Origin of the sequence: Marinimicrobium locisalis, from assembly GCF_039822625.1 — a bacterium.
Taxonomy (GTDB): Bacteria; Pseudomonadota; Gammaproteobacteria; order Pseudomonadales; family Cellvibrionaceae; genus Marinimicrobium; species Marinimicrobium locisalis.
In genome coordinates this window covers 57,672-173,014 of the sequence record NZ_JBDLLG010000006.1, presented here as the reverse complement: position 1 = coordinate 173,014, position 115,343 = coordinate 57,672, and the positions used below count along the sequence as shown (strand labels likewise).

At 58.9% G+C, this 115,343-nt stretch carries 90 protein-coding genes, 1 pseudogene and 2 riboswitches (2 of these 93 cut by a window edge); of the genes and pseudogenes, 52 read left to right on the top strand and 39 right to left on the bottom strand.

Annotated features, from left to right (window positions below; genetic code table 11):
- Nucleotides 1–430: the 5' end (the start) of a CNNM domain-containing protein gene (locus AAE514_RS06100; RefSeq protein WP_347330634.1), read on the bottom strand. 713 nt of this gene lie to the left of the window's left edge; only the first 430 of its 1,143 coding nucleotides appear in the window; the start codon lies at nt 428–430; the stop codon falls past the left edge of the window.
- A 177-nt stretch (nt 431–607) separates the two neighbouring features.
- On the opposite strand from AAE514_RS06100, the gene AAE514_RS06095 reads away from it, so the two are divergent.
- Complete coding sequence (locus tag AAE514_RS06095) at nt 608–3,196, top strand: glycoside hydrolase family 3 protein (RefSeq protein ID WP_347330633.1); 2,589 nt, start codon at nt 608–610, stop codon at nt 3,194–3,196.
- A 32-nt stretch (nt 3,197–3,228) separates the two neighbouring features.
- On the opposite strand, the gene AAE514_RS06090 is transcribed toward AAE514_RS06095, so the two are convergent.
- On the bottom strand, nt 3,229–5,310 hold the full coding sequence (locus AAE514_RS06090) for a diguanylate cyclase domain-containing protein (protein WP_347330632.1): 2,082 nt from the start codon (nt 5,308–5,310) through the stop codon (nt 3,229–3,231).
- Between the two features lie 380 nt (nt 5,311–5,690).
- Here AAE514_RS06090 and ppc point away from each other — a divergent pair, with 380 nt between their 5' ends.
- On the top strand, nt 5,691–8,306 hold the full coding sequence (ppc, locus tag AAE514_RS06085; RefSeq protein WP_347330631.1) for a phosphoenolpyruvate carboxylase: 2,616 nt from the start codon (nt 5,691–5,693) through the stop codon (nt 8,304–8,306).
- A 4-nt stretch (nt 8,307–8,310) separates the two neighbouring features.
- Here the strand turns inward: ppc and AAE514_RS06080 are convergent, their stop codons facing one another.
- Nucleotides 8,311–9,216, bottom strand: a complete 906-nt coding sequence (locus AAE514_RS06080; RefSeq protein WP_347330630.1) for a GGDEF domain-containing protein — start codon at nt 9,214–9,216, stop codon at nt 8,311–8,313.
- 115 nt (nt 9,217–9,331) lie between these two features.
- On the opposite strand from AAE514_RS06080, the gene smrA reads away from it, so the two are divergent.
- The gene (gene smrA / locus AAE514_RS06075) at nt 9,332–9,925 is read left to right on the top strand and encodes a DNA endonuclease SmrA (protein ID WP_347330629.1); all 594 of its coding nucleotides are present in this window, start codon (nt 9,332–9,334) and stop codon (nt 9,923–9,925) included.
- A 251-nt stretch (nt 9,926–10,176) separates the two neighbouring features.
- On the opposite strand, the gene AAE514_RS06070 is transcribed toward smrA, so the two are convergent.
- The gene (locus tag AAE514_RS06070) at nt 10,177–10,485 is read right to left on the bottom strand and encodes a DUF2288 domain-containing protein (protein ID WP_347330628.1); all 309 of its coding nucleotides are present in this window, start codon (nt 10,483–10,485) and stop codon (nt 10,177–10,179) included.
- A 101-nt stretch (nt 10,486–10,586) separates the two neighbouring features.
- Complete coding sequence (locus AAE514_RS06065) at nt 10,587–11,978, bottom strand: TolC family outer membrane protein (RefSeq protein ID WP_347330627.1); 1,392 nt, start codon at nt 11,976–11,978, stop codon at nt 10,587–10,589.
- A 224-nt stretch (nt 11,979–12,202) separates the two neighbouring features.
- Nucleotides 12,203–12,306, top strand: a riboswitch (TPP riboswitch).
- A gap of 84 nt (nt 12,307–12,390) precedes the next feature.
- On the opposite strand from AAE514_RS06065, the gene thiD reads away from it, so the two are divergent.
- From thiD to parE, 7 genes are all read left to right on the top strand, one after another.
- Complete coding sequence (gene thiD, locus AAE514_RS06060; RefSeq protein ID WP_347330626.1) at nt 12,391–13,272, top strand: bifunctional hydroxymethylpyrimidine kinase/phosphomethylpyrimidine kinase; 882 nt, start codon at nt 12,391–12,393, stop codon at nt 13,270–13,272.
- 34 nt (nt 13,273–13,306) lie between these two features.
- On the top strand, nt 13,307–15,202 hold the full coding sequence (thiC, locus tag AAE514_RS06055) for a phosphomethylpyrimidine synthase ThiC (protein ID WP_430623881.1): 1,896 nt from the start codon (nt 13,307–13,309) through the stop codon (nt 15,200–15,202).
- Between the two features lie 492 nt (nt 15,203–15,694).
- Nucleotides 15,695–16,312: an NUDIX domain-containing protein gene (locus AAE514_RS06050; protein ID WP_347330625.1), complete on the top strand. Its 618-nt coding sequence runs from the start codon at nt 15,695–15,697 to the stop codon at nt 16,310–16,312.
- A gap of 181 nt (nt 16,313–16,493) precedes the next feature.
- A complete protein-coding gene (locus AAE514_RS06045; RefSeq protein ID WP_347330624.1) occupies nt 16,494–16,937 on the top strand; it encodes a DUF1249 domain-containing protein in 444 nt (147 codons plus the stop codon).
- A 203-nt stretch (nt 16,938–17,140) separates the two neighbouring features.
- On the top strand, nt 17,141–17,923 hold the full coding sequence (gene cpdA, locus AAE514_RS06040) for a 3',5'-cyclic-AMP phosphodiesterase (RefSeq protein WP_347330623.1): 783 nt from the start codon (nt 17,141–17,143) through the stop codon (nt 17,921–17,923).
- Nucleotides 17,923–18,504: a YqiA/YcfP family alpha/beta fold hydrolase gene (locus AAE514_RS06035; protein ID WP_347330622.1), complete on the top strand. Its 582-nt coding sequence runs from the start codon at nt 17,923–17,925 to the stop codon at nt 18,502–18,504. Before cpdA ends, AAE514_RS06035 begins: the two co-directional genes overlap by 1 nt.
- Before the next feature lie 78 nt (nt 18,505–18,582).
- Nucleotides 18,583–20,472 (top strand): DNA topoisomerase IV subunit B, encoded by a 1,890-nt coding sequence (gene parE / locus AAE514_RS06030; protein WP_347330621.1) that lies wholly within the window; start codon nt 18,583–18,585, stop codon nt 20,470–20,472.
- A gap of 419 nt (nt 20,473–20,891) precedes the next feature.
- On the opposite strand, the gene lpxL is transcribed toward parE, so the two are convergent.
- The gene (gene lpxL, locus AAE514_RS06025; protein ID WP_347330620.1) at nt 20,892–21,809 is read right to left on the bottom strand and encodes an LpxL/LpxP family Kdo(2)-lipid IV(A) lauroyl/palmitoleoyl acyltransferase; all 918 of its coding nucleotides are present in this window, start codon (nt 21,807–21,809) and stop codon (nt 20,892–20,894) included.
- A 124-nt stretch (nt 21,810–21,933) separates the two neighbouring features.
- Here lpxL and AAE514_RS06020 point away from each other — a divergent pair, with 124 nt between their 5' ends.
- The 3 genes from AAE514_RS06020 (at nt 21,934) to AAE514_RS06010 (ending at nt 25,587) form a co-directional block, all read left to right on the top strand.
- Entirely contained in the window at nt 21,934–22,545 is a 612-nt protein-coding gene (locus tag AAE514_RS06020) for a biliverdin-producing heme oxygenase (RefSeq protein WP_347330619.1), read from the top strand.
- Nucleotides 22,535–24,637 (top strand): sensor domain-containing diguanylate cyclase, encoded by a 2,103-nt coding sequence (locus AAE514_RS06015; RefSeq protein ID WP_347330618.1) that lies wholly within the window; start codon nt 22,535–22,537, stop codon nt 24,635–24,637. The genes AAE514_RS06020 and AAE514_RS06015 overlap by 11 nt, the downstream gene beginning before the upstream one ends.
- A gap of 116 nt (nt 24,638–24,753) precedes the next feature.
- Nucleotides 24,754–25,587 (top strand): glycosyltransferase family 2 protein, encoded by an 834-nt coding sequence (locus AAE514_RS06010; RefSeq protein ID WP_347330617.1) that lies wholly within the window; start codon nt 24,754–24,756, stop codon nt 25,585–25,587.
- Nucleotides 25,588–25,647: 60 nt separating this feature from the next.
- On the opposite strand, the gene AAE514_RS06005 is transcribed toward AAE514_RS06010, so the two are convergent.
- From AAE514_RS06005 to AAE514_RS05980, 6 genes are all read right to left on the bottom strand, one after another.
- Nucleotides 25,648–26,553: a glycosyltransferase gene (locus tag AAE514_RS06005; RefSeq protein ID WP_347330616.1), complete on the bottom strand. Its 906-nt coding sequence runs from the start codon at nt 26,551–26,553 to the stop codon at nt 25,648–25,650.
- Between the two features lie 57 nt (nt 26,554–26,610).
- Nucleotides 26,611–27,849 (bottom strand): O-antigen ligase family protein, encoded by a 1,239-nt coding sequence (locus AAE514_RS06000; protein WP_347330615.1) that lies wholly within the window; start codon nt 27,847–27,849, stop codon nt 26,611–26,613.
- Complete coding sequence (locus AAE514_RS05995; protein ID WP_347330614.1) at nt 27,846–28,835, bottom strand: DUF6492 family protein; 990 nt, start codon at nt 28,833–28,835, stop codon at nt 27,846–27,848. Before AAE514_RS05995 ends, AAE514_RS06000 begins: the two co-directional genes overlap by 4 nt.
- Nucleotides 28,835–29,719 (bottom strand): glycosyltransferase family 2 protein, encoded by an 885-nt coding sequence (locus AAE514_RS05990; RefSeq protein ID WP_347330613.1) that lies wholly within the window; start codon nt 29,717–29,719, stop codon nt 28,835–28,837. Before AAE514_RS05990 ends, AAE514_RS05995 begins: the two co-directional genes overlap by 1 nt.
- Before the next feature lie 98 nt (nt 29,720–29,817).
- Nucleotides 29,818–30,531, bottom strand: a complete 714-nt coding sequence (locus AAE514_RS05985; RefSeq protein WP_347330612.1) for a 3-deoxy-D-manno-octulosonic acid kinase — start codon at nt 30,529–30,531, stop codon at nt 29,818–29,820.
- A 30-nt stretch (nt 30,532–30,561) separates the two neighbouring features.
- The gene (locus AAE514_RS05980; protein WP_347330611.1) at nt 30,562–30,978 is read right to left on the bottom strand and encodes a DUF488 domain-containing protein; all 417 of its coding nucleotides are present in this window, start codon (nt 30,976–30,978) and stop codon (nt 30,562–30,564) included.
- A 234-nt stretch (nt 30,979–31,212) separates the two neighbouring features.
- Here AAE514_RS05980 and AAE514_RS05975 point away from each other — a divergent pair, with 234 nt between their 5' ends.
- The 4 genes from AAE514_RS05975 (at nt 31,213) to AAE514_RS05960 (ending at nt 37,270) form a co-directional block, all read left to right on the top strand.
- Nucleotides 31,213–32,742: a DUF4856 domain-containing protein gene (locus AAE514_RS05975; RefSeq protein ID WP_347330610.1), complete on the top strand. Its 1,530-nt coding sequence runs from the start codon at nt 31,213–31,215 to the stop codon at nt 32,740–32,742.
- Between the two features lie 158 nt (nt 32,743–32,900).
- Nucleotides 32,901–34,133, top strand: a complete 1,233-nt coding sequence (locus tag AAE514_RS05970; RefSeq protein ID WP_347330609.1) for an imelysin family protein — start codon at nt 32,901–32,903, stop codon at nt 34,131–34,133.
- Between the two features lie 14 nt (nt 34,134–34,147).
- Nucleotides 34,148–36,355, top strand: a complete 2,208-nt coding sequence (locus AAE514_RS05965) for a TonB-dependent receptor family protein (RefSeq protein ID WP_347330608.1) — start codon at nt 34,148–34,150, stop codon at nt 36,353–36,355.
- 15 nt (nt 36,356–36,370) lie between these two features.
- Complete coding sequence (locus AAE514_RS05960; protein ID WP_347330607.1) at nt 36,371–37,270, top strand: sterol desaturase family protein; 900 nt, start codon at nt 36,371–36,373, stop codon at nt 37,268–37,270.
- Here the strand turns inward: AAE514_RS05960 and AAE514_RS05955 are convergent.
- Genes AAE514_RS05955 through AAE514_RS05945 form a run of 3 tightly spaced genes read right to left on the bottom strand, consistent with a single transcriptional unit; the run spans nt 37,253 to nt 39,295 of the window.
- Nucleotides 37,253–37,690, bottom strand: a complete 438-nt coding sequence (locus tag AAE514_RS05955) for an RrF2 family transcriptional regulator (protein ID WP_347330606.1) — start codon at nt 37,688–37,690, stop codon at nt 37,253–37,255. The genes AAE514_RS05960 and AAE514_RS05955 overlap by 18 nt on opposite strands.
- 12 nt (nt 37,691–37,702) lie before the next feature.
- A complete protein-coding gene (locus AAE514_RS05950; protein ID WP_347330605.1) occupies nt 37,703–38,881 on the bottom strand; it encodes an NnrS family protein in 1,179 nt (392 codons plus the stop codon).
- A 30-nt stretch (nt 38,882–38,911) separates the two neighbouring features.
- Complete coding sequence (locus AAE514_RS05945) at nt 38,912–39,295, bottom strand: YbaN family protein (protein WP_347330604.1); 384 nt, start codon at nt 39,293–39,295, stop codon at nt 38,912–38,914.
- Between the two features lie 303 nt (nt 39,296–39,598).
- On the opposite strand from AAE514_RS05945, the gene ytfE reads away from it, so the two are divergent.
- The 5 genes from ytfE to azu all read left to right on the top strand — a co-directional run bounded on the left by ytfE (nt 39,599) and on the right by azu (nt 45,214).
- Complete coding sequence (gene ytfE / locus AAE514_RS05940; RefSeq protein WP_347330603.1) at nt 39,599–40,282, top strand: iron-sulfur cluster repair protein YtfE; 684 nt, start codon at nt 39,599–39,601, stop codon at nt 40,280–40,282.
- Nucleotides 40,275–42,641 (top strand): nitric-oxide reductase large subunit, encoded by a 2,367-nt coding sequence (locus AAE514_RS05935; RefSeq protein ID WP_347330602.1) that lies wholly within the window; start codon nt 40,275–40,277, stop codon nt 42,639–42,641. Before ytfE ends, AAE514_RS05935 begins: the two co-directional genes overlap by 8 nt.
- A gap of 59 nt (nt 42,642–42,700) precedes the next feature.
- On the top strand, nt 42,701–44,047 hold the full coding sequence (gene gdhA / locus AAE514_RS05930; RefSeq protein ID WP_347330601.1) for an NADP-specific glutamate dehydrogenase: 1,347 nt from the start codon (nt 42,701–42,703) through the stop codon (nt 44,045–44,047).
- Between the two features lie 103 nt (nt 44,048–44,150).
- Complete coding sequence (locus tag AAE514_RS05925) at nt 44,151–44,504, top strand: DUF488 domain-containing protein (RefSeq protein ID WP_347330600.1); 354 nt, start codon at nt 44,151–44,153, stop codon at nt 44,502–44,504.
- 257 nt (nt 44,505–44,761) lie between these two features.
- Complete coding sequence (azu, locus tag AAE514_RS05920) at nt 44,762–45,214, top strand: azurin (RefSeq protein WP_347330599.1); 453 nt, start codon at nt 44,762–44,764, stop codon at nt 45,212–45,214.
- Nucleotides 45,215–45,285: 71 nt separating this feature from the next.
- Here azu and rnk read toward each other — a convergent pair whose 3' ends face one another.
- From rnk to AAE514_RS05905, 3 genes are all read right to left on the bottom strand, one after another.
- Nucleotides 45,286–45,669 carry a nucleoside diphosphate kinase regulator gene (gene rnk / locus AAE514_RS05915; protein ID WP_347330598.1) on the bottom strand — a complete coding sequence of 128 codons (384 nt, stop codon included), beginning with the start codon at nt 45,667–45,669 and terminating at the stop codon, nt 45,286–45,288.
- Between the two features lie 276 nt (nt 45,670–45,945).
- Nucleotides 45,946–46,248 carry a GreA/GreB family elongation factor gene (locus AAE514_RS05910; protein WP_347330597.1) on the bottom strand — a complete coding sequence of 101 codons (303 nt, stop codon included), beginning with the start codon at nt 46,246–46,248 and terminating at the stop codon, nt 45,946–45,948.
- Between the two features lie 299 nt (nt 46,249–46,547).
- Nucleotides 46,548–48,134 (bottom strand): MFS transporter, encoded by a 1,587-nt coding sequence (locus tag AAE514_RS05905; RefSeq protein WP_347330596.1) that lies wholly within the window; start codon nt 48,132–48,134, stop codon nt 46,548–46,550.
- A 486-nt stretch (nt 48,135–48,620) separates the two neighbouring features.
- On the opposite strand from AAE514_RS05905, the gene sufT reads away from it, so the two are divergent.
- From sufT to AAE514_RS05885, 4 genes are all read left to right on the top strand, one after another.
- On the top strand, nt 48,621–49,139 hold the full coding sequence (sufT, locus tag AAE514_RS05900) for a putative Fe-S cluster assembly protein SufT (RefSeq protein ID WP_347330647.1): 519 nt from the start codon (nt 48,621–48,623) through the stop codon (nt 49,137–49,139).
- A gap of 114 nt (nt 49,140–49,253) precedes the next feature.
- Nucleotides 49,254–50,579, top strand: a complete 1,326-nt coding sequence (locus tag AAE514_RS05895; protein WP_347330595.1) for an OmpP1/FadL family transporter — start codon at nt 49,254–49,256, stop codon at nt 50,577–50,579.
- 318 nt (nt 50,580–50,897) lie between these two features.
- A complete protein-coding gene (locus tag AAE514_RS05890; RefSeq protein WP_347330594.1) occupies nt 50,898–52,250 on the top strand; it encodes a TrpB-like pyridoxal phosphate-dependent enzyme in 1,353 nt (450 codons plus the stop codon).
- Nucleotides 52,251–52,501: 251 nt separating this feature from the next.
- A complete protein-coding gene (locus AAE514_RS05885; protein ID WP_347330593.1) occupies nt 52,502–55,765 on the top strand; it encodes a DEAD/DEAH box helicase in 3,264 nt (1,087 codons plus the stop codon).
- A 119-nt stretch (nt 55,766–55,884) separates the two neighbouring features.
- Here AAE514_RS05885 and AAE514_RS05880 read toward each other — a convergent pair whose 3' ends face one another.
- From AAE514_RS05880 to AAE514_RS05860, 5 genes are all read right to left on the bottom strand, one after another.
- Nucleotides 55,885–56,670: a hypothetical protein gene (locus AAE514_RS05880; RefSeq protein WP_347330592.1), complete on the bottom strand. Its 786-nt coding sequence runs from the start codon at nt 56,668–56,670 to the stop codon at nt 55,885–55,887.
- 294 nt (nt 56,671–56,964) lie between these two features.
- Nucleotides 56,965–57,759 (bottom strand): SH3 domain-containing protein, encoded by a 795-nt coding sequence (locus tag AAE514_RS05875; RefSeq protein ID WP_347330591.1) that lies wholly within the window; start codon nt 57,757–57,759, stop codon nt 56,965–56,967.
- The gene (locus AAE514_RS05870; protein WP_347330590.1) at nt 57,760–59,058 is read right to left on the bottom strand and encodes a hypothetical protein; all 1,299 of its coding nucleotides are present in this window, start codon (nt 59,056–59,058) and stop codon (nt 57,760–57,762) included.
- Nucleotides 59,059–59,269: 211 nt separating this feature from the next.
- Complete coding sequence (locus tag AAE514_RS05865) at nt 59,270–60,034, bottom strand: hypothetical protein (RefSeq protein WP_347330589.1); 765 nt, start codon at nt 60,032–60,034, stop codon at nt 59,270–59,272.
- Nucleotides 60,035–61,216 (bottom strand): hypothetical protein, encoded by a 1,182-nt coding sequence (locus tag AAE514_RS05860; RefSeq protein ID WP_347330588.1) that lies wholly within the window; start codon nt 61,214–61,216, stop codon nt 60,035–60,037.
- Nucleotides 61,217–61,586: 370 nt separating this feature from the next.
- Between AAE514_RS05860 and AAE514_RS05855 the strand changes: the two genes are divergently transcribed.
- A complete protein-coding gene (locus AAE514_RS05855; RefSeq protein WP_347330587.1) occupies nt 61,587–63,596 on the top strand; it encodes a PAS domain-containing protein in 2,010 nt (669 codons plus the stop codon).
- A 131-nt stretch (nt 63,597–63,727) separates the two neighbouring features.
- Here the strand turns inward: AAE514_RS05855 and AAE514_RS05850 are convergent, their stop codons facing one another.
- The gene (locus AAE514_RS05850; protein WP_347330586.1) at nt 63,728–64,387 is read right to left on the bottom strand and encodes a peroxiredoxin; all 660 of its coding nucleotides are present in this window, start codon (nt 64,385–64,387) and stop codon (nt 63,728–63,730) included.
- A gap of 250 nt (nt 64,388–64,637) precedes the next feature.
- Here AAE514_RS05850 and AAE514_RS05845 point away from each other — a divergent pair, with 250 nt between their 5' ends.
- Together AAE514_RS05845 and AAE514_RS05840 are read left to right on the top strand one after the other, a co-directional pair.
- Nucleotides 64,638–64,859 (top strand): hypothetical protein, encoded by a 222-nt coding sequence (locus AAE514_RS05845; RefSeq protein ID WP_347330585.1) that lies wholly within the window; start codon nt 64,638–64,640, stop codon nt 64,857–64,859.
- A 346-nt stretch (nt 64,860–65,205) separates the two neighbouring features.
- Nucleotides 65,206–65,736, top strand: coding sequence for a CBS domain-containing protein (locus tag AAE514_RS05840; protein ID WP_347330584.1), 531 nt, complete (start codon nt 65,206–65,208; stop codon nt 65,734–65,736).
- A 77-nt stretch (nt 65,737–65,813) separates the two neighbouring features.
- Here AAE514_RS05840 and AAE514_RS05835 read toward each other — a convergent pair whose 3' ends face one another.
- Entirely contained in the window at nt 65,814–66,974 is a 1,161-nt protein-coding gene (locus AAE514_RS05835) for a cytochrome P450 (RefSeq protein WP_347330583.1), read from the bottom strand.
- Nucleotides 66,975–67,579: 605 nt separating this feature from the next.
- On the opposite strand from AAE514_RS05835, the gene AAE514_RS05830 reads away from it, so the two are divergent.
- The 6 genes from AAE514_RS05830 to AAE514_RS05805 all read left to right on the top strand — a co-directional run bounded on the left by AAE514_RS05830 (nt 67,580) and on the right by AAE514_RS05805 (nt 72,608).
- The gene (locus tag AAE514_RS05830; protein WP_347330582.1) at nt 67,580–67,972 is read left to right on the top strand and encodes a c-type cytochrome; all 393 of its coding nucleotides are present in this window, start codon (nt 67,580–67,582) and stop codon (nt 67,970–67,972) included.
- 101 nt (nt 67,973–68,073) lie between these two features.
- Nucleotides 68,074–69,198 (top strand): multicopper oxidase domain-containing protein, encoded by a 1,125-nt coding sequence (locus tag AAE514_RS05825; RefSeq protein ID WP_347330581.1) that lies wholly within the window; start codon nt 68,074–68,076, stop codon nt 69,196–69,198.
- Nucleotides 69,199–69,213: 15 nt separating this feature from the next.
- On the top strand, nt 69,214–69,966 hold the full coding sequence (locus tag AAE514_RS05820; RefSeq protein ID WP_347330580.1) for a formylglycine-generating enzyme family protein: 753 nt from the start codon (nt 69,214–69,216) through the stop codon (nt 69,964–69,966).
- A gap of 11 nt (nt 69,967–69,977) precedes the next feature.
- A complete protein-coding gene (locus AAE514_RS05815; RefSeq protein ID WP_347330579.1) occupies nt 69,978–70,622 on the top strand; it encodes an SCO family protein in 645 nt (214 codons plus the stop codon).
- A gap of 97 nt (nt 70,623–70,719) precedes the next feature.
- The gene (locus tag AAE514_RS05810; protein ID WP_347330578.1) at nt 70,720–72,393 is read left to right on the top strand and encodes an FG-GAP repeat domain-containing protein; all 1,674 of its coding nucleotides are present in this window, start codon (nt 70,720–70,722) and stop codon (nt 72,391–72,393) included.
- Nucleotides 72,394–72,401: 8 nt separating this feature from the next.
- On the top strand, nt 72,402–72,608 hold the full coding sequence (locus AAE514_RS05805) for a DUF3565 domain-containing protein (RefSeq protein WP_347330577.1): 207 nt from the start codon (nt 72,402–72,404) through the stop codon (nt 72,606–72,608).
- Nucleotides 72,609–72,740: 132 nt separating this feature from the next.
- On the opposite strand, the gene AAE514_RS05800 is transcribed toward AAE514_RS05805, so the two are convergent.
- The 7 genes from AAE514_RS05800 to ubiT all read right to left on the bottom strand — a co-directional run bounded on the left by AAE514_RS05800 (nt 72,741) and on the right by ubiT (nt 83,413).
- A complete protein-coding gene (locus AAE514_RS05800) occupies nt 72,741–72,947 on the bottom strand; it encodes a cold-shock protein (RefSeq protein WP_347330576.1) in 207 nt (68 codons plus the stop codon).
- A gap of 290 nt (nt 72,948–73,237) precedes the next feature.
- Nucleotides 73,238–74,941 (bottom strand): assimilatory sulfite reductase (NADPH) hemoprotein subunit, encoded by a 1,704-nt coding sequence (gene cysI / locus AAE514_RS05795; RefSeq protein WP_347330575.1) that lies wholly within the window; start codon nt 74,939–74,941, stop codon nt 73,238–73,240.
- Nucleotides 74,941–76,746, bottom strand: coding sequence for an assimilatory sulfite reductase (NADPH) flavoprotein subunit (locus tag AAE514_RS05790; RefSeq protein WP_347330574.1), 1,806 nt, complete (start codon nt 76,744–76,746; stop codon nt 74,941–74,943). Before AAE514_RS05790 ends, cysI begins: the two co-directional genes overlap by 1 nt.
- Nucleotides 76,747–76,888: 142 nt before the next feature.
- A complete protein-coding gene (locus AAE514_RS05785) occupies nt 76,889–78,118 on the bottom strand; it encodes an NAD(P)/FAD-dependent oxidoreductase (RefSeq protein ID WP_347330573.1) in 1,230 nt (409 codons plus the stop codon).
- Nucleotides 78,119–78,586: 468 nt separating this feature from the next.
- Nucleotides 78,587–81,679 (bottom strand): TonB-dependent receptor, encoded by a 3,093-nt coding sequence (locus AAE514_RS05780; protein ID WP_347330572.1) that lies wholly within the window; start codon nt 81,677–81,679, stop codon nt 78,587–78,589.
- A gap of 515 nt (nt 81,680–82,194) precedes the next feature.
- The gene (locus AAE514_RS05775; RefSeq protein ID WP_347330571.1) at nt 82,195–82,614 is read right to left on the bottom strand and encodes a hypothetical protein; all 420 of its coding nucleotides are present in this window, start codon (nt 82,612–82,614) and stop codon (nt 82,195–82,197) included.
- Nucleotides 82,615–82,927: 313 nt separating this feature from the next.
- Nucleotides 82,928–83,413 (bottom strand): ubiquinone anaerobic biosynthesis accessory factor UbiT, encoded by a 486-nt coding sequence (gene ubiT, locus AAE514_RS05770; protein ID WP_347330570.1) that lies wholly within the window; start codon nt 83,411–83,413, stop codon nt 82,928–82,930.
- 109 nt (nt 83,414–83,522) lie between these two features.
- On the opposite strand from ubiT, the gene ubiU reads away from it, so the two are divergent.
- From ubiU to AAE514_RS05745, 5 genes are all read left to right on the top strand, one after another.
- Nucleotides 83,523–84,518: a ubiquinone anaerobic biosynthesis protein UbiU gene (gene ubiU, locus AAE514_RS05765; protein WP_347330569.1), complete on the top strand. Its 996-nt coding sequence runs from the start codon at nt 83,523–83,525 to the stop codon at nt 84,516–84,518.
- A gap of 11 nt (nt 84,519–84,529) precedes the next feature.
- On the top strand, nt 84,530–85,414 hold the full coding sequence (locus tag AAE514_RS05760) for a U32 family peptidase (RefSeq protein ID WP_347330568.1): 885 nt from the start codon (nt 84,530–84,532) through the stop codon (nt 85,412–85,414).
- 59 nt (nt 85,415–85,473) lie between these two features.
- Entirely contained in the window at nt 85,474–87,612 is a 2,139-nt protein-coding gene (locus tag AAE514_RS05755; RefSeq protein ID WP_347330567.1) for an adenosylcobalamin-dependent ribonucleoside-diphosphate reductase, read from the top strand.
- 3 nt (nt 87,613–87,615) lie between these two features.
- A complete protein-coding gene (locus tag AAE514_RS05750) occupies nt 87,616–88,278 on the top strand; it encodes a TSCPD domain-containing protein (RefSeq protein WP_347330566.1) in 663 nt (220 codons plus the stop codon).
- A gap of 128 nt (nt 88,279–88,406) precedes the next feature.
- Nucleotides 88,407–88,781, top strand: a complete 375-nt coding sequence (locus AAE514_RS05745) for a putative zinc-binding protein (protein WP_347330565.1) — start codon at nt 88,407–88,409, stop codon at nt 88,779–88,781.
- Between the two features lie 290 nt (nt 88,782–89,071).
- Here the strand turns inward: AAE514_RS05745 and moaB are convergent, their stop codons facing one another.
- Together moaB and moaA are read right to left on the bottom strand one after the other, a co-directional pair.
- Entirely contained in the window at nt 89,072–89,587 is a 516-nt protein-coding gene (gene moaB, locus AAE514_RS05740) for a molybdenum cofactor biosynthesis protein B (RefSeq protein WP_347330564.1), read from the bottom strand.
- Between the two features lie 48 nt (nt 89,588–89,635).
- Nucleotides 89,636–90,613, bottom strand: coding sequence for a GTP 3',8-cyclase MoaA (moaA, locus tag AAE514_RS05735; protein WP_347330563.1), 978 nt, complete (start codon nt 90,611–90,613; stop codon nt 89,636–89,638).
- Nucleotides 90,602–90,754, bottom strand: a riboswitch (molybdenum cofactor riboswitch). It overlaps the preceding gene by 12 nt.
- A 182-nt stretch (nt 90,755–90,936) precedes the next feature.
- Here moaA and trhP point away from each other — a divergent pair.
- The 4 genes and pseudogenes from trhP to AAE514_RS05715 form a co-directional block, all read left to right on the top strand.
- Nucleotides 90,937–92,214, top strand: coding sequence for a prephenate-dependent tRNA uridine(34) hydroxylase TrhP (gene trhP / locus AAE514_RS05730; protein WP_347330562.1), 1,278 nt, complete (start codon nt 90,937–90,939; stop codon nt 92,212–92,214).
- Between the two features lie 269 nt (nt 92,215–92,483).
- On the top strand, nt 92,484–92,873 hold the full coding sequence (locus AAE514_RS05725; RefSeq protein WP_347330561.1) for a BlaI/MecI/CopY family transcriptional regulator: 390 nt from the start codon (nt 92,484–92,486) through the stop codon (nt 92,871–92,873).
- A complete protein-coding gene (locus AAE514_RS05720; RefSeq protein WP_347330560.1) occupies nt 92,870–93,289 on the top strand; it encodes a hypothetical protein in 420 nt (139 codons plus the stop codon). The genes AAE514_RS05725 and AAE514_RS05720 overlap by 4 nt, the downstream gene beginning before the upstream one ends.
- 25 nt (nt 93,290–93,314) lie before the next feature.
- Nucleotides 93,315–95,285 (top strand): annotated as a pseudogene (locus AAE514_RS05715) (M56 family metallopeptidase); the annotation flags it as partial.
- Nucleotides 95,286–95,340: 55 nt separating this feature from the next.
- Here the strand turns inward: AAE514_RS05715 and moeA are convergent.
- Nucleotides 95,341–96,564: a molybdopterin molybdotransferase MoeA gene (gene moeA, locus AAE514_RS05710; protein WP_347330646.1), complete on the bottom strand. Its 1,224-nt coding sequence runs from the start codon at nt 96,562–96,564 to the stop codon at nt 95,341–95,343.
- Nucleotides 96,564–97,214 carry a two-component system response regulator NarL gene (gene narL / locus AAE514_RS05705; protein WP_347330559.1) on the bottom strand — a complete coding sequence of 217 codons (651 nt, stop codon included), beginning with the start codon at nt 97,212–97,214 and terminating at the stop codon, nt 96,564–96,566. Before narL ends, moeA begins: the two co-directional genes overlap by 1 nt.
- Nucleotides 97,215–97,458: 244 nt before the next feature.
- On the opposite strand from narL, the gene AAE514_RS05700 reads away from it, so the two are divergent.
- From AAE514_RS05700 to AAE514_RS05690, 3 genes are all read left to right on the top strand, one after another.
- Nucleotides 97,459–98,994, top strand: a complete 1,536-nt coding sequence (locus AAE514_RS05700; RefSeq protein ID WP_347330558.1) for a hypothetical protein — start codon at nt 97,459–97,461, stop codon at nt 98,992–98,994.
- Nucleotides 98,995–99,132: 138 nt separating this feature from the next.
- Nucleotides 99,133–101,793 (top strand): nitrate/nitrite transporter, encoded by a 2,661-nt coding sequence (locus tag AAE514_RS05695; protein ID WP_347330557.1) that lies wholly within the window; start codon nt 99,133–99,135, stop codon nt 101,791–101,793.
- 212 nt (nt 101,794–102,005) lie between these two features.
- Entirely contained in the window at nt 102,006–102,989 is a 984-nt protein-coding gene (locus AAE514_RS05690; RefSeq protein ID WP_347330556.1) for an XdhC family protein, read from the top strand.
- A gap of 33 nt (nt 102,990–103,022) precedes the next feature.
- Here AAE514_RS05690 and AAE514_RS05685 read toward each other — a convergent pair whose 3' ends face one another.
- Both AAE514_RS05685 and AAE514_RS05680 read right to left on the bottom strand, forming a co-directional pair.
- A complete protein-coding gene (locus AAE514_RS05685) occupies nt 103,023–104,846 on the bottom strand; it encodes a histidine kinase (protein WP_347330555.1) in 1,824 nt (607 codons plus the stop codon).
- A 65-nt stretch (nt 104,847–104,911) separates the two neighbouring features.
- Nucleotides 104,912–106,189 carry an O-acetylhomoserine aminocarboxypropyltransferase/cysteine synthase family protein gene (locus tag AAE514_RS05680; RefSeq protein WP_347330554.1) on the bottom strand — a complete coding sequence of 426 codons (1,278 nt, stop codon included), beginning with the start codon at nt 106,187–106,189 and terminating at the stop codon, nt 104,912–104,914.
- Nucleotides 106,190–106,552: 363 nt separating this feature from the next.
- Here AAE514_RS05680 and AAE514_RS05675 point away from each other — a divergent pair, with 363 nt between their 5' ends.
- The 5 genes from AAE514_RS05675 to AAE514_RS05655 all read left to right on the top strand — a co-directional run bounded on the left by AAE514_RS05675 (nt 106,553) and on the right by AAE514_RS05655 (nt 114,153).
- Entirely contained in the window at nt 106,553–110,290 is a 3,738-nt protein-coding gene (locus AAE514_RS05675; protein ID WP_347330553.1) for a nitrate reductase subunit alpha, read from the top strand.
- Between the two features lie 9 nt (nt 110,291–110,299).
- Nucleotides 110,300–111,832: a nitrate reductase subunit beta gene (gene narH, locus AAE514_RS05670; RefSeq protein WP_347330552.1), complete on the top strand. Its 1,533-nt coding sequence runs from the start codon at nt 110,300–110,302 to the stop codon at nt 111,830–111,832.
- A gap of 23 nt (nt 111,833–111,855) precedes the next feature.
- Nucleotides 111,856–112,572, top strand: a complete 717-nt coding sequence (narJ, locus tag AAE514_RS05665; RefSeq protein WP_347330551.1) for a nitrate reductase molybdenum cofactor assembly chaperone — start codon at nt 111,856–111,858, stop codon at nt 112,570–112,572.
- A gap of 8 nt (nt 112,573–112,580) precedes the next feature.
- A complete protein-coding gene (narI, locus tag AAE514_RS05660) occupies nt 112,581–113,276 on the top strand; it encodes a respiratory nitrate reductase subunit gamma (RefSeq protein WP_347330550.1) in 696 nt (231 codons plus the stop codon).
- Nucleotides 113,277–113,385: 109 nt separating this feature from the next.
- The gene (locus AAE514_RS05655; RefSeq protein WP_347330549.1) at nt 113,386–114,153 is read left to right on the top strand and encodes a peptidylprolyl isomerase; all 768 of its coding nucleotides are present in this window, start codon (nt 113,386–113,388) and stop codon (nt 114,151–114,153) included.
- Nucleotides 114,154–114,276: 123 nt separating this feature from the next.
- Here AAE514_RS05655 and AAE514_RS05650 read toward each other — a convergent pair whose 3' ends face one another.
- On the bottom strand, nt 114,277–115,343 hold the 3' portion of the coding sequence (locus AAE514_RS05650) for a PhnE/PtxC family ABC transporter permease (protein ID WP_347330548.1). 406 nt of this gene lie beyond the right edge of the window; only the last 1,067 of its 1,473 coding nucleotides appear in the window; the start codon falls outside the window, past its right edge; it ends in the stop codon at nt 114,277–114,279.

Sequence of the window (115,343 nt, the reverse complement as noted above, 5' to 3'; positions counted from 1 at the left end):
GGAACTCCGACATGACAATAAACGGATAGAGCGCATAAATCAGATAATGCAGGCCATGGGCCGTGGCCGGCGCCAGTGCCCGCCAGTAAAAAGCGCCCAGGGTTTTGGGTATGATCTCCGAGCAGACCAGAATGAGTAACGTCAGTACCGCCGAAAAGACCCCCAGGTAAGCGCTGCCGAAAACCTGGGTGGCCTGGGCGCCCGCCCCGGCGGCCCCCGCGGTGTGAGCAATAGTGTTAAGCGTTAAAATGGCCGCTAGCGGCCGGTCAATGTTCTGTTTGAGGGCGCTTAGCAGGGTGCCCGAGCGTTTGCCCTCCTGATTCAGGACACTGGTGTAGGCCGAAGTTACGCTTAGCAGAACCGCCTCGGCCACCGAGCACAGGAAGGAGATTCCGAGAGCGAGGGCGATATAAATCAGCAGCAGGGTCATGGGCGCGCTCTGACAGAAGTGGAGCCGGCAATCATATCAGCCCGGCCCACCCTATTCCCAATGTCAGCCCCGCGCTGGGATCGTTGGCGTCGTACTCGTTGACAGGTATAAGCACAGAAGGGTAATTTTCGCTCACAAAAAACTTCCACAACAACGTCAAATGACAAGGTCAATACTATGCAATGTTTATCCGGTCTTCGCATCGGCGGCCTGAGTTTCGCGCTCGCGGGCCTGCTTGCCTGCTCTCCCGATTCGACGCAAACGCCCGACGAGCAGGCCGCCCGTTCAGAGCCCTCTACCACCGTTGAGTGGCCCCGGCTGGAGACGCCGGTCCCTCAAACCCCGGAAATCGAGTCGCGCATCGACGACCTGCTGGCGACAATGACGCTGGAGGAGAAGATCGGACAGATGATTCAGCCGGAAATCAAGACCGCGACCCCGGAGGACGTACGCGAGTACCACCTCGGCTCAGTCCTCAACGGCGGCGGCACGACTCCGGGCAACGACAAGCACGCCCCCATCCAAGCCTGGGTGGACTTGGCGGACGCCTACTACACCGCCTCGGTGGACACCGCCAATGGCCGCACCGGAATTCCCATCATGTGGGGCACGGATGCCGTGCACGGCCTGGGCAATGTTGTCGGCGCCACGCTCTTTCCCCACAACATTGGCCTGGGGGCCACGCGCAATCCCAAGCTGATCGGCAAGATTGGTGAGGCCACCGCCCGGGAAATTGCCGTCACCGGGTTGGACTGGAACTTCTCGCCCACCGTGGCCGTGGCTCGGGACGACCGCTGGGGTCGGGCCTACGAGGCCTATGCCGAGAGCCCCGAGGTGGTGGGCGAGTATGCCGGGCCCATGGTAAAGGGGCTCCAGGGCGAGCCCGACTCCGCTCACTTTCTGTCTGAACGGCATGTGATCGCCACCGCCAAGCATTTCATTGGTGATGGCGGTACCGCTCAAGGCGTGGATCGAGGGGAAACCCTCGGCGATGAAAAAGCGCTGCGGGACATTCACGGCGCGGGTTACTTCAGCGCTATTGAAGCCGGCGTTCAGGTGGTCATGGCCTCCTTTACCAGTTGGGAGGGCGAGCGCATGCACGGCCACAAATACTTGCTGACTGACGTGCTCAAAGACCAGATGGGTTTTGACGGCTTTGTGGTGGGTGACTGGAGTGGTCATGGCTTTGTTCAGGGGTGCTCCCCCGAGAGCTGCGCCCGTTCCGTGAATGCCGGGCTGGACATGTTTATGGCGCCGGGCCCGGAATGGAAAGAACTGTACTGGAATACCATCGAACAAGTGCGCGATGGCACCATCAGCCGGGCGCGGATTGACGATGCGGTGCGCCGCATTCTGCGCGTAAAGCTGCGTGCGGGCTTGTTTGAAAAGGGCGCGCCCTCGGAGCGGGTACTGGCCGGCGACACCGACGTGCTGGGCTCGGCCGAGCACCGACAGGTCGCCCGGCAAGCCGTGCGTGAGTCCCTGGTGATGCTGAAAAACCGGGAGCAACTGCTGCCGCTCAGTCGTGACCAGCGTGTGCTGGTGGCGGGCGATGGCGCGGATGATATCGCCAAACAGGCCGGTGGCTGGTCGGTGACCTGGCAGGGCACCGGCAATAAGAACAGCGACTTTCCGGGCGCCACCTCCATTTATGACGGTATTGACGCGACCGTCTCCGCCGGTGGCGGCCAGGCGGTGCTGAGCATCGACGGCGAGTACGAGCAAAAGCCGGATGTCGCCATCGTCGTGTTCGGAGAAGACCCCTACGCCGAAATGCAGGGCGACCGGGGCAACCTGGCCTACGCGCCCAGAGCCCCCAGTGACTGGGAATTACTCAAACGCTTGCAGGGGGAAGGGATCCCGGTGGTGTCCCTGTTTATTACCGGCCGGCCCCTGTGGGTTAACCGGGAACTGAACGCCTCCGATGCCTTCGTGGTGGTCTGGCTGCCGGGCACCGAAGGAGGCGGAATTGCCGATGTCATTTTCCGGGACAACGAGGGCGAAGTGAACTTCCCCATGAGCGGCGAGCTGCCGTTCAGCTGGCCCAAGCGCCCCGATCAGACCCCGCTCAATGTGGGTGATGAATCCTATGACCCGCTCTTTGCCTATGGTTATGGCTTAAGCTATGGCGAGAAGTCCTCCCTGACCGAGCCTCTGTCCGAAAAAGGACTGGAAGTGGCCGCGACTCAGGACCGGCTGGAGCTGTTCAAGCGCCGGCCTTTGGGTGTCTGGGAGCTGGAAATCATCGGCGCTCAAAATGATCGCAAAACCATGACCAGTAACCTGGTTGAAGTCTCCACCCTGCGCATTGAAGCGGTGGACCGTAACGAGCAGCAGGACGCCCGTCAGGTGGTTTGGAGCGGCGAGGGCCCCGGCCAGGTGGCGCTGTTTGCCCCTCAGCGCCAGGACTGGACCGGTTACCTGGAAGACGATGCGGCGCTGAGCTTTGATATGAAGGTCAACCGAGCCCCCACCGCCACCACGTGGTTGCGTTTTGGTTGCGGCTCTTATTGCGCCTCGGATATCAATATGACCGAGCCGCTTAGCGCGGCGGAAGGCGAAGGCTGGCAAACCTTCAGTGTGGATTTGAGCTGCTTCCCCCGCTCCGGCGCCAACTTCGGAGTGAGCGAGCCGATTGAAAAGTTCATCACCCAGGTGCGCCGCCCCTTCTCGCTGCTGACCGAAGGGCAGTTGGACGTGACTTTTGCCGAGGTGCGTGTCGAAAAAGGCAAGGCGGCTGACGCCACCCTCAGTTGCACGGACTAACCGTGGGCAATGGCTGGCTGAAGCGGGCGCGGTCAGGCGTCCGCTTCCGGCCAGCTCCCCCAGCTTTCGGCCAGAATGACCTGGTTGCCGCCCGCCTCTTTGGCGCGGTACATTGCCCGGTCCGCCGTGCGCATTAATTCCGTGTTGTCACCGGCTTGTTCGGGGTACAGGGCTACGCCGATGCTGCAGGCAATGTGAAGGGTGTGCCCCTTTACCCGGAAGGGGTGCTCACAGGTTCTTCGAATCTTCTCGGCCACTGTCAGAGCCTCTTCCGCCCCCGTAATGCTGTCCAGCAAAACGACGAATTCGTCGCCCCCCATGCGAGCGACCGTGTCGGCCGCCCGGAGGTTGACTGTCATTACCTGCGAGACCTGCTTTAGCAGCTCGTCACCCAGCTCGTGGCCGTAGTGATCGTTGACGGTCTTGAAACCATCGATGTCGATAAACATCAAGGCGACCCTCTCGCCGTAACGGTCGGCGCTTTTCAGGGCCTGGTCCAGGCGGTCGGCGAACAGCGCCCGGTTGGGGAGGTTGGTCAGTGGGTCATGCTGAGCCATGTGGCGCATATGCTCTTCCGTCTGCTTGCGGTCGGTCACATCGCTGATAAAACCATACCAGCGGGTGGTGCCATCGGGCAGTCGTTCCGGCTCGGCGGTGCCTTCCAGCCACCGCATTCCCTGAATGGGCATGACCGCCCGAAACTCCTGGTGCCAAGTGCTCAGGTGGCGGGCGGAGGCGACAATGGAGGCGATGATGTCTTTATAATCCTGGGGGTGGGTGCGGGCCAGCAGGTGGTTAATATCCTCCCGTACCTGTTCCGGGCTCACCTCGACGTATTCCTCTATCCGCCGGCTGGCGAAGGGCATGCTTAGCTCGCCCTCTGGGGACATTTCAAACTGATACACGATGCCGGGCGCTTGAGCGGTTAAATTGTCCAGCAGCCGTCCCCGCTCCAGTGATATTTGGCTGTCCGCGCGTTCGCGGTAGACTCGCCCGATTTGATAGCTCATGACTTGCGCCAGTAACAGCACTTCGATCAACACCGCCACCATGCCCAGGTGCTCCACCAGGTAGACGGGGTGGTCGGTACTTTGGATGGAAATGGCGATCAGCGCGGGCACGGCAAAAGCGGCGTTCGCGATCAGGTACAGGCGCGCTACCTTATACCCCTGCAAACTGCAGCTTACTCCGCAGAGCAGGCCGTAGAGCGCAAAAATCGCCACGCCCAGGCGGCAAAACTCCAGCGCCCAGTTGGGCCAGAGCACCGCCGCGGGCCAGAAACTCGCCAACACTCCCAATAACGCGATACCCAGCCAGAACAGGACCGGGTGGTTTTCCCGGCCGATACCCAGCAGCTTCATCACGAACCCGATATAAACCGCGTTGGAGAACAAAATCGGGGTGCTGATCAGGTAGAACCACGTCCATCCGAACAGATGGCTGTAGACCAGCATGGCCGCGCCGTTGTACAACAGGTTCCCCAAGATAAACAGGGCGTAGAGCCCGTCGGTCCAGGTGCGGCGCCACATCGCCATCACGGCATAGTAGAACAGCAGTCCGAAGAAAATACCGAGCCCCACCAGCGTCAGGCTCTGGGTGCCGACGATCTGTTGTTCGTAGGTTTGGCGCTCAAACACATGGGGTTCCGGCAATGCCAAGTAGAAGGGGCTTTGCATTCGGGTCAGCACCCGGTATTCGCCCTCGGGGAGGGTGAGGCGGCGGCCGTGGCGCAGGAAGTAATCATATCGGTCGCTAAAGCGCAGTCCGCCCTCCAGACGCTCGACCTCTCGGCCCCGGGCGTTTACCACTGTATGGACAAAGTGGTTAAGCGTGGAGGAGCTGGCGAAGTCCAATACCAGTTCGGTGGGCTCGGCCAGAGTGAATGACAGCTCGTACCACAGAACGCCCCCGCCGGCGGGGCTGACCTGCGTGGAGATCAGCAGCGCCGGGTCGGGGGCCCCAGTGGCAGTATTCGCCGCGGGCATCGGAGCAACCCAGCGCCCACTCTGTTCGATCCCGGTGGGCGGTTTGGCGCTTTCCACGGCGTCGGCGGACCATGCGCCGGTTGCGCTCAGGCCGAGCAGTAGCCCAAACACAATTGACAATCTCAGCAAGCGGACTCCTTGTTTAGATCGGGTGGGCTCGGCTGACCGGCGCGCAATGGCTCAAACCCAAGCATTGCCCAGAAACCGGGACTTCGCAAACGCTCGCCAATAGGCTGAGCCTCTGGGGAGCGGAGAGCCGAGCGAACAGTTCGACGCATTTTTCCCTTTTAGGGCCAAAATGGCAAGTTTTAACGGGCTGGGTAGAAACTGAACGAGGGCTTTCGGGGCCGCTGCTACGCGGGGTTGAGGCAGTTACTCAGCCGTCATTCACACAGTTGTACACAGTTTTTGTGGATAGCGCTCCGGCTGTGGAAAAGGGGGCGACGTGTGCCCGGCCCGCCGGTTTGCGCTAGAATGCCGGCCTCATTGTTGATTTTGGAGGTAGCTCTATGGAAGCTTTACCAGAGACGCTGCGGGAGAACGTCCGCCTGCTGGGTGAGTTGCTGGGCGATACGGTTCGCGATCATGAAGGGGAAGACCTGTTTCAGAAAATCGAGGACATTCGCCAACTGGGCAAGGCTATTCAGCAGTCCGAAGACGAAGACTCCGCCCCCTTGGTGGAGCGCCTGGAAGCGTTGGATGATAAGGATGTTTTGCCCATCGTCCGGGCCTTTAACCAGTTTTTGAACCTGGCCAATATCGCCGAGCAGGAGTACTTCTCCAGCGCCGAGGCCGAGCCGGAGGACGGCTTGAAAAACCTGCTGCTGGAGCTGAAGGACACCTATGGGCAGGACCGCCTGGCGGAGGTGGTACGCGACCTCAACATTCAACTGGTATTGACGGCGCATCCGACGGAAGTCACCCGCCGCACCCTGATTCGCAAATACGACCAGATTGTGCACACCTTGAGCGATCAACAGCGCGGCAACCTGCTCACCTATGAGCAGGATAAACACCGGGGCCGCCTGCACCGGCTGGTAGAGGAAATCTGGAGCACCGATGAAATCCGCAGCGAGCGGCCCACCGCCGTGGACGAAGCCAAATGGGGCTTCGCGGTCATCGAAAACAGTCTGTGGCAGGCCGTGCCCGACTTTATCCGCCACCTGGACCGGCTCAGCGGTCGGCATCTGGATCAGAGGTTGCCGGTGGACCTGAAGCCCTTTAGCTTCTATTCCTGGATGGGCGGTGACCGCGACGGCAACCCCAATGTGACCCATACGGTCACCCGGGAGGTGCTGTTGCTGGGCCGTTGGATGGCGGCGGACCTGTACCTGCGGGACATTTCCAGCCTGAGCAACGACCTGAGCATGCATGAGGCGGACGCCGAACTGAGCGCCCGCTTCCCGGACAGCCGCACCCCCTACCGGGGCCTTTTGGGCGAACTGCGCCAACGCCTGCAGGCGACGCTGGAGTGGACCGAGGCGCGTCTCAAGGGGCGCTCTCCCGAATTGACCGCCGAGGTCATTTCCCAGCGGGAGGACCTGCTTGAGCCCCTGCTGATGTGCTATCGCTCACTGCGCGAAGTCGGGTTTCCCCACATTGCCAATGGACCGGTGCTGGACAACATTCGCCGGGTGCAGAGCTTCGGGATCAACCTGGTACCTCTGGACATCCGTCAGGATGGTGAACGACACATTAAAGCCATTGATGAGGCGACTCGCTACCTGGAGCTGGGCAGCTATTTGGAGTGGGACGAAGAGCAGCGTCAGGCTTTCCTGCTTGAGCAGTTGGAGAACAAGCGGCCGTTGCTGCCTTCCCGTTGGCCCATGAGCGAGGAAACCGAGGAGGTGCTGGCCACTTGCAAGGTAATTGCCCAGGAGCCGGAAGAGACGCTCTCACACTACGTGATTTCCATGGCTCAGCAACCCTCGGATGTCATGGTGGTGGCACTGTTGCTGCGCGAGTGCGGCATGACTTGGAAAATGCCCATTGTGCCGCTGTTTGAAACCCTGGACGACCTCGATCGGGCGCCCAAGGTTATGGGGCGGCTCTGGCAGATTCCCTGGTACCAGGACTACACCGAAGGGCGTCAGACGGTGATGATCGGTTATTCCGACTCGGCTAAGGACGCTGGCAAGTTTGCCGCCACCTGGGCCCAGTACAAGGCACAGGAAAAACTGGTGGAAATCGCCCAGCAGCAAAACATCGACCTGGTCCTGTTCCACGGCCGCGGCGGTACCGTCGGTCGCGGTGGAGGTCCGGTGGAAAAGGCCATGGCCTCCCAGCCGCCGGGGTCGGTTCGCGGACAGATTCGGGTTACCGAGCAAGGGGAGATGATCCGCTACAAGTTCGGCCAGTCCCGGGCGGCCTTTAGCAGCTTCTCCACCTACGTCTCCGCGACGCTGCGCGCCACATTGATGCCCCACGAAGGGCCATCGCAAGAGTGGCGGGACTTGATCGAGCGCATGGCTCAAAGCAGTTTGGAAGCCTACCGCAACGTGGTGCGCGGTCACCCCAAATTTGTTCCTTATTTCCGTAGTCTGACGCCTGAGCAGGAACTGAACCTATTGGCCCTGGGCAGCCGCCCGGCCAAGCGCAAGGCGACTGGCGGCGTAGATAGCCTGCGAGCCATTCCCTGGGTCTTTGCCTGGATGCAGGTGCGTCTGAACCTGCCCTCTTGGTTGGGTACCCGCCAGGCGCTGGAGTACGCACTGGAGAACGCCCCCTCCACCTTGGTGGATATGTTGGAAAACTGGCCTTTTTTCTCCAGCTTCCTGGACTTGCTGGAAATGGTGGTGGGCAAGGCCGACCTGCCCATTTGCAGTTACTACGAGAAAGAGCTGGTGCCGGCGGAGCTGCACGGGCTGGGGCAACAGCTGCGGGCGGATTTGAGTGCGCTTGAAGTGCTGATCAACCGGATTAAGCACCAGGACGAGCTGCTGAGCGACGAGCCCATGCTCCAGCGGGCGTTGACGGTGCGCAAGCCCTATGTGGACCCGTTGAACTATTTGCAGGCGGAGCTGCTTAAGCGCCACCGCAGTGGCAAGCCCATCAGCCCAGAGCTTGAGCGTGCCTTGAAGGTCACCATGGCGGGCATCGCCGCGGGGATGCGTAATACGGGCTAGCGCTCTAGAGCCCTCTCGGGGTCTCGCTTTCTTCAAGGGGCGAGCCCGTGCGCTGGGAGAGGCTTTCCAGCGTTTCCCCGGGCTCGGCGGCGGCTATTTGGTAATTCAGCTCCAGGCTGACCGACACCTCCTTGCCGTGCTCGTCTTTTAGAAGCACATGGTTGAGGCGATGTGATAGCTCTTCCGCGAAGCGTTCGGCTTCCTTCACGCTGGCGTCGGGCATAAAAACGGCAAAGCGGCGGCCTCCCATGCGCGCGGCAATTTGGCCGTGGCGCAAATACCGCCGTATTGCCTTGCCGACCCGGACCAAGACGTCGTCCCCGGCCTGCAGCCCGAGCCTGTGGTTCAGCTCGGTGACGTTGAGCACCCGCAAGCCGACAACCACGGGCTGGTCGCCTTGGGGGGTATGCTCCACCAAGGGGCCGCAGGTGGCAAAGAAATAGCGGCGGTTGTACAGTTGAGTTAACTGATCGACCGTTGCCAGGTCTCGCTCGATTTTTTGGTAGCTGCCGAGTATCAAGCGGTTGATGCGGTAGCTTTGGCCCAGGTGGTATAGGCCCAGGGCGGTGATCAGCAGACCGAGAGGAGCGAGCACCAGGTCGATCGCCTGGAACAGTCCGCCACTGGGTTGTATCAACCTGTTGAGCAGGCCTTGCCAAACGCCGAGGAAATGAAGCCCGAAACCTGTCGTCAGCTTAACGGCAACGGCCCGGCGCACGGGCAGGTAGGCGGCGATGGCAAATAGCAAAAAGGCGGCCAGGCACAGGACCAAGTCCCGCGAAACCTGGGCCCATTCTACGTTTTGTGGCCTCAGGGTCGGAAAGGTATAAAACAGAAACAATGCCCAAGCAAAGGCGAAAAACACGGTCAGCAGCAGTGTCGTGAATGCCTTCGAAAAGTGGCTGATCATGGTTTTCTCAAGAGAATTGCCGATAGTAGAAGAGAGTGTAGCAGGCGCCAACAGGGCTCGCCCGGTTCTTTTCCCGGTGCCTGCCGCGATCTCCGCCAGAGAGTGAGAAACGGTTATGAGCAGTGATGAGAGTGATGACTGGGCGCTGTTTGAGCGCGAGATGCGCGATGTCCAACCCATCAAAAGTGAGCCCAAGGTGCCGCTGGGCCGACAAGACGCGCCGGAAATGACCCTGGCGCAGCGCCGTGAGGCGGCGGTAAAAGCCGCCGTGGGCTCGGACGAGAACTTTCTCTCCGGCGAGTATGTCCCGCCGCTGGACCCGCACGATATGTTGGATTTTAAGCGTGCCGGAGTGCAAAACGGGGTGTACCGCAATTTGCGTTTGGGCAAGTATACGATTGATGCTCGTTTGGACCTTCATGGCATGACGGTCGAGGAGGCGCGCCGGGCGGTCTTTCAGTTTGTGCAGGATTGCATGGCGCAGGATGTACGCTGCGGCCTGGTGACGCACGGCCGGGGCGTGGGGCGCAAGCGCCCGGCGTTGCTTAAGAGCTGCGTGGCGCACTGGCTGCCGCAAATGCGGGAAGTGTTGGCCTTTCACTCGGCGCTACCCCAACACGGCAGCAGCGGCGCGACTTACATTCTTTTGCGCAAGAGTGAGCGCAAACGACAGGACAATTGGGAGCGTCAACACAAGCGCAAAGGGTGAATTGGTAAGGGCCGCCTGTGGAAGTTGAATTTGAGCTCTGGGCCGGTGCGGGTGAACCCTTTCAAGACACGCCGTAAACCCCTCCCTGGGGGCTCGAATCGCGGGTCCCCCGCTCCACGGTCTTGAAAGGGTTCACCCGCACCGGCCCTCAGTGCTAACGTCACCGATCGTCACGTAGGGCGAATAAGCCGAAGGCGCATCCGCCATCAAAACACCCGAGGCCCCACCATTCATGAGCGTGCGCTGGCTCATCAAGCGTCCAGTTTTCCCTGAACCAACACATAGGGCCTGATCACCAAGGCCCACACTTCGGCGTCCGCCTCGTGCCAGGCTTGGGCTTGTTCGTCACCGACCACGTCTACCTTGCCTTCATCCATCCACTGTTTGAACTGTTCGGCATTGTCCCGGGAAAGCTCCGCGCCCACCTTGATCAGATCCAGGGAAGGGCTAACCCCAATGGCTCGCCCGGCGGCAAAAAATCGTTCGAGTTCACGCCAGGGGATGGTGGCGGTTTCTAGGTTGAGGGTCGCTTCCAGGGGGAGGGTAGGTTCGTCGGTCATAGTGTTCTTCTGGTTCAACGGTTCGTTCTGAAGGCCTCCGCGCATCCGACCGCCATCGGCCGGATGCGCTTGGGGAAAAAAGGTTTCGTCGATCCCGCCGATCAGTACACCTCGTACTCGTTGCGGCGCAGCATCTGGTTTTGGGCCAGGGCTGCATCCACGTTCTGAATGTCGGCGGGCGTTAGCATGCCCGCCGCTTCGCGCAGTTGGAAGGTGTTGATAATGTAATCGTACAGGGCATTCTGATAGTCGCGCTCGGCCTGGTAAACGGCCTGTTGAGCCAGCAGAACTTCCACCAGGTTGCGGGTGCCGACTTCGTAACCGGACTGGGTGGCTTCCAGGGCGCTGCGAGCGGACACAATTGCCTGCTGGCGAGCCTTTACCTGCGAAACTCCGGTCTCCACCGATAGGTGCAAAGAGCGCGTGCTTTGAATCACGCTGCGCTGGGTTCGGTTGAATTCTGCGCGTGCCTGCAGGTACTGAGCATGAGTCTGACGGCGTTCGGCGGAAACGCCACCGCCGGAATAGAGCGGTACGTCTAGCTTGACACCGAAGCTGTGCCCCTCTGATTCGATATCGCTGTCAATTACTTGATTGCCTAAAAATTCCGACCCCTCTCGGTTCGTCTCGCCGTAAGAAGCAGAAAGCCCCAGCGTCGGTAAGTGTTGCGCCTTGGAGGCCTTGGCGGTCTGTTCGGAGGCGCGTGTGTTCAGTTGCGCGGCTTTCAACTGGTAGTTGTTTTCCAACGCGAATTCTACCCAGGCGTGACGGTCGGTCGGTGTCGGGCGCACCGCTTCGAAGTCGTCCGGCAGCGGGGCGATGGCATTGAGCGGTGTGCCGGTCAGCACCTCCAGCTCTTCGTAGGCAATTCCCAGGTCCCCTCTGGCCTGCAGCACATTGGCCGCGGCGCTGTCGTAGACGGAGCGTGCTTCGTGCACCTCGGTGATGGCGGTCAGCCCCACCTCGTAGCGCTGCTGGGTCTGCTCCAGTTGCTGGGCTAGTGCCTCTTCTTCAGCCTTGGCGGTTTCGAGGTTGTCGATGGCCCGCAGCACATTGAAATAGGCCTGCGCGACTCGGACGATCAGGTCCTGTTGAGCGGCGCCGAACTGAACTTCCGCCAGTTCGCTCAGAGTGGCACCCCGCTTGTAGTTGTACCAAGCTCGCATGTTGAACAACGGCTGTGAGAGTGACACGCTCCAGCCGGACTGCTCGGTTTCTGTTTCTTTCACGCCTTCGCTGCCCTCCTCAGTCAGGTTGTTGAGGGTCTCGTTCTCTTCTTTTGAGTAAGTGGCGCTAGCATCAATCTTTGGCAGCAGCTTGGAGCGACCGATCGCCCGGTTTTCCAGTCCGGCCTCGTAGGCGGCTTCGTCCGCCTGCAACTGGGCATCATTTTTCAGGGCCAGCTCATACACATCCAGCAGCGAGTTGGCGCTGGCGGAAAGGGGGGCCATGGCGATCAGGCCGAGAAACCAAAACGTTCGGGTTGTTTTCATGTGAGTTCCTGTCCGTTGCATTCCAGAGTTGAGACGTCGTCGACCGACTGGTGGGCAAGTCGGGAGTTTACTCACTCGCTCGCGGGAGGTCGAGCCCGCGCGCGGGGAGAAGTTGTAAAAAAGGGTTAAAAGCGCGCCGGCCAAAGCCCAGCTCCGAGGCCGATGGTGCCCTGCGGAAACAGGCACGCCGACTTTACAGGCCCGAATGACTGGCCTAGACTGTCCAACAATCGTCGGGGTGCCCCGGGGCTGAAAGCCCAGGGCTGAGATTTTACCCGTTGAACCTGATCCGGTTAATACCGGCGTAGGGAACGAAAGCGAAACGGCCCCTCTCGGTGCTTCTCACCGATTCACGATCATTCCTGGCTTGTTGCTGACGTTTCCCGCGCCACTGTCTTCGGGAGTGGAACGCGTGAACGACTTTTTGGCTCAACCCCATCGCTCCGGGCCCCCGGTGGCGCTGACCATTGCCGGCAGCGACAGCGGCGGGGGTGCGGGCATCCAGGCAGACCTGAAAACCTTTGCCGCCTGCGGTATTTTCGGCTGTAGCGCTCTGACCGCCCTGACCGCTCAAAACAGCGTGGGGGTGCAGGCGGTACATCCGGTGCCCCCCGAATTCGTCGTCCAGCAGCTCAACTCCGTACTCTCTGACTTCTCCGTGCGCGCCATCAAGACCGGCATGCTGGCCAACGTCGGTGTGTTGGAGGCGGTGGTCCAAGTGCTGAATGACTGGCCCGACATTCCCCTGGTAGTGGACCCGGTGATGGTGTCCACCAGTGGGGATCGCCTGCTGGAGCCGGAGGCGGAGCGCATTATCCGCGACCGGCTCCTACCCCGCGCCACGCTGGTTACCCCCAACCTGCCCGAGGCCGCCGCCCTGCTGGGAGAGCCCTCCACCGAGGAGCAAGCCGGCCTGTGGCGACAAGCCGAACAGCTCCTGGCCATGGGGCCGGGGGCGGTCTTGCTCAAAGGTGGGCACAGCGAGGGGGCCGAGGCCATGGACCTGCTGCTCAGTGCCGAGCTGTCCGAGGTGCTCTCCCGCCCGCGCCTGAGAACCGCCAACACCCACGGCTCTGGCTGTACCCTTTCGGCCGCCATTGCCGCCGGTCTGGCACGGGGCCTGACGCTTGCCACCGCCGTGGCCGAGGCCAAAGATTATGTGCAGGGGGCGCTCGCCGGCTCAATGGGGTGGCAGCTGGGTCGCGGCGCGGGCCCACTGGACCACTTCTATCGCCAGCACTGGCCGGAGCCTCCGCTGCCCTCGCACGCCCCTTTATCCTCCGAAACCGAATGACCACTGACTGAATACCCGAATCAAGGAGTTTGCTATGCCGTCCCAACCCAAAGCGCAACCGTTACGCGAATCCGCCGAGGTCGACAATGCCTCGGTCCAGCCGATGCCCGGCTCAAAAAAAGTGTATGTCCAGGGCTCGCGTCCGGATATTCGCGTTCCCATGCGGGAAATCGAACTGAGTCAGACGCCCACCGAGTTTGGGGGTGAAGACAACCCGAGCCTGCGGGTGTATGACACCTCGGGTATTTATACCGACCCGCAAGCGAATATCGACCTGCGCCAGGGTCTGCCCGCCCTCCGGGCCGCCTGGATTGAGGAGCGGGACGATACCGAGATACTGTCCAAAGCGAGCGCTCACTACACACAGAAGCGGATGGAGGACCCGGAGTTGACCTCTCTGCGGTTTGATCTCACCCGCCAGCCCCGCCGCTCCAAAAGCGGAGCGAATGTGAGCCAGATGCACTATGCCCGGCGCGGTATTATTACCCCCGAGATGGAATATATCGCCATTCGCGAGAACATGGCCCTGGCCGATGCGCGCGAGCGCGGCGACATGCAGCACCCCGGGGTCGCGTTCGGGGCGAACATTCCCGATGAGATTACCCCCGAGTTTGTGCGCTCGGAAGTCGCCCGCGGCCGGGCGATCATCCCCTGCAATATCAACCACCCGGAAACCGAGCCGATGATCATCGGCCGTAACTTCCTGGTGAAAATCAACGGCAACATCGGCAACTCGGCCCTGGGCTCTTCCATCGAAGAGGAAGTCGCCAAGCTCACCTGGGGCACCCGCTGGGGCGCCGACACGGTCATGGATCTGTCCACCGGCAAGCACATTCACGAAACCCGGGAGTGGATTCTGCGTAACTCTCCGGTGCCCATCGGTACCGTGCCCATTTATCAGGCGCTGGAGAAAGTGGATGGGGTTGCCGAAGACCTGACCTGGGAAGTCTTCCGGGACACGCTGATCGAACAGGCCGAACAGGGCGTTGATTACTTCACCATTCACGCCGGGGTACTGCTGCGCTATGTGCCTCTGACCGCCGAGCGAGTGACCGGCATCGTCTCCCGGGGTGGGTCGATCATGGCCAAATGGTGCTTGGCCCACCACAAGGAAAGCTTCCTCTATACCCACTTCGATGATATCTGCGAAATCATGAAGGCCTACGACGTGGCCTTCTCCCTGGGGGATGGCCTGCGCCCCGGGTCGGTGGCCGATGCCAACGATGAGGCGCAGTTCGGTGAGTTGGAGACTCTGGGCGAGTTGACTCACCGCGCTTGGGAGCACGACGTTCAGGTGATGGTGGAGGGCCCCGGCCACGTGCCCATGCAGATGATCAAGGAAAACATGGACAAGCAGATCGAGGCCTGCGGCGAAGCGCCGTTCTATACCCTCGGGCCGTTGACTACGGATATCGCCCCCGGTTATGACCACATCACCTCCGGCATCGGGGCGGCCATGATCGGCTGGTATGGCTGCGCAATGCTCTGCTATGTCACGCCCAAAGAGCACTTGGGCCTGCCCAATAAGGATGATGTGAAAACCGGCATTATTACTTACAAAATCGCCGCCCACGCGGCGGACTTGGCCAAGGGTCATCCGGGGGCGCAGTTGCGGGACAACGCCCTGTCCAAGGCGCGCTTTGAATTCCGCTGGGAGGATCAGTTCAACCTGGGCCTGGACCCGGACACGGCTCGCTCCTTCCACGACGAGACGCTGCCTAAGGACTCGGCCAAGGTGGCGCACTTCTGTTCCATGTGCGGGCCCAAGTTCTGCTCCATGAGAATTTCTCAGGAAGTGCGAGATCATGTGGCGGCCCAGGGGACAGAAGTTGTGGAAGAGGCCGTCCGAATGATCGACGTGGAGGCCGAAATGCAGGAGAAAGCCCGCGAATTCCGCGAACAGGGCGCGGAGCTTTACCAGAAAGTCTGATTGAGAGCTTTCTCTCCAGGTCGTCCGGACCCTCCAGAGAGTCCGGGCGCGCTACCGGGTGAACCTTTCTCAAAACGCGATGAATATGTCCCTATAGCTCCCTCACTTCGTCCCTGAAGTGAGGGTTTGAGAAAGGTTCACCCGGCATCGCGCCCTCTGTGGATAGCCGAACACTCGATAGCTGCCGTAGGGTTGGTCGGTACGACGCTTCGGAGCGAAGCGCACCTACCATTTTGCACTTCATCCCAATCCCACTTGCAAGTAGCCTAGCACCCGCGACTTCGGGGAGCGTAGGGTATGGTAAGGCGGTAGCCGCCACCTACCATTCATGACCTCCACGTGCTAAAGCTAGCCGAACGCTCACATGCTACGTAGTATATCGGTAAGAATTCACTGCAAGGACACGGCGTCAGGCAGACGGTTTCGAAACCGTCTGCCTGATGGCGGGTCCGTGGCCGCTACTTTAGCTCCACCTCTAAATAGGCTCGAACCATGACCAACTGGAAAAAAGCCCCCTACACCCGCGACGATGTGGAAATCACCGACCGGGAAACCCTCTACAAAAACTTCTTCCGCGCCGAGAAACTCACCCTCAAACACAAACTGTTTCAGGGGGGCTGGACCGACCCCATGTCCCGCGAGCTCTTCCGGCGCGGCCCCGCCGTCGGCGTGCTGCTCTACGACCCCGAGCGCGACCTCATTGGCTTGGTGGAGCAATTCCGCGCCGGTGCGCTCGATGACCCTCAGGGCCCCTGGTGCCTGGAAATCGTCGCCGGCATGATCGAAGAGGGCGAAACCCCCGAAGACGTGGCGCGACGGGAATCCGTCGAAGAAGCTGGCGTCGAGCCCCAGCACCTGGAGTATATCGGCAGCTATTTCCCCAGTCCCGGGGCCTGTGATGAGAAAATGCACGTCCTCTGCAGCCTGGTGGATCTCGGCCAAGCCGGCGGAATTCACGGCCTGGACGAGGAGAACGAAGACATCAAAGTGCACGTCATTCCCGCGCTAGAGGCTTTCGAATGCCTGTACAAGGGGCGCTTCAACAACGCCGCCGTGTTGATCTGCCTGCAATGGCTGCAGCTCAACCGGGAGCGGTTGAAACAGGGATAAATGCCCAAAGGTCTGTTAGACTCAATTTAATCCGTCCGATTCGCCGGGCGGCCAGGCCGCCCAATGTCCCCTCGGCATACTCGTCGCCGCCCGTTTTCGGGTGAGAGGGGGTCTTGGCGATCAAATTGTGACCAAGAAATTGACGACAGGTACCGCAGACACTGCAGGAGAGTCTCCGCGAATGATAAAAAGCCGCTACAAGGTCAATTTATCCCGTCAGCTTGCCGAGTGCGAAGCCAACTACTGGCGCCTGTGCAAGCTGATGCCGGAGGGCGTAGGCGGTGAGCGCTGGCAGTTTGCGGTGACCAGTGGCGGCCAGCAGTGGCGGACCCAGATTGAAGTGACCGAACGCTCGCGCTACACCACGACGTTGCGCCTTAGCCAGTCGGACGCGGCCCTGGGGGATGACTGGCTCAAGGCGCCCCAGCTCACCGTGCGCCTCTACCATGACGCCCAACTGGCCGAGGTGCTCGCCTGGGAGCGCCATCGCCACCTGCAGCCCCGCTATGAGTACCCCAACCGTGCCATGTACCACCAGGATGAAAAGGCGCAATTGAACCGCTTTCTCGGCGAGTGGCTCGGTTTGTGCTTGGCGAAAGGGCACACCCTGGAGACGGTCTGGTAGACCTCCCGCTTTCTGACGCTCTTCACACTCCCTGACAAAAGTTCCGACACTGTTGGCAACTTCCTTGCACCTGTCTCAACTTGTGGTTATTCTCCAAGCACATTCTCAATTGCTCAGCCACGCTTCCGGGGCCATCCAGAGTGGCCGGCCCGGGGCGCAATGAGTCAATTGGAAGCGGAATCAACCGGATTATTGAGACGTTCGTGCGCCTGATTCAGATAACCGACTGCCATTTGGGCCCTCTGTCTGATCCCTCCCTGCTGGGACTCAACACCGACCAGAGCCTGGCGGATGTAATGGAGTTGATTGCCAAGGAGCAATCGACCTATGACGCTATGGTATGCACTGGCGATGTCGCCAGCGATGCCCACACCGAGTGCTATGGGCGTTTTGTCGAGACGATTCGCCGTTACACCGACGTCCCCCTGGGCTGGCTGCCCGGCAACCACGACTCGGCCGCGACCATGGCGCAGTACGAGGGCGAGGAGGTGCCCGAGTCCCGCGTGATGATGGTGGGCGAGTGGATGCTCGTGCTGCTTGACTCGGCGGTTCCCGGCTACGTGCACGGGCGCCTGGCCCAAAGTGAGCTGGAGTTCCTGGAGCAGACACTGGCCAGCAACGGCCAGCGCCCGACCATGATTATGCTCCACCACCAGCCGGTACCGGTGGGCAGCAAATGGATTGATGAATACATCCTCGACAACGCCGATGAGTTCTTTCAGGTCGTGGACGCTCACCCACAGGTGAAAGCCATTTCCTGGGGGCATGTGCATCAGTTCTATCAGGGCGAGCGAAATGGGGTTCAGCTGTTTGCCACTCCCGCTACCTGTATCCAGTTCGAGCCCGGCAGCCAGGACTTCGCGGTGGATCACGCCATGCCGGGTTACCGCTGGTTTGAGCTGCACTCCGACGGCAGCCTGGAGACCGGCGTCTCGCGCGTGACCGACCGCGAATACCATATCGACTATCGCTCCGCCGGTTACTGATGGCGCCGGCCCCCCGGTTACTCTATCTCCATGGGTTCCTCAGCTCGCCCGCGTCCTTCAAGGCGCGTCAGGTTAGCGCGTGGGTCGCACGCCACCGCCCCGACATCGACTTTCAGTGCCCACACCTTTCTCCCTATCCGAGCGAAACGGCTCGACAACTGGAAGCGCTGGTCCCTACCGAGGCGCCCCTCTATCTGATGGGGAGCTCTCTGGGCGGCTTCTGGGCCACCTGGCTGGCCGAACGCTATCGGGCCCCGGCCGTACTGATTAACCCGGCCGTGGCGCCCTGGCAATTTATGCCAAATTATGTGGAGGTTGACCTCAAGGGCTATCATACCGATGATACGTACCGCTTGAGCGCCCACCATGTGGATGAGTTTCGGGCCTATGAAGTGGCCTCACCGACCCGTCCCCAGGCCCTCTGGCTGCTGGCGCAAACGGGGGATGAGACCCTGGACTACCGCCAGGCGGTGGCCAAATATAAGGGGGCAAAGCAGACCGTGGAGCCCGGTGGCGATCATGGCTTTCAAGGTTTTGAGCGCTACATCCCCGAGGCCATCGCGTTCCTCGAAGAACATTGAAGTCGCACCTAGCGTATTCCCGCCGGGGCGGTAACGATATTAAACGGTAAGAACGACAACAGAGCTAATAAACCCTATATGGCGAATTACTCCTCAGAAGATATTGAAGTTCTCACGGGGCTTGACCCGGTTAAGAAGCGCCCGGGCATGTACACCGATACCTCTCGCCCCAACCACTTGGCCCAGGAGGTGATCGACAACAGCGTGGACGAGGCGCTGGCCGGCCACGCCAAGAGCATTCAGGTGGTGCTGCACAAGGACCACTCCGTTACCATTTCCGACGATGGCCGCGGCATGCCCGTGGACATGCACCCGGAGCAGGGCAAACCCGGGGTGGAGGTGATTTTGTGCACCCTGCACGCCGGCGGTAAGTTCTCCAACAAGAACTACCAATTCTCCGGCGGTTTGCACGGGGTGGGGGTGTCGGTGGTCAATGCCCTGTCCAAGATGTTGGAAATCACCATCAAGCGGGATGGCCAAGTGCACCGCATGGGGTTCGTCAACGGCGATAAAGCCACGGACCTGGAAGTGATCGACACCTGCGGCAAGCGCAACACCGGCACCGCCATCCGGTTTCTGCCCAACCCCAGCTATTTTGAATCTCACAAGTTCAGCATCAGCCGGCTGCGTCATGTGCTCCGGGCCAAGGCCGTGCTGTGTCCGGGGCTGACAGTCATCTTCAAGGATGAGCAGTCCGGGGAGACCGATGAGTGGTTTTATGAAGACGGCCTCAAGGATTACCTGCTGGGCGCTACCCAAGGCTGGGAAACACTGCCCGAACAGCCTTTTGTGGGCGAGTTCAACGGTAAAACCGAAGCGGTCAACTGGGCCGTTCAGTGGCTGCCTGAAGGGGGCGAACTGGTACAGGAAAGTTACGTCAACCTAATCCCCACGGCCCAGGGCGGCACCCATGTGAACGGCCTGCGCACCGGTTTGCTGGACGCACTGCGGGACTACTGTGAATTTCGCAGCCTTCTGCCCCGGGGCGTCAAACTGGCGCCCGAGGATGTGTGGGCGAACTGCAGCTACGTCTTGTCATCGAAACTGGCGGACCCTCAGTTCTCGGGTCAGACCAAAGAGCGCTTGTCCTCCCGGGAAGCGGCGGCGTTCGTCTCCGGCATTGCCAAGGATGCCTTCGCCCTCTGGCTCAACCAGCACACCGAGGACGGTGACAAGCTGGCGGAGCTGTGCATCAACAACGCCCAGCGGCGGGTGCGCTCCAGTAAAAAAGTCGCCCGAAAAAGAGTTACCCAGGGCCCGGCTTTACCCGGCAAACTGGCGGACTGTTCGAGCTCCGACCCGGTACGCAGTGAACTTTTTTTGGTGGAGGGGGATTCGGCCGGCGGTTCCGCCAAGCAGGCGCGGGATCGCGAGTTCCAGGCGATCATGCCGCTGCGCGGGAAGATTCTGAACACTTGGGAGGTGGATGTTTCCGACATCTTCTCCAATCAGGAGGTGCACGATATTTCCGTGGCGTTGGGGGTGGATCCCGGCGCGGCGGATCTGACTCAGTTGCGTTATCACAAGATTTGTATTCTGGCGGATGCGGATTCCGACGGCCTGCATATCGCGACGCTGTTATGCGCGCTGTTTGTGCAGCACTTCCGCCCGCTGGTGGAAAACGGTCATGTCTTTGTGGCTATGCCGCCGTTGTACCGGATCGATGTGGGGAAGGAGGTGTATTACGCCTTGGATGAGAGCGAGCGCAACGGTGTTCTGGATCGCATTGAGGCGGAGAAGAAGAAAGGCAAGGTGAATGTTCAGCGCTTTAAGGGGCTGGGTGAGATGAATCCGCTTCAGTTGCGTGAGACGACCATGGCCCGCGATACCCGACGGTTAGTGCAGCTCGGCATTGATGATATCGAGGGCACTCTGAAAATGATGGATATGCTTCTCGGTAAAAAACGCGCCTCTGATCGTCGCGTCTGGCTTGAGAGCAAGGGGAACTTGGCCGATATCCCTGTGTAGTTGTGTAGTGGCATTGGGGTCCGGTCCGGGGTGGGGCATACCCCTTGGAGACCCGCCGTGAACCCCTCCCTGGGGGCTTCTCATCGGCATCCATGCCTCAGAGAGTCTCCAAGGGGTATGCCCCACCCCGGACCTCAGTGCCAGTAGACAGTTTTGAGGAAGAGCTTATTTTTCATTAAAGATTCCTTTCCCTGTGCCACCGCTGGTGTCAGGACGCGCTCCCCGAATAGTCGAATCGGATGTAGTTTTGAGCATTTGGGAGCGGAATATTGGCACTGAGGATTGCAGGGGAGGTGTACCACTTCGAGACTCTCTGAGGCATGGATGCCGATGAGAAGCCTACAGGGATGTATTTACGGCGGGTCTCGAAGTGGTACACCTCCCCTTCAATCCGGGCTTCACGTATCCCCCTAGTTAAACTAATAGAGAGACTTCTCCCCCTCAGGGCGCGTCTTGAACCGCCGATGTACCCACATGTATTGCTCGGGGCACTCTCTGACCCGTGCCTCCACAAACGCATTGATCGTCGCCGCATCCGCCTTATCATCGCCGGTCGGAACCGACGTCAGTGGCGGGTAGACTTTGACATCGTACCCACTGCCATCCTCCCGGCGATAATGCGTAAACGGAATCAACCGGGACCGACCCATGCGCATCAACTGCAGCGTCGCCGTAATCGTCGCCGCCGGCACCCCGAAAAACGGCACAAACACATGAGGGCGGCGAGGGCCGTAATCCTGGTCCGGCGCATACCAGACCGCCCTTCCCTTGCGTAGATGGCGGACCATCTGGCGCAAATCCTCGCGGGCAATGGTCACGCCCCCGTCGCTGAAACGCTCCCGCCCCCGGCGCTGGATAAAATCGTACAGCGCATTGTTGTGCGGACGGTACAACCCATCGATCGAATGACTCATGCACAAAAACTTGGCGCCCAGGTCCAAGTGAGTGAAATGCATGGCCAGCAGAACCACGCCCTCCCCCTCATCGGCCGCCTGGCGCAAATGTTCCAACCCCTCCACCGTATAAAGCTTCTCAAGTCGCCGTCGGGGCCAGAACCAAGCCATGCCGGTCTCAAAAAGTGCCAGCGCCGTGGACTCGAAATTATGGCGCGCCAGCGCCACCCGTTCCCGCTCCGGTTTTTCCGGGACGCACAGCTCAAGATTGCGCAGCGCCGTGTGGCGGCGGCTCTTGGCCAAGTGCCAGAGCACTCGTCCCAGGCCCCGCCCCAGCGCCAGTTGGGCACGATAGGGCAATAGAGCCAGTAGCCACCAGATTCCAAAGCCCACCCAGGTTAACCAATAGCGCGGGTGAAACAGTCGGCGGGAGACTCTCGGCATTTCGTCATTTCCTCATGCGCAGGCAAAAGCGCTATTCTAACGCGTATCACCGCGGTGGGTACGTCTCTCCGCTATACTAATATAGATGCCAAGCACTGAATCCATCGGGTTGTGAGGAGCAGCTTTGTACCAAGGTCAGTCATTGCGACAGGCGCTGCGCGCCGCTACGCAAGTGGAACACAAGGCGCTTGAGGCTCAACCGCTAATGCGGCGGCTGCTTTCCCCGGAGCTGACGCTGGCCGAGTACGGTCAAATCGTGCAGGCCCAACGAGCTTTTTACCGCTTTCAGGAGCCGTTACTCTGGCCCCACGAGCGCGAGCTTCGTGACTGTTTGCCCGAAGTGGGCTACCACTATCACTCCCGTTTGCCTTCCCTGGAGCGCGACTGTCGTCAGTTAGCGCTGGCCGAGGACGGGGTTGAAAGTGAACCGGTGAGTGCGTTTCGCCCGAAGTCCTCCGAAGAAGCGTTGGGTGTGCTATACGTCCTGGAAGGGGCGAGTCAGGGAGGGCGGGTAATCGCTCGTCGTCTCAGTCAGGTGCTTGCTCTGGACAGTGATAATGGCGCGGGTTTTTTCTCACTTTACGCCAAACAGGATAGTTGGAAATTATTGTGCCGTTGGCTGGAAATGCTTCCCAGCGAGGAACCCTGGGAGGAGGCACTTACGGGAGCGAAAAGCACATTCACAGCATTGAAAGTTCATTTTGATCATTGGCAGAGGCGACTGAGTGGCTGTTAAAAACTCCCAGCAGGGCGTAGAGGAACTCCAGGGAGCACAGAACGAGTGTGCGCGCGAGCCCATCCATATCCCGGGTGCCGTGCAAAGCTTCGGTGTGCTGCTGAGCTTTGATGCGGCCATCAGCCGCGTTTGGCAGGTCAGTGCCAATGTCAGCCAGCACCTTGGGCTCGGCGTGGACGATTGCCTCGGTGCCAGCGCGATCGACATATTCGGTAAGACCTTGCTCGGTCGCATCCGGCGGGGCCTTAAAGAGACGGACCGACTTCCCGGTGCCCTGACGGTGACCCGCAAGTTGGGTGGTGCCTCTCGTAAGCTGCACGTGGTGGCCTACCGCAGCGGAGATGCCGTGGTGGTGGAGCTGGAGCCTCTGGCCGGCGGGGCACGTTACCGTTGGCTGTCACTGGTCAACGACTGGATTTCCCGGCTGGTGGAAACTCGCACCGAGAATGATGTGATGGCATTGCTGTGTGAAGCCGTTCGCGCGATTACTGGTTACAACCGAGCCCTCATTTACTCATTTGATGAAGAGTGGAATGGCAAGGTTCTGGCGGAGAGCCGTAGCGAGACCCTCTCATCCTTGTTGGGGCAGCACTTTCCCGCCTCTGATATCCCGCCTCAGGTCAGGGCCATGTATGGCAAAAACCGCGTTCGAATGATTGCCGATGCCCGGGCGGAACCGGCGCGGTTGGTACCAGCCATGAACCCGGCTAATGGTCAGCCGCTGGACTTGAGCTACGGTTACCTTCGCGCGGTCTCTCTCGTTCACACTGAGTATATGCAGAATATGGGAGTAAGTTCCTCCCTATCGGTGGCGATCTATGCCGATGCCCAGTTGTGGGGGCTGGTGAGCTGCCACAGTAGCGATGTTCTGGCGCTGTCTCCGTCCGCTCGAGACAGCGTGGTTACCCTCGTTGAAGTTGCCAGCCAGCGCCTGTTTCTGCTCAAGGCCGAAGCGGAGGCCCATTATCGTTCTCAGATCCACGATAATCGGGTACAGCTTGCCGGAGGGGTACAGGAGCGTCAGGCACCGAGTGATCTGGTGCGCCAACATGGCGAACACTGGCAGCAACTGTTCAGTGTGGAAGGGCTCGCGCTTGTCTATTTGGGGGAGACTACCCTGTTCGGGCCCACCCCCGGGGAGGATCAGGTCCTGGCCTTAACTCATTGGCTGGATAGTCAATTGAAAGGGGCGGAACCCTGGGCCACAACCTCTCTGACCGCGTCGGGCTACCCGGATGCGGAGGCTATATTGGACTGTTGTTGCGGATTGTTGGCCATGCCTTTATTGATCGATATGGACGCCCGCGGTTGGCTGCTGCTGTTCCGGCCGGAACAGTTTGAAATGGTGCCCTGGGCGGGTAAGCCGGATAAGGTACCGGAGGTACGCGATGGGCGTACGGTGTTATCCCCTCGAACCTCCTTTGCGACCTGGGTGGAAGAAGTCAGCGGGAAAAGCCAAGCGTGGCATCCAGCGCAAGTCAATGCCGCCCGGGACTTGGGCGATGATCTGGCGGTGATTGCGGCGGCCCATGAAATTACCCGTTTGAATGAATATTTGCGGCGCGAGCGTAAGGCTTTGGCGGAGGCGAATGAACACCTTGAGAAAGTGGCCAATACCGATGCGCTGACCGGCACGCTGAACCGCTACCGGATTGAACATCTGGTGCAGATGAGCATGGCCAATGCCGAGCGGTACGGTCAGCCGTTTTCCCTGCTGCTCTTTGACTTGGACCACTTCAAACTGATCAATGACACCTGCGGGCACGAAGTGGGGGACCGGGTCTTAAAAACGTTGGTGGCCGCTTTGACCGAAGGGTTGCGAGAAGGAGACCAGTTGGGCCGCTGGGGCGGTGAGGAGTTTCTGGTGTTGGCGCCGAACACAGTATTAGATGACGCCGGCATTTTCGCCGAGCGACTGAGGGGCGTGGTAGTGGACACGACGTTCGGGTTGGAGGAGCCGGTGACCATCAGCATCGGTGTGGCCGAATGGCGTAAGGGCGATACCATGAAGAGTCTGTTGGTGCGAGCCGATCAGGCCATGTACGACGCCAAACACTCTGGCCGCAACCGGGTTCACCTGCAGGCGCGTTAGTGGGCCTTTCCCCGAACGCCCTGTGAACCGGACGCCGGAATGGTCCTTCGGTTTACCATAGGGTTTATCTCGGTGTTACCATAGCGCCTTCAGTGCCGCAGCCATGGGGAAACCTTTTGAAACTGTCCGTCATCATGACCACCTACAACTCGCCCGTCTGGTTGGAAAAAGTCCTTTGGGGGTACAGCGCGCAGACGCACACTGATTTTGACATCGTTATTGGGGATGACGGCTCAACCAACGAGACCCGAGAGATGATTGATCGTCTGCGCGAGGAAACCGGGCTTGCGATTACCCACCTGTGGCAAGAGGACGACGGTTTCAGAAAGTGCCGGATTCTCAACAAGTGCATACTGGAGGCCTCGTCCGAATACTTGGTGTTTACCGACGGGGACTGCATTCCCCGCAAGGATTTCCTTGCCGTTCATGCGAGCGAGGCCCGGCCCGGTACTTATCTATCCGGCGGGTACCACAAGCTGCCCATGGCCACGAGCAAAGCCATTACCAAAGACGATATCCTGAGCGGCCGGTGTTTTGATTTGGCGTGGCTCAAGTCCCATGGCCTAAAGGCCAGCCACAAGAACCTCAAGCTAACCGCCACGCCGTTTCAAGCTTCGATACTGAATAAAATCACCCCGACCGCCTGCAACTTCAAAGGCTCCAACGGGTCGGTGTGGAAGAAGGATGCTCTGGCGGTGAACGGGTTTGACGAGCGGATGCCCTGGGGCGGGCTGGACCGGGAGTTCGGGGTACGTCTGAGCAACGCCGGTATCCGGCCCAAGCACGTTCGCTACAACGCGATTGTGGTGCATCTTGACCACCCGAGGGGCTACAAGTCCCCCGAGCTAGTGGCGCAGAACAAGGCGCTTCGAATCAAAAGCGAAAAAGAAAAGCTAACGCGCACCGACCACGGTATAGCCCAACTGGAACAGGCAGGCCGCGAGCGCTAACCACGGGCGAGTTAAAGGCGGCCTGCTAGAGGCTCTTCTCGCTCAGCGCAATCGGTGGCGTTATGATTTTCCGAAATGCCGGTGGAAGAAAACCTCAATACTATTCAGGCGTTTTAGCCATCGCTGGCCTGAGAGGGGGGTATAGCGCCAGGGCTTGGGAGGGGTATGCCCATTGCAAGTCAGGTAGTCTTCGGCAATGGGTAACTGGTCCTCCGGCCGGGCGATGAACTGCTCGCTTTGCTCGGTGGACCATAGCTCAAAGGGATAATAGCCACACTGCATCTTTTCCTCTGCATACTTCAGCGCCCAGGTTTTCTTTTTGCCCCGGTAGGCCGGTACATTAGGGAGCCACATGGCAAAAGGCGAATAGAGGTAGGGCATGGGGCCAAACATCGCTTTGGCTTGGCGATCGTTCTCCGGTTCGGAGGTGCGAAAGGTCCACTGCCGCTGCAGGAGCCGGGCGGGCGAGGTAATCAGCAAGTCTGAGTAATGCAGCCCGGCGCTTTGACCCCGGTTCTCCCGATAGAGGAGTTCGGTTTTCCCCTGTTCGGGCACCTGAAACGGCCGGCGGCTTTTAGCGGAGGCCCGAAGGAAGCAGGGTTGAACAAAACCCAGCGACGGGTTCTCCGAAAATAGCCGGTCCAGAAACTGGAGTTCCTCCTCAAGAATGGGCCGCACAACCTGGGTATCATCCTGCAGAAAACAGACTAGCGAGGAGGCATCTTTCAGCCGCTCAATGGCGCTCTGCATGTTGGCGTAAAGGCCGCCGTGTTTGGTGGAGCCGGCTTTTTCGGGGGTGACGACTGTGTGCGTTGCCCGGATGTTCTCCAAAACCGAGAGGGTTTGAGCATCATCGCTGTCGTCGTCAAACACAATAATCTCCGCCCCCGGCAGGCACTGCTCGATTGAGCGAACGCAGTTGTCCAGAAACGGCCCTCTGTTGAACGAGAATATGCAGAATATCATTGTGTTTTACCCACTAATGCCCCGAGGCGAGCCCGCGAATCGGGATGGTCGGCCCACTCACTGAGTGTCGGCTCGGGAGTGATGCGTCTGCCGACTCCACAGCCATAGAAAAATAAGAGGCAGCCAAGTGTAGAGCCAAATGGTTTTAACGGAGATGATCAAGGTGTAGGTATTGGTGGTCACCAGCAGCATGACCGCCGCGAAGATTCCCAGCATATACCACTTGGCGGTGGCACTGGTGCGGGCGGTGTAAATCCCCCGCAGCACGGTGCCCAGAAGCAAAAGCAGCAACCCCAGGCCCACCAGCCCGGTTTGGGCAAACGTGCCGATAAACAGGTTGTGTGGCTGGGCCGTGCCGATGCCGGATTCTTTATAGATCTTCAGCCCGGCGGCGGTCGACTCCAGATCCGTGGCCGCCCCGTGGCCAAACAGCAACGACTCCGGCGGGTGCTGCAGGTGCGCTGACCACAAAAGCAGCCGGTAGGAGGTGCCCCGCTCGACCATGACTTTAATAAGGTTCTCCAGGCCGTAGAGCCAAAGTACCCCCACCAGTGCGATCACCAAACAGCCGGTGGCGGCCAACAGTATTTTCCAGTGGCGGTGGGCGATGGCACCCACGAGCAAGGCATAGGCAACCACCAGCGCCAGGGCCAGGGTCGGGCCCCGGCTTCCGGAGAGCAGAGTACAGGCGCAGGTTAAGATCAACGCGGAAAACAGCAGGGCCTGATCCTTCCAGGTCAGTTCGTTCCGTTTCTGCCAGAGCAGGAAGGCACCGATGCACAGGTAAATGATTAGCACCGACACCCCTTCGATGGGCTGGTAAAGCGCCCCTATCCCGCTAAGCCGGCCGGCAAAACCCTGGAATACGCCAAAAATAATCAGTGCCGAGAGACTGCCGAGAATAATGCAGGTCAGTAGAAACCGCCCGAGGAAGTGCGGATCCCTAAGCAGGGGCGGCACCGCCAGAAACAGGACGAGCACCAACAATAAGGTCTCAAAGCTCCAGCGAAGGGCGTGGAGGTGCTGGCTCCAGTCGGCCTGACTGACAATGAGGGAGCCGAGCGTGGTGTAGAGTAGAAGCCCGACACAGACGCGCAACAGGGTATCGGTGGTATCAATGCGCACGCGGCCCACGACCATCATGGCTAACACGGGTAGGCTCATGGCTAGGTGAAACCACCCTTTGTATAAATCCGGGTGGGGGGAGATCGCCGATAGTGCAATCCATATCAAAAACAGGGTCGGTAGCTTTTGCTGGTACCGGCCCAGGGGGCGTTCCAGGTCATTGGCTGTCATAGCGTGTTGATCCATCCAAGCAGGCGTTCCGTGTAGTCGCTAGCGCGCCAGTTATGTTTGCCGCTGCTCTGAGAGTGAAGCGTAATGTAGTGGATGTCGGGCCTCTGGAACAAGTGAGTCACTTGCTGGACCACCGCTTCGGCGTTACTGGTGTCGAAAATATATTGCATGAGTTCCGGCGCCCGCCAGTCGACGGGCTGTTGGCTCCAGCTTTTCAAGTATTGTTTGTAGAGACCGAACTCGGACCAGCGGCGCGGCGGCTGGTTCAGTAGGTGCTGCCACCAGGGCAGGCCGCTTTGCTGCTCCAGGTGCGCGAGCATTGCCCACACTGCCTCACCATCAAGCACAAAGGGGGTGTCGAAGTAAGTGTTTACTTCATCCTCCTCATTCAAGGGCGAGCGCCCGGTCAGCTTGGCGGCGCTGTCCACCCACTTGCGTACCTTGCCTTTGAGGGTGCCGACTGGCTGCCATCGGGCGAAGCACACCACGGCCCCCGGGGTGCGAAAGTCTCGCACCTGCGCCGCCGGGGTCACGACCACATCGGAGTCCAGCACGATGGTGGTAGCTCGGCCGGTCGCGCTCGCCACCGCCAGCTTGCATAACTGCTGCGTATGCCAGCCGGTGTAGGAGGGCCAACGTGGCCAGCCCAGGTTTCGGCGCAGGCTGCCGCTGATGCGGGTCAAGTGTCGGCCGGCGTGGGCGCCAATGTGGCGGGCCCGCTGCCGCCGTTTCTCTACGATGGGAGGCAGCACCTCGGCCGTGGAACGCAGCACCACGTTTGGCTCTTCGGCAAAAGTGCGGAATAGCGGTAAATCCTCGGTTTGGACCACCACATGATGCTCAAGGGTCGCCAGGGGCGAGCGCGCGAGAGAGGCGCGCAGCAACCGGAAATGATCCAGGTCCCCTGCCCAGGTGGGCGTCAGCACAATGGTATCGGCGTTGGGGGGCTTGGAGTCGAGCTCCTCGGCGCGTGTGGTGTGACTCATCAGGCGCGGTCCCTCAGCCAGGATTGTAGGCGCCGCAGGGCGGTTCTCACGCCGGTATTGGCTTTGCTGCCCGTGTAGCGCCCCTTGGCGATATGGCGGATACGATAAACCCCGGGAATGGGGAGTGGCTCCCCCTGGCTGCGAATCAGCCAGCGAAAGGCTCGGTCCTCATGACATTTGGCAAATTGCTCGGTGGGCTGTTGGTACAAGTCGATATTGCGACAGTAGCCCACCGCGCGGCACACATCGCCATGGGCGATCTGTAACGGCCCGGTGGCCTTGGAAGGAAATTTCGAAGTGAAGGATGACGTATCGATATCCAGCACCTGGGGCTCCCCCGTTCCGGCTTTGAGCATGGGGTTGTCTTCGGCGAGCAGGTCAGTGCAGCGCTCTTCCCTGGGGAATACCAGAGCGCTTTGCCGGTTCTGCAATTGTTCCGCGAGCACATCGAGACAGCCCTCACGGAACATCAAGTCGCAATCGGTAAACCAGACCCAGTCGGCATGGGTTTCCAGCGCCGCCTTGTTGCGGCCGATGCCTCGGCGGAAAAGCTGCTGGCGCGGCAGCGGTTGCCAGTTCCAGGTCACCCCGGGAACGGACTGCTCGGAAAAGAAGGCCAGAAGGCGCTCGGTCTGCTCGTCCTCCGGGCAATAGAAGACCGTCATGGTGACGGAAAGGTTGTGCGGTGGAAAAAGCACGAGCGAACTGAGCTGGTAGGCGAGGAAGTGCGAATAGTTCCAGCAGTGGCTGACCACTTCCAAACTCAGATGACCGGTCTTGGCCGCGCGGGAGGCCACCGGCGGCAGGTTGGGCTCGAACCACTGAGGTGGCACCCAGCCCTTGGCGGCCAGTCGGAAAAAGGCGAGGCGAAGTCCGTCATACATGGCAGCAAACCCGTGCGATCACTCAAGGGCCCGGTCGTCGGGGCGGCAAAACGGCCGGCATTCTATCACGGCAAAGGGGCTTGCTAGCAGGTCGTTTTTCAGCGGTAACCTTGTTTCAGCGCTTTAATAAAAGGCGTGGGTGAACCGGCATTGCCGGGCCAGTGTTTTTCGACGCCTCGCTGGAGGCGCTTGAGGTTGGCTCGTTTCCATCCGGTGTCTCCTGCCGGGGCGGAGCGTTGTTGTGCGCGGTCGAAGTCGATCAGATAGACCTGCCCGGAATCGGGGTTCACCAGCACATTGGTTGCGTTTAAATCAGCGTGATAAACCCCGGCCTCGTGAAACCGGCGAATACATGCGCCCGCCGCTTCCCAGAGTGGTCGGTCGGTTTGGCTATTGAGCGACAGTAGTGAACGGGTGTGAGGCAACCGTTCCAGAATGATCGCGGCCCGGTAGTTCAAACCGTGGCGGGCGTAACAGGCGGCGATGGGGCGGGGCACCGGCAGGCCCTGGCCGTGGAGTGCCTGCAGCAGGCGGAATTCATTGAAGGAGCGAACCGAGGCCTCCCCCAGGTACAGATAGGCGTCTTTGAGCAGCTTGCCCGGCAGGCCCCCGCGCCGATAGTGGCGCAACACCCACCCGCTCCCGGCTTCCAGAAACCAGGCCGAACCGCGACCGCTGCCGGAGACGGGGGTGGCTAACTCTCCCCAGGTCTCGGGGTTGAAGCTATCCAAATGGACCTCGCCAGTGATGTCGGTGTTCACCAGTGCGTGATGGTGGCCGCGGTCAATTCGTCGGTAGGAGGGTTGGCTCATGGAGGTGGCGATATCCGGGGTGGTTGCCGGTTAACTAGCGTAACAAGGGGGAGAGCTGGGCTCCCGGCCGTCGGCCTGGGCATCTTCCTGCTCAAGCTGGTTCAGTAATGCTCGGCGCAGTTGCGGGAGATGGGAGTGGGCCGGGTCTCGGCTGGCGGTCAGCAGGGTCAGCCGGTCGTCTCGAGCCAGCTTCATCAACGGCGTCAGCTTTTCCGGGTGAGTATTCAGATCGTCGCCGTAATCTGCCGCGAAACGGTCTTCATCAATATCGCCCCGATGCCAGGCGCGGCGCAGCGCCGGGGAGGGGGAGGCGTTCCGATACCACTCCGTCAAGGCCAGTTCGTCCCGGCGCTTGCCCCTGGGCCAGAGCCGGTCGACCAGCACCCGGTGGCCGTCCGTGTCGGCGGCGGGCTCATAGACGCGTTTAAAGAGAATCTGATAGTCCATGAGGCCAATAGTAGCATTGATTGCCCTGGGCGGGCTTTTGTCATTCAAATAGCAATAAGAATTTCGACCAGTTGGATTTGATAATCATAGTCATTTCCATATACTATTGGCAGCTTATGGTGGGCTGTGAGCGACGCCACCGTTCCCCGAATGGGGGGCAATGCGGGAAATCACAGCGTTAAACACTGGAAATAACAGACAATTACCGACAGAAAACCGAATTAGGAGAAGTGTGTGAATTTTCGATGGTCAGCCCTGCTTTTGATGATTCTAGGCGCCCTGACGCTGAGTGCGTGCGGCGGCAGCAGTAATAATGACAATGGCCAGGACGAGCCGGAGACCGAAACCCCGGACACCGACGAGGACAATGGTGACGAAGAGGACAACGAAGACGGCTCCGATGTGCCGACGACCTATACCTTCCCGAACGCCGATGGGGAAGAGACGGTGTCCTATACCGGGCAAACCAAACGACACATTCTCATTGACGATCTGGTGGTAGAGATTAAGAGCCTGCAGGAAGACGTCGCGCAGGATGTCCAGGCGGATTTGAATTTTTACTTCCGTTTTGACGCCGCCACCTCCGACGACATTACCACCCAATTCAACGCTCGTGATCTGGGCGGAATGAACATTCTGCCGGAAAACTCCGGTGAGCTGACCTATGGCGCCATTGCAAGCGGCAAAGACCTGATCGGCAAAATTGCCGGTGGTGACGGCCAGGGTAATGGCGAAGCCGATAAGCTGATTAACGATGAATTCTTTGGTTGGGAAGACGGGCTGCAAGCCGATGCCCGGCCGGTGGACCTGGTGGATCACTACTTCGCGGCTCTGGCCGAAGAGGCCACCGACGGGGAAGCCCCCCAAATCGAAACGGTCGATGGCGCCGTAGCGCTGGATACTGTCACCGTGGACGCCCATGGCCGTGATTACCGTCAACTGACCCAGAAGTTCCTGTTGGGCGCGGTGGCCTTCTCCCAAGGCACCAACGACTACCTGCAGGCCGATTTCGCCAACATGCTGGAGATCGAGGGCGACAATACCTTTACCGAAGGTGAGCACAACTGGGACGAAGCCTTTGGTTACTTTGGTGCCGCTCGGGACTATGGGGACTACACCCTCGATGAAATCCGCAACATTGGCTACAAAGACACCAACGGCGACGACGCCATCGACATCCGTAGCGAGTACAACTTTGGCAACTCCACCAACTGCGCCAAACGCGATGCCGGCACAGCGGACAACGCCAGCCCCACCGACTACACCACAGAGGTTTTTGAAGCGTTTCTGGCCGGCCGAGCCATCCTGCGTGCGGCGGCGGAAAACGGTGAGTTGACCGCAGACATGCAAGCCGAGCTGGATGCGGAAATTGAAACCGCCGCCCTGACCTGGGAAAAATGCGTGGCGGCCACCGTGGTGCACTACATCAACGACACTTTGGCCGATATCGATGCTTATCAGGAGGGCGCCTTCCAGGACTTGGGGCATTACAAAAACCTCGCCAAGCACTGGAGCGAAATGAAGGGCTTCGCCCTGGGTCTGCAGTTTAGCCCCGAGTCGCCGTTCCGTGCCGATGCCGAGGCACTGGCGGATCTCAAAGACGTGCTTTCTCTGATGGGTGATGCCCCCGTGCTGCCCAACGGCCAGCAGAACGGCGAGGCGTATGAAGGTGGTGTCGAGCAGTACGCGACTGACCTGATGACGGCCCGTGACCTGATGGAAGCGGCTTACGGCTTTGATGCCGAGAACGTCCAAAACTGGTAAGCCACGGAGCGTCAGTGGCGAGCAAAGCGCTGGCGGCGAGAAAAGCGCCAGTAGCTAGGGAAAAGGTGAGTGCCTTCGGGCACTCACCTTTTGTGCGTCTGGCGCCTTTAATCAGTGCTACCCACTGGCAATGTGAATAAACCAATAGGAGTCCCACCGTGACATCAATCCGCTGTTGGGCGATGACGCTTATCGCCCTGTCACTAAGTGCCTGTGTCGGTGACGACCAATCCGACACTACCGAATCGGAAACCGCCCGTGGCTTTGACTATCAGGGCATGATGGCCAACTACGCGGACAATGTGTTTCTGCCTGAATATCGGGCCTTTGGGGAGCAGGCGGATGAACTTGCCGAGGGGATCCATTCGGTGCAGTTCTACTGTGAAGCCTTAAATGAGCCCGGCCGCATCGCGGACATTGGACGGGTGCGCTATCAGTGGCGCAGAGTCATGGAACAATGGCAGCGGGTAGAGCTGTTCCAGGTGGGCCCGCTGGCGGCCAATGGTGGCGCCTTGCGCAACCGAATTTACTCTTTTGGCAGCAGCGCCCCTTTGAGTGAATGCGCGGTGGACCAAAGTGTGGTGTTGGCCCAGGAGGAGGGCTTCGATCTTCGCACGCGCTCGGTCAACGCCCGCGGCCTGGATGCGTTGGAGTACCTTTTGTTCTCCGAGGACCTGACCCATCATTGCCCGTCGCAAATCAGTGAGACCCAAGGCTGGAATAACTTGCCCGAGCAAACCCGGCGGCAACAGCGGTGCGACTATGCCCAGCGCCTGGCCGATGACATTGTCGATGCCTCCCAAACACTGGTGGAAGCCTGGGAGCCGGAGGGCGGGGACTACCGTTTTGAGTGGGTCAATCCCGCCAATCAGGAGGCGAACTTAAAAGCCCTCTCCGATGCGCTCTTTTACATTGAACTGCAGGCCAAAGATCGCAAACTGGGCGTTCCTACGGGCCTCCATGCCGGGTGCAGCGCCGTTGCCTGTCCGGACGCGGTCGAGTCGCCTTACAGCGAAAGCTCCATGAGCAACATTCAAATTAATATGAAAGCATTTCTGCAGGGTTTTACCGGTGGTAATGGACTGGGCTTTGACGACATCTTTGTGCACGAAGGCTTTCCCGAGGTAATGGAAGCGTTCAAGGATGCCATTATCGACGCCGACGTCCGGTCGGGGTACTCAAGCCCCTCTCTCCTTCAGGAAATGCGCGCCCAGCTCGACTCCGGCAGCGCACAGGACTGCCTTAATGCCACGGCAAACCCGGCGGACAATTACCCAGGGGCCTGCGCCGCCCACGCTTACCTCAAGCGGGTGACCGACCGTCTGCGCACGGATTTCGTCACCATCGTCAATCTCGACTTGCCCGAGCGCGGGCAATCCGACAACGACTGATCGCGGGAATGAACATGAAGCCATCGAAACACACGCCCCTGCTGCTGGCGCTGATCAGCGGCCTGGCCAGCGCCCAGAATATTGAACTGCCCGAGCTGGTGTACGAAGAAATACTAGTCACCGGTGGCGCCGACGCCGTGCGCTCCACCGCCGGCTCGGCGAGCTTTCTCGACGAAGAGGCCATCGCTTGCTTTGACCAAACCGACATCAATGAGCTGCTAACCCAGGTGCCGGGTGTCTATATCCGCACCGAGGATGGCTACGGCCTGCGGCCCAACATTGGCATTCGCGGCGCCACCGCCGAGCGCAGCCAAAAAATCACCCTAATGGAAGACGGCATTCTGATTGCGCCGGCCCCCTATTCGGCACCGGCGGCCTACTACGTACCCAACGTCAACCGTATGAGCGCGGTGGAAGTGTTTAAGGGGCCCTCCGCGATTCACTACGGCCCCCATACCGTGGGCGGTGCCGTCAACTTGGTGACAGCCCCCTTGCCCTCCGAGCGTGAAGGCCAAGTGTCGCTCAGCGCGGGTACCGACGGTTACCACAAGGAGCGATTGGTCTACGGCGATAGCCAGGAACCGTTCAGCTACCAGCTGGATCTGCTCAACTACGGCGCCGACGGGTTTAAGGCGCTCGATGGCGGGGGCAGCACCGGTTTTGAGCGCAATGACCTCAACCTCAAACTGGGGTGGGAGTCCCGGCCGGGCGCTCCGGTTGCCCAGAGCGTCATCGTGAAACTGGGCTACGCCGATGAGGACTCCGATGAGACCTATCTGGGGCTGACCGATGAGGATTTCGACAGCAACCCGGATCGTCGCTATGTCGGCAGTGTTGCAGATCGTTTCGAATCCGAGCATACCCAGGTGCACCTGTTGCATCAGGCAAGCTTCCTTCCCGGTTGGCAGTGGATCAACAAACTGTACCTCAACCGTTTCGACCGCTCGTGGAAGAAAGTTGATGGTTTCTTTGCCCCGCCGGCCGCCGGTGGTGATTACTCCGCCAACCTGAGTGCGAGCACGGTATTCGACCGGCCCGATATTTTCGCGCGGCAGCTGTCTTTATTGCGAGGGGAGATCAACTCCAGTGACGGCCTGTCGGATCGGCTCGATGTGACCGACAACGCCCGGGAATACGGCTCTCAGGGGCTCGAAACCGAGCTTCAGCACGAGCTGGGTCTGGGCCAGTGGCAGCACGAGCTGGCCGTGGGGCTGCGCTACCACCACGACTATGTGGACCGCGCCCATCGTCCTTATGGGTATCGGGTGCAGGGCGGAGACTTGGTTTTCGACGGGGTCACCGACCGAGCGCTGAAAACCGACAACCGGGCGGAGACCGACGCCTGGGCTCTGTTTGTGAGCGACGAAATGCGTCGCGGCCCCTGGAAAATCAATCTGGGCCTGCGCGCCGAGCGCATTGAAGGCGAGGTGAAAAACCGCGCCGACAATAGCCACCGAAGCAACACCCAGGAAGTCGTCACTCCCGGCGCTGGCGTGTTCTATGAATGGACCGATAAGCTCGGCTTTTTGGTGGGCGTGAACAAGGGCTTCTCCCCCAGCGGCCCGGGCGCGGCCGACTCAGTCGACCCGGAAGAGAGCCTTAACCTAGAGTACGGCTTTCGCTATCAGGACGGGGACCTGACCCTGGACGCCATCGGCTTTTTCAGTGACTACGACAACCTGCTCGGGCGCTGCCGGGTGTCCGATGCCGGCTGCGAGCCCGGGGAGGAGTTCAACGGCGGCCGCGTGGAAATTGCTGGCCTGGAGCTGACCGGGGATCTGGTTTGGTCGCTAAACGACCGGCTCGATGTCCCTTTAAGCCTGGCCTACACCTATACCGAAAGCGCTTTCCAAAGCGATTTCACCTCGGGCTTCTCCCAGTGGGGCACGGTGCGGGCTGGCGATGAGCTGACCTATACACCCGACCACCAGGCCCGGCTCGGTGTCGGCTTGGTGGCGCTGGACTGGCAGGTGGATCTGGCGGTGAAATATTCCGGTGAGATGCGTGACCGGCCCGGGCGGGGTGAGCCCACCGGCCGCGATCGGCTCTCGGCCTACACCACCCTCGACTTGTCCGCCCGCTACGAGCTGTCGTCGGATCTGAGCCTTCAATTGGTGGTGGACAACCTCACCGACGAGCGCGAGCTGGTTTCCCGCCGCCCGTTTGGCGCCCGCCCCAACGCGCCGCGTACGGTGCAGCTGGGCGTGACCTACCGTTTCTAAAGGAGGCTCAACGGGGTGTTTGAGGTGGACTGGTGGCAGGCGCTAACCGCGCCCCTGAACTACCCGTTGAACCCGGCCAGCCGGATGTACTGGCTGTTCTGGGTCTCGGCGGGGGTAATGGCGGTGGTGGCGCTGTACCTGCAATTCCGCCGGCGCGGTGAGGTGGGCTTTTGGCGCGGGCTGCGCCGAAGCCTGCTTTCTCGCCGGCACTGGCTTAACCGCTCTACCGGTACTGATCTGGGCTTGATGCTGGGCAACAGCACCCTGCGAGTGTTGCTGGTTGTGCCCCTGCTGGGCAGCCATATGATGGCCACGCTCTGGGTGGCCCGCACCCTACAGACCCACCTGGGCAACGCCCCGACACTCCAGTGGCACTGGCTGGCCATTGCCCTGAGTTACACCTTGGTGTTTTTCCTGGTGGAAGATCTGAGCCGCTTTGCGCTGCACCGGACCATGCACAAGGTGCCCTGGCTCTGGCGGTTTCACCGGGTTCACCATAGCGCCAAGAGACTTACACCGCTGACCTTATTTCGCGTGCACCCTGTGGAAATGACGGCCTACTACCTGCGCGGCCTGGTGGTGTTTGGAGGGGTGAGCGGGGTGTTTGTCTATTTATTCGGAGGGCAACTGAGCGGACTGGATGTGCTGGGCGTGGATGTTCTGGGCTTCGCCTTTAACTTCCTCGGCGCCAACCTGCGCCACAGCCATATCTGGTTCACCTTTGGGCGGTTGGAGCGCTGGTTAATCAGCCCGGCGCAGCACCAACTGCATCATAGCGCCGCGCCGGAACACTGGGACCGCAACTTCGGCACCTGCCTCACGCTGTGGGATAAACTCTGCGGCAGCCACTTGCCAGCGGGGGAGCGTCCGCGCCGGCTACGCTTTGGTGTGGCCCGTTCAGGGAATGCGCAGTAACTGTTTCATTTCCCGCGCGTTTTGGGGGTAGACCAAGTCTGCCAGGGTGTAGCTGTCGAGCACCCGGAAAAACGCTTCCAGCGACTCGGCCAACACCCCTTTGAGCCGGCAGGCCGGCGTCAGGGCACACTGGCTGCCACTGCCAAAGCATTCCACCAAGGTGAGGTCCTGCTCGGTGCGGCGAATCAGTTCACCGAGGTTAATTTCCTCTGGCGTGCCGCGCAGCCGAAGCCCCCCGTTTTTGCCCCGAATGGCGTGCAGGTAGCCCTTGCTGTTCAACTCCTGTACCACTTTCATCAAATGGTTTTTGGAAATGTCGTAGCTCTCGGCAATTTCGCGAATGGTGGACAGCTCTTCGCCCTTTAGGGCCACGTACATCAGCACCCGCAAAGAGTAGTCGGTGTAACGGGTAATGTGCATGAATGACCTCGGTTAGCCGGGGCGGTTGTCGGCCCGGGGTTGACTCAACATGGGTGCGTAAAGCACGACAAACAAACTAAACGCCAAAATCCAGCCCAGCGCCGATAGGGTTACCCCAATACGGTAATCAATCCACTGGTTGGCCGCCAATAGACGCAACACGGTGGCGGCGATAACGGCCCAATACATCAAGCGGCCATAAGGCTGCAGTTGCATGGGGCGGCCCGTATGCCCCACGGCGACTCGGCTCATTACCCCGAGTATCAGGGTGCCGATGCCCCCCAAGGCCAGAGAGTGCTGCCACAGCGTCTCGGGCAGAGCCGGATAAAAACCGCTCACCCCACGCAGCAACAGCGCAATGACGACCCAACCGTAAGCCAAGTGCAAGATCCATAGCAACGGTTCGCGCCAGGCGAGCCAGCCCCGCCACTGATACAGCCTCAGGGCATTGATGCCCCCGGCAAACAGAGCGGCCAGCGCTTCACACCAAGCGGGTAGGGGCAGCAGCGCCAATACGGCCAGCAAGACCACGCTCGCCATTGCCAGGCCGGTGACCTTCGTGGATTTAACCACTTGTTCGGCCGGTCCCCCTTGACCCCTTAACCAGTTGGCCGTGAACGCCGGCGTAATGCGCCCGGCGATGACCACAATCATTAACGTAATAATGTCTAGCCCGAGGCCTTGCCCGAGTTTTAGCCACTGCATGCCGCCGCCGGTAAACCCCACGTGCATCAGCAAGTTGCCGACGGTCAGAGCGGCCAGCACCGCCACTAAAATCAGGTTGCGTTTGTTGCCGTAGCGCAACAACACGCGGGCGGCGTAGATCGCCAGCACCGGCAGAAAGGCCAAGTCCACCACGGCCACCAGCCAGCCCGGCAGCCAGCCGGCGAACCAGAAGGCAAGGCGCCCGGCCAGCCAGAGCAGTACCAGCGCTAGCAGGCCTTTGCCTTGAAGGGGAGGGGCGCCGGTCCAGTTACACATGGCGGTGAGCAGAAAGCCGGCGGTGGCGGCGGTAACGAAGCCGTAAATCATTTCATGGCTATGCCACTGCAGGGGCGACCAACCCAGCGGCAAAGGCCAGCCTCCAAACAAAAATCCGACCCAGGCCAACACCACAACCATGGCATAGAGGCCCGTCAGGATAAAGAACGGACGAAAAGGGTAGGCGAGCAGGGCATTGGGTTGGGCCATGAATAGCTCCTCGGTTTCACCCCGTGGCTGTTAGGCGTCGGGGCGACTGAACAAATAAAGTGTCACGGCGCTGAACAGGCACACCAGCGCAAGCAGTACCACCGGCGCTACCCCGGCCAGCACCATCACAATGAGGCTGGCGACCAGTAACGCCGGTGTCAGCCACTTGGCTCGCCTGGGCACCGCCCGCCGGGTATGCCAGGCATGCAGCAGCGGCCCAAAGTGCCGGTGCTCCCTCAGCCAGCGATGCAGCCTGGGGGAGCCTTTGGGAGCCGCCCAGGCGGCCACCAGCAGGAAAGGCGTCGTGGGCATTACCGGGAGCAGAGCGCCGATAGCGCCCAGCCCAATGCTGACCCAGGCTACCAGCAACCAGGGTAGTCGGCGGGTGTGTTGCCACCATTGCGCTCCGCTCATAATGGCTCCTAACAAAGCCCTGTGACTTGTCGTTCCCGCATGGTATCACCAAGGGATAAAGTTAAACATGTAAAAATAATATATCTTTTAGAAAGACTCTTCAACGGTCCTCTCCCATAAAGGGTAAACCTCTCTCCCGCCCAAGCAATGCTCGTCTACCTCTGATGGGGTAGTAGGGGTATTTTAAAGATGAATTTATTTTACTTCTTTTTTTTGGCGCGGTATTCTTTGGAAAGATGTAAATACTATGCATCTTAATGGATGCTTAGATAATCTGCTGCAACCGTAAAGGGGGAGCCGCCTATGAGTTGGCTGACACAATCGGTCGGTGATATTGCCCGGGAGTTACCCGGCGCCACTGGCGTACTTCATGGCTACGGCCTGGACTTTTGCTGTGGGGGGAAACAAACCCTGGCCCACGCACTTGAGCGCAAGGGAGTTGACCAGAGCGCGCTGGTCGCTGAGCTGGACCAGCTTCACACCCAGGCGGAGGGCGCCCGGGGCGATTGGGCAGCGGCGGGTAATGACGAGCTGATCGAGCATATCCTGACTCGTTACCACGATGTCCACCGCCAGCAGCTACCAGAGCTGATTCGCCTCAGTCAGCGGGTTGAACTGGTTCACGGTGGTCACCCCGAATGCCCAAGCGGCTTGGCGAACCATCTCGAAACGATGTTCGCTGAACTGGAAAGCCACATGCGTAAGGAGGAACAGATTCTCTTTCCCATGATTGCTCGGGGCATGCTGGGCATGGCTTCGGGGCCGGTGAACATGATGCGCCACGAACACGATGAGCACGCGCAAGGGCTGCGCCGAATTCATGAGCTGACTCGGGGCATCAACCTCCCCGTGGGGGCCTGCAATACCTGGCGAGCGCTTTATGTGGGGTTGGCGTCACTGGAGGTCGATTTAATGGACCATATCCATCTGGAAAACAACATTTTATTTGATCGTATTGACGGGCTGGGGGCTTCGGCAAATGGGTAAGTACAAAAGATTGTGGTGGACGCTGATTGGTACATTGGCGGTTACTTTCGGGTTATTGGGTTACTTTGGGGTGGAAGTGTATCGCCAGGCACCCCCTATTCCGGATCAGGTGGTGACCGAAAGCGGTCAGACGATTATGACCGAAACGAGCATTCTCGACGGTCAAACGGCTTGGCAATCCGTGGGCGGCATGCAGCTGGGTTCCATTTGGGGCCACGGTGCCTATCAAGCGCCGGACTGGACGGCCGACTGGTTGCACCGGGAGCTGCTTGCCTGGCTGGAATTGGCGGCGCAGGATATTTTCGGGGTTAGCTACGATGAGCTCAATGGGCGCGATCAGAACGCGCTGCAATACGAGTTAAAGCAAGCTTACCGCACTAATACCTGGGAGGCCGAGACCGACACCTTGGTGGTGTCCGATCGGCGAGCGCAGGCCATGGCGCAAACGGCGGACTACTATAACCGCCTGTTTGGAGGCGCTCCCGAGCTTCAGCCGACCCGCGAGAGCTACGCCATGAAAGAAGTCACGCTGCCCGATGATGAGCGGCGCGAAAAAATGACTAACTTTTTCTTCTGGACGGCTTGGGCCGCCTCTACCGAACGTTATCCCGGCAAGGCGACTTACACCAACAACTGGCCCCACGAGCCTTTAATCGACAATAAGCCCACGGCGGAGAACATTGTCTGGTCCATCGCCAGCGTGGTGTTGTTGATTGCCGGCGTGGGCGGTCTGGTCTGGGGCTGGGCCTTCCTGCGCAAAGAAGACGAAGAAGAGCCCGAAGCCCCCAAGCAGGACCCGATCACCACCTTCGCGCTGACGCCATCGCAAAAAGCGCTGGGTAAGTATCTCCTGGCTGTGGTGGGGCTGTTTACCTTTCAGGTGTTTTTGGGCGGCTTTGTGGCGCACTATACTATTGAAGGCCAGGGCTTCTACGGCATTCAAACCTCGGACTGGTTCCCCTATTCATTGATGCGCACCTGGCACATCCAGTCGGCCATGTTCTGGATCGCCACCGGCTTTTTGGCGGCGGGCCTGTTCCTGGCGCCGGTCATCAACGGCGGCAAAGACCCCAAGTATCAAAAGCTGGGCGTGGACATTTTGTTCTGGGCTCTGATTGCGGTGGTGGTCGGCTCCTTCGTCGGCAACTTCTTCGCCATCAATCAGATCATGCCCGCCGAATTCAGCTTCTGGTTCGGCCATCAGGGCTATGAGTACGTCGACCTGGGACGCTTCTGGCAGATTCTGAAAGTGGGCGGCATCGCTTTCTGGCTGTTCCTGATGATGCGCGGCATTGTGCCGGCTCTCAAACAGGGGGGTGATAAGAACCTGCTGATATTGTTGACCGCCTCCGTCGTAGCCATTGGCTTGTTCTACGGTGCCGGCTTGGCCTATGGTGAACGCACGCACATTTCTATCATGGAGTACTGGCGCTGGTGGGTAGTGCATCTGTGGGTGGAAGGGTTCTTTGAGGTCTTCGCGACCGCTGCCTTGGCCTTTATTTTCTGCAGCATGGGCTTGGTATCCCGCCCCATGGCCACGGCCGCATCGCTGGCCTCGGCGTCGCTGTTTATGCTCGGAGGCGTGCCCGGTACCTTCCACCACCTGTATTTTTCCGGCACCACCACGCCCGTAATGGCGGTAGGCGCCTCATTCAGCGCGCTGGAGGTTGTGCCGCTGGTGGTGTTGGGTTATGAGGCTTGGGAAAACTGGCGGCTGAAGTTTCGCGCTCCCTGGATGCAGAACATCAAATGGCCGCTGTTATTCTTTGTGGCGGTTGCCTTCTGGAATATGCTGGGAGCGGGCGTGCTGGGCTTTATGATCAACCCGCCTATTTCGCTGTACTACGTACAAGGGCTCAATACCACACCGACCCACGCCCACGCGGCTCTATTCGGCGTGTACGGGTTTCTGGCCCTGGGCTTCTGCCTGCTGATTCTGCGCTACATTCGTCCCAACATGGCCTTTAACGACCGGCTCATGAAAGTCGCCTTCTGGTGGATGAACGGTGGCTTGGTACTGATGCTGTTTACCAGCCTGCTGCCGGTTGGCATCATCCAGTTCGTGGCGAGCGCCTCCGAAGGCCTGTGGTACGCTCGTAGTGAAGCCTTCCTGCAGCAGCCGCTGCTGGAAACCTTGCGCTGGGTACGCACCATTGGTGATGTGATTTTCATCGTCGGAGCCCTGGCAGTGACCTGGCAGGTGATTAAGGGCGTATTCTTCCCTGACGCCTCGGACAAACCGCTGATCGGGCGTGTGGAAAAAGCCTGGGCGCCCGCCTATGCTGAGTCTGACAGCGCCATGGCTGAAGCCCATCAGGGCGACAGCGTGTGCTGCGGCCACTGTGGGGGTGACAAGTAATCTGGATAGGGGAGCGGGCCTGGCCCGCTCTCTCATACCAAACGGTTCTGGAGAAGTGAATGGTCAACGCTCAAGAACGTATCGACGTCATTTATAATGTGGTTAAAAATCGCAACCCAGGGGAAGCTGAGTTTCATCAGGCGGTCTGGGAAGTGATTGAGACGTTAACCCCGGTATTGGAAAAGTGTCCCTATTACGCCAAGCAGAAGATTATCGAGCGTATTTGCGAGCCGGAACGCCAGATTATCTTCCGTGTGCCCTGGGAAGACGATAACGGGGAAGTGCACATTAACCGTGGCTTTCGCGTGGGTTTTAACAGTGCATTGGGGCCCTACAAGGGCGGCCTGCGTTTTCATCCCAGCGTGCTGTTGGGTACCATTAAATTCCTCGCCTTTGAACAAACCTTTAAGAACGCCCTGACGGGCATGCCTATCGGCAGTGGCAAGGGCGGCTCGGATTTTGACCCCAAGGGGAAATCCGATTCGGAAGTCATGCGCTTTTGTCAGAGTTTTATGACGGAACTCTATCGCCACATCGGTGAGCTAACCGATATCCCCGCGGGCGACATTGGCGTGGGAAGCCGGGAAATCGGTTTTCTTTTCGGGCAGTACAAGCGCATCACCAACCGCTACGAGGCGGGCGTTCTCACCGGAAAAAGCCCTCTTTGGAGTGGCGCACTGGTGCGTCGGGAGTCCACCGGTTACGGAGTGGCCTATTTCGCGGAGCAAATGCTCAAAGCCCGCAATGAATCCCTCGACGGCTTGTCGTGTGTGGTGTCGGGGTCGGGCAATGTCGCCATATACGCCATTGAAAAACTGCATCAGTTGGGTGCTAAGGTGGTGGCCTGTTCGGATTCAGGGGGTGTGATTTACCACGAAGAGGGCATCAACCTCGATACCGTCAAGGCTATCAAGGAGGGCGCACGCGGGCGTATCAGCGCCTACCTGGATGAACACCCGGAGGCGGAGTATCGCGCTGATGGCAACATTTGGGAGATTCCATGCCACTTGGCTTTCCCGTGTGCCACTCAGAATGAGCTGGACGAGAATGCCGCGGAAACGCTAATAGAAAACGGTTGTAAAGCCGTCGTGGAAGGCGCAAACATGCCCTGTACTCCGATTGCAGTGGACCTGTTTTTGGACAGCGGTGTGGGCTACGGCCCGGGTAAAGCGGCCAACGCCGGCGGTGTGGCCACCTCCGCGCTTGAGATGCAACAGAACGCGAGCCGCGATGCCTGGAGCTTCGAATACACTGAAAAGCGGCTGCATGCCATTATGGCCAACATCCACAGTGATTGTTATCACACATCTGAAGAGTTCGGCGCCAAGGGCAACTACGTCGTGGGGGCCAATATTGCCAGCTTCCGACGCGTCGCCGACGCCATGTTGGCTTTTGGGATAATTTGACGTCATTCCATCACTCTCATGGATGATGCTTCTGCGCCGGATTACCATTGGTACTGACATCGGTCTGTTGGTCTGAGGTGAAACTGGAGAGGAGAAAGTCGTTATGGTGGATGTTTTTATAAAGCGAGCCTATGACGAGGTGGAAAGTAGCGACGGGGCCCGAGTGCTAGTGGACAAAATTTGGCCTCGGGGCGTCAAAAAAGAGGACCTTGCCCTCACCGACTGGTGCAAAGAGGTGGCGCCCAGCGACACACTGCGCAAGTGGTTTAATCACGATCCGGATAAATGGAAAGAGTTTCGAACCCGTTATCTGGATGAGCTGAAAGAGAACAAGCCGCAGGCGAGGGAGCTTCTCGGGAAAAGTAAAGATGGGCGGCTGACGCTTGTGTACGGTGCCAAAGACACAGAGCACAACCACGCCCGTGTGCTCCGCGAGTACCTGAAGAAGATGGAATAGCGCGTTTGCGGCAGGTGGATGTAGGCCACTGGCGCCAGTCGGAACTATTCTGCCCGCTCAATGCCCCAAGCCAGGAGTCTATGGGACCGACCACTCGGAATAGTGGAGTATGGCAGCATTGGACCAAAAGCCCAGCAATTGGCTGAGGCCTTGGAAATCGTGCTCTGCCAGCAGACTACGTCGGCTGGCAGTCACAGAACGGTACCGGAGTCGGTAAAAATTTGGCTCTGATTTTTCTCTCTGTATAGGAGGTTGTAATGAAGTTTGCCGTGAAAGTAATTGCACCGTTGTTTGCCCTGGGTGCCGCCACCGGCGTTCAGGCAGCGGACTGTGAAGTCACCGTCGACAGCAACGACAAAATGCGCTTCGACACCGATCGTATTGAAATGGACGCGAGCTGTGAAGAGTTCACTGTCCACCTGACTCATTCCGGCTCAATGGCCGAAAACGTCATGGGGCACAATTGGGTGCTGAGCTTGGAAGAGGACATGAAAGGCGTAGTTAAAGATGCCACTGGCGCCGGTTTGGAAAATGACTACGTTAAACCGGACGATGAGCGTGTGATCGCTTATACGGAGATCATCGGAGGCGGCGAGGAAACCTCGGTCACTTTCGATGCCAGTGAGTTGAGTAAGGATGCCAGCTACCAGTTCTTCTGTTCCTTCCCCGGCCACTCCTCGCTCATGAAAGGCGAGTTCGTGGTTAAGTAGTCGCGCCAGCGCGGTGAGCCGGTCAGGTCGGTAAGCCGCGCCTGACCCTCCCGAAAGTGCTCGCATGGCCGCTATTGAGGCGGCTGCACTCTGTCCACCGCAATGGTGGTCCGCTTGGTGTTGCTGATCGGCCAATCAATTTCCTGCCCTCGTTTTAAACCGATAATAGCGCTGCCCACAGGACTCAGGATGGATAGCTTGCGAGAGGTATCATCCAGCTCGGTGGGGTACACCAGCGTGTAAGTGAAGCTTTTCCCCGTGGACTGAACGGTAAATGTCACCGTTGAATGAAGGGTGACCACGTCATCGGGCAGTTTTTCCGGCGCGACCAGCTTGGCCCGTTCCAGCTCATCGACCAACTGGTCGGTAATAATATCTTCCGGTACTTCTTCAAGTAGCCTGGAGAGGGTGGTGTAAACGTCTTTCGATAACGTAATTTTGGGCTTGGGTGCCATGTGAAGGCCTCTTTGATTAATGGGCAAACGATCGGGTTGAGTGTTCGTGAGCGCCGTCCTTGGCGAAGGATAAGCTCTCCGGTTGGTTAATCCTTCTTCATTGCTTCTTTTCGTTCACGCTTTTCGGCTCGTTTTTCTTTCAGGGAGCGTTTAGCGGGCTTCTTCTCGTTTTTCGCCATGGTGTGATTCCTCTAACATTCAAATGAAACACTCGTGGGAAAAGGTGGCCGCGCCACTGACCTTCATGCAAAGCAATTACCTCCTATAAATAAACGATTAAGTGCCAACATGCAGTACTCGGTACCGCATACTGCTGCCGAGTACTGGGATGCACACGATTTCGCCGATGACCTTGCGCATCAATGCGGCGCCCAACGGGGATAGAACCGAGATGGCGCCGGTTTCTGGGTTGCTTTCTTCTGGTGTGACGATGGTCACAGTGCTGCGCTGGTTTTCCTGCATGTCCAGCAGAGTGACCTTCGAGCTCACCGTTACTCTTCCGCTGGGAGTGGCCTCCCGGGCCTCTCGGTGCTGAAAACAATCAAGAATGACCGCCAGCGTTATCGGGTCAATATTCATTCCCCGGGCACGAGTAATATAAAACGCGCGCGCGCGTTGGTACATCGAGCGGGTAAGCTCAATGTGTGACGGATTACACATGACGTACTACGGACCTACGGTAAAAATCAGTAAATGGAGAGTTAAATGGCGACAGAGCGCCGAGTCCGAGTGCCTAAGACAGCACTCCTCAGGAGGGGAAGATGGGAGCGAGCCTCCACATTAAAAATTGCAGCAAAACGTTCGGCAGCATTTTATATACCACGAAAGCCGTTGAGTTCAGGGAATTATTACTGAGATTACCTGATCGGCGGGTAAAGTCAACCTTGTGAAGGGGGGGTGCCTTGGGCTTTGCGTTGCATGGCTTGGCGGATATCTTCCAGGCGAAGGCCGCGGGTATCGATACCGCTGCGAACTAGCAGCAGAGCAGCCCCCAGTAACGGCGTAGCAATCACCAAAGCCGAGGCGGTAAGAAAATTCAGCAAACCTGAAACGCCCAGTAGAGTTCCGGCAATGCCGCCGAATTTGGAACTGGCGGCGACAATGCCGGCTCCGGTGCCGCGCAAGTGCACGGGATAGATTTCCGAGGCGTAGGGAATCAGCATGGCGATAACCCCGCTGGCGCTGACAAGCAACAAAGCGGTGCATGCCGTTAACGTGCCTACCGTTAATAGCCCCAGGACACTGCACAGGGCAAAAGCCAGCAGCGTGAGGGCCGTTAAGGACGTGAACAATGTCAGCGTGTAGATGGAGCTCCAGCGGTGATAGAGCCCGATCACCAACGCCACCCCCGGCAATGCCAGTAGGGCGGACTGTGCCACCAGAGAGTTCGCGTACTCCGACAGGCCGAGGCCGTGGAGGTTGGTGGGCAACCACAAGAGGAACCCAAAGTTGACCAGCCCCCAAGAGATGCCTGCGCTAATCAAGCCCCAGGTAATGCCCGCGTAGGGCGCCTGGAACAGCTCTTTTAATCCGCCTTGGGAAGGCTCGGGCTCTACCACGACATCCTTATCGCTCCGTGTGTCGCCGGCAAACCGGGCCAATACATGACGTGCCTCTTGAAGCATCCCTTTACTTGCCAGAAAACGAGGGGACTCGGGAATATAACGGTTGAGAATGATCACCAGCAAACCGGTGGGCAGGCCCAGCAACCAGAGAATTCGCCAGCTGAATAACGGCTCCAGGAGGGTGGCGGAGCCTGCGGCGGCGAGGTAGCCCGCGGCGGTGCCCAGACCGCCCAGCGCCACCAGCAGCCAGCCTCGGTGTCGTGCGGGAACGGATTCCGCCATCAGGGCAAAGGTAATGGGCAACAGACCGCCGGCCGACAGGCCCATCAGGAAACACATCACCAGGTTCCAGGTGTAAGAGGGCATGGCACCGCATATGGCGGTACCAATGAACATCAGTGCCGAAAGGAGTATGGCCGCTCGCCGACCAATGCGATCCGAGGCCATGCCCCACAAAACCGAGCCGATTGTCGTTCCGGTGAGGGCGACCACCGCAAGCACCCCGGCCGACTGGCTGCTCAGGTGGTATTCCGCGGCCATGCCGGGCATCACAAAGCCCAGAGTGGCGGGCTTCATCACATCCACCGTCACGGCTACCATTAGCACGGTGACCAGCTTCCAGTGCTCCCCGTTGAGCGGGACCTGGTCGGCCACATGAAACTGCAAATGGGTGTCATCGTGGTGACCCAGAGCCGTCACTCTGGGCACAACGCCGTACCCGGATAACAGAAGCCCGACGGGAATCAACGCCATGCCGACCAGCATAGTGGTGCTCATTGGCATTCCGGCCATCTGGTATCCCATGGGGGCGGCGTGCAAAAACACGGGAATGTGCGACAGCACGCCCAGGGTAATGGCCAGGCACCCCAGCCAGAATGCCAGAGGGTGGTAGAAGCGCATGATGACTCCAAATCTTTAGCAGCGAGGGCGCCGCCTTCATTATTACAATGCAAACTCGGGCCGAACCACCTAATACCCAACTATTTTAGTCAGGTATTCAGGTTTGCGAGCAATGATGGTAGCATAGCTCTCATTGGATAAAGTGTATTTAGAGAGCATCATATGACGCCCAGCTTTCATATTTCCCCCGCCGCCCGCGACTACTTAATTGAACTGCTTGAGCAGCAGGGGGTGGATGCGGCCCGTATTTTTGTTGTTGAGGCGGGAACCCCGCGTGCGGAGACCTGCCTGGCCTATTGTCGCCCTGGCGAAGAGTCCGAGAGCGACTTGGAAGTCTACGAGGGTGACCTGAAACTCTATTTGGACAAGCGCAGCCTGCCGTACCTGAAAGGGCTTGAGATCAACCTGCAGGAGCAGGGCGATCAGAAGCAAATCACAATTCGCGCCCCCAACGCCAAAAAGCCCCAAAGCGCTCAGGGGCGCGAAGTGGTGTTCGAGCGCGAAGCGCCCGCCAAGCTGGTTCCCTCCGGTGATGACCTGATGATCCCCAAGGGCGCGGAAGCCGCCATTACCCAGGCGCTGGGGGCGAGCTATACCCTCTTGTACCACGGCAACCTGATTCGCATTGACGGCAAGGACGCGGACGCGATCGGTCTGACCGCCAACGGCCTGGAGTTCGAGGCGCGTGCCGACGGCAAAATTGATGAAGAGCAAGTGTGGAAGGCGCTGTCGATGGTGTATGACCCGGAAATTCCGGTCAACATTGTCAGTTTGGGGCTGGTGTACAAAATGGACATCGATCAGGAGCGCGGCCATGTGGATGTGGAAATGACCCTCACCGCCCCCGGCTGTGGCATGGGCGACGTGCTGGTGGATGATATTAAGCGCCGGTTGGCGGAGGTACCCAACGTGGTTTCCACCGATGTAGACCTGGTGTTTGATCCGCCCTGGGACCGCACTATGATGAGCGAAGAGGCGCAGCTTGAAACCGGGATGTTCTTCTGATCCCTTTAAGGTGATGGATCAAGGCGATTACCGTTTTAGTCGGCTACACTACATCGTGTATTTTTAATCCGTATCGCGAGATCTCATATCTTGCTTCCTCAGGAGGACAGCACCATGGATAAAAAAGCGCTTAGCGTCGCTGTGGCTTTGGCGGCCGTGGCGGCCCCATCCACCACTTTGGCATCGTCGTTTCAGCTGTTGGAGCAAAGCCCGGCTCACTTGGGTAAGGCTTTTGCGGGCACGGCATCGGATATCGTTGACGCCTCTACAGTCTATTTCAATCCCGCTGGCATGGCCCGTCTGGACCGCGCCAGCCTTACGCTGGGGGGCAACCTTGTCTCCACCGAAGCGCGTTTTATCGACGAGGGCTCTACGTTCCCCGGAGAAGGCGGGGAAACCGATGAGACGGGTTTTATTCCCAACGCCTACTTGGTCTTGCCCTTGGAGGGTGGCTTTAGTGTCGGGTTTGGCGCCGGAGGCCCCTTCGGGCTGTCCAGTGATTTTGACGACCAGTGGCCCGGGCGGTACTCCGCAACCTTCAGTGAACTTGAAGTCATGAACCTTAATGCCACCTCTGCCTGGGCGCCCAACGACAAAGTCGCCTTTGGGCTGGGAGTGAACTACCAGCGCATGGATGTAACGCTCGAGAACCAAGTGGATTCCACTCTGGGTGTGGCCCCAGACCCGGCCACAGACAGCAGTGCCCGTATTGAAGGCGATGACGATGACTTTGTCTTCGATGCCAGCGTTCTATGGACGCCCGTCCCCGGCACCAACATCGGGCTGGTGTGGCGCCAGGGAGGCAGCTTTAGCGCCGAGGGCAGCGCGGCCTTTGACTACAATGCCACCTGCGCTCCCGGCGAAGGCTACCCAACGGGGGCCCCTCCAGCCCCCACCACCGGAACCATCTGCGCGCAAACTCTTTCCACCCTGGAAGGGCCGGTGGTGGCCGATGCCGACCTCCCCGATACGCTCACCGCCAGTATTTCCCATCGGTTGAATGACCTTTGGTCGGTGCATGCCGATATTGCCCAGACGAATTGGAGTAGCATCCAGAATATTGCCGTCATTAATACGGACAACCAGCAAACGGTCGACGTGTTGGACTTGCAGTATGATGACACCTTACGGGTTGCGTTGGGGGCCACCTATCGGCACTCCGACGAGCTGACCTGGCGTTTCGGGGTGGCCCAAGATGAGTCTCCGCAAACGGACCCGGAATATGTCACTCCGCGAATCCCCGACCAAGACCGCACCTGGTTCGCGGTGGGCGCAAACTGGGCCTTGTCGGAGAATGCCTCCGTGGATGTCAGCTACGCCCAACTAATGATCGACGATGCCAATTTGCACGAGGTGGATGAAACCTCCGGGCGCGAATTGCAGGGCGGGTTTGATAACGAAGTCAGCATCCTGGCGGCTCAGTGGAACTGGCAGTTCTAGCCGACTGTTAAACGCACTGTAAAGTCCATCCCGGTAGCAGGCCGTTGATTTCAACGGCCTGCTCTTTTTGTGCGGACGAAAATCCTCCTTGCAGGCATAAACGGGTCAGCGGCGAGGGTTCGATTTGGCGGCCGACTGGCCGAGGCAAGTCCGCTCCGAAGCGCCGTTTTCGGGAATCAGTCGTTCGCGCTGACCGATGGCATATCAGCAGTGCCGGGATGTATTGGCATCGCTCAATGGCTTCAGTAATATGCCATTAAGGCGCGATCCCAGCGCCTTTGCCTGACGATAATAACCACCTTGACGGGAACCCTGGCCATGCAGACCAAATTTCTCCTCGACGAAAGCCAAATGCCCAAAGCCTGGTACAACCTTCAGGCGGACTTTCCCCGGCCCATGCCGCCGGTGCTGCATCCTCAAACTCACCAGCCAGTGGGGCCGGCGGATTTGGAGCCTCTGTTCCCTATGGCGTTGATCGAGCAGGAAGTCACTACCGAGCGGGAGGTGGAAATCCCGGAGCCGGTGCGCGATGTCTACCGCCAGTGGCGCCCCGCGCCCATGTACCGAGCGCACCGGCTGGAAAAAGCCCTGGGCACACCGGCAAAGATTTTTTACAAGTACGAAGGCGTCAGCCCCGCCGGTAGCCACAAACCCAATACCGCCGTTGCCCAGGCGTTTTACAACCAGCAGGCCGGCACCCGGCGCTTGACCACCGAAACCGGCGCGGGGCAGTGGGGAACCTCCTTGTCTTATGCGGGGGCGCTCTTTGATCTGGATATCAGTGTCTTTCAGGTGCGGGTGTCCTACGACCAGAAGCCCTACCGCCGGGCCGTGATGGAGACCTACGGCGCGCGCTGTTTGCCCTCACCCTCGGATCAGACCGAATTCGGCCGCAAGGTGTTGGCCGAGAATCCCGAGCACACCGGTAGCCTGGGAATTGCCATCTCCGAGGCGGTGGAGATGGCCGTGCAAGACCCGGACACCAAATACGCCCTGGGCTCAGTGCTTAACCACGTATTGCTGCACCAGAGCATTATCGGCCTGGAAGCCATGCAGCAGATGGAGATGGCCGACAGCTGGCCGGATGTGATTGTGGGCTGCACTGGCGGGGGCTCCAATTTTGCCGGCATTGCCTTTCCGTTTATGGGGCACGCCCTGCGCGGGGGTGAGCGCTCGCGTATTGTGGCGGTGGAGCCCTCGGCCTGTCCCACACTCACCCGCGGCAAATACGCCTATGACTACGGGGATACCGCCCAGATGACGCCGCTGACCAAAATGCATACCTTGGGCTCGGGCTTTACGCCGCCGGGTTTTCACGCCGGGGGACTGCGCTATCACGGAATGGCACCTCTGGTGTCCCACGCCAGTGAGCTGGGTCTGTTTGACGCGGTGTCCTACACCCAGCGTCAGTGTTTTGAGGCCGGCGTTCTCTTTGCTCGTCACGAAGGCATTGTCCCGGCCCCCGAAGCCAATCACGCCGTCAAGGGAGCGATTGATGAGGCTTTGCGCTGCAAAGAGGAGGGCAGGGCCGAGACCATACTGTTCAACCTCTGTGGGCACGGTCACTTTGATATGGCGGCCTACACGGCCTATTTCGCCGGGGAGCTGAGTGACCACGAATACAGTGACGAGGAAATGGCCATGGCCCTGTCCGGGCTGCCGTCCGTGTAGTTCTGTGTCCGGGTTTGGAGTGGGCGCTCAACTGGCGGGGGCCGGGCGTTTTTTTACGTATCTGTTCCAATCGGGGAGCGGTAGCCAAGCCTGGCGCGTAGGGGAAACAGGGTTGGACAGCTTATCGAGCGCCGCCGCAAGCGGTTGGGCCAGTGGCTGGATGATTTGACGTCGCCCGCCGAGGCCAACGACGAACACCGTTGCGGTGACATGATAGAATTCCGCCCTTTTGTATAAGGCGAGAAAGGCCCATGCCCTTGGCACTTCCAGCAGAAGTTTCCGCCCTGAAACAGGGCCTGCGTACTCAGTTTGATCCCACCATCCGCGAGCGGGGCGAACGGCTGTTTCGCAGCGGCGCGGTGGGCCCTATCGAGCGCGAGCCCCACCCGGAGGAAGCTGCGGTCTATTTCGGAGCCCACGTCATGGGCAGCCGGGGGCTTGTGTATCACGCTCATGTGGTGATTCATGATGGTCGCTTTCTCGATCTCGGATTTTGCACCTGCCCCTATGCCATCGACTGCAAGCACTCTGCCGCTTTGGCACTGGCGGTGGTTGAGGCGGAGCAACCCCCAAGCCGCTACCGGACGCCCGACCAATGGCTGGCGGCCCTTCGGGTCGCACAGGGGCAAACGTCCCCCGAGCCCTCACCAGAAGCACCTGCCTCGCCCTGGGTGCTCTGTTACCTGGTGCATTTGGAGCAGCAGCCGCCACTGCTCGCACTGGCCGAGCGCTACCGCAAGAAAAATGGCGACTGGGGCCGCTTGCGAAGCGTCAGGCCGCAGGCTCTGGAGCGCAACCACACCCTGGGTGCCGTTGACCGGGAACTGCTGTCACTGGTCGAGCCCATGCGCCGCACCCCGCTGCGGGTCGGCTCCGTGTTACTTGACCACGCCTGGCGGGCCAGCGGCGGCGCCGGGCGGATGATGGTCGAATACGCCGTGCGCAGTGGCCGGGCCGCAACGATGGAGCGCCAGCAGCCCTTGCGCTGGGGCGCGGAGCGCGCTCTTCAAGCGCAGTGGACGCAAGCGGAAGGTACAGCCACCGGGCACAAGCGGGGGGAGGGGCAGCGTCTGGAGCTGACCCTGGAGCCCGAGCCGGCGAGCGACTGGCAGTTGGAAGAGGCATTTTCGCCACCGCTGTATCGGATGGGGCTGGAGCTCGGTCCCGTGCGGACGTCTCTGACCGGGGAGCAACTGCGGCTGATTCGGGCCATGCCAGCCATTCCCACCGCCCGCGTTGAGGAGATCTCGGCTCACCTGCGGTATGGCTCGGGGGTGCGGTTTGTCGGCGAGGAGCCAGCGCCGCCGACGGAGTCCTCCCCAGTCCCCCAGGCCCGACTCTTGGGCGTCGAGCTGCCCCATAACGGCATCTTGCCCGCTTTGGCGCTGTCGGTTCGCTACGGACCCGTGTCCTTTCCGTTAAGTTACGATGTAGCCGCACGCTGCCAGGGGCAGACCGAGGATGGCACCCTGATGGAAACCGAGTCGGGTTTTATCCTGGTTACGCGCGACCGTGCCCGGGAGTTTCAAATTGCGCATCAGCTGCGCAACCTCTCCCTGGTGCCCTACGACTTTGGCGGCGAGCAGGGCGAGCTGTGGGTCCCCTCCGAGGTGCAACCGCCGAGGCATGTGGCCGCCTGGAACCGGCTCAGGCCCGGGCTGGAGGCGCTGTTTGACGAGCAGGGCTGGGAGGTCACGCTGGAGGACAGCTACCAGACCCGCGACGGCAAAGCGATGGTCGGCGGTAAGGTCAGTGACCGGGAAGCGGGTTGGTTCGAGCTCAAGCTGGACCTGGCCCTGGAGGGCGTGGCGCTGGACACCGAATCGCTCCTGGAGCAATGGTTGAGCGCCGGAGCCCCCGAATCCCTCGTGGTGCGCGATGCCGACGATCATTGGGTCACCCTGGACATGCAGCCGCTAAAACCGGTGTGGAGTCTGGTTCAGGAGTTGTACCAGGGCGGCGGCCTGGACGAGCCGATGCGCCTGCCCACCTTCAAAGCCATGGAGCTGGATCACCTGGAGGCAGTGGACCAACGCGCGGCCCCCTCGTTGAAAAAGCTTCGGCGCGAGCTCAAAAACTTCAAGGGTCTGAAGTCCGTAGCGCCAGCCAAACACTTGCGCGCCGAGCTGCGCGATTACCAGCAGCAAGGGCTGGACTGGCTGATGTTCCTGCACCGTTATCATTTCGGTGGCATTCTGGCCGATGACATGGGGCTGGGCAAAACCCTGCAGGCGCTCGCCTTTTTCCAGCGCCTGAAGGCCGGCCGGAAGTTGGCCGGCGGCGCCTTGGTGGTGGCCCCCACCTCCCTGATCTGGAATTGGCAGCGGGAGGCGGAAAAGTTTACGCCCAACCTGCGTTGTCTGGTCATGCACGGCCCGGAGCGCAAGGCGCATTTCGAGGAGATTCCCGCCCACGATCTGGTTATCACCACCTACGGCCTGATCCACCGGGATATTGAACACTATGCCGACTGGCCGTTTGATGTGGCGGTGCTGGATGAGGCCCAGAACATCAAAAACCATCGGGCCAAAATTACTCGCAAGGTCAAACAGATTCGGGCGGAAACGCGCCTGTGTTTGACGGGCACCCCGCTGGAGAATCACCTGGGGGAGCTCTGGTCTCTGGCGGACTTTGCCCTGCCCGGCTTGCTGGGCGACAGCGAGACCTTTCAGCGCCAGTATCGCCAGCCCATTGAGCAGGAAGGCGATGCCGAGCGGGCCGGGGAGCTGTCCCGCCGGGTTGCGCCCTTTATGCTGCGCCGCACCAAGGCGGAAGTGGTACGCGAGCTGCCGCAAAAAACGGAGATGCAACAGACCATCCACCTCGCCGGCGATCAACAGGCGCTGTACGAGAGTATTCGCGTGAGCATGGAACAACGCGTGCGGGAGTTAATGAAAACCAAGGGCATGGCCCGCAGCCGCATCGAATTCCTCGACGCCCTGCTAAAGCTACGTCAGGCCTGCATCGACCCCGCGCTGGTAAAACTCAAGCAGGCCGCCAAGGTAAAGCACAGTGCGAAAATGACTTGGCTGGAAGAGAACCTGCCGGAGATGGTGGACGAAGGGCGCCGTATCCTGGTGTTCTCCCAGTTCACCACTATGCTTAACCGGGTGGAGCAGCGTCTGGACGCGTTGGGGTTGGAAACGGTCAAACTGACCGGCCGTACCCGCCACCGCGAAGCCGCCATTCGCCGCTTTCAGGACGGTGAGGTACCGGTCTTTCTCATCAGCCTAAAGGCCGGCGGCGCGGGTCTTAACCTGACCGCGGCGGACACCGTGGTGCATGTGGACCCCTGGTGGAACCCGGCAGTGGAAAACCAGGCCACCGACCGGGCCTACCGTATCGGCCAGGACAAGCCGGTATTCGTCTACAAACTGGTGGCCGCCGGCACCGTGGAGGAAAAAATTCAGCGAATGCAGGAACAGAAACAACAGCTGGCGGACACCCTCTTTGATCAGACCCGCGAAGTGGGCCTGCCCGGCTCGGGCGACGAGTTGCTGGAATTATTTCAATAGAGCCATCAGCCTCTTAATGGCTTGGCCGCCTGGATATTTATGGCACATCTCCCAGACGCCAATAGGCGTCCATTCCTTTCGTATTCAAGAAGCCATTCTTATGAGCGAGGTGGTCCCGTTTAGACCACCTCGTCTTTACCATATAATGCAATCATTTCTTCACGCTGTTGTTGTGCCTTGGGCGATAGTTCCAGGGTGACCGTGCCCATAATCTCCTGAATCAGGTTGCGGCAGGCTTCCTTAAGGTTGTGTTTGGGGCTGTAAAAGTCAATGCCGCCATAGGCATCCTGGCTGAATATAAAGCGCAACATATTGTTATGTTCAACGGCGGTTTGGAAAAACACTTTCGGTGGCCCACTGTTGACCGTTTCGTAACACACCCAAGTTCTACCGTTGAAGGAAGCCAGTTCGGTTTCCTCTTCAGTTTCCGGAAAGTGCTGGCTCCAATAGCGTTTGGTCTTGATGTCATCCTCGGTAATTTCGCTATCATCTACTTTGGCGGTACTGGCACTGGCTCTGATAAACGCGTTACGCGCCAAGTCAAGGCTGTGGCGTACCAGGTTGGCTTTTCTAAAAAGGGACTTCTCTTCGGTCAGGCGCCAGTTGTTATGAATAATAAAAACACCGATACAGAGGCCGCCATAGGTCATGCCCTTCCACCAGCCATCCTCAAAGTCCCAGCCGGTTTTAAACATCACTTCATAGCGGTTGTACGGGTCTCCTATCTCTTCATCGGTGTCCCGTTCAAAGTCACTGCCCTTAAAAATGCCCGGGATACTAGCGGTTTGCGGCGGGCACTTAAACGTTAGTTTCGATCCAGAAAGGGAAAAGGTGGTCTCCGGGGCTTTCTGGACATTGGGACCGCGCAGGTTCATGGGGTCTTTGGTAAAGAGTTTGGCCAGCATTTATGCGTTCCTCACCTTTTTGATTAGCTCTTTAAACGTGACTTTGTAGGAGTTGGACACTCCGCCGGATTGTTTGGCCGCCTGAATATTCATAGCAGTTCGGGAGAGGTGAGGGTTAAGGTGGGGGGTTACCCGCTTGTCTGTCACATTCCCCAGTGAAGCGGCGCCGTTTCTTATTCCGTGATTAAAGGCCCCCAAACCCATTTGGGCCACTGTTCCGGGGCCTGGCGTTATCTGGCCCATGAGCTTGCCTGCCAGCCCCAATAAGCTTTCTTATCAGCGAAGTGGTCTGTGTTAGATTACCTCGTCTTTACCATACCGTGCGATTACATCTTCACGCTGCTGCTGCGCCTTGGGTGACAGATCCAGGGTGACCGTGCCCATAATTTCCTGAATCAGGTTGTGGCAGGCTTCCTTGAGGTTGTGATCTGGTCCGAAGAAGTCGATACCGCCAAAGGCATCTTGGCTAAAGACAAATCGCACCATATTATTGTGTTCGACGGCGGCCTCAAAGTGAACTCTGGGGGGGGAGTCTGGAAAGTATGTTTCGAAGCATGCCCAGTTAATACCATTAATGGACACCAGCTCAATATCATCTTTGGTTTCAGGAATATGCTGGCTCCAATAGCGTTTGGTTCTGATATCTTCTTCACTAATGTCACTGCGGTCTACCTGAGCGGAGCTTGCACTGCAGCGAATATAGGCGTCGCGTTCCTGATCAAGGCTGTGCCGTACCAAATTAGTCTTTCTAAACAAAGAGTCTTTCGCCGCTAGGCGCCAAACGTTATGGGCTATAAAAACGCCCACGCGAATACCGCCGAAAGTCATGCCTTTCCACCAGCCATCCTCGAAATCCCAGCCTGTTTTTAGCATTATTTCATGGCGGTTGTGTGGATCTCCTATCTCTTCATCGGTGTCCCGTTCAAAGTCAAAGTTACTGCCCTTAAAAATACCCGGAATACTGGCGGTTTGCGGCGGGCATTTAAATCGCAGTGTCGACCCGGACAGGGAGAAGGAGGTCTCCGGGGCTTTTTGGACGTTGGGCCCGCGCAGGTTCATAGGGTCTTTGGTAAAGAGTTTGGCCAGCATTTACGCGCTCCTTACCTTTTTGATCAGCTCTTTAAAGGTGACTCGGTAGGAGTTGGCCACTCCTCCGGCTTGTTTGGCCGCCTGAATATTCATGGCGCTTCGGGAGAGGTGAGGGTTAAGGTGGGGGTTTACCCGCTTGTCTGTCACATTCCCCAGTGAAGCGGCGCCGTTTCTTATTCCGTGATTAAAGGCCCCCAGGCCCATTTGGGCCACTGTTCCGGGGCCAGGGGTCATCAGGCCTATCGCCTTTCCCACAAGCCCCAATGGTCGTCTTTTCTGTTGATACTCAAGGAGATCCGCTTGTTGTTCGTGCTTCTGGCCGAATTGGCGCACATGGCTGGCAATTTTTGCGGCATCCCAAAAGGTGTTTTGGCTTTTGTTCGCACTGACTTCGGCGTCGGAGTATTTCATAATCTGGGAGTGCAGGCTCATGCCGGTGCGCTGCATTAAGGGCAGCAGGTCCGCAATGGGCCCGGGGGCCATCAGCATGACTTCGTGCTGGTCCAGCTTTTTGCCCTGAAGCTGTTGCAGGGCGGTTTTTAGCAAATTGCTGCCGGCGCCGTGAATGGTCCATTGGACCTTTCGGTTCCGGCTTTGGGCGTCGAGCAGGGCGCGGGCCAGTTTTCTGGCGCAGTGCTGGTGATTGGTTTGCTTCTGTTCCGGCGTCTTCCATTCCCCGCCGCTAATTTTGATGGACTGAGGGTAATAGAAGTGGGTAAAGCCTTCGTTGTATAGCTGAGTCTGACTGGCGCCGGCCTGCCCATAGGCATCCTCCACCATGGGGGGCATAATCTCTTCCGCCGCCCGTTGTAGGTTATCGGTCAACCCATTGATACTGGCGTTGGTGGTTTCGATGGCTGATAGCTCAGCAGTATCTATTAGCCATTCGTTTCTTTTGCGTTCAACCTTATACAATCCCGGTAAATTCCCCTTCCCAAACAGCGGCCCGTCCACATCGGTAATAAACACCCCGGGCTGCATGCCATCGCTCAGTTGCTGGGAAATGGTATAGGTGACCGTTACGTCGCCGAGCTGGGTTTTGTGCAGGGAGGCATCGGCCTGGTTGGAGTAGGAGGTCAGCCCGCCGGCCAGGGCCCGCAGTTGCAGCAGTTGGTGCAGAACGAAGTTCTCGCGGGACTCGCTGACGATGGCGGCAAATTTGGGGGCGAGGTCCGCCTGTATGTAGATCCGCCGCCCGGCCCGGCCGTCGCTCATTTCGGAAAGGAAAACATAGCCGCTGGTTTCGGTTCCCAGCACTTGCTTAAAACCGGCTTGCGTGGCGAGCTGTTTCATATTCATAGATAGGTTCCCTCTAACCTTGGTTGGGTCTTTGGTACGCTCGATGGCCTTGATTGGCACTTAGTACCGATGAGGGCAGTGTATCGGCTGGTCTGACCATTTTTCAAGAGGTAGAAGGGAGTTCGCTAATTTTTGTGAAAGTTGGCTGCAAACTGTGTACCTGTTCACAGTTTTGGTGGGCTGTGCGCTTTTGCGGGCGAGGCCGGGGAGCTTATTCGAGGGTTACAGAGGAAACAATATCGCTGGCAAAGCGAAGGGTGGTTTCCTGTAGCGCCTCTTCGAGCCTGTCCGGCCCTTGGGGCAAAAGCTGAAAACGGAGCTGAACCACTTCCATTGGGTTGCGCGCCAGGTTGAACTCGATAATGCCGGGGTTCATAAATACTCGGAACACCGGGCGCCCGCATACCGGCTGCTCGAGTTTATGCAATGGCACGGCTTCCTGCCGGGAAAGCCGTTGTTCGGTGGGCCGCTCGCCAATGGCCAGAGTACCGTCGGGAAGCATCTCCATGTCGAACCGGTCGAACGACTGCTTCCGGCTTACATAGCACTCATCGAGCCAGGCCTTGAGCCGCGCCTCCTCGGTCAGGTCGGGGTAGGTGTCTCGCTCCGTCCGGCTGGGCCGGTCCAGAAAGAGGCTGAGCTTAAGCACCGCTTGGCGCTGTGCGGGGGCCGCGCCTACCGGGAGCCCCCAACCGGTTTCATACACGGGGCAGCTGTACCGGCCGGTATCCGGGTTTTCTGAAAACTCCGCGCCGGAGCGGGCGTTCACAAACGGGCGGCGGTCCCAGGCAAAGCCCTTCCAGTAGTCCCGGTCCGACAGGTTGCTGGCCGGGTTGGTAAAACCCAAACGGCCGTTGACCAAGTCGATATCAAAGCGCTCGCTCTGCTCAAGCCGGGGAAAGCCGTCGGGGGTCGCCACGGCCCGGTGGGTCGTGGCGACACTCCCTCGGCGGGTTAACCATTTAAGCGGGTTCATCTAGTGCTCTGGCTGAACGTCGCTATCAAGCTCACCCAAGTCGCCATCAATCAGCCCGAAGTCCACCGGGGAGTGCATTAAATAGCGTTTTTTGGGTTCGCCCTCGTCGTTTACCACCCAGCACTCATGGAGGACCAGGCTGCCACTGAGGTGGAAAACACTGGTGTGAATCCGCCGGTCACCTTCTTCCATCTCCACGCCGTCAAGGGCCTCGCTCAGGCCTTCCGAGTGAACCCGAACATAGTGGGTCACCTCATCACCCATGGCGATGGGCGTTAGGGTCTCATGAAGCTGTTTCAGGTAAGCGTGAAACACATGCCAGTGCATTTCAACCGGAACCTGGTAAATATCCGTCTCTGCCAGGGCCTGTTGGCTAAAGTTCTGAACCATTCTGGGGGTGTCATCTGAGTTGACGCCAATGACAAAAAAAGCTTCGTGGGACTGAATGGTCTCGGGGGCAATGGGTTGCCCTTCCTGGCTCAGTAGCGCTTGCTGCTCAGACTGCAGATAGGGCAGGGCGTTTTCCAGGTGCTCCTCGCTGAAGGCGGGCAAAAAATAAAGTGCGCACCTGGACAGTGCTTCACGGTCCCACTCGTCCATGGCCTGAACCATTTCTTGTTCCCCCGCTGGCGTGAGTTCGGCAAAGGCACCGCACTCACTGAGTAGGCCGATTTGTGGGTCCAGGGTAAACAAGGGATGCTCAAAACAGACCAGTTCCCTGGCGGAGTTGTAGATGGCGCGCCGGTAGACGCGCATGACCGGCTCTTCGCTCACTTCTTCCACGACGTAGGGCCCGTGCTCCTCCGGCTGAATGGCAAGGTTTTTCGCCGGCCCTTCGAAAGCGATGAACTGGGCTTTTGCCATCAGTGTATTGCCCTCCTGCATGTCAAATTGCAGGTTGAACTCCATGGGGTCAAAGAACACATTGACCCGCACACCGTCCGAGAGCTCAAGCGGGGCGTCATTATTGACGGCGTTGGTAATGGCTTCTCGCGCGGCGTCCTCAAGGCCGTCAACGGGGCCCTGGCAGGTGATGGCGTGCAACTGATTGTCTCGGACGTCTTCTCCATAGACTAGCCTCTCACCGTCCAGGTGGAGTCGTTCAACAATGCCTTGCGGGGGGACTTCGGACACATCAACCGGCTGTCCGTTGACGGTATAAATCACTTGATATTGACTCATGCTCTTTCCTTGCTTAGTTGAATAAAGGGGCAAAGACTGTGCCTTTAAACCACTTGGAGTGATCCGTACGGGTACCCTTTGGCGGTAATAAGCCCGGCACCTAACGATAAAGTGTATCGGCCGGAAGGCGTTAGATGCAAGGCGTTGGGTTTATCTGCCCGAAGTTGGCTGGGGCGGTCGGGGAAAATGAGAATAGGTTCACGGTTTTTGACTTTGCCGGGACCAGGAGCGTGAAAGCGGCGAGCGTGGGAGAGCCTATGACTGTGAAGACGGTCACAGCTCGGCACTTGGTTCGTGCGTGTGGCGGTTAAATCAGGCAGAATCACAGTTTCCTTCCAAAACCGAGCACCGATGGTGATAAGGACAGATCATGTTGGATGTAATATGGAATCCCGAGTCCTGTGATGTCGACAACGCCATTCTCGGCGAAGAGATGGCCAGCTACCAGCGCAGCATGTTGGGTAGCAACCACGGATTTTGGGACTGGAATCTGACTACCAACCGCATGCGGTGGTACGGGGCATTCTGGCGTGAGCTGGGCTACAATGAGCTGGACACTCAGAGTATGACCGAGCCCGAAATCCTGCTGGATTATATTCATCCCGAGGACCGCCAAGGTTTTCGGGAGGCTATTGAAAACACCATCAAAGAAGGTTCCCCCCTGGATTACTGTTATCGGCTGCGCAGCAAGCGGGGCGAGTATATCTGGGTCCGGGTTAACGGCCAGGGCTATCGCGATGAGTCCGGGTGGACCCAGCACGTGGCCGGCGTCAATTACGATATTTCCCAGCTCAAACGTACCGAAGAGGCTTTGCGTGCCAGTGAGGCGCGCCATTCCCGGATGATCGCCGGCACCCGGGACGGCGTCTGGGAATGGGACCTGAACACGGATGAGATCAACTTTACCGACATCTGCTGGGAGCAGTTGGGGTTTACCCCTGAAGAGGTGCGTGAGTTTAATCTCTATCACCTGGAGGACTGGAAAGCGCGCATGTCCGACCGCGACATTCAGCGTTTCGATCAGGCGCTACGTCGTCATATTCTCCACCGGGTGCCTTTTGATGTGGAGTACCAGGTAACCGCGAAGGACGGCTCCCAGCGCTGGATTCGGGCCCGCGCGGAAGCCACCTACGATGAGAGCGGCCGTGCGGTGCGGATTTCCGGCAGCAATATGGACACCACGGAGCTTAAGAACACCCAGATTGCGTTGATGGAGGCGAAAACGGCGGCGGAGAAAGCCAACCAGGCCAAGTCCGAGTTTTTGTCCAGCATGAGCCACGAATTGCGTACACCGCTCAACGCCATTCTGGGGTACTCCCAGCTATTGAACTACGACACCCATATCAGCGAAGGCAGCCGCGATAATGTGGGCGAGATACACCGGGCCGGCAAGCACCTGTTGCAGTTAATCAATGAGGTGTTGGATCTGGCAAAAATTGAAGCCGGCCACATGGCTCTGTCGCTCGAGGTGGTGGTGCCCTCTCGTATTGTGAGCGAGTGCCTCCGGCTGATGTCCCCGCTCGCGGATGACCATCGGGTAAGTCTGCGGTGTCATATGGACGGGCTGGAACATGTAGCGGTGTCCGCCGACTATACCCGGCTGAAACAAGTGTTCCTAAACTTAATAAGCAACGCCATTAAATACAATCGAGCCGGGGGCTCGGTGGATCTGTCGTTCCATATTTCGGAGCGCAACGGGCTGTGCATGAGTGTGGCGGACTCGGGTGTGGGCATCCCTTTCAGCCAACAGGACCAGGTGTTCGAGCCGTTTTGTCGTTTGCACGAGCAATCTTCCAACGCGGAGGGCAGTGGCGTCGGGTTGGTGATCACCCGCCGTCTGATTGAGATGATGGGGGGGCAACTGGATTTCACCAGTGTAGAAGGGGAAGGCAGCCGCTTCTGGTTCGAGCTGCCCGTGGAAGAGTCTTCCGCCCCCGAACGCTCAACTGACCTGGCGGATGACGATGCCGGGGACCTCGCGGTGGAAGGGAGCCCCAATGTGCTTTACATTGAAGACAACCCGGCCAACGCCCGCTTGCTGACCAAGATTGTCGAGCGCTTCCGGCCCGTGAAGCTGCACACGGTGGCCGAACCCCTGGTGGGCATCTACCAGGCCCGCACCGAAGTGCCAGACTTGATTCTGCTCGATATCAACCTCCCGGACATGGACGGGTTTGAAGTATTGAAGGTGCTCAAGCGCGACCCGGTGACCCGCGACATTCCCGTAGTGGCACTCTCCGCCAATGCGTTGGCCAGTGATATCGACCGGGGCTACCGTGCCGGCTTTGCGGAATACCTGACCAAGCCGGTGGAAGTGGGGCAGTTGATACGAGTGTTTAATCGGCTGTTGGGCGAGAGGGAAGTGGTCTGGGACGATTGAGCGCTGGCGGGGTTGCCAGGCCCTAAAAAACCGGCGCGGTCCGTTAGTCGGCCATGCGGCTAACCCTGAGAGTGTCAGAATTAGCCACAGGTATAACTAACCCGCCGGTGCTGGGACACTTGGCCCAGCGCTTATTTCGGCTGTTTGGCCACCCGCAAGTAGGACTTGAGGGTCTTCCAGCCTTCGGGGAATTTCTTTTTGGCCTCTTCGTCGCTCACCGAGGGTGGAATGATGATGTCATCACCCGGCTCCCAGTTCACAGGCGTAGCAACCGTGTGCTTGCCGGTCAATTGCATGGAGTCCAGCAAGCGCAGGATTTCATTGAAGTTCCGGCCGCTGGTCATGGGGTAGATCAACTGGGCTTTGATCTTTTTGTCCGGCCCGATGATAAACACCGCGCGCACTGTGGCGTTATCAGCCGGGGTGCGACCTTCGGCACTGCCGTCTTCGTCCGCCGGCAGCATGTCGTACAGCTTGGCCACGTTCAGGTCGGTATCGCCAATCATCGGGTAATTCGGCGCCGTTCCCTGGGTCTCTTCGATATCCTTGCCCCACTCAGAGTGGTTCTCCACCGGGTCTACCGATAGGCCGATAATCTTGGTGTTGCGCTTGTCAAACTCCGGTTTCAGCTTGGCCATGTAGCCCAGCTCAGTGGTGCACACCGGAGTGAAATCTTTGGGGTGGGAAAACAGAATTGCCCACGAGTCACCAATCCAGTCATGAAATTTGATCTGGCCTTCGGTGGTCTGCGCGGTAAAGTCCGGTGCGGTACTGCCGATTCGCAGGGCCATAAGCTTACCTCCTTAGCGGATTTACGGATTGAAGCGTTGAGATGCGGGTGACGTTGCTGCTTTGCAACCCTGTGCTTGTAAAGTGGGGTTATCTTATCGGAATGAAAGAGCCTCGTTAAATCACGAATTCGCATAACCTATAGCGTGAACGCATATCGAAGTCGCGTTTTTCGGCCCTCAAAAGCTTGTACGTTTAATAAGATGCAAGTAAAATGAATCTTATTAAAAGCAAAGTCCGGGGAGGTCCAATATGAACCCGCTTAAACTGCTTCACGTTGCCCATGCCGGCATGTTGGCTAGCTTCCTGCTCTCGCTCGGAGCCCTGTCGCTGGCGTATGTCTTTTCTCACTCGCTTGGTCTGGCTACCCAGGTGGCGTCCCATATCGCTCTGATTGTCTTCCCCGCTTTCTTCAAATTGGGTTATGTGCTACGCCTGACCGCTCTAAAACAGCTGGGCCGTGCGGTCGACTGACCGGTTTTACTGCGTCCAGGACCCCTGTCACGCCGTGCCTTCGCCCTCGGCTGCCCAAGAGCAGTTGGCCCTCACCATATCGGCCGGTTCTACGGGGCGGCCAACGCCACCGCCGGTGATATAGACGGCGATGGGCTCGGGCCTTGTGTTTTCGTCCCAGAGTACTGCACCGGTAAAGGGCGTAAAAAGCGGTGGCGACCCTCGCTCGCCCTGCGGTGGTGCGCGCCCATGGGCTCTGTGTTGGTGCAATACCGGCTAGCGGCGCCTTATGGTTGGCCCTATCCTTGCAGTATGCTTTTCCTTTCCCGGCTGGGAATAACACTGCTTAAAATGATGGGAGAGCCTCATGTCTTACACCGATACCCTAAACCGCCTGTGCGCCAAAGACATAATGCATGGAAACTTACTGACGGTGTATGAGGGATGGACGATTCACCGACTGGCCGAGTTTTTTATCCGCCGGCAAATTTCCGCCGCGCCGGTGATCGCCTCGGACCACGAATTGGTGGGAGTGGTGAGTGTCAGTGACGTTTGTCACTTTAACGCCATGGATGACGAAGGTCGCGGCGATGCCCTGCGCAATCTCTACCGGGACAGTTGTGGGCAGGAGATCAGTGAAAACGACTTGCGGGCCTGGGTGAAAGCCGCCGATCGTAACTGCACCGTTCATCAGATTATGGTCCCCGAGGTCATAACCGTGGACCACGCCGCCCCCCTCGAACAAGTGGTGGCGACCTTAATAAAGCACCACATTCACCGGGTATTTGTGACCGAGAGTGGAAAAATTAACGGTGTGATTACCGCCATGGATGCCCTGACGGCCCTACACACGCATTTGAAGAAAAGCCCGGCCAACGAAGGCCCCGTCCCGGCGTGACAGGGCACTTGCGCTTGCGGGGCCGCGCGGATAACTCCGTACCGTCACACAAGCGCTCTGGGCAAGGCGCGCGAACGCTAGGCTCGAAAGTCCAACCATAAATGTTGATACCCGCTGGCAGGGTAGTGGGCACCGACCGGGGACCTGCCGGGTGTGGGTGTGAACCCGCCGGTCGCGGCCAGTAACTCTTCAATAAACACTCTAAGCTCCAGCCGCGCCAGCGGCGCTCCGGGGCAGACGTGCAGCCCGGCGCCATACAGCAGGTTTTGGCTTTGATCCCGTCCCCACCGGAAGCGGTCGGGCTCGGGGAAGACTGCCTCATCCCGGTTGGCCGATACCCAGTTGACGGTGACTCGCTCCTCGCAGCCGATGGCACGCTCGCCCAAAGTGACCGCTCGGGTGGCTCGGCGGCGGTTGGTGAGGAGGGGGCCGTGAATGCGCAAAATTTCATCCACCGCTTCGGGAATGTGGTCGGGCTCCCGGCGCAATGTCTCCTGTAGCTCCGGTTGCTCTGCCAGGTACTTCATTAGCAACCCGATGGAAGCGGCGATGGTGCCGACTTCGCCCACGGTCCAGTTTCTGAGAATACTGACAATATCCTCCTCGGAAATGGGTTCGCCGTTGATGCGGCTGTTCATTATCTCCGTGGTCACATCGTTCGGTGCCCCCTCGCCCTGTTCGCGGCGGTTTTCCAACAGTTCGTGAATGTAACGGCTGAAGCGCTGGGCAATTTCGCCCATGGCTTCGCGGTCGCCCGCCAGAGTAGCCTCGTGGTTTTCATGGGCCCACTGGCGAAGGGGCTCCTGCAGGCTGTCGGGCCAGCCGAGAAAAGCGCACTGAATTTTCAGCGCAAAGTTCTCGGCCAGTTCCGGAATAATATCCACTTCCCGACGGTTGAGAGCCTTACCGACCAGCTCGGCGGAGACTTCCCGGCACAGAGGCTCGAACCAAGCCATGCGGGCCCGAGAAAAGAACGGCTCGATCAGCTTTCTGTAGGGGGTGTGCTCGGGCATGTCCAGCCCGTTGGGAACGGACCGGTGCTTGGAGGCCTGATTGCTGAAGGTTTCATGATCCTCCACCACCTTAAGTACATCTTCATGGCGGAACACTGACCAGCCCATATATTGACTATGGGCAACCGGGCACTGGTTCCGCATTTGGTCGAATGCGGCGAGGGGGTGCTCTAGAACCTCCTCGGATCTGGGGTCCCAGTCGTGCTCACTTTTTACATCGGTCATTACTCGTCTCCCAAAAACAACTCCCAAAAACAACGTGCGCGTGCGCCCAGCGCCGCTCCGCTTGGGGGAGGCCGAAGCGAAGCCGGCGATGACGTTGTTATTTTGTGCTGTTGGTTTTGCAGGTTTAGCGGGAAGGGCTAATTCGGCAACGATTGCCGGGGCTCATGTTACAACGCCGGACACAAGCGCTTCCACGGGACTACCGCCTAAGAGTTTGGGGAATACTTCTTCGTGAGTAGAGGGCTTCCGAGCCTCTTTTCACAGTCTAAAAGTAGGTAGCTGAAACGGCTTATGGGGAGTATTCATTCGGGGGAATACTCCGGCACGAGAATTTCTGTTTATATCGAGTTGTGGGTGAGATCGTAACAGCGTCGGATCTCCCTGTAACAGATTGAGATGCGTATGAACAATTGTGCCAGAGAGTATGCCTATCCCGATGGTAAGCCATGGAGTAGCGCTGTTGTTCACGCCGATGCCGAATCCCCAATGAGCAGGCCCGAAGGTGTTTTCATCTTCGGGCTTTTTTTGGTCGGTCGGAAGCGGTGGAGTCAGGGCTTGTCCGCGCCTCACTTTATCTTCCTCGTTATTTCAGCAAGAGGTGTCCTATGAACCTGTGTATTAGGCAATGTTTACTCAGCTTCGGCGCGGTGGTGGTGTTGGCGGGCAACGCCTGGGCCGCCGACCCCGCCAACGGAAAAACCGTTTACCAGCAAAACTGTCAGGCCTGCCATCAGGCCGCCGGGGCGGGCGTTCCGGGCGCCTTTCCGCCCCTGGCGAATAATCCCAATATCGCCGGTAATCCGCAATACCTGGCCGAAGCCATTATTAAAGGCGTTTCCGGGCCACTGGAAGTGAACGGTAAACAATACAACGGCGCTATGCCCCCCATGGGCCATATCGACAACCAGAAAATTGTGGATTTGGTGGCTTACATTTTGTCGGATTTGAATGGTGGGGATGGGGCGATTTCGGAAGCGTCGGTTCAAGCCCTGCGCTAGACATTGAAAGGGACGGTTCTTGATATTGAGAGTGTTTGTTAATGAGTGTGGTTCCCTTAGTGTGGTTCCCTTGGAAAGAGAGTAAAGCGATGAAAACAGTTATGAAATCAGTAGTGTTGGGAGCGGGTGTGGCCTCGGCCTTGTGGTTGGCCGGTTGTTCGCAAACCGCATCGGTTTCTCCGGCGGAGGAGTTTGTTGTGGACGGCCGGGTGTACGGTATGCCCGAAGCTGAAGTGTACCGGGAAGACTATCAGGGCGATGCCGTGGTGGGGGAATACGTGACCGCTTCCCCGCACCTGGCCAAGCTCGATTATGAGGGTAATAAAACGCATCATGTTCGCATGGACACAGTGGCGCAGAAAGTGGAGGTGGCGCCGGGGGTAAGCTATAACGCCTGGACCTATGGCGGCAGCGTGCCGGGCCCGGTTCTGCATGTGCGCGAAGGGGACCGGGTGATTTTTACCATGAAGAACCGCTCGGATGAGGCGGTAGTGGTCACCAGCCCGGCGAAGGATGCGGCGCCCTTCTACCGGCAGCTGGCTGATAACCCATACCAAAAGCCCGGCTCGGCGATTTCTCCCATGCCGCACTCTATGGACTTTCATAGCGGCACCGTCGCCGCTGATGACAAGTGGCGCAGCATCTCCCCGGGGGAAACCATTCGCTTTGAGTGGGTCGCCAACTATCCCGGCGTCTACATGTACCACTGTGGCACCTCCAGCGTGCTGATGCACACCGCCATGGGGCAGTACGGCGCGGTCGTGGTTTCTCCCAAAGAGGGCTACCCCACCGAGGCCGATCACGAATATGTGATCACTCAGTCGGAGTTTTACCTCCAGAAAATGGGTGAGTCTTACATCTACGACCACCAGGCCGCCATGGCGAATAACCCCAGCCATGTCACCTTTAACGGTCACGTTTCTGCGCTGATGGACCAACCGTTGAAAGCCAGTAAAGGCGACCGCGTCCGACTCCACGTGTTGAACGCCGGTCCGAATGGGACCTCCAGCTTCCATGTCATTGGGGCAATTTTCGACCGCGTCTGGTATGAGGGTAACCTGGAGAACGAGTGGCGGGGTATGCAGACCGTGTTGCTCGGGGCCAGTAACGGAGCGGTGATGGAGTTTATCGTGCCTGAAGACGGCCTGTACAAGCTGGTGGATCACGAGTTCCATGACGCCGAACGTGGCGCGGCCGGCGCTTTGATTGCCGCACCGGTTCAATAAGAGGACACAGCCATCATGGGCCTGCCAACCGTTCAGTTTCTCGGAGTCGTGGGGTGGGGATTGCTTATGGCGTGGGCGACCGATGCCCACGCTACCGAGCCCCCGGTAACCGTGCCAGAAGGCACGTTTGAGCACGCGGTACTGCTGGATCGGGATGTCCAGACCGAATGGGTCGATACCTTTCGGGTGGATCCGCGCCCGGTCTCTCGAGCGGACTATGCGGCGTTTGTTCAGGCCCATCCGGCCTGGCGCCGTTCGGCGCTGGCCGGGTTGTTTCAGGATGGAGGGTATCTCAAGCACTGGCATTCAGACCTGGAGCCGAACGGCGAACCCGACGCCCCCGTGGTGCATGTTTCCTGGTACGCCGCCCGGGCCTACTGCCAGGCCCGGGAGGGGGCCTTGCCCACGCTGGTTCAGTGGGAATACCTCGCGAACTTGTGGCGGACGCTAAACGAGCACAGTGACGAAGATTACGCCAACGCCGTTTTCGCCTGGTATGGCGAGCAACGCCCCACCGCCCTGCGGGATGAGGCACTGGGCGTCAGCGGGTTTATAGGTCCGGTGAATGAGTGGCTAGAGGACTACCAGTTGCTATTGGGCAATGGCGACCAGATCGATTTTGGTGGAGGCTCCTGCGGCGATACCGGCCGCCTGATCGCTCGCTACGACAGTGCCCATTACGCCACCTTATTACGCTACCAAATGCGCAGCAATATCTCCCCGGAGACCACCGCCAGTAATCAGGGCTTTCGCTGCGTCTATCCTTAATGGAGGTTATTATGAAATCGGCAAAGCTGATGGGTGTGGCCCTCGCACTCTGGAGCCTGACCACCGCGAATGCCCTGGGGGCCGACACCGGGCACGACCATCACAACCATCACGGCCATGACCACCACAGTGGAATGCACCACACCCCACTGCCGATGGTCTCACAGGTTCCGGAGGGCTCGCTTCACCAACTGGACGCCGTTTGGCAAACCCATCGGGGTGAAGCCGTAACTCTCGCGGATTTGGCGGGGCGGCCGGTAATCGTGACAATGTTATACGCCAGTTGTACCACCGCCTGTCCGGTGTTGGTGCAGGATGTGAAGCGTATCCAACAAGCGTTGCCCGAAGCTCAGCGAGCCCGGACGGCCCTGTTGCTGGTGAGTTTTGATACCGAAGGCGATACGCCCGAAGCGCTGAACCAATATGCTCAGAATGTACGTGCCGACGGCGAGGCCTGGCATTTCGCTACGGGTTCGGCGACGGATGTGCGCACTCTGGCGACTTTGCTGGGCGTTCGCTACCGAAAGAACCCAGAGGGGGGCTATGACCACAGTAACGTGATTGCGGTACTCAATACCAAGGGGGAGCTGGTCCATCGTCATGAAGGGTTGAACCAACCGGTAACAGACGCTGTGAAAGCTGTGAGTCTTGACTAGGCCGGTCGATGTAAGGGAACCTGAGCTTACTTTGCTACCCTATTTGGGGTAGTGTTTGCCTGGGCGTATTGTGGTTAGCTGCGCTCAAGGAGTGAGTATGAACCTATCAGATCGAGCCTCAGTATTTTTTAAGGTATTCGCCAACCTCTCGTCGAGCCTTTTGCCGCGCGCCCTTGCCGCTACGCTGTCGGGGGCCGTGTTCTTTGGGGCCCCGGCGTCCGTCGGTCAGGCCCTGGAGTCTGATGTTACTTCAGCACCCAAGTCCACGGAGGAGGTTATCCAGCTCGCCGAGCGTTTCTGTGGCGGTTGTCACGCGCTCCCCTCGCCGTCGCTGCTGCCCAAGCGCAGCTGGCCGGGTGTGATTGACGCCATGGTAGAGTTGGCACAAAAGCGCACCGGCGGTGAGATGATTCCCCCCGAGGCCGTCCCTCATATTAAGGCCCTTTATTATGGGTCCAGCCCCGAAACGCTACCGAAGCTGCCGCAAGTCACGCCGGCCGACGGCGGCCCTCGGTGGACCGTTGAGCGCATTGGCGAAGGTTCCGCCGTACCCCAAATACTCAACATCCAGCAGGTCGCGCCCGAGGATTTCGAACGCGAGGCGGCACACGCCTTTTTGGTATGTGACGGCGAGCAAAAACAGTTGACCTTGCTGGAGGCCGAGGGCCGTGAGCCCATGCGCTGGCGGGAAACGCCCCTGGCCGACTTTACCTTGCCGATTCAAACGCGGGTGCTGGACTACACCGGCAACGGCCGGATGGACATTGTGGTGGCGGATTTGGGAGAGCTGCCCCCGAGTGGCCGCCTGAAGGGCAAGCTGTACCTCCTTGCTCAGAATGAGAAAGGCAAGTTCGACAAGCGAATGCTTTATGAGGGCCTCGGGCGAATTGCCGATGTGCAGGTGCTGGATATGAACGAGGACGGGCGGTTGGATTTGGCCGTGGCGGTTTTCGGCGGGAATAACCTGGGGGGCGTGCTTTGGCTTGAAAATCGAGGAAAGGACGGATTTGAGCGGCATGCTCTGTCGAGTCTGAGTGGTGCGCTGAATGTGATCCCCGTGGACCTTAATGGCAATGGCCGGCGAGACTTGGTCACCCTGATCGCTCAGGAACACGAAGTGGTGATGGCCTTTATCAACGCGGGGAAAGGGGAGTACCGACCCATGGAAATTGCCCGGGCGCCACACCCCATGTACGGCTTCACTCAACTGCAGGTAGCGGACCTGGACCAGGATGGCCGGCCGGACTTGATTATGACCAACGGCGATGCCTTCGACACCCAGAACGACCCAAAGCCTTACCACGGCGTGCAGTGGCTGCACAATCGGGGCGACCTGCAGTTCGACTATCGCGATATCGGCCGTTACTACGGCGCCGCCAAGGCAACGGTGGCAGATATCAACGGCGACGGCCACCAAGATGTCATCGCCAGCAGTTGGGTCAACCACTGGGAGGACCCCGAGCGCCAATCCATGATCTGGTTTGAAAACGACGGAAAACAGAATTTCCGGCCGCGCGCCCTGGCGGGGAATCACGATGGTATGGTGCCCATGGTGGTGGCGGACCTGAACGGCAATGGCCGAATGGATGTATTGTCCGGCGCGTTTCGTATGGATTTACTGCGAGCGCTTATGACCGGCAAAACCAAAAAGCAGGCCCCTGACCCGTCTGGGGAGGATACACACACAAGGTTGTTTTGGTTGGAACAAGCCCCGCCAAAGAGCCCTAATGCAGTGAACTCCCCCCGCCCGGACGACAGAACCGAAGAGTAAGGTAGAACGTGCAACAACCAATGATTGGCTATCACAAAGACGAAGAAGATCACTGGGTGGCTGAACTGGAATGTGGCCACAATCAGCATGTGCGCCACAAGCCACCCTGGGTGGAGCGCCCCTGGGTGATTACGGAAATGGGGCGGGCGGCCATGTTGGGCGAGCGGCTCGACTGTAAAAAGTGTGATCGGGGCGAGCCTAGAGATAACCTGTGAAAACTCGCACGGCCCACTAGCGGTTGTTCCCAGCTCTTCACGCATAAAAAAAGCGGCTCCCCGAGGGGAGCCGCTTTTCTAGAACCCCAGCGCCGGGGCGCTGAGTTCAAAACTATGCGGGCAAATTAATGCTTAGATAGCTTGAATGTTCTCGGCCTGAAGACCTTTCTGGCCTTGAGTCACATTGAAGCTAACCGCTTGGCCTTCAGCCAGGGTTTTGAAACCTGAACCGACAATGGCGCTGAAGTGAGCAAAAACGTCTGCACCAGACTCTTGCTCAATAAAACCAAAACCTTTTGCTTCGTTGAACCACTTAACTGTACCTGTAGCTGCTGACATAATCGTACCTATAAAAAAACTATTAATGTTGGTCCGTATGGACCGGTGCTGCTGGAAAGATTCTATTACTTAAAAAGACAGGACGATGACGCGCTACTGAGTTGCTAACTACTGGCAGGGATCGAACAGGTTTTTACAATATAAATCAGAACTTCCTAACGCTGCCCATAGTACAGCTTAAAAATCCCCTGTCAATGAATTTCTTTCGCTCTTTTTGAGCTCCTGAAAAAGGTAAGCGAACCCCGCGCGAGTCACTGGGCTCGCGCGGGCTCAGAGGGGCGCGTATAAACTCATCCGCGGGCAATGAGCGGCTCGTGAAAGTCGGTCGGGCCGGTGTTGGCGCTCAGCACGCCGGATTGGTACAGAAAATCGCCAAAGCCCTTGCCGGGCTTTCGCTCCTTGGCAAAACGGCTCAGGAGCGGTTTCAGTTCGGCTAAAATCTCTTCTTCGTCGATGTTCTCCCGGTAGAGGCGGTTTAGCCGCTGGCCGCCCGTGTCCGCGCCCAAATATAAATTGTACTTGCCGGGCGCCTTGCCGGTGAGCGCGATTTCTCCCAGGTAGGGCCGGGCGCAGCCGTTGGGGCAACCGGAAACCCGTAGTTGAATCGTTTCCTGGCCAATACCGGCCTCTTCCATCAGGCCATGAATCTTATCGGTCAGCTCAGGCAGGTAACGCTCGGACTCGGCCATGGCCAGCCCGCAGGTGGGAAAGGCCACGCAAGAAATGGCGTTGCGGGCCAGAGGCGTGCTCCGGCTGCCGTCATCCAGTCCGTAATGGTCCACCAGCTTTTGGATGGCCGAGCGCTCCTTGGCGTTGACCCGCGAGATGATCAAGTTCTGGTTGCAGGTAATCCGAAATTCGCCCGAGTGGATTTTGGCGATGCTGCGCAGGGCGGTGCGTAGTTTCAGTTGCTCAAAGTCCCGAATACGGCCGCTGGGGGTGAACAGGGTGAGGTGGTGAAACCCTTCATCGTCTTCCGTCCAGCCAAAGCGGTCACCGCTGTCTGTGAGGGTATAGTCGCGCAGGGGTTCCAGGGGCCAGCCATGAACTTCGGCAAACCGTTCCTTGAACCAGTCCAGCCCGTAGTCGTCCAGAGTGTATTTGAAGCGCGCATGGGCCCGGTTGGTGCGGCAGCCGTGATCGCGCTGAATTGCGACAATGGCTTCACAGGCATCCACCACTTGATCGGCAGGCACAAAGCCCACCGGGGTGGCCAGGCGCGGGTAGGTTGCCCGGTCGCCATAGGTCATGCCCATGCCGCCGCCCACCGCGATGTTGTAGCCGATGATCTCGCCGTTTTCCTCAATAGCAATTAGACCGATGTCATTGGCCAACACATCGCAGTCGTTGTGTGGGGGCAGGGCAATGGCCACTTTGAACTTACGGGGCAGGTAGCGGTGCGTATAGAACGGCTCCTCTTCCTCCTCGGTTTGTTTTTCCGGCTGATTTAACCAGACTTCCTCGTAGGCGGCCGAACGCCAGTTCAACCGTTCACTAATCTGTACGGCGGCGTTGTACACGGTTTGATGGCTGGCGGAGAGGTGCGGGTTAACGTTGGTCACCACGTTGCGATTCACATCGCCGCAGGCGCCGCGACTGTCCAGCCCGAGCTTGTCCAGGTGCTGAATCAGGGAGGCCAGGTTTTCCTTGAACACCCGGTGAAACTGGAAGGTTTGCCGGGTGGTCAGGCGCAGGCTGCCGTCGGCGAAGCGGTCCGCCACCTCATCCAACCCCAGCCATTGGTTGGGCGTGAGTACGCCGCCGGGCAGCCGCAGGCGGAGCATAAACTGAAAGTGCGGCTCCAGTTTCTGTAGTCGCCGCTCGTCGCGCAGGTCCCGGTCGTCCTGTTGGTACAGGCCGTGGAACTTGCTCAAATGGGTGTCCTCATCGCGCAGCGCGCCCGTGGCCTCATCGGCTAGAGACTCGCGCAGGCTGCCCCGCAGGTAACGGCTTTCGCGTTTGATCTGTTCGGCTTCCGGTAGTGATTCACTCATCAGTACACATCCCGCTGGTAGCGTTTGTCTCGGGTCATCTCACGCAGGTATTGCTCGGCGTTTTCCCGGCTTTTGTGGCCCTGGCTTGCCACCACATCAATCAATGCTTCATGGACATCCGGTGCCATGGCGTTGGCATCGCCGCACACGTAAATGTGGGCACCGTCTTCCAGCCACCGCCAGAGCTCGGCGCCGGCTTCGCGAATGCGGTGTTGCACGTACACTTTTTCGGGCCCGTCCCGGGAGAAGGCCACATCCAGTCGGCTGAGCAGCCCTTGTTTTCGCCACTGCAACCATTCGCGCTGGTAGAGAAAGTCGGTGCGAAAGCGGCGGTCCCCGAAAAACAGCCAGTTTTTACCCGGCTGTTCCAGAGCTTCGCGTTCCTGCATAAACGCCCGGAAGGGCGCTATGCCCGTGCCGGGACCAATCATGACAATCGGTGTGTCGCCGTTTTCCGGCAGCCGGAAATTTTTGTTGCGGTCAATGAATACCGGGGCGCTGTCATCCAGTGTCAATCGATCGGCCAACCAGGTAGACCCCACGCCTTCGCGCGCTCGTCCCCGCTGCTCGTAGCGCACGGCGGCCACGGTTAAGTGCACCTCATCGTCCACCGCCGCCTGGCTGGAAGCGATGGAGTAGAGGCGCGGCGGTAGCCGGCGCAGATGGTCCACCAGAGTTTGTGCCTCCAACCCCTTCACCGGGTAGGCCTGCCACAAATCCAACAGGTCCCGCCCGTGCAACCACTGAATGAGCTCGCGTTTGTTGTCCACCAATGAGTGGAGCGAGGACGAGTCGCTCAGCTTGGCCCACTGCTGTACCGTCGGCGGGGTCAGGCGGGTCAGTTCCAGGTGATGTTGTAGCGCCTGGGAGAGCGTTAAGGGCTCGTCTTTAACGGTGACGATTTGTTCCCCGTCCAGGCCGCTGTGCTCCAGCAGCTGTGCCACTAGCGCGGGGTCGTTCTGGGCGTAAATGCCCAGCGAATCGCCGGGGGAATAGCTCAGCCCCGACTCCTCCAGCGACAACTCAATATGATGCACGGATTTGTCGGACCCCCGGCCAGTGAGCTTCACCCGATCCAGCAGTGGAGCGGTAAAAGGGTGTTTGCGGTCGTACTGGCTTTGCGGTTGTGACGCGCCCGCGGCCGGTCCGCTCGAAACAGTGGCGGAGGCGCCGCCTCCCACCGCCGGTTGAGCGGCGGCGAGCTTGTCTAGCAAGGCGGTGATCCATTGGTCGGCGGGCTCATCGAAGTCCACATCGCAATCGACCCGGTCCGTTAGGCGTTCGCCGCCCAGTTCGGCCAGTCGTTCATCGAAATCGATACCGGTCTGGCAAAAGTGCTCATAACTGGAGTCACCCAAGGACAAAACGGCGTATTGCAACTGAGGCAGCTTCGGGGCTTTGCGCCCGTGCAGGTATTCGTGCAGCCCCAAGGCATTGTCCGGCGGGTCTCCCTCGCCGTGTGTGGAACTAATAATGGCCAGCCGCTGCTCTTTCTTTAGCCGCCGGGCGGGGAAGTCGTTCATATCCAGGCATTCGACCTCCAGCCCCTTGGCCCGGGCCTGCTCGGTCAGCCGTTCGGCCAGAGTTTCGGCGTTGCCGGTCTGAGACCCGAACAGGATCGTCAGCTTGGCACCTTGGGGCTGCGGGGCGGAGGGCGCCTCGCCTCCGGGGCGCAGGGCGGCCCGGTAACCGGCCAAATAGCCCTGAACCCAGTCCAGTTGCTGCTCATTCAGCTCCCGCACCAGGGCATCAACGTGCTGGCGCTGGGCGTCGTTCAATGGCGATGGAGGCAAGGACGCTGTCATCGAAAAAATTCCCGGTTGCGTTGCAAGTGGTGCTTTTAATGGTGAAGCACGCTAACAAAAACTCAAGGCATAGTTGCCTTGGGGTTTAGATGGATGTCTTCTAAGCACAGAACGGAAGGCTTTAAATAATCAGCGCAGCCCCTTAGCGGAGGGGCTTGTGGGCTATATCGCCTTCCTTGCCCTTAAGCATATAGCGCCAATAGAAGGGCGGCAGTAGGTGCTTTTTTACGACCCAATAGAACCGTGATTCCCTAAAGGGGCTCAGTGGCAGTGTGGGCGTCACTTTCGCCCCGTAGGTGAATTCGGCCAGTATCACTTTCCCGTAGGCCGTCACCACGGGGCAGGAAGTGTAGCCGTCGTACCGGGCTTCCAGCGCCTTGCCGTCCAGGTGGGCCAGCAGGTTCTTAACCGCCACTGGCGCCTGTTTGCGCACCGCCGCAGCGGTTTTTGAAGTGGGGAGCGAACTGGCATCCCCCAGGGCGAATACCTCGGGATAGTCCGGGCTCTGTAAACTGTGCGGGTCTACCTTCAGCCAGCCTCCTTCATTGGCCAGGACGCTGTTGCGGACAAACTCCGGGGCGCGCTGTGGGGGCGTGACATGCAGCAAGTCGTAGGGTTCTTCCACCTCTTGAATGTGGCCTTCCGCGTCCGTGACGGCAAAGGTCGCAATGCGTTTTTCGCCATCTACCCGGATGAGATTGTGAGTAAGGTGTACGCCGATACCGTAATTCACCGCGACGTTTTGTAAGTGTGGCACAAAGTCCGGCACGCTGAACAGTGCCCCCATGCCGCTGTAAAACTGGATCGATGCGCTCGGCTCTATTTGACGCTTGCGCCATTGATGTGCGGCCAGATAGGCAATCTTCTGCGGTGCGCCCGCGCACTTTATGGGCGTGGCGGGTTGAGTAAACAGAGCGCGCCCGCCCCTAAATCGGTCAACGCACCGCCAAGTGTAACGGGCCAGGGCCGGGTCATAGTTGCTGCAGACACCCCCTTGACCCAGCGCTTGCGGTAAACCGTCAATGGCGCTCCAGTTCAACTCAATCCCCGGCGCCACTACCAGGGCGTTGTAGTGCACTTGAGTGGTATCGGTGAGGGTGACTAAGCGTTGTTCGGGATGCAGCGCCGTCACTGATTGGTGAATCCAGGTGGCGTGCTTTGGCAGCGTTTGCGCCTGGGGGCGGGCCGTGTCTTCCAGCTTATAGGTGCCGCCACCGACCAGGGTGAAAGCCGGCTGGTAATAGTGGGTGTCTTCGGGCTCAATGATCGCCACATCCAGTTGCGGACGTTGGCGCAGTAGTGAGGCGGCCACCGTGGTGCCGGCGGTGCCGCCGCCGATGATGACGATGTCGTGGTGTCGGGGTTGGCTCATGGCGTGCCTCCTGTCAGGTCGAGGGAGGACGATACCAGCATAAAGATACATTTTAAATATATCTTTTAGAACAGTTTTACTTAAGCTCAGCCCTTCCTCTTATAAAGCGCTCCCGATGACAGGGTGCCGTGCCTTAATTTTCGACATGCGTAAGGCCCAAGAAGATTGAGCTGGATTGGGTATTCGCCGAGTAGTTGGCAGGGGAGTTCTCCGAAGGTAATCGGCCGCAAAACATTGCAGTGGCTGCCGTCATTATTACCGGCGTCGGCGGGAGGGTTAAGCGGGCACGAACGAGGTACCCCAAAAGGCGTCTTGTGTGAGCGCACCGGGCGCATTAGTCTGATAAAACTTGGGGACGGGTATTACGTGAAACTTGGTTCCCGAGTAGCTAGCCTGGCAGGCGAGTTTCCTTAGTCTGCCGCATACCGCATTGAGGGGCGGCGGTTGCCGCCCCTGCTTTTTTCCTCCTTAGAATTTGTAACGAACACCCACTTGGTAACGCGCACCGAGATCCTCAAGATATTGAGTCAAACGGGCATCGCGGGTACGCCAGCGTACATTCTCTTCAGTCAGGTTCAGGCCTTCGAAGAACACACTGAACTGTTCATTGATGTCGTACGAGACACTCATATCCCACTGATAGTACTCATCCACATACACCGGGTTATTGGAACCGCCCTGGTTGGTTTGACGCAGGAACTCGTCGCGCCAGTTCCACGCCAGCCGTGCCTGAAGGCCCTGATTTTCGTACATCATAACCAGGTTGGCGGTGTCGCTTAGGCCCAGTAGCGCGAACTGTTCGGCATTCGGGTCGGCGGTATCATCAAAGCCGATATCGCCGTCCACCAGAGTGTAGTTCGCCTGCAGACCAAAGCCGGTGTCACCGAAGAAGTGCTGAAATGCGAGCTCCATTCCGTCAATAGCCGCTTCGCGCTGGTTGATGGGGAAGGTCGTCCGCCACTGAACCAGGGGGCTATCCTCGTTGGGGGCAACGTCGTACTCCTGAATCATGTTCGCCACGAAGTCCGTATCCAGCTGGGAGGCGTTGTCACTGTCTACTTCAATGGCATCCGGGCCGTTGGGGAAGTCACCCGGGTTGTCCAGGATGGCGGTCATGGTGAACAGGCTTTCCGCGTTGACCGAAATGCCTCTGCTCTCCAACTCCTGCTCGGCTTGTTCGACCAGCGGCCCGGCACTCGGGTCCCGCATGCCAAAGTGCGGCTCATTGCGCACGCCCGAACCAATAAAGTTTTCTACGTCCTTGCGGAAGTAGCCAACCGAGGCGTAGCTGCTGTCGTCGAAGTACCACTCTAGAGACAGGTCAATGTTGGTGGATTCCAGCGGGTCGAGTTTCGGATCGTTCTTACTGGCGGACGCTGTGCCACCGAGGTAGGTAGGGTTGTCCTGCTGGAAGTTGCCCACCGAGACGTACAGGTTGCCATAGTTGGGGCGGGCGATGGTCTGACTGGCGGAGAACCGCGCGAGAAGGTCCTGGGTAACCGAAACGCTCAAGTCCAAGCTGGGCAAAAGGTTCTCGTAGCTGTGGTCTTCGGCTACAAAGGCTTGGTCCTCCGAATACACAGTAGTCTGGAAGTCGTTATCGCTCTCCCAGGGACGGTACTGAGGGACTTCCATTAACGCGGCGGACGTTACATCGGTTTCCTCGTAGCGAAGCCCGAGCAGCAGGTCGGTTTCCAGTCCGGCCAAGGTAAAGTTGTTTTGATATTCGACAAAGGCGGCGGTAATTTCCTCGGTCACTCGGTTGTCATTGGGGTGCTGGTCCAGCGCCGCGCAATTCCATTCGCCATCGTAGTCGCCGTAAATGCCCAGCGATTGTTGACACAGCCCATACACATCAATGGCACGCATGCCGACGGTGCTCATCTTGGAGGTGTCGTAGTCGTCATACTGTGCGGCAAAGTTAAAGGGGTGGAGAATGTTGTGCAGTTCACCCGGGTTACTGACGTTCCAGTTGCCCAGTTGTACCTGGCGGTTGGAGTTTTGCTGACGCATCTCCATTTCCCGGTATTCCAGGCCGAAGTCCAAGGTGCTCTGGTCGAACGACTGAGTGCCGCCGAACTGAACCTGAGCGATGTCTGTTTCCTGAGAGGCGTAAAAGACCCGCCCTTGCTGGGTGCCGAAGTCGGGCTCGTCAAAGCGGTCATTGTCATTGGTGTTGCTATCGTCCCAGTCAAAGGCGCCCTGGGGAAGATCGCTCCCGAACCAGAAATACTGACGCTCACCGACGGGGGCGCCTATACTCATGGCAATTTCACCGGCCTGGCCAGGTCCATCGGGCATGTTGTCCATGCTGGAATCGTGGGCGTCAAACCTTAAGGTTAGTGAGTCGCTGACATCCCACTCGGTATTGACCCCCAAAGAGCTCAGGGTGTTGTGTTGCTCACGCCACTGCTGCTCGTAACCCATGTCTTTGTTGTTCAGGTTTTCCTGAATATAGACAGGCACGGCAATGTCCCCGGAGCTGTCGAAATCCACTTGTTCGACACTGGAGCTGTTACCGATCCAGAGCGCCCACTCACCGCGATGCTCGGAAATTTTCATGTCCGCATAGGTATAGTCCACCGTAACGGTCACATCCTCACGGGGGGCAAACTGGGCGGTCACCTGGGCGTTGGCCCGGTCGCGCTTGCGTTCGGAGTAGGCCCAGCGAAAATCGTTGGGGCGGGCAAATAGCTGGCCGTCGCTGGGTTCGCCATTGACCACCGCGGTCATGTTGTTGTCTTCGTCACGCGTCCAGCTAAAGCCCTGGTTCTCTCCGGCGTCGTGCGCCTCGGCGTCCCAGTAGGCCATGTTCCAATTGTTCTCGGCGGCATTGGCGGTGGCGGAGTTGCGCTTGGAGTAGCTGGCGGTGACCGCCAAGCCGACAGTATTGGCGCTATTTTTCCAACTAAACAGGCCGGACACTTCCGGAGTAATATCTTCGCCACTCTCCCCCACGGTGGTGTCGTGCATGGCCTTGGCGCTCAAGGACAGCTCCAGCGGGTCATTCTCCAGAGGCTTGGTGGTGGTGATGTTTACGGTGGCCCCGATACCACCGGTGGGCACAGAGGCTCGGCCGGTCTTGTAAACACTGACCCCTGCCACACTTTCCGATGCGAGGTTGGAAAAGTCGAAAGCTCGGGTCGCGCCGCCGGACGTCCCACCGGCGCCGCTACCGCCGCCATAAGTGTAGCCGGAGGGCAGGGTGCGCCCGTTGAGGGTCACCATATTGTTGGCGGCACCGAAGCCGCGCACGGTAATTTGCGAGCCTTCCCCGTTTACCCGGTCAATGGAGACACCGGTAATGCGCTGTAGGGATTCGGCGAGGTTTGAGTCGGGAAACTTGCCAATGTCTTCTGCGGAAATGGCGTCCACCACGCCGGAAGAATCTCGTTTGATATCCATGGCACGATCGAGAGAAGCGCGCAAACCGGTGACGACGATCTCCTCAAGCTGACCGGCCTCCTGCGCCAGTGCTGGGGCCCCGAGCGTGCTCCCCATTAAGGTGGCGATGCTTGCCGATAGTAAGCGTTTTTTAACCAAACTGCGGTTTGTGTTCATTGGATCCTCCAATATTATTGTCGAATGTTATTACTTATAGTGCTCGAATTGGGAACAGTGTCCTTCATTAGACGACTCTGCGAGAGGGCATAATGTGCCTCTACGCAGAGGCTCCAAAATGAACCCATATAGTCCAAAAATCTATTAGGCTGGTTGGGTATTTATGATCGCTGGCCGATTACCTACAGGGGAGGGGGATGGAGGTACCGAGCCCTATGCGCAGGAGAGTGCCGCTTTTGGGGAATGGTCAATGCGGGGTGAGACTGACTATGATGGCGCCTTATGGGCACCGCTGAGACCGGGTATTGTCCCTCGCTTGGCTTGCGAGCACGCAGGCAACCAGTACAGGGAATGTACTGGCCTTCTTTTTTTCTTGGATTTTTGCTTTTGCCTTTCGGGTATTTATACCTTTCGTAAGGCGCTTGCAGCGCTAACGTTGCAGGGCGGCGCCGGAGCTTTTGTGAGGCGGGTGGTTATGGAGAGGCGAATGCTTACAGGCCCCTCTCCATAGGCGGCTACCCGTGGGCAATCTGCAATGGGGTACCTTGGCGATCAAATACCAGTAGGTTATTGATCATGCCGTTGCGGATGGCATGAATGACTTTTTCAATGGCATCGTCAATTGCTTTGGGTGTGGGCAGCTTTCCCTCGGCTCCGGGTAGCGCCGCTACAAACACCGCGTCCCAGTCCTTATCTACCTGCTTCGCTTCCTCAACAAAGGCCGAAAAGTCTTTCAGCTCCTTTGGCTGTTTATCGATGCCCGCCAGTGGCGCCAAGTGGCCGCCGTGACCTTCCGCGAAGGCTTTGGCTTGCTCTTCGGTGTGGCCGTTGGGTAGCTCGCGCTTGGCCAGTACCAATAGCAGCTTCTGCGGTTCGCTCTGTTGGCGGGCGATGGCCAGAAAGTCGTCAAAGTGGCTGAGCTCAAAGGTTGTCATGGGGTGGTCTCGTCCGGTTTGGAAAGGGAGGCTGCTACTGTCTGCCTATTGTGCATACTTTGGGGGCGCTCTGTCATTCCCCCAAATGGGTAGGCCCTTATGGGAATATCGAAATTGAGCCCCGGGCAGTAGGCTAGCCGTTCACCTGCCGTTGCCCCTCTTCTCGCGATGGCGGCAGGTGATATTCAAAAGCCTCTGGGTGCATGGAGCGCACCTTTTTTTGAAGAGTGTATTTGAAGCGTTTAAAGCAAGAGTTTTCAGTGGTGACAAGGCTCCCAGCGTTGACGCCGAGCCCAGAGAGCGTAGGGGCGCCTCACGTCGAGGCCAGGTGGGTCACCAGCCGGTAGACCGGTGCGGGCATCAGCTCTTCGGGGGCCTGACTGTCCAGAAAGTTTTTCAAGGCCAGGCCCAGTTCGGTGTTTCCTTCAATGGCGAGTTTGCGACGAAAAAACAGCGTGTCCGGGTCGACCTGCCCGGCGATCACACTCAGTAGGTCGCGCAGTTCCGCGCGGAAGGTAACATCCGGTGCGACCGCTTTCATCGAAACGCATAGCCGCCGCCCAAGTAGAGTGATTGAGAAGGCCAGATGAATATCCGAGACCACAATACGAACACGACGACCACGCATAAAGTCCAGTTCCCCCTGCTGGAGAGGCTGGCTGAACGCGTGATTCAGGCCCATCGATAGGGCCTGCTGGCGCACGGGCCGGGGAAGGGTTTTATTGGCCCAGCGAGCCAAGCTCGCCGCGCGCTGAGCATGGGCTATAGAAGTGGTTGAGCGGGATTGAGTGGCGTACATAACGAGGCACCTCCTAAATCGGCATGCTACCAAAGCCTGGTAGCCGCGCCACTTATCCTGAAGAGGTACACGTCCCGAAGAGGTACACGGCGCTAAGAGGTATGAGATCGTGGAATTACTTTGTCCGGCAGGCAGCTTGCCTGCACTAAAAACGGCGCTCAAAGAGGGCGCCGATGCTATTTACGTGGGTTTGCGCGGCGACACTAATGCCCGGCACTTTGCCGGCCTCAACCTGGATACCCAGGGGCTGCGCGAAGCGGCTCGACAAGTGCACCGCCAGGGGCGGCGGTTGCACGTGGCGATCAATACCTTTGCGCACCCCACCGACTGGGGAAGCTGGCAGATGGCCGTGGACGAGGCGGTGAAGGCCGGTGCGGACGTGTTGATCCTGGCGGATATGGCCGTGTTGGCGTACGCCGCCGAACGTTACCCGGAGGTGGAGCGGCACCTGTCAGTACAGGCCTCGGCCACCAATGCCGCGGCCGTTGAGTTCTATCGGCAGGCCTACGGGGTCACCCGGGTGGTACTCCCGCGGGTACTGTCGATGCAGCAGGTCTCCGCACTGGCCCACACCGTCAGCACCGAGCTGGAAGTGTTCGCCTTTGGGAGCCTGTGCATTATGGCGGAGGGGCGTTGTTATCTGAGTTCCTATATGACCGGGGAGTCGCCCAATAACTCCGGCGCTTGCTCGCCGGCGAAGTTCGTCCGCTGGGAAGAAAGCCGGGGCGTGCTTGAATCCCGTTTGAACGGCTACTTAATCGACCGGTTTGCCGGTGGGGAAAACGCCGGGTACCCAACGTTGTGCAAGGGCCGCTTTGAAGTGGACGGGGAGCGCTATCACGCCCTGGAGGAGCCCACCAGCCTCAACACCCTGAGTTTGCTGCCCGAGCTGTTTAGAGACGGCATCAAGGCGGTGAAGATCGAGGGCCGACAGCGCAGCCCCGCCTATGTGGGCCAGGTGACACGGGTGTGGCGCCAGGCGATTGATCGGTTGCTCAACGACCCGGAGCGCTATCAGGTCCATCGGGACTGGGACCGTACCCTGGCGGGACTGTCCGAGGGGCACCAGACCACCATCGGGGCCTATCATAGGAGCTGGCGATGAGGGCACATCCAATGTTAAAAATAAGCGTAGGGCCCATTTTGTACTTCTGGCCCAAAGAGCAAGTACAGCGCTTTTACGCCCAGGTGGCGCAGTCGGACGCGGACATTGTCTATCTGGGGGAAACCGTCTGTCCCAAGCGACGGGAGTTGCGGCTTGAGGACTACTTGGCCCAGGCGCATCAGCTACGCGAAGCGGGCAAGGAAGTGGTACTATCATCCATGACCTTGCTGGAATCTCCGGCGGACCTGCGCGAGCTGCGCCGTTACTGCGACAACGGGGAGTTTGCCGTGGAGGCGAACGATATAGGAGCCGTGGGCTTGCTGCGCGAAGCCGGTCTGCCCTTTGTCGCCGGTGCGGCGATTAACTGCTACAACCCACAGACCCTGCGCCAGTTGGTACAGTTCGGTATGCAACGCTGGCTCATGCCCGTGGAGCTCTCCCGGGAGTGGTTGTCCCAAATACTGAGCCATCCGGACATTGAGGATATTCGCCCGACCTTTGAGGTCGAAGTCTTTGGTTTCGGGCACTTGCCGCTGGCCTGGTCGGCGCGCTGTTTTACCGCCCGCTCGGAAAATCGTCCCAAAGATCAATGCGACTTGTGCTGCATCAAATACCCCTCGGGCCGGCCCGTTTACAATCAGGAAGCCGAACGGCTGTTTGTGCTCAATGGCATACAGACTCAGTCCGGCGACCGATACAACCTCATTGGCGAACTTCCGGGCATGGCGGGCCTGGTGGATGCGGTTCGGCTCAGCCCCGAACCCGAGGGCACACTGGACTGGCTGGCGCGCTTTCGCGCCGCCAGCCGGGGAGAAGCCGCCGGCGGTCGTAGCCCCGACGATGTGAACGGGTACTGGCATAAAATGGCCGGTATCGTGCAAGTTGATGCCCACTGAGGCAACTGGCGTATTGCGCGCTGTATGAATCACGACAAAATTTGAACAGAGGCCGACGAATGACAGAGCAATCCAAGGACACCATAGCCCCCGCGGTCGAACTACAGCCGGCGTCTCAAGACATCTGGGACCAGAAATACCGCCTGAAAGATCATCAGGACCAGCCGGTGGACCAAACCATCGATGCCACCTGGGAGCGGGTGGCGGACTCCCTGGCCGAGATCGAGCCCAAGCGCAAGGCCCACTGGCGCGAGCAATTTTTGTGGGCCCTGCAAAACGGGGCGATCCCCGCCGGGCGCATCATCTCCAACGCCGGCGCCCAGGCTTACAAGCCCGCCACCTCCACGATCAACTGCACGGTCTCCGGCACCATCGGCGACTCCATGGAGGACATTCTGCAAAAGAATGTCGAGGCGGGCCTGACCTTGAAGGCCGGCTGCGGCATCGGCTACGAGTTCTCCACTTTGCGCCCCAAAGGCGCCTACGTGGCCGGTGCCGGGGCCAACACTTCCGGGCCGCTGTCGTTTATGGATATCTACGACAAGATGTGCTTCACCATCTCTTCCGCCGGTGGGCGGCGCGGTGCGCAAATGGCCACCTTCGATGTTCACCACCCGGATGTCAGCGAGTTCATCCGCGCCAAGCGCGAGGCCGGGCGGCTGCGCCAGTTTAACCTATCACTGTTGATCACCGACGATTTTATTCAGTCGGTAAAGTCCGATGCGACCTGGCCGTTGAGTTTCCCTATTACCGAGAATGACCTCAAGCGCGAAGGGTTGGATAGCGACAACCCGGAACAGGTGGTCTGGCGCCGTTTGGATCACCTGGCCGAGAAGTACCTGCGCAACGAACAGGGTGAAGTGGCTTGCAAGGTTTACAAAAAAATTCCGGCCCGGCAGCTGTGGAACCAGATTATGCGCTCCACCTACGACTTCGCCGAACCGGGCTTTATTTTGATCGACCGGGTCAACCAGTGGAATAATAACTGGTTCTGCGAAGACATCCGCGCGACTAATCCCTGCGGTGAGCAACCCCTGCCGCCCTACGGCAGCTGTCTGCTCGGCTCGGTGAACCTGACCCAGTGCATAAAGCACCCGTTCACCGAACAGGCCGAGTTTGACTGGGAGAAGTTCCGCAAGCTGGTATCCATCTTTACCCGAATGCTGGATAACGTGGTGGAGATTAACGGCCTTGCGCTGCCCGAGCAGCGCGGGGAAATTGAACGCAAGCGTCGCCACGGCATGGGCTTTCTGGGTCTGGGCTCGGCGCTGACCATGCTCACCATTCCCTACGGCAGCCCCGCCTCCATTGCCTTTACCGAGCAGGTGAGTAAAGAGCTGGCACTGGCGGGCTGGCGTGAAGCGCTGGCGCTGGCGAAAGAGAAGGGGCCCGCGCCGATTATGGAGGAAACCTTTGAGGTCACGCCTATTATGCTGGCCAAACAACCCGAGCTGGCCGAGCAATACAAGGTGGGGGATAAAATCTCCGGCAAGGTGTTGTGGACCCGCTACGGCCGTTATATGCAGCAGGTGGCCGAAGAAGACCCGGAGCTGGTGGAAGCGTTGGCTGAAACCGGCGGGCGCTTTACCCACCACTCCTCAATTGCGCCCACGGGCACCATTTCTCTGTCCCTGGCCAATAACGCCAGCAACGGCATTGAGCCGAGTTTTGCGCACCATTACGCCCGCAATGTGATTCGCAGCGGCAAGAAGTCCAAGGAAAAAGTGGATGTGTTTTCCTACGAACTGTTGCGCTATCGCCAGCTGGTGGAACCCAAGGCCAAGCCCTACCCCCAGCCCGGGGAAACCGGTTTGCCGGAGTACTTTGTGGTGTCTGACCAGATTACCCCGGAGCAACACGTAGACGTACAGGCGGCCGCTCAGAAATGGATTGATTCCTCTATTTCCAAAACCATCAACGTGCCAACCGAAATTGCTTACGAGCGGTTCAAGGATATTTACCTCTATGCCTATGAAAAACGGCTAAAAGGCTGCACGACCTTCCGCTTTAATCCGGAGGCGTTTCAGGGCGTGCTGGTTAAGGACCACGACCTGGAAAATACCGCCTATGTATTTGAACTGGAAGACGGCCGAAAGGTGGAGCTCAAAGGCAACGAAGAGGTGGAGTACGACGGTGAAATGCACACCGCCGCGAATTTGTACGAAGCGCTGAAAGAAGGCTACTACGGGAAGTTTTAAATTATGAATGCCAAAGTCATCGACAAAAAGATCACCGGTTTTTCCATTAAAAAGCCCGAACCGGAAAAAGAGCCGGACATCGAGCGGATGCACGAGAAATTCGAGCGCCCCGAAACTCTGGAAGGCAGTACCTACAAAATTAAGACGCCTTTGTCCGACCACGCCCTGTACATCACCATCAACGATGTGGTGTTAAACCCAGGCACGGACCACGAAGTGCGCCGTCCTTTCGAGGTCTTTATCAATTCAAAAAACCTTGAACACTTCCAGTGGGTGGTGGCTCTGACGCGGGTCATTTCAGCCGTTTTCCGCAAAGGCGGCGATGTGACCTTCCTGGTGGAAGAGCTCAAAGCGGTGTTTGATCCCCAGGGTGGTTACTTTAAGTCCGGCGGCCGCTTTATGCCCTCACTGGTGGCGGAAATCGGCGACGCCATTGAAACCCACATGAAACGCATCGGGCTGATTGAGGAAGAGGCGCTTTCCGAGGCGCAAAAAGAGGTGTTGCACGAAAAGCAAATCGAGTACGAACAGAAGCATCGCATTGAGCATACCAGCGAGGAGTTTCCGCCTACCGCAACCCTGTGTTTGAAGTGTCATACCAAGGCGGTCATCGTCATGGACGGTTGTAAAACCTGCTTGAACTGCGGGGCCTCTAAATGCGGTTAATCGAGTCGGTCCAGTGACGTCATTAAACGGGGGAAAGTAAAAAACACTCCCAGTTGATTTGCGTCAAGGCGACGGAAAGCGGTGATAGTAAAGTAGGCGTCTCATGCTGTTGGTTTGGGAGCAAGACGATGGACGAGACGCAAAAACCGCTAGTTTACGCCTGCTCGGGACGCTCCAACGTGGCCCAGTTGGCGAATGACATCGCCGTGGTAATGGACCGGGAAGGGCACGCGGACATGTCTTGTATCGCCGGGGTAGGCGGCGACGTGCCTAGCCTGGTTAAAGTCGCCAAATCCGGCCGGGATATCTGTGCCATTGACGGCTGTCCGCTCGCCTGCGTTAAACACTCTCTCGCCCGCCACGGCGTGACGCCGAAATGGCATATTGAATTGACGCGGCTGGGGGTTAAAAAGCGAAATCGTGAAGCCTGCTCCATGCAAGAGCACTACGACGTACTGCACAGTGTTTATAACAAGTTGGGGATTATTGCGACAGGGGAGTAGTTCACGGTCACGCATACCCCTTAGCTTCACGCTGGCACAGAGGGACGTGAAGGAGAAGGCCTTTCAAGACCGTGGAGCGGGGGACCCGCGATTCGAGCCTACAGGGCCGCTCCTTGGCATCCCTGCCATCGCGGCATTAGTGACTCCCTTCACGTCAGGTATGTACGGCGTGTCTTGAAAGGCCTTCTCCTTTACGGCCCGGGCGTGACTTATACGGCTGTGTTACTCAGGCGGGGCTCAACACGACGACGCGCCCTTATCTGACCTGGCCCTATAGACCGCCGAGTTCGTTACCGCCTCAAATGCCCCACAAAATTACACGGCCCCTGCCGGGCATCCAACTGCGGTTGCAACAACTTCGTCCACCCGGTTCGGCACGCCCCGGTAGAGCCCGGCAAACAGGCAATCAATGTCTTGTTCGCCAACCCCGCCAGCGCCCTGGATTGAATCGTGGAAGTGCCAATTTCCTCCCAGGAGATCTGCCGGAACATCTCCCCAAACCCTTCCACTTCTTTATCGAAAAGGGGCTTCATCGCCTCCGGAGTGGAGTCTCTATCGGTAAAACCGGTGCCGCCGGTAATCAGCACCACTTGCACCTTTGAATCCGCAATCCAGGCCGATACCTGGGCTCGAATCTGATAAATATCATCCTTCAACAGCGCTCGGTCCGCGAGCTGGTGGCCTTCTTCCTGAAGGGCATCCACCAGGTATTGACCAGAGGTATCGTTCTCGTAGGACCGGGTATCCGAAACGGTTAATACCGCTATGTTCAGAGGTTCTTTTTCTTTGGGTAAGGCGTGCGCCATGGGAAACTGCTCCGTAATGAAAAGAGGGCGTTACTGAAAGGCGGTGGTTTAACCGCCAATCATGGCCAGGTGCTTGGTGGCGCCGGCGTTTTGTTCGTGTAAGTGGTGGCTGTAGTCTTTGCCCTTGATGGCTTCTTGCAGGAAGGCCATGACGGGCTCGGGATCATCCGACTGCAACAGGTGGCGCAGGCTTTGGTGCTCGTCCACAAACAGGCACAGAAACAGCTGGCCCTGGCTCGAAACCCGCAGTCGGTTGCAGGTGGCACAGAAGTCTTTGCTGTAGGGCATAATCATACCGATGCCGCCGGCGTAATCCGGGTGCCAGAACTCCCGGGCGGGTCCGGAGTCCCGGCCGCGCAACCTTTCCTGCCACCCTTCCTGGCGCAGCCGGTCGATGACCACATCGCCGCTCAAGTGGTGTCGTTCAAAGAACTCGGGGTTGTCCCCGGTCTGCATCAGCTCGATCATTCGCAGCGTTATCGGACGCTCCCGGACAAAGTCCAAGAAATCGTCCATGGCATCGTCGTTGTAGTGCTTCATCAGCACACTGTTGACTTTAATGTTGGGAATACCGAGTTCGGCGGCCCGGTCCAGCCCCTCGAGAATTTTCTGGAGCTTGTTGTGCCCGGTAATCATCTTGAATTTGGCGTGGTCCAGGCTGTCGATGCTGACGTTGACCGCATCCAGCCCGGCCGCATACCAATCATCCACATCTTTTGTCATGCGGTAACCGTTGGTGGTCAGCGCGACGGTTTCAATGCCCGGCGTTTGCTTGCACAGCGCGATGATGTCCGTCAGGTCTTTGCGCAGAGAGGGCTCACCGCCGGTAATGCGGATCTTGCGCATCCCCAGCCGGGCAAACGCCGTCACCAGCCGACGAATTTCATCATAGGATAGGTCGTGGGCCCGGGCCTCGGGGCCGCAATCGGTGCCCTCCGGTAGGCAGTAGTCGCAACGGAAGTTGCAGACTTCGGTAATGGACAGACGCAAATAACTAAAGCGCCGATCAAAAGAGTCAGTCAGCATAGAGACACCTTTCCAAGCACGGGAGGCGGCCCGGTTTCCCGAACGACCCTGGTTACCCTCGCTCGCTCGGTTGAACGAGGGGTAACGGCCCGGTGACCTTAGCATTGCCTTAGGCGAGCGGGCTCGGTGTGAGTGTGTGGTTAAGTCTAGCGCAAAAAACACCGTTTGTTTATGGCCCCTAGGTATAACCCTTCTACCCCTTGTTGGGTAGGCCTGGCTCAATATGGTGCTAATTTGAGCGAGATCAAGCACCGGCGCGGGGCCTGTCGCTAGTATGTCGCGTTTTTCTTTCCTGTTGTCTGTTGTCAGAGGATGTTTGTCCCATGAGCCAGCCCGCCCCCGAACTGTTGTCCCCCGCCGGGAGCCTGCGTGCCATGCGCCTGGCCTTTGCCTACGGCGCCGACGCTGTGTACGCCGGCCTGCCGCGGATGAGTCTGCGGGTGCGCAACAACAGCTTTGACCCGGAGACCATGGACCGGGGTATTCGCGAGGCCCGTGCTCTGGGTAAACGCTTTTATGCGGTCACCAACGTCGCGCCGCACAATAACAAGGTGCGCACCTTGGTCAAGCATCTGGCTCCGTTGGTCGAACTGGGGCCGGATGCGCTGATTGTGTCGGACCCGGGGGTCATCTGGCTGGTGCGACAGCACTTCCCGACAATACCTATGCACTTATCGGTCCAGGCCAATACGGTCAACTGGGCGGCGGTCAAGTTCTGGCAGGAGCAGGGCATTGAGCGGATTATTCTCTCTCGGGAGCTGGGCATTGAGGAGATCGGTGAAATTCGCGAGCAAGTGCCGGACATGGAGCTGGAGGTATTCGTCCACGGTGCTCTGTGCATGGCGTATTCCGGGCGCTGCATGCTCTCGGGCTACTTTAACCACCGGGACCCCAACCAAGGCGCCTGCACCAACGCCTGCCGTTGGAAATACGAGGCCAAGCCCGCCCGGGAAGACGAAGTCGGGCAGTGGGAACCGGTGGTCATCGAGGATAAAACCCGCCCCGGCGAGCTGATGCCCATGGACGAAGACGAGCACGGCAGTTACATCCTGAACTCAAAGGACCTGCGCGCGGTGGAGTACGTGGAGCAACTGACCCGGATGGGCGTTTATTCGCTTAAAATTGAAGGGCGCACCAAGTCGCCCTACTACGTGGCTCGCACCGCCCAAGTCTACCGCCGGGCCATTGACGACGCTGCGGCGGGCAGACCGTTTGATCCGGCGCTGCTGGGGGACTTGGAAGGCCTGGCCAACCGTGGCTATACCGCCGGGCTGCTGGACCGCCACGCCCGCCCGGAAACCCTGCAGAATCTGGAACGGGCGCACCACAACGGTGCCCAGCAGTGGGTCGCCGAGCCTGTGCAGAAGTTGAGTGGGCAAACAGGCCACTGGTACGAGGTTGAAGCCAAAAACGGCTTCTCCGTCGGCGAGCGACTGTGCCTGCTTACCCCCAAGGGCAACCACGCCTTCGAGCTACAAGCCCTTCGGGACAAGAACGACTCGCCGATCGACCGAGCCCCCGGCTCCGGTCATCGGGTCCGCCTCCAACTGCCGGTTGACTGTGATCCCGCCACGGCCCTACTGGTCAAAAACTTGCTGTAAGGCGGATTGGCCCGACGCTTCGGAGCCGAAGGCGCATCATTCATTGGCAGACGTGAAGCTGAAGTAAAGGGTGACGCTTCGCGATGGCGGATGCGCTTCGCTTATTCGCCCTACGGACGTGGAGGGTGGGACGGACGCTTGTGAGGTCGTCATCCATCTATATAACCAATCCGCATGATCACTCCCTTGTGCTATTGAGAATCCTTCCTTCCAAATTACGAAAAGTTTCGTAGAATAAGTACGAAACACTTCGTAAATAGGAGAGTGCCATGCCCCAATCCCCGCAACCGACGCCGACCCGCTCGGAGATGGAAATTCTTGAACAGCTGTGGGAGCGGGAGGAAGCCACCGCCCAGACAATACACGATGCCCTCGGCGGCACCCGCTCGGTCGGCTACACCGGCACGCTCAAGCTCATGCAGCTGATGCACCAAAAGGGGCTGCTGGGACGGCGCCGGGAGGGACGCAGCCACGTCTATTACCCGTTGGTGGATGAGCAGAGCACGAAAAGCTCCCTGTTAAACACCTTTGTTGACGCCACCTTTGCCGGCTCGGCCAGCCGAATGATGATGCACCTGCTGGGCAACAAAAAAGTTTCCCGCGAAGAGTTGGATGAAATACGCGATTACCTCGACCGGATTGAGGAGGACAAGTCATGAGCTGGCTGGCGGAGTGGTTGGGTACGGCCTTTATCTACGCGCTGGGTTGGACTCTGCTGCACTCATTATGGCAGGGCGCCTTGGTGGCGGCGTTGCTGGCACTGGTGTTGGCGGCCACGCCCCGTTGGTCGGCCAATGCCCGGTACTTGTGTGGGGTGGCGGCACTGGGGCTGGTATTGGTGCTCGCGGTGCTGACCTACAGCCGTTACTCCCTGCTGGTTGAAGCGGCCTTGACCGAAGCGGCGAAGCCCTCGACGGAGGCCGCATTGGCCGACTCCGGCCCCGTGTTCTCTTGGGAGTCGTTCGCGCTCTGGTTAAATCGCCATATGCCGCAGGTCGTCCTGCTTTGGTTGGTAGGGTTCACCTTATTTCTGACGCGTTACTGCGGTTGGGGTTTTCCATTGCCACCGTCTTAAAACCCGGCTCAGTCGATCGGCCGAACCGGGTTGGCAGCGGCGGGTCGAGGTATTGGCACGGGGCATGGGCGTCCGTCGCGCCGTCGCCTTGAGACTCGCCGAACAGGTGGTGGGGCCCTGCGTGGTGGGGCACCTCAAGCCCGCCATTCTTATGCCCGCCGCCCTGCTGACCCGCCTAACCCCGGAAGAACTGGAAGCGATTCTGCTGCACGAACTGGCCCACATCCGGCGCAATGACTACTTGGTGGGCTTGGTTCAGAGCCTGATCAAAACCCTGTATTTCTTTAACTGGCCCGTGCTTTGGATTAGCGCGCAGATCGATCGCGAGCGGGAAAACGCCTGTGACGATATTGCCGCTGACGGTTGTAAAAGCCGGATCTTTTACGCCGAGACCCTGACCCGTTTCTCCTCAATCACCATGGGTCCCTCGGCTTCCAATGATGGAGAACTCACCATGGCTGTAAATGGAAAACACCACTACCTTTTGGCGCGAATCCGGCGTCTGTTTGAAACCGATACCGCATCCGCTCGTTCGTTCGAGGGCGTGCTGTCGAGCCTGCTACTGTTGGCTCTGGGCCTGTTTCTAAGTGTTCACTCCCAGGCGGAGGCCCAATACCCGGAGATCGACACCCTGGATGATGTATCGGTCGGGCAGCTTATTGAGACCTTTAAAAACCAAGTGACCGAAACGGGGGATGAGCGTCATATTGTGACCACGCTGAAACCCACTGACGACTATCAAGCATTGTCGGAGACAGAGCGGGAGGCCTTTGCTCGCTATTTTAGGGAGGCCTTGTGGCGGGAAAGCTATCAGGACATGGAGCGCGTGGAGTACTTTGCCCACTTGGAAGAACCCGAGTGGCTGGAAGTTCGCCAGCTATGGTTTGAACAGAATTACGGCCACTTTATCAACGCATTGAAAGGCGAAGATTCCATCGCAGAGCAGCAAGAGAGAAGGGTCGGCGATCATCCGAACCCTGTTCGTTTTACCCGCTTCGACAGTGGCCGAATGGAGGCCGAGATTCCGGTAGCGGTGCTCCATGAGTTGAAGCAGGGGCCGAGCCATGAGCTCGAAGTGGGGTCTTTTGTGCTGCGTCATCTCGGAAGTGAAGGTGTGATTTTGGTGATGAAGAAGGGGGATGCCGTTAACGAGGTTGCCCTTAATCGGAGGCTTGGCCGGAGCGACTTTGAAGATGGCGGGATCTTCGTCGGGCAGATGTCTCACCTGTCCTATAACGACGACGCCAGCTCCAATCAGGTGAGCTCCTTTGTCACCGTTGATGATTTTTATCAAGTTTGGATGGACGGCGAGAGCTTGACCCATCTAGAACGGGGAGAGCAGGCGAATACGGTCGACGCCTTATCTGGCTTCCGGGTTTCTCAAGGCGGCGTGCTGGAGGTGGCCTTTCACCCGGCCCGAAGCCGCTACACCGGCAGCCGACTGTTAAATTTTATGAATTCAAAGGAATCGCCCTATGCAAAAAAAATCGAAAGAGAGCTTGAGGCCAAGCTGGCGAAATTGCCGAGTAATCTGCATGACTATCTCTATAAAGACGAGCACATTAAGCGCCACTTCCTGGCCTGGTCTTTGCAGGAGGGAGTCGCTATTGGTGAACGACAAAAAGAGTATTTTGCGAACATATACCAGAAAACGCGTGTTGAGTTTTTGTTGGACGCAGTCGAGGACCCGGATCGCGATGCCTTGGAAGTGGCACACCACTCGATATTCGTTTGGGCCAATGACGTTAATGGGGTGAACATCTACCCCGCTCACAAGGACGACTCTGAAAAACTGTTTGACCTGATTATTGAAGAGCAGTCCGTCACTGAGGCAGTCGCTCAGGTCGCCGAGGTGTGTGAGGGCATTGAGCGCCCGGATGGCTATGAAGTGGTGACGCAGCCGGTATCGCTATACGGCTATGAAACTCATTGCGAGCAATGGGAGGGCGTATTCGAGCAACTGGTCGAAAACCATTCCGACCTCGCCGCCCGTTAGTTAGAACGCTAAACCCTAGCGCTTTTCCCGGGCTTGCCCCGGGATTTTTTTGGGTTCAGGTAATAAACCGGTCAAAGGGAATGACGGTCACGAACTCCCCTGCCTCGACTTTGCCCCGCTCCGCTTCCAGCACGGTATAAGCATTGGCGCCGAGGAACGAGGTCAATACCCCCGAGCCCTGGGCGCCGTTACTGCCAACTTGGTTTTCGCCGTCGACACAGCGCAGGGTCGCGCGCTGGAAGTCCTGCCGGCCGGGGCGTTTTTTGTAGCCGCTGGTGGCCTTGGCGGTTATCTGCAGAGGCGGTTCCGGGGCTTCGCCGGCCATGGTGCGCAGAATCGGCAGCGCCAACTGGTGCAGGGTTACCATGGAGGAGACCGGGTTGCCCGGCAGACCGAAAAAGACGGCCCTGCCCAGGTGCCCGAAGGCGAAGGGCTTGCCGGGCTTGATGGCGACTTTCCAGAAACCGATTTCGCCCAGCTCGCCCAGAATGTCTTTCACGTAATCCGCATCGCCCACGGAGACGCCGCCGCTGGAGACTACCGCGTCCGCCTCGGAGCCGGCGCGTTCGAGCGCCGCCCGGATGGCGTCGGGTTGGTCCGGAATCAGGCCCAGATCCAGAACGTCCACGTTCAACCGTTGAAGAATGGCGATAATGCCGTAGCGGTTGCTATCGTAGATGTGGCCGTCTTTCAGGGGTTGTCCCGGCGGCGTGAGTTCGTCGCCGGTGGACAGTACCGCGACTTTCAAGCGACGTTGGACGGTCGCTTCCGCCAAGCCCAGAGAAGCTAGCAGTGCCAGGTCGATTGGGCCAAAACGGTAGCCGGCGGGGAACACTTCCTGCCCTTTGCTGATGTCCTCCCCGGCGCGGCGAATGTTTTCGCCGGCAGAAGGCGACTTCAGAACCTTGATGCTGTCGCCGTTCACTTTGGTGTTTTCCTGCATCACCACCGCATCGGCGCCGGCGGGGATGGTGGCGCCGGTCATGATGCGCACACACTGGCCCGGTTGCAGTTCGCCTTCAAACCGGTGGCCGGCCAGCGATTGCCCGACTACTATCAGCGGCTGCCCGGCATCGTCCGCGCGCAGGGCGTAGCCGTCCATGGCGGAGTTGTCGTACCCGGGCACATTAAAGCCGGCCCGTACCGGCTCGGCGGTAATTCGATCAAGCAGGTCGGGCAGCGCCACGGTTTCGGTGTCGGAAACGGACTGTACCGCCACCTGCATGCGGGCAATGGCGTCCCGCACTGGAATCAGTTGAGGTTCGTCACAACAGGCCATCACTCACTCTTTTCCTGGTTGATCATCCACACGGCGGCTTCCACGCGCGAGCGCAGCCCCAGCTTTTTCAGCAGGTGTTTAACGTGCACCTTAACCGTGCCATCGGAGATGTCCAATTCCCGGGCGATGAGCTTGTTGCTCAGGCCCTTGGCGATCAGCTTGAGGATCTCCAGTTCGCGCCCGGTCAGGCTGTCGAGCTTGGCCTCATTGTTGGGCTGAGGCTTGCGAATGGCCGTGGCCAGGGCCTGGGTGACCGCCTCGCTCATGACCATTTTACCTTCCAGCGCCCGACCAATTTGGGTGAGCAACTCTTCCGGCTCGGTATCCTTGAGCAGGTAGCCGTCCGCGCCCCGGGAGATGGCGGCGATGACATCGTCATCGGCGTCGGACACGGTGAGCATGACGATCCGGGAGGTAACCCCCTCGGCCCGCAGTTTTTCCAGTGTTTCCAGCCCGTCCATGCCCTGCATATTAAGATCCAGCAGGATCAGGTCCGGGTCCAGTTCGGCGCCCAGCTTTATGGCGTCGGCGCCATTGCCGGCCTGAGCAATTAGCTCTAGCTCATCGGACAGCTCTATTAATTGTTGCAACCCCTTGCGCAACAGGGGGTGATCATCCACCAGCATGATGCTGGCTGCGTCGTGACTCATGACGGTGTCTCCCAATTTTTTGTATCCGGAGCATTGTCGGCGGCCAGTGTGGCTTTGGCAAGGGTTGCCCGCGCCTAGCGCAGGGGAGTGAGAGGCGCAACCCGTTCGTTATGGGTACCTACAAAGGGATGTACGGGAGGGTTTTCCTATTTCCAAGTGAGCATTGAGCGTTGGTGCGCCGAGCCGCATAGTAGGGGCTCGCGCGCTCGTCCCCCCTCAGACTCGAGTACCGGTACCCGACTGTATGCCCAGCTTACCCCCGCAGCCGCCCATCGAACCTCCGGAGGCAACTCTCGGAGCCGCGCCCGCGCCCCTGCCGTTTGGGTGGCTGACCGGGGCGTTGCTGTGTGCCTTTGGCATCTGGATGTTGCCCTCGGTGGTTATGGTCTTTTTGGCCCATACCCGTTCGGACGTGACGGTTTCGGAGTTGTTAACGCTGCTGGCGTTGACCGGTGTCTCCGCGGCGGTGCTGCGGCTCACGCTGGGGTTTTGGCTTCAGGCAGGTTTTGGGCGCGCGCTGGTGTTTTGGGCGCTGTTGTTGCTCATGCTGGTGAGCTTGGTGGTAGCGGGGCTTCTGGCGTTTGGGGCGGCTTCTGGAGCCAGCTTGGCCGGTTTGAGTGTACTGGTGGGGCTCGGTGGTGGCGGTATGGCCGCATTGAGCGGCCCGGGCGTGCCCACCGACGACGAAACCCAGTATGAGCTGGAAACCGCCTCCTTGGTGGGGCATCTAGGCATGGTGGCAACCTTGTTGGTCGTGCCCTATGCGCTGCTTTGGCCGTTGGTCGGCATGCCTGGCACTCCACTACTATCCGGTGCCAGCCACTTTCTGGGCCGGGTCGAGGTGGGCGCGCCGGTCTGGCTCGGCTGGTCGGGGGTGCTTTGGGCCGGTGTGTGTGGGGTACTGGTAACGGCCTGGTACGTCATCGGTCGCGGCGGTGTCCCCCTGAGGGTACCGCAATGGCCCAGGGCCCTCCTGACCGTCGGGTTGGGCCTGTTGGTCTCGGCGCTCGGAGCCGCTGTCATTCTTCCCGTGTCGCTCGGTGGTATAGCGGCGGGGGTGCCCGTTGAGGTGGTATTGCCAGTGCTGCTGGCGCTGTGTGTTCTCATTAGTTTGGGGTTGGCTCCGGCGGCCCAGCGCCACCGGGTCACTCAGTTGTTGGCCCACCGGCATCTTTGGATTATGAGTGCCCTGTGGGTGGCCAGTCTGGGTACCTTCCTGGGATTAACGCTGGTATTCCCCTTACTAACCTCTATGTTGTTTCGCCTCCCGGGGGAAGAGGGGGCTGGCTACCCCGGAGTATTTCTGTACGCCTGGATGCTACCCATGGCGGCGATACTAATGCGGCCCCTGGGCAGTTGGGCGGCACGCCGCTGGGGCGGCGTTCGCGTGGCGGCCAGCGCCATGCTGGTGTTGGCGCTGGGGGCCGGGTGGCTGTTCGGTGTCTTGGCGCGCATCGGTGAGTCGGCCTACCCGCCGGATGAGTTCGCCGGTTATATGCTCGGCATGGTGGGGCTGTTTTCGGCCTCGGGGCTGAGTCATGCGGCGCTGGTGCAGGCATTGCCCAAAGTATTTCCACCGTTATTGCGACCCGGTGCCAGTGTGTGGCTGATGTCTGTGGCGACCCTGGGCATGGCCTACATCCCTCTGGCGCTGGTGCGGGCGCTTAAAAATGAGGCCGTGCAACAGGCCTTTCTGGGTTTTGGCCTCTATTATTTTCTTTGCGCTTTGGTGGCCGGCGCGCTTTACTTGCGACGGCACGCCTCTATCTATAATCCCTGAGTCTACTCACTCAGGGGTAGAAGGTGGTGCCTAAACGGCTCAATAGGCAAAGGCGCCAATCATTTCTAGTATGGCGCCAGTACCCTCACACGTTGTCGGGTTTTTACCGCCAGGTTAATAATTCTCTGGAGACGCCTCATGCTAGATGCCAGCGCCATTGCCCCCCGCGATCAGCGGCGCGCGCTTTTCCTTTCCACCTTCGCGTTCACACTGTGTTTTGCGGTCTGGACGATTTTTTCCATTCTCGGTATTCAGATTAAGCAAGAGCTCGGGCTGAGTGATACTCAGTTGGGCCTGCTCATGGCCACTCCGATTCTGTCCGGTTCGATCAGTCGCCTGTTCCTCGGCGTGCTAACCGATCGTTTCGATGGGCGCTGGGTGTTTGGCCTGCTGATGATCACGACCGGTGTTGCCGTGCTACTGGTCAGCCTGGCGCAGAATTATTACCTGCTGTTGCTGGCGGCGTTGGGTGTAGGCCTGGCCGGTGGCTCTTTTATCGTGGGTGTGGCTTACACTTCCGCCTGGTATCCGGCGGGCAAGCAGGGCACGGCACTGGGTATTTTTGGGGCCGGTAATGTGGGCTCGGCCCTCACCAACTTCGGCGCGCCCTTTTTGCTACTGGCGCTCGGTTGGCAGCTTACCGCGCAGGTTTATGCGGTTGTGATTGCCGTGATGGGCGTAGGCTTCATTGTGTTTGCCAAAGCCGATCCGGGGCTGGCCGAGCGCCGCTCCGAACTCACCACCCTGGGGCAGCAGTTGGCGCCGCTGGGAGATATACGGGTCTGGCGTTTTGCACTCTACTACTTTTTTGTATTCGGCGCCTTTGTCGCCTTGGCGTTGTGGCTCCCCCATTACTTGATGGAAGTGTATGGCCTGGGCATTGCCGCCGCCGGCATTCTCACCGCGCTTTATACCATTCCCGCGTCACTGTTTCGTGTTCTTGGTGGTTGGATGTCTGACCGCTATGGTGCGCGTCGGGTTATGTATTGGACGTTGATTGCCTCTGTCATTTGCTGTTTTCTGCTTAGCTATCCGCCCACCGAGTACCGCGTTTTCGGGGTGGATCGCACGTTGGAGTTCAGCTTTGAGCTAACCCTGCCAGTCTTTGTGCTTCTCACTTTTATTCTCGGGTTTTTTATGTCCCTGGGTAAGGCGGCGGTGTTTAAACACATTCCGGTTTATTACCCCACTCATGTCGGTGTGGTCGGTGGTGTTGTCGGTATGATCGGCGGCTTGGGTGGTTTTTTCCTGCCCTTGACCTTCGGCATGCTCAACGATGTGATCGGCGTGTGGCAAAGTGCGTTTATGCTGCTGTTCGTTATTTCCGGGGCGGCGCTGGTCTGGATGCACTACGCCATTCGCCTGGCAGAGCGTCGCGAATGGGCCAGCGGAAAAGACGTTACCGATTTGCCGGAGTTCTCCACACCCGATGCGTTTGTATTGGAAGACTGGCGGCCGGAAGATAAAACCTTTTGGGAGGAGAAGGGCAAAAAGATTGCTCGGCGCAACTTGTGGATCTCCATTCCCAACCTGTTCCTGGCGTTCGCGGTCTGGTCCATCTGGTCCATCCTGGTGGTGAAAATGCCCCAACTGGGCTTCCCTTACAGCTCTGGCCAACTGTTCTGGTTGGCGGCATTGCCGGCGCTCTCCGGTGCCACGCTGCGTATTTTTTACAGCTTTATGGTGCCGATTTTTGGCGGCCGCCGCTGGACGGCTATCTCTACCGCTTCCCTCCTACTGCCATGTCTGTGGCTCGGGTTCGCGCTGCAAAATACCGACACCTCCTATTTGGTGATGTTGATTCTGGCCCTATTGTGCGGCTTTGGTGGCGGTAACTTTGCCTCCAGCATGGCCAATATCAGCTTCTTCTTCCCAAAGGCCGAAAAAGGCGGGGCTCTGGGGTTGAACGCTGGTCTGGGCAACCTCGGGGTGTCGGGGATGCAGTTGATCGCGCCGCTGGCGATTGCCGCGAGTGTGCTCGGGCCTTTCGGTGGTGACCCTTTGGTGGTGCAAGAGGGAATGAATGCCGGACGGGAAATGTGGATTCAAAACGCGGCCTTGATCTGGGTGCCGTTCATTCTCATTGGAGCGGTGGCCGCTTGGTTCGGGATGAACGACATCGCTTCGGCCAAGTCCTCGTTTCGTGAACAGTCGATCATCTTTAAGCGTAAACACACTTGGCTGATGTGTTGGTTGTATATGGGCGCGTTCGGCAGTTTTATCGGCTTTGCCGCTGGCTTTCCGCTGCTCTCGGGCATGTTGTTTAAAGATGTCGACCCCACCAAGTTTGCCTTTATCGGCCCGTTGCTGGGGGCGCTGGCCCGTCCGGTGGGTGGTCTGATTGCCGATAAACTGGGTGGTGCTCGCGTGACGCTGTGGGCTTTCGGCGTAATGATTGCCGGTGTCTTTGGCGTACTGCACTTTCTGCCCAGCGACGAGAGTGCGGGTAGCTTTTGGGGCTTTTTCGGCATGTTCCTGGTGCTGTTTGTTGCCTCCGGTGTTCTTAACGGTTCCACTTTCCGCATGGTGCCGGTCATGTTCCTCACCCTGCGTCAGCGTGCCCTGGGCGATACCGAGCAGGCGCAAGTGGAGGGCAACCGGGAAGCGGCCGCGGTGGTGGGCTTCATCTCCGCCATTGCCGCCTACGGTGGCTTTTTTATTCCCAAGTCATACGGCACCTCGTTTGAGTTGACCGGGGGCGTCAGCGCGGCGCTGATCGGGTTTGTGGTGTTCTACGTCAGTTGCCTGTTGGTTACTTGGTGGTACTACGCCCGGCGCAATGCGGAGGTGCCTTGCTAAGATGAGCGCGCGCGGGCTCTCTCTTGGGGAGGGGGAGGCCGCGCTTATCCTTGTCCTAGTGCCTTTCACCTCGCCAGTTGCCATCGCTATTCGGGAGCGTCATTATGAAGGACCAAGACTGATGACGACTGGTGCGTTATGCTTCAAGATCCCATCTCTAAACTCCCGCTCACAGCCAGGGTCCAAAAACTTCCTTTTTGGAGGGCGTTGATTTGCAGCATCTGGACCTGAAAGTCGTGGAGCAGGCCCGGGCGTGGTTGAGCCAGGGTGAAACCGTCTGGTTTTGCACTGTGCTCTCCACTTTCGGCTCTTCGCCTCGTGAACCCGGCTCCATGTTTGTGGCCCGCGCTGATGGCCGCCATGTAGGCTCACTTTCCGGTGGCTGCGTCGAGGAGGATTTCCTGGAGTGCCTGGGGGAAGGTGCCTTCAATCAACCAGCGCAGCGCCTCCGCTATGGCTCCCGGGATGGCCAGGGGGGAAATCGAGTAGCGTTGCCCTGTGGCGGTACGCTTGATGTGTTGATTGAGCGTATGAGGCCTGACCGCGACAATCTGGAACACATGGACACCCTGTTGGCGACGTTGCGCGGCCAGCAGGTGCGCACGCGCCAGGTGGCCCTGGAAAGCGGTGAGAAAACCTTTGTTGACGAGGAGGGGGTGGGGCCAAGGGTTGTTGATAGTGATTCGGGGCGGAGTGTCTCAATTCGGGTTGGGCCGGCGGCACGCCTGATCATCGCCGGTATCTCCACCGTCTCCATTGCCTGTGCCGAATTTGCCAAGGCCCTGGGGTACGAGGTGATCGTCTGTGACCCTCGGGAAGAGGCGTTGGACAATGCTCCCGTTGAGGGCGCCAGGGTTGAGCCGGTTTTGCCCTCAGTGTATATCGCCTCGCCGGGCGCTTGCCACGCTGCAACGGCGGTGGTCGCGCTTACTCACGACCCCCGCATTGATGACCTGGCCATGATCGAGGCGGTGAATACGCCGGCATTCTATTTGGGGGTGATGGGCTCCAGGCGGAGCTCCGAAGCGCGCGCCGAGCGGTTGCGTCGCTCCGGAGGGTTGAGCGAGCAAGAAATTACCCGCATTCATATGCCCATCGGCCTGGCGCTGGGGAGCAAAACACCCGCCGAAATAGCGCTGGCGGTCATGGCCGATATTGTGCGGGTTCAGCGAGGCAGGGCGCGTGACCGTCTTTAGCGGTGCCCTTTAGCCTGGGGGAGCGCGAGCCGGTCAATGAGCCTCGCGCGCAAAAACGTTGACCTGGCGCAGGCAGTCGGGCGTAAAGGAAAAGGCCACCCGGGTGCCGCCTTCGGAGCGGTTGGCAATGCTTACCCGGCCGCCGAGGTTTTTGCTGCGCTCCTGCATAATGGCCAGGCCGTAGTGGTTCAGTTTTTCCGGGCTCTCGGAAATGCCCACCCCGTCGTCGTCGATTAATACGGCTACCTTGTTTTGTTGGCGCTCAATATGAATGTCGACGCGTTGCCCCCGGCTGTGGTGGATGGCGTTCTGGGTGGCTTCGCGCACGATCTGTAGCAGGTGAATTTCTTCGTTGGGCGTTAGCGGCAGGCTCTCCAGCTGATAATCAAGCTCAATGCTCATGTCGGTTTGGTCGCTGAGCTGCTTTACGCTCATTTGCAGCGCGCCGAGCAGCCCTGGGCCGTCCACCTTGAGTCGGAAGGTGGTCAGTAGCTCGCGCAGCTGTCGGTAGGCGGAGCTGAGCCCTTCTTGCAACTCGTTGGAAACATCCTCCAGTATCTTTTTATCGTCCTTGGCCAGAGCGCGGTTCAGGCGGGTAACCTGGATCTTAAGGTACGACAGGGCTTGAGCCAGAGAGTCGTGTAGCTCCCGGGCGATGACCGTGCGCTCGTGAGCCAGGGACAGGCGCCGGGCATTATCTTCCTCCGCCTGCAAGCTGAGAGCCATGGCGATTTGGTCGGCAATGGACTGGAGTAGCTGCTGCTTCCAGGCGGTTAGGATTTCTCCCTCCCCCATGCGACAAACCAGTACGCCATAATGGCGTTGCTCCCGGTTCATGGGAAAGCTGTAGCGGTAGACCGGATCGGGCAAACCGGTGCCTTGGGCGTTGGTGAGCAGTTCGCCGCTGAGGCAATCGCCGCAGTTGCGAGTCATGCACAGGTCATAGTCGCTGTCTTCGGGCTTGATTTGACGGTAAGGGTGGTCCCCCGTGTCGGTAATCAGGCACAGTTCCAGGTCGTCCACCTGAGCGATTTCGGCGGCACGATTGATAATGGGCTGAAAATCAATGCCGCCGGTTTCCTGTTCGATAATGGTTTGCGCGGTTTCATACAGAAACTGCAAGGTGGTGTTGCTGCGCTGGAGCTCCCGGGTTTGTTGCTCGATTTGGGACTCCATTTGCCCATGGGCGTGGGCAATAGCCCGGCTCATCTGGTTGAACGATTCGGCCACCACCCCGAGTTCATCCACAAAACGGGGTTGCAGCCGGTACTCATAGTCGCCCTGGCTGATGCGCTGGGTCACCTTCTGCAGCTCGGCGAGCGGGTGCTCCAGGCGGCGATGCAGCCAATAGGCGACGACGGCAGCCAGTGCGAGGATGGCGAACAGGGCGAGTACTTGTACCAGCCGTAGAAGTGCCGCATTGCGCTCGGCATGGTGTTGCAATTGGTTGACGAAGGCATAGAGCTGCCCCACAAAGCGGTCCGTGGCGGCAATGCGCTCGGCGGGCGAGAGCTCGGAGAACGCCTGCTTGAGGGTGTGCCACTGAGCCTGGGCGCTGTCCAACTCCCGGGCTAACGGGTCGCTGCGGTGGCGCAGGGACTCAAATAGGGGGTGAGCCCAGGTGCTCTCCAATTGCTCGCGGGCCTGGCGGCGATCTTCCTCGGTAGCGGCCGGGTTGTCCTCTAGGGCCAACAGCCGATAGGTGTGCATGCGCAATGAGCCGGCCAGGTTGATCGCATGGGCATCGCTGTCCGCCCGGTCCGAGAGCCAGTAGGAGGCCGCCATGGTGAGGGCGGCCAAAGCGACAATGCCGGCAAGCGCGAGCTTGATGCTGAGAACCAGGGATGTAGAGCGCATAGACGGTGCCGTTTTGCATGGATGGCCGGGGCGTGAGGCCCCGGCCAGAGCCTGAGCGGGGCGTATCAGGCGCTGACGTGCTCCAGGGCCTGATCAATATCCGCTATAATATCATCAATGTGCTCAATACCAATGGACAGGCGCACCAGATCGGCAGAGACGCCGGCTGACTTGAGTTCCTCCTCATTGAGCTGGCGGTGGGTCGTGGTGGCCGGGTGACAGGCGAGGGACTTGGCATCACCGATGTTCACCAGGCGCAAAATCATCTGCAGAGCGTCGATAAACTGCGCGCCCGAGTCTTTCCCTCCCTTGATACCAAAACTCAGAATGCCCGACGCTCGTCCGCCGCTGATTTTCTGGCATAGGCCGTTGAAGGGACTGTCCGGCAGGGCGGCGTAGTTTACCCAGTTGATTTTCGGGTGCTGCTTCAGATGCTGGGCCACTTTTAGCGCGTTCTCGCAATGGCGTTCCATACGAAGGCCCAGTGTTTCCAAACCCTGCATGATCAAAAAAGCGCTGTGCGGCGCGAGGGCGGAGCCGGTATTGCGCAGCGGTACCACACGACAGCGGCCGATGTAGGCCGCCTCGCCCAGCGCTTCGGTATAAACCACGTTGTGATAGGAGGGGTCCGGCTCGTTCAGCATGGGGAAACGCTCTTTGTTGGCCACCCAGTCAAACTTGCCCGAGTCTACAATAGCGCCGCCCACGGTAGTGCCGTGCCCGCCAATGTATTTGGTGAGCGAGTGCACCACAATGTCCGCCCCAAACTCGAAAGGCTTGCACAAAAACGGCGTCGCCACGGTGTTGTCCACGATCAATGGAATGCCGTTCCGGTGGGCGATATCCGCCAGGGCCTGGATATCCACAATGTTGCCCGCCGGGTTGCCGATGGACTCGCAGAAAATCGCCTTGGTTCGCTCATCAACAAAGCTCTCCATCTTTTCCAGGTCGTCGAAGGAGGCCATGCGTACGTCAATACCCTGACGGGGAAAGCTGTGGGCGAACAAATTGTAGGTGCCGCCGTAGAGTTGGCTGGTGCTGATGATGTTGTCCCCGGCGTCGGCGATACACTGAATCGAATAGGTGATGGCCGCCATGCCCGAGGCCAATGCCAGCGCACCAATGCCGCCTTCCATGGCCGCCACGCGTGCCTCCAGCACCGCATTGGTGGGGTTCATGATTCGTGTATAAATATTGCCTTCGACCTTTAGATCGAACAGATCCGCGCCGTGTTGAGTATCGTCAAAGGTGTACGAAGTGGTTTGATAAATCGGGGTGGTGGCCGCATGGGTCGTGGGTTCCGGTTCATAGCCACAATGCAGCGCCAGGGATTCGAGTTTCATAGCGATTGTCTCCACAAGTCGGCGCCATTTGGCGCCGGTTTCTTTGTCCTGCCCAGAGCCTCACTTTACCACAACGCAGAATGAAAATGACTCGTAATAACCTCACGTCTATTACGGGATACCACCGATGAATCAACGGGCCTCTGCAAGGGATTCCAGGCAAGGACAAAGAAAGGTGATTCCTTTAAAAACAAGAGGTTAGAAAACTCCCGGGCTACTACCAAGGGAGTAGAAGGGGGCATTTTTACGGCGCCAGCGCTGGTAGCGGTGCGGCGGATTTTTGCGCACTATGCCCGGGTGAAATTGTTACCGCGCAATCTCCCGCTTTGGGGATTGCCATAGCCTCTGTTCAGGAGTCCGCGAATGAGTCACCTTCTCGATAAGTTGCGCTACTTTCAAGCGCAGCGAGAATCTTTTGCCGAAGGCCACGGCGTTACCACCGATGAAGATCGCCAATGGGAGCGCGGTTACCGGCAGCGCTGGCAGCACGACAAAATTGTGCGTTCCACCCACGGCGTGAACTGCACCGGCTCCTGCAGCTGGAAAATCTATGTAAAAAACGGTCTGGTCACCTGGGAAACCCAGCAGACCGATTACCCGCGTACCCGTCCGGATCTGCCCAACCATGAGCCCCGCGGCTGCCCTCGTGGAGCCAGCTACTCCTGGTACATCTACAGCGCCAACCGCTTGAAGTACCCCAAAGTTCGTCAGTCACTGATGAAGCTCTGGCGCGAAGCGCGCGAGCAGTATGCCGACCCGGTTCAGGCCTGGGCCTCCATTGTGGAAGACCCGGCCAAGGCGAAGAGTTATAAATCCCGGCGCGGGCTGGGCGGGTTTATCCGCGCCCACTGGAATGAAGTGAATGAAATCATTGCCGCCTCCAACGTCTACACCGCGAAAACCTACGGCCCGGATCGCATCACCGGCTTTTCGCCCATCCCGGCCATGTCCATGGTGTCCTACGCCTCGGGGGCCCGCTACCTGTCTCTGATAGGCGGCAACTGCCTGAGCTTTTACGACTGGTACTGCGACCTTCCTCCCGCCTCCCCGCAAGTGTGGGGCGAGCAGACCGACGTGCCCGAATCCGCGGACTGGTACAACTCCTCCTACATTATTTGCTGGGGTTCCAACGTCCCCCAAACCCGCACGCCCGATGCTCACTTTATGACTGAAGTGCGCTACAAGGGTACCAAGGTCATCAGCATTACTCCGGACTATTCCGAGGTCGCCAAGCTCACCGACCAGTGGCTGGCGCCCCGTCAGGGCACCGATGCCGCCCTGGCCATGGCCTTCGGTCATGTGATTCTGAAAGAGTTCTATGTTGACTCCCAGAGTGAGTACTTCACGAACTACGTGAAGCGCTACACCGACATGCCCAACCTGGTCATTCTGGATGATGAGGCTGGCCGTTTGCAGCAAGGCCGTTTTCTGCGCGCGGCGGACTTGGTGGACAACCTGGGGGAAGAAGCCAACCCGGACTGGAAAACCATTGCCATCAACGGCGCTGACCAGCGTCTGGTTAGCCCCAATGGCTCTATCGGCTATCGTTGGGGACGCCCGGAAGGGCAAACCGGCCGGTGGAACCTGGAAAATCGCGACGGTCTTACCGGCGATGAGGTGGACCTGCAACTCTCTCTGAAAGGCAACAGCGACGAGATTGCCGATGTGGCCTTCCCTTATTTTGGCTGCAAGGAACACGACTACGGGTATTTCCAGCACACCGAGCACACCGAAGTGCAGATGCGCAAGGTGCCCGCCAAACGAGTCACGCTGGCCGACGGCCGCCAAGTGCTGGTGGCCACCGTCTACGACCTGACCCTGGCTAACTACGGCGTCGACAACGGTTTGGACGATCCCAATTGCGCCCAGAGCTTTGACGAGGACAAGCCCTACACGCCCCAGTGGCAGGAGCGCATTACCGGCGTTAAGCCCGAACATGTGATCACCGTTGCCCGGGAGTTTGCCCGCACCGCCGACAAAACCCACGGTCGCTCCATGATCATTGTCGGCGCTGGCATGAACCACTGGTTCAATATGGACATGAACTACCGCGGTCTGATCAACATGCTGATGATGTGTGGTTGCGTCGGACAGAGCGGCGGCGGTTGGGCCCACTATGTGGGCCAGGAAAAGCTGCGCCCGCAAACCGGCTGGCAGCCGCTGGCCTTTGGCTTGGACTGGCAGCGTCCGCCCCGGCAAATGAACGGCACCTCGTTCTTCTACGCACACTCTGACCAGTGGCGCTACGAGAAGCTCAATATGGGCGACCTGGTCTCGCCTCTGGCGAACAAGGAAAAATGGCAGTCCAGCATTCTCGATTACAACACCCGCGCCGAGCGCATGGGCTGGTTGCCCTCCGCCCCGCAGTTGGCCACCAACCCGCTGAAGCTGGCCGAAGCGGCCAAGGCGGCCGGCAAGGACGTCAAAGACTATGTGCGCGATCAATTGGTGGGTGGCGAGCTGAAATTTGCCTGCGAAGATCCGGACAGCCCGCAGAACTACCCGCGCAATATGTTTATTTGGCGCTCGAACTTACTGGGCTCCAGTGGCAAGGGCCACGAATACATGCTGCGCCACTTGTTGGGTACCAAACACGGCCTGATGAACAAGGATCTGGGCGAGACCGGCGAAGCCAAACCCGAAGATGTCACTTGGCGCGACGAGGCACCGGAGGGCAAGGTGGACCTGTGGGTCACCCTGGACTTCCGCATGTCCACCACTTGCCTCTATTCCGACATTGTTCTGCCGACCGCCACTTGGTACGAAAAGGACGACATGAACACCTCGGATATGCATCCGTTCATCCACCCGCTCACCGAAGCGATCGACCCGGTGTGGGAATCGCGCAGCGACTGGGACATTTTCAAGGGCATCGCCAAAAAGTTCTCGGAGCTCACCAACGGCCACCTGGGCGTGGAGCAGGATGTGGTGACCACACCCATCATGCACGACTCCCCGGGGGAAATGGCCCAGCCCTACGGTGTAAAAGCCTGGTGGAAAGGCGAGTGCGATGCGGTGCCTGGAGTGACCATGCCCAACATCAACGTGGTGGAGCGGGACTATCCCAACACCTACCACCGTTTTACCTCCCTTGGCCCGTTGATGGACAAACTGGGCAACGGCGGTAAGGGCATCAACTGGGATACCAAAGAAGAAGTGGCGTTCCTCGGTAAGCTCAACCGCGTGCATCATGAAGAGGGGGCCAACAAAGGCCGTCCCCGGATTGAGTCTGCCATCGACGCCTGCGAAGTGATTCTGTCCTTGGCTCCGGAAACCAATGGCCATGTGGCGGTAAAAGCCTGGGACGCCTTGGGTAAAATTACCGGCCGGGATCACAAGCACCTGGCGCTGCCTAAAGAGGAAGAGAAAATCCGTTTCCGCGATATCGTCGCTCAGCCACGCAAGATCATTTCCTCACCGACCTGGTCGGGTCTGGAAGATGAGCATGTGTCCTACAACGCGGGTTATACCAACGTGCATGAGCTGATTCCGTGGCGCACCATCACCGGCCGGCAGCAGTTCTATCAGGATCACGAGTGGATGCTCGATTTCGGTGAGCAGCATTGTCTGTACAAGCCGCCGGTGAACCTGAAAACCATCGAGCCGATCCTCAACCAGCGCAGCAACGGTAACAAAGAGCTGGTGCTCAACTGGATCACCCCGCACCAAAAGTGGGGCATTCACAGCACCTATTCGGACAACCTGTTGATGCAGACCCTGTCACGCGGTGGCCCGATAGTTTGGCTGAGCGAACACGACGCCAAGTTAGCCGGCATTGAGGATAACGACTGGATCGACGTCTTCAATGTCAACGGCGCCATCGCCTGTCGAGCGGTCGTCTCCCAGCGGGTACCCCAGGGCATGAGCATGATGTATCACGCCCAAGAGCGGATCATCAACACCCCGGGGTCAAACCTGACCAAAACCCGCGGCGGGATTCACAACTCCGTGACCCGTGCGGTGATGAAACCCACCCATATGATCGGTGGCTACGCCCAACAGGCCTACGGCTTCAACTATTACGGCACCGTAGGCTGCAACCGCGATGAATTCGTCATTGTCCGCAAAATGGACAAGGTCGACTGGCTGGACACTGAGTGAGGTAGTGCAATGAAAGTAAGAGCGCAAATCGGCATGGTGCTGAATCTGGACAAGTGCATTGGTTGCCACACCTGTTCAGTCACCTGCAAAAACGTCTGGACCTCGCGCGAAGGTGTCGAGTATGCCTGGTTTAACAACGTGGAAACCAAGCCCGGGGTCGGCTACCCCAAAGAATGGGAAAACCAAAACAAGTGGAACGGTGGCTGGAAGCGCGACAAGAAAGGCAAAATCAAGCCTCGTATCGGCGGCAAGCTTCGCGTGCTGGCCAACTTGTTCGCCAACCCGGACCTTCCGGAAATTGACGACTACTACGAGCCGTTTGATTTTGACTACCAACACCTGCACAAAGCCGGTGACACCAAGCACCAGCCCACGGCGCGCCCGTTCTCGTTGGTGTCCGGGCAGCGCATGGAGAAAATCGAATGGGGCCCGAACTGGGAGGAGATTCTCGGCACCGAGTTTGAGAAGCGCCGTAAGGACGTCAACTTCGACCAGGTGCAGGCCGACATCTATGGGCAGTTTGAAAACACCTTCATGATGTATCTGCCCCGGTTGTGTGAGCACTGCCTGAACCCGGCTTGTGTTTCCTCTTGCCCCTCGGGCGCGATCTACAAGCGCGAGGAAGACGGCATTGTGTTGATCGATCAGGACAAATGCCGGGGCTGGCGCATGTGTGTTTCCGCCTGTCCGTACAAGAAAATTTACTACAACTGGAAAAGCGGCAAGTCCGAGAAGTGTACCTTCTGCTATCCGCGCATCGAAGTGGGCCAGCCCACCGTTTGTTCGGAAACCTGCGTGGGACGCATTCGCTACCTGGGTGTACTCCTGTACGACGCCGACCGCATTGAGGAAGCCGCCAGCGTGGCCAACGAGGCGGACTTGTATGAGGCGCAGCTCGATATCTTCCTGGACCCGAATGACCCGGAGGTGATTGCCGCCGCCGAGGCCGAGGGTATCTCCCAGGGTTGGATCGAAGCGGCCCAAAACTCGCCCACTTACAAAATGGCGATTGACTGGAAAGTGGCGCTGCCCCTTCACCCGGAATACCGCACACTGCCCATGGTGTGGTACGTGCCGCCGCTCTCGCCCATCCAGAGCGCCGCCGAAGCCGGTCATGTGGGCATGAACGGTGAAATTCCAGACCTGAAATCCCTGCGAATTCCCATTCGCTATCTGGCCAACCTGCTCACCGCCGGTGAGGAGAAGCCAGTGGTGGAAGCGCTCGAGCGCATGATTGCCATGCGCGCCTACAAGCGCTCTCAACATGTAGACGGCGTAGAGGATCTGGAGGTGCTCAAGCAGGTCGGTCTGAGTGTGGCGCAGGTGGAGGACATGTACCGCTACATGGCCATCGCCAACTATGAAGATCGCTTTGTGATCCCCACCAGCCACCGAGCCTATGCCGAAGACGCCTACGACATGAAAGGCGACTGCGGGTTTAGCTTCGGTAACGGCTGTGCCGACGGTAACAGCGAAACCAGTTTGTTCGGCGGCAACCGTGCCGGCGTCCGCCAGATTATTCCTGCCATTTTGCAAGACTGAGTGCGGGATTAGGAGAAAGACTGATGAAAAGTTTACGTGTAATTTCTCTGCTGATGGAGTACCCCACGGCAGAGCTAATGGAAGGTCGAGCCGAGCTGGTTGAGCTGGTCTCGAGCATGAACCTCAAAGGCAAACAGCGTGAGGCGCTGCTTGCCTTCGTGGAGCAGCGCACCGGCGGCGACCTGATGGATTGGCAGGCCGAGTATGACGCCCTGTTTGAGCGCGGCCGTTCCCTGTCACTGCTGTTGTTTGAGCATGTGCACGGCGAATCCCGCGATCGGGGTCAGGCCATGGTGGATCTGATGAACCAGTACCAGCAGGCCGGCCTGGCCATCGACGCCAACGAGCTGCCGGACTATCTGCCGCTGTATCTCGAGTTCCTCTCCACTCAAGGGCCGGACAACGCTCGGGCGGGCCTGCAGGAGGTGGAACACATACTTGGCCTTCTGGCGGCTCGCTTAAAAGAACGCGAATCCAACTACGCGGCCTTGTTTGAAGCGTTGTTGCATTGGTGTGGTGACCGGGTCGACATTGAACAAATGCGTGAGCAAGTCGCCGGGGAAGCCCGTGACGACACCCCGGAAGCCTTGGACCAAGTCTGGGAAGAGGAGGCCGTTACTTTCGGGCCGGACGCTCAGGCGGAAGGGTGTAACGTTCAATACCGGCCGGAATCCGGCCAGCGTCGGGATCAGGAGCAGATACTGAACCTGATGGAACCCCAACGCGCACAACAGCAATAGGAGGCACGATGTCTACTTTTCATTTATTCGCCTTTGGCATCTACCCCTATATCGCCCTGGCGGTCATGTTTATTGCGACCTGGATTCGTTACGACCGGGAGCAATACACCTGGAAGGCCAGTTCGAGCCAGCTGCTGGAAAAGAAATGGCTGCGCATTGGCAGCATTCCGTTTCATATTGGCATCATCGGTATCTTCTTCGGCCACTTGGTGGGTCTACTGACACCGGTTCAGGTGTGGTATTTCCTGGGCGTCAGCGCCAGTGCCAAGCAAATTCTAGCCGTGGTGGCCGGTGGTATTTTCGGCGTAATGTGCCTGTTTGGTTTGGTGGTGCTCACCCTGCGCCGGCTGCTCCATCCGCGCATTCGTCCCAACAGCAAGCCCATGGATATCGCCGTGTTGTTCTTGCTGCTGGCGCAGCTGCTGCTCGGCTTGGCGTCAATATTTATCTCCGTCGGTCACCTGGATGGCGCCGTCATGACGAAGCTGATGAACTGGGCTCAGAGCATCTTCCTGTTGCGCGGGCTGACTGGGGCTGAGTACATCGTGGATGTGCATTGGATCTTCAAGGCGCACCTGGTGCTGGGGCTGACGATCTTCCTGTTGTTCCCCTTTACCCGACTGGTGCATTTGCTGAGCGTCCCGGTGAAGTACCTGGGCAGAAATTACCAGGTGGTTCGTCGGCGCGCGCGAGCATCGATGTAATTGACGTATGGTTTTGGCGGATGCGCCTTAGGCGCATCCGCCGTAACCCAAACCGGGCGCCGCCACCAAACCCAACACCCCGACTCCACCTTAAAACGGGCTCACAAACATGATCACCGTCAACCACACCCAAATCCCCGAAGACAAAGTGCTCGCGGAAATGCAGTACCACCCGGCGGAAACCCGGCGGGAAGCCATGTTCAAAGCGGCCGAATCCCTGATTATCGTCGAGCTGTTTCGTCAGCGCGCCAAAGCCCTGGGACTGTCGGTCAGCGACGATACGGTGGAGAGTTCCGATGAGGATTTCATTGAAGCTCTAATCGACAAAGAAGTGGATATTCCGGAGGCAACGGAGGAGGACTGTCGGCAGTACTTTGAGGCCAACCCCGCAAAGTTCGAAACCTCGCCGTTGCTGGAAGTTAAACACATCTTGCTGGCCGTTCCCAAAGAAGACGACGCGGGCCGGGCCGAAGCCAAAGTTCGTGCCGATGCGCTTATCGACATCCTTAAAGGCGGGGCCGACTTTGGCAAGCTCGCCCGGCGCGAGTCGGCCTGCCCCTCGAAAGAAACCGGTGGCAGCCTCGGCCAGCTTAGCAAGGGACAAACCGTACCGGAGTTCGAGCGCCAGGTGTTCGCCGCCGAACCGGGCCTAATGCCCCGCCCGGTGGAGAGCCGCTATGGTTATCACTTGGTCTATATCGAGCGAAAAATTCCAGGCCGCCCCTTACCCTACGAAGAAGTTGCCGGCCAGATAGCCGAATACCTGAACGAAAAAGTACGGCGCAAAGCCATCGCGCAGTACATTCAGGTTCTAATTTCCGAAGCGAGAATAGAAGGCTATGATTTCCAGGTGGATGGCTCCCCGCTCATGCAGTAAATCCCCCGGGGTGCGCCGCTCGAGAGTGATTGACGGGGGATAACGGCGGATGCGCTCCGCTTATCCGCCCTACGGAAGCTTGGGTAGGGCGGATAAGCGGAGCGCATCCGCCGTTACCATCGCTTAAGGCTCGCTCTGTGCGGTATGTTTCAAGCGCAATCTGGCCCGCAACCAGCGGGCCAGGATATCCACGCCAATGTTCAACAAGGCGGTAATTACTATCAGCACCATTGCCCGATCAAAGCGGATTTCCTGAATGGCGCTGTCCACGTAGAACCCCAGTGTGGCGATCCCCAAGATGCCGAGGATGGCGGTCTCGCGCATGATAATTTCCCACCGGTAGAACAGAAACGCCAAGAACGGGCCGTACAGGCGGGGGGTGAGCTCGTAGGTGTAGCGCTCGAGGCCCGAGGGTGCGTCCGGGCGCAGTGTGTGATCATTGGAGCGCCGCCCGATCAAGTGCCCGATAATGCCGCTGTTATGCACCGCGAGCGCGATGACCGCGGGCAACATTGAAGGCCCCCATAGCTGTAGCAGAATAAACGCCAGCAAGTACTCCGGCGTGGAGCGCAGCACCACCAAAACCGTGTGGCCCAGTGGGCCGGTAAGGCGGTTGGTAAAGTGGCGGGACCCTATCGGATAGAGCAAGAGCGTTAGCACGCCGGTCAGCACCAATGCGATTTGGGTAAGCACCAGCGTGTTCCAAATGCCCGGCAAGGCCTCGCTGCTCAACAGCTCCATCAGCCAGGGGCCGAGCGCCTCCCAGCCATCGCCGTTGCGCAACGGAGCCGGCACAATGTCTTCGGTAAAAAAGCGTGTGACGTTCTGCCATCGAATCGGCAGGCCGCTGCCAAGTAAGAACGGGGCGGCGATCAAATATAAGGGCACCAGCTTTGGACGCACCCAAAGGCGCAGCGTGGTGATCAGTACGTAGAACAAGAGCAGCAGCGCGCCCACCACTGAATAGTGGCCTTGGGCGAAAGCCGATTCCAGGTAAAACCCCAGCGTCGGCATGCCCACGAACCCGAGTACGGCGCTGGAGCGCAGGCCGCACTCCAGCCGGTAAGAGGTATAGGTGACCAACTGCGGCCACGCCTGGCTTACGCGAGTATAGAGCAGGGCGATGACCGAGCCGGTTCCATAGGGCAGTGTCTCCCGAGGTTGGGGGTCGGTTTCTTCCAGAATTTCGG

Excerpts from the sequence above, each read along its gene's own strand:
- AAE514_RS06095 (WP_347330633.1), top strand. The coding sequence starts at position 608 with ATGCAATGTTTATCCGGTCTTCGCATCGGCGGCCTGAGTTTCGCGCTC.
- ppc (WP_347330631.1), top strand. The coding sequence starts at position 5,691 with ATGGAAGCTTTACCAGAGACGCTGCGGGAGAACGTCCGCCTGCTGGGT.
- AAE514_RS06080 (WP_347330630.1), bottom strand. The coding sequence starts at position 9,216 with ATGATCAGCCACTTTTCGAAGGCATTCACGACACTGCTGCTGACCGTG.
- smrA (WP_347330629.1), top strand. The coding sequence starts at position 9,332 with ATGAGCAGTGATGAGAGTGATGACTGGGCGCTGTTTGAGCGCGAGATG.
- AAE514_RS06070 (WP_347330628.1), bottom strand. The coding sequence starts at position 10,485 with ATGACCGACGAACCTACCCTCCCCCTGGAAGCGACCCTCAACCTAGAA.
- AAE514_RS06065 (WP_347330627.1), bottom strand. The coding sequence starts at position 11,978 with ATGAAAACAACCCGAACGTTTTGGTTTCTCGGCCTGATCGCCATGGCC.
- thiC (WP_430623881.1), top strand. The coding sequence starts at position 13,307 with ATGCCGTCCCAACCCAAAGCGCAACCGTTACGCGAATCCGCCGAGGTC.
- AAE514_RS06050 (WP_347330625.1), top strand. The coding sequence starts at position 15,695 with ATGACCAACTGGAAAAAAGCCCCCTACACCCGCGACGATGTGGAAATC.
- AAE514_RS06045 (WP_347330624.1), top strand. The coding sequence starts at position 16,494 with ATGATAAAAAGCCGCTACAAGGTCAATTTATCCCGTCAGCTTGCCGAG.
- AAE514_RS06035 (WP_347330622.1), top strand. The coding sequence starts at position 17,923 with ATGGCGCCGGCCCCCCGGTTACTCTATCTCCATGGGTTCCTCAGCTCG.
- parE (WP_347330621.1), top strand. The coding sequence starts at position 18,583 with ATGGCGAATTACTCCTCAGAAGATATTGAAGTTCTCACGGGGCTTGAC.
- lpxL (WP_347330620.1), bottom strand. The coding sequence starts at position 21,809 with ATGCCGAGAGTCTCCCGCCGACTGTTTCACCCGCGCTATTGGTTAACC.
- AAE514_RS06005 (WP_347330616.1), bottom strand. The coding sequence starts at position 26,553 with ATGATATTCTGCATATTCTCGTTCAACAGAGGGCCGTTTCTGGACAAC.
- AAE514_RS06000 (WP_347330615.1), bottom strand. The coding sequence starts at position 27,849 with ATGACAGCCAATGACCTGGAACGCCCCCTGGGCCGGTACCAGCAAAAG.
- AAE514_RS05995 (WP_347330614.1), bottom strand. The coding sequence starts at position 28,835 with ATGAGTCACACCACACGCGCCGAGGAGCTCGACTCCAAGCCCCCCAAC.
- AAE514_RS05990 (WP_347330613.1), bottom strand. The coding sequence starts at position 29,719 with ATGTATGACGGACTTCGCCTCGCCTTTTTCCGACTGGCCGCCAAGGGC.
- AAE514_RS05985 (WP_347330612.1), bottom strand. The coding sequence starts at position 30,531 with ATGAGCCAACCCTCCTACCGACGAATTGACCGCGGCCACCATCACGCA.
- AAE514_RS05980 (WP_347330611.1), bottom strand. The coding sequence starts at position 30,978 with ATGGACTATCAGATTCTCTTTAAACGCGTCTATGAGCCCGCCGCCGAC.
- AAE514_RS05965 (WP_347330608.1), top strand. The coding sequence starts at position 34,148 with ATGAAGCCATCGAAACACACGCCCCTGCTGCTGGCGCTGATCAGCGGC.
- AAE514_RS05955 (WP_347330606.1), bottom strand. The coding sequence starts at position 37,690 with ATGCACATTACCCGTTACACCGACTACTCTTTGCGGGTGCTGATGTAC.
- AAE514_RS05950 (WP_347330605.1), bottom strand. The coding sequence starts at position 38,881 with ATGGCCCAACCCAATGCCCTGCTCGCCTACCCTTTTCGTCCGTTCTTT.
- AAE514_RS05945 (WP_347330604.1), bottom strand. The coding sequence starts at position 39,295 with ATGAGCGGAGCGCAATGGTGGCAACACACCCGCCGACTACCCTGGTTG.
- ytfE (WP_347330603.1), top strand. The coding sequence starts at position 39,599 with ATGAGTTGGCTGACACAATCGGTCGGTGATATTGCCCGGGAGTTACCC.
- AAE514_RS05935 (WP_347330602.1), top strand. The coding sequence starts at position 40,275 with ATGGGTAAGTACAAAAGATTGTGGTGGACGCTGATTGGTACATTGGCG.
- gdhA (WP_347330601.1), top strand. The coding sequence starts at position 42,701 with ATGGTCAACGCTCAAGAACGTATCGACGTCATTTATAATGTGGTTAAA.
- AAE514_RS05925 (WP_347330600.1), top strand. The coding sequence starts at position 44,151 with ATGGTGGATGTTTTTATAAAGCGAGCCTATGACGAGGTGGAAAGTAGC.
- azu (WP_347330599.1), top strand. The coding sequence starts at position 44,762 with ATGAAGTTTGCCGTGAAAGTAATTGCACCGTTGTTTGCCCTGGGTGCC.
- rnk (WP_347330598.1), bottom strand. The coding sequence starts at position 45,669 with ATGGCACCCAAGCCCAAAATTACGTTATCGAAAGACGTTTACACCACC.
- AAE514_RS05910 (WP_347330597.1), bottom strand. The coding sequence starts at position 46,248 with ATGAATATTGACCCGATAACGCTGGCGGTCATTCTTGATTGTTTTCAG.
- AAE514_RS05905 (WP_347330596.1), bottom strand. The coding sequence starts at position 48,134 with ATGCGCTTCTACCACCCTCTGGCATTCTGGCTGGGGTGCCTGGCCATT.
- AAE514_RS05895 (WP_347330595.1), top strand. The coding sequence starts at position 49,254 with ATGGATAAAAAAGCGCTTAGCGTCGCTGTGGCTTTGGCGGCCGTGGCG.
- AAE514_RS05890 (WP_347330594.1), top strand. The coding sequence starts at position 50,898 with ATGCAGACCAAATTTCTCCTCGACGAAAGCCAAATGCCCAAAGCCTGG.
- AAE514_RS05885 (WP_347330593.1), top strand. The coding sequence starts at position 52,502 with ATGCCCTTGGCACTTCCAGCAGAAGTTTCCGCCCTGAAACAGGGCCTG.
- AAE514_RS05880 (WP_347330592.1), bottom strand. The coding sequence starts at position 56,670 with ATGCTGGCCAAACTCTTTACCAAAGACCCCATGAACCTGCGCGGTCCC.
- AAE514_RS05875 (WP_347330591.1), bottom strand. The coding sequence starts at position 57,759 with ATGCTGGCCAAACTCTTTACCAAAGACCCTATGAACCTGCGCGGGCCC.
- AAE514_RS05870 (WP_347330590.1), bottom strand. The coding sequence starts at position 59,058 with ATGAATATGAAACAGCTCGCCACGCAAGCCGGTTTTAAGCAAGTGCTG.
- AAE514_RS05865 (WP_347330589.1), bottom strand. The coding sequence starts at position 60,034 with ATGAACCCGCTTAAATGGTTAACCCGCCGAGGGAGTGTCGCCACGACC.
- AAE514_RS05860 (WP_347330588.1), bottom strand. The coding sequence starts at position 61,216 with ATGAGTCAATATCAAGTGATTTATACCGTCAACGGACAGCCGGTTGAT.
- AAE514_RS05855 (WP_347330587.1), top strand. The coding sequence starts at position 61,587 with ATGTTGGATGTAATATGGAATCCCGAGTCCTGTGATGTCGACAACGCC.
- AAE514_RS05850 (WP_347330586.1), bottom strand. The coding sequence starts at position 64,387 with ATGGCCCTGCGAATCGGCAGTACCGCACCGGACTTTACCGCGCAGACC.
- AAE514_RS05845 (WP_347330585.1), top strand. The coding sequence starts at position 64,638 with ATGAACCCGCTTAAACTGCTTCACGTTGCCCATGCCGGCATGTTGGCT.
- AAE514_RS05840 (WP_347330584.1), top strand. The coding sequence starts at position 65,206 with ATGTCTTACACCGATACCCTAAACCGCCTGTGCGCCAAAGACATAATG.
- AAE514_RS05835 (WP_347330583.1), bottom strand. The coding sequence starts at position 66,974 with ATGACCGATGTAAAAAGTGAGCACGACTGGGACCCCAGATCCGAGGAG.
- AAE514_RS05830 (WP_347330582.1), top strand. The coding sequence starts at position 67,580 with ATGAACCTGTGTATTAGGCAATGTTTACTCAGCTTCGGCGCGGTGGTG.
- AAE514_RS05825 (WP_347330581.1), top strand. The coding sequence starts at position 68,074 with ATGAAATCAGTAGTGTTGGGAGCGGGTGTGGCCTCGGCCTTGTGGTTG.
- AAE514_RS05820 (WP_347330580.1), top strand. The coding sequence starts at position 69,214 with ATGGGCCTGCCAACCGTTCAGTTTCTCGGAGTCGTGGGGTGGGGATTG.
- AAE514_RS05815 (WP_347330579.1), top strand. The coding sequence starts at position 69,978 with ATGAAATCGGCAAAGCTGATGGGTGTGGCCCTCGCACTCTGGAGCCTG.
- AAE514_RS05810 (WP_347330578.1), top strand. The coding sequence starts at position 70,720 with ATGAACCTATCAGATCGAGCCTCAGTATTTTTTAAGGTATTCGCCAAC.
- AAE514_RS05800 (WP_347330576.1), bottom strand. The coding sequence starts at position 72,947 with ATGTCAGCAGCTACAGGTACAGTTAAGTGGTTCAACGAAGCAAAAGGT.
- cysI (WP_347330575.1), bottom strand. The coding sequence starts at position 74,941 with ATGAGTGAATCACTACCGGAAGCCGAACAGATCAAACGCGAAAGCCGT.
- AAE514_RS05790 (WP_347330574.1), bottom strand. The coding sequence starts at position 76,746 with ATGACAGCGTCCTTGCCTCCATCGCCATTGAACGACGCCCAGCGCCAG.
- AAE514_RS05785 (WP_347330573.1), bottom strand. The coding sequence starts at position 78,118 with ATGAGCCAACCCCGACACCACGACATCGTCATCATCGGCGGCGGCACC.
- AAE514_RS05780 (WP_347330572.1), bottom strand. The coding sequence starts at position 81,679 with ATGAACACAAACCGCAGTTTGGTTAAAAAACGCTTACTATCGGCAAGC.
- AAE514_RS05775 (WP_347330571.1), bottom strand. The coding sequence starts at position 82,614 with ATGACAACCTTTGAGCTCAGCCACTTTGACGACTTTCTGGCCATCGCC.
- ubiT (WP_347330570.1), bottom strand. The coding sequence starts at position 83,413 with ATGTACGCCACTCAATCCCGCTCAACCACTTCTATAGCCCATGCTCAG.
- AAE514_RS05760 (WP_347330568.1), top strand. The coding sequence starts at position 84,530 with ATGTTAAAAATAAGCGTAGGGCCCATTTTGTACTTCTGGCCCAAAGAG.
- AAE514_RS05755 (WP_347330567.1), top strand. The coding sequence starts at position 85,474 with ATGACAGAGCAATCCAAGGACACCATAGCCCCCGCGGTCGAACTACAG.
- AAE514_RS05750 (WP_347330566.1), top strand. The coding sequence starts at position 87,616 with ATGAATGCCAAAGTCATCGACAAAAAGATCACCGGTTTTTCCATTAAA.
- AAE514_RS05745 (WP_347330565.1), top strand. The coding sequence starts at position 88,407 with ATGGACGAGACGCAAAAACCGCTAGTTTACGCCTGCTCGGGACGCTCC.
- moaB (WP_347330564.1), bottom strand. The coding sequence starts at position 89,587 with ATGGCGCACGCCTTACCCAAAGAAAAAGAACCTCTGAACATAGCGGTA.
- moaA (WP_347330563.1), bottom strand. The coding sequence starts at position 90,613 with ATGCTGACTGACTCTTTTGATCGGCGCTTTAGTTATTTGCGTCTGTCC.
- trhP (WP_347330562.1), top strand. The coding sequence starts at position 90,937 with ATGAGCCAGCCCGCCCCCGAACTGTTGTCCCCCGCCGGGAGCCTGCGT.
- AAE514_RS05725 (WP_347330561.1), top strand. The coding sequence starts at position 92,484 with ATGCCCCAATCCCCGCAACCGACGCCGACCCGCTCGGAGATGGAAATT.
- AAE514_RS05720 (WP_347330560.1), top strand. The coding sequence starts at position 92,870 with ATGAGCTGGCTGGCGGAGTGGTTGGGTACGGCCTTTATCTACGCGCTG.
- moeA (WP_347330646.1), bottom strand. The coding sequence starts at position 96,564 with ATGGCCTGTTGTGACGAACCTCAACTGATTCCAGTGCGGGACGCCATT.
- narL (WP_347330559.1), bottom strand. The coding sequence starts at position 97,214 with ATGAGTCACGACGCAGCCAGCATCATGCTGGTGGATGATCACCCCCTG.
- AAE514_RS05700 (WP_347330558.1), top strand. The coding sequence starts at position 97,459 with ATGCCCAGCTTACCCCCGCAGCCGCCCATCGAACCTCCGGAGGCAACT.
- AAE514_RS05695 (WP_347330557.1), top strand. The coding sequence starts at position 99,133 with ATGCTAGATGCCAGCGCCATTGCCCCCCGCGATCAGCGGCGCGCGCTT.
- AAE514_RS05685 (WP_347330555.1), bottom strand. The coding sequence starts at position 104,846 with ATGCGCTCTACATCCCTGGTTCTCAGCATCAAGCTCGCGCTTGCCGGC.
- AAE514_RS05680 (WP_347330554.1), bottom strand. The coding sequence starts at position 106,189 with ATGAAACTCGAATCCCTGGCGCTGCATTGTGGCTATGAACCGGAACCC.
- AAE514_RS05675 (WP_347330553.1), top strand. The coding sequence starts at position 106,553 with ATGAGTCACCTTCTCGATAAGTTGCGCTACTTTCAAGCGCAGCGAGAA.
- narH (WP_347330552.1), top strand. The coding sequence starts at position 110,300 with ATGAAAGTAAGAGCGCAAATCGGCATGGTGCTGAATCTGGACAAGTGC.
- narJ (WP_347330551.1), top strand. The coding sequence starts at position 111,856 with ATGAAAAGTTTACGTGTAATTTCTCTGCTGATGGAGTACCCCACGGCA.
- narI (WP_347330550.1), top strand. The coding sequence starts at position 112,581 with ATGTCTACTTTTCATTTATTCGCCTTTGGCATCTACCCCTATATCGCC.
- AAE514_RS05655 (WP_347330549.1), top strand. The coding sequence starts at position 113,386 with ATGATCACCGTCAACCACACCCAAATCCCCGAAGACAAAGTGCTCGCG.